Raw genomic sequence first — 115343 nt, forward strand, 5'->3', positions numbered from 1 at the left:
CCCCGGATGATGCCGGTCTTGACGTTGCCCCTGGCGTGCGGGTCGGCGACCGCACCGCAGGTGGTGGTCCGGTGGTACGCGGTCGCGGCTACCGGACGCGCAGCGGACCCGGCTACCTGCCCAGGGTCACCTTGAGGATCCGCTCGTTGCTGTTGTTGGGAATGCTGTCCTTGTCGCCGCCGGTACTCGTGGTCAACCACAGGTTCCCGTCGAGGGTCGGCTCGACGGTCCGCAGCCGGCTGTACGTGCCGACGAAGTACTGCTGCACGTCGGTGAGGGTGTTCCCACTGATCACCGCCCGGTACATCCGGTTGCCCCGCAGGCAGCCGAGATACAGCACGTCCCGGACGATGGCCAGGCCGCTGCACGACGCCTCCGCCACCGGGTAGGTGCGTACCGGGGCGATGAAGTTCGGGTTGGCGCAGGACCCCACCGTGCCCTCGCAGGCCGGCCACCCGTAGTTGCCGCCCCGGACGATGATGTTGGTCTCGTCCATGACGTTGTTGCCGAACTCCTGCTCGAAGAGCCGGCCCCGGGAGTCGAACGCCAGGCCCTGCGGGTTGCGGTGCCCGTAGCTCCACACCGCGTTGCCGAACGGGTTGTCCGACGGCACGGTGCCGTCGGGGCGTACCCGCAGCACCTTGCCGCCCAGGTCGTTGACGTCCTGGGCGCGGTCCGGGCTCTGCCCGTCGCCGGTGGCGGCGTAGAGCATCCCGTCGGGGCCGAAGCGCAGCCGCCCGCCGTTGTGGTACTTGTTGCGCGGGATGCCGGTGACCAGCACCTGCACCGTGCCGGTCTGCAACGTGCCGTCGTAGCGGATGCGGACGATCCGGTTGTCGGTCGTGGTGGTGTGGTAGATGTACAGCCAGCGGTCGGTGGTGAAACTCGACGACACGGCCAGGCCGAGCACCCCGCCCTCGCCGTTGGTGCCGGCCACGTTGGGCACCGTGCCGATGCTGCGCTTGTTGCTGCCGTCCGGGTTCATCGCGACGACGTCGAACAGGTCGCGCCGGCCGTAGAGCACCGTGCCGTCGGGCAGTTGCACCAGCCCCCACGGCAGGTCCCGCTCGGTGGTGACCACCGTCGTGCCGCAGACCGCGCTGGTGCAGGCCGACCCGGTGCGCACGGTCACCGCGCTGCTCGCCGTGGAGGTGTTGCCCTGCGCGTCCCGGGCGACGACCGTGTACTGGTAATCGGTTGCGGCGGCCAGCCCGGTGTCGGTGAACGAGGTCGCCGGCGGGTTGGCGGCCGTGCCCGTGACCGAGCCGACCGTCACCCCGCCGCGCAGGATGTCGTACCGGGTGACCGCCACGTTGTCGGTGGACGCCGTCCAGGTCAGGGTCACGTCGGTGCCGTTGGCGGTGCCGGCGAGGTTGGTCGGGGTGGTGGGCCGCTGGGTGTCCGACTGGCAGAACGGCGGTGTCACGGAGAGCGTGGCACTGGCCTGCGACACGTTGCCGGCGGCGTCCCGGGCGTTGACGTACCACCCCCAGGTGACGCCCTGGGCGACGGTGAGGGTGGCGGTGAGCGTGTTGCCGGCTACCGAGGTGACCAGCTGGCCGTCGTGGTAGATGTCGTAGTACGCGACGCCGACGTCGTCCCGGGACGCGGACCAGGTGAGCGTGACGGACTGACAGGTCAGCCTGCTGCTGCGCAGGTAGCCCGGCGCGGTGGGCGGCCGGGTGTCGGCGGCGGCCCGGGCGAGGGTCGTCCCGGTCGGCGCGGTCGTCCCGGTCGGCGGGCCGGCGGAGACGGGTGCGCCGGCCAGGATGGTGCAGGCGCTGGTCAACAGGGCCAGGGTGGCATGACGAGGACTGATTCGCACGCGATACGTCCCTTTCTCAGAGCCTGGTCGTGGTCAGTACGGGTAGCCCGGCACGTTGAGCCGCACGCTGTACAGGCCGGAGTCGTTGGTACGGCCCGAGGTGACGAAGAGGGTGCGCCGGTCGGACCCGCCGAACGCCACGTTGGTGGTGCCGCTGGGGCCGGACCGGATCGTGCCGAGCTGGCTGCCCGTGGGCGAGTAGACGTGCACCAGCCCGTCGCCGCCGGACGTCCAGTAGACGTTGCCGGCGCAGTCGATCGTGCCGCCGTCCGGACCCCCGACGTAGTTGACGAACACGCTGCGGGGGCCGGTGCTCCCGTCGGGCTGGACGGCGTACTTGTAGATCTTGTTCTCGCCGTAGGCGCCGACGTAGAGGGTGCCGCCGTCCGGGGAGAGCGCGATGCCGTTGGGCTGGCGCAGCGCGTCGTCGACCAGCGACACCTGGCCGTTCGAGACACGGAAGACGCTGGTCCGCCCGCCCATCTGGTCGGGGCGGTTGCCGCGCTGGAAGTTGGGGTCGGTGAAGTAGACGACGCCGTCGGAGCGGACCGCCACGTCGTTCGGCGAGTTGAACGCCCGCCCCTGGTAGTTGCCGGCGACGACGCCCCGGGCCAGGTTGTCGAGCCGGTAGGTCGAGACGCTGCGCTGGTCGTGCGTGGCGGCCACGAGTTGCTGACCGTCGGGGGTGAGCGCGAGCCCGTTGCTGCCGGCGTTGCCGAGGAAGGTGTCGAAGGTGGCCGGCGGGGTGAACCGCCTGATCGTGGACGGCTGGACCCACTCCGACCCGGTCGCCGCGGCCATGTCGGAGAAGAGCAGGTAGCCCCGGTCGGCGATCCAGACGGGGCCCTCCAGGAAGGCGAAGCCGCCACGGATCTTCGTGGCCGTGACCGAGGTCGACGGCAGCGGCGGGCCGTATCCGGTGCCGGTCGGGCAGACACCGGGCGGTGCGCCGGGTGGGCCGGCGAGGGCGGCGGGCTGACCGGCCGACGGTGCGGGCGCGGTGTCGGGGCCCGCCGGGACGGCGGCGGGCAGGGCGAGCAGGAGGCTGGCCAGCACGGTGGCGGCCGGTTGCAGGACCATCGGGAACTCCGATCGGCGAACGGAGCGGCCGTCGTTGGCGGTCGCGGGGTGGCACCGGCATTGATACACCGGTATCGATGTGTCACGGGCAGCATAAATTAGGAACCACCCCACCGCATGGGTGGCGATCCACCGATCCCGGCAATGATCCGGATTTCTCACTAAGATGCTGGTCAATACCGATGGACCGCCGGGAACTTCCGGACACCGGCCACCGGGCCGGTCCACATGGTGATCGGATCTGGTCGATGGATCTCCCCGCGTCCGTCCGGTCGCTCCGGCGCGGCCCGTCGCCGCAACGGCGGAGACGTTCCGCCGCCGACCATCGTGGACCGGTCGACTGTGGACGCCGATCGGGTCGCGCAAACGCACCGACAGTCCTGATTCGCACTCTCCTGCCGCGTTACCGACAGAGGCGGAATCGACGATGGGAGCGCGCTCATCTACCCTCAGGGCAGATCCGACCCACGTCGTGGGCCGGCACCGGTTCGGCAGCCATGGGTGTCGTGGTCTCCCCGCCAGTATTCACCGACCATGGCCCTGTTCGGAGGGATCGAAGCGTTGACGAGCGACAAGGTGGCGCCGCCGGGCGTCGACACCACCCGGCCCAGCATCGCCCGGGTGTACGACTACTACCTCGGCGGCAAGGACAACTTCGCGGTCGACCGGGAGGCCGCCCAGATGGCGATGCAGGTCACCCCGGACGGTCCGGAGGCCGGGCGGGCCTGCCGGGCCTTCCTGCGCCGGTCGGTCCGCTACCTGGCCGCCGAAGCCGGCATCCGCCAGTTCCTCGACCTCGGCTCCGGCCTGCCCACCCGGGGCAACGTGCACGAGATCGCCCACCAGGTCGACCCGGACGCCCGGGTGGTCTACGTGGACAACGACCCGATGGCCCTCGCCCACGGCCGGGCCCTGCTCGCCGACGCCCGGACCACCACCGTGGTCGGTGCCGACGTCCGGCAGCCGGACGAGCTGCTGGCGGAGATGCGCGACCGCAAGCTGATCGACTTCGACCAGCCGGTCGGGCTGCTGCTCCTGGCGATCCTGCACCACCTGCACGACGACGACGATCCCGCCGGGGTGGCCCGCCGGCTGATCGACGCCCTGCCCACCGGCAGCTACCTGGCCATCTCGCACTTCTACGACCCGGGCGAGACCCAGCCCGAGGTCTCCGCGAAGGCGCGGGCGGTGGAGAAGGTCTTCAACGAGACGCTGGGCACCGGCCGGTGGCGTACCCGCGACGAGATCCTCGGCTTCTTCGGCGACCTGGAGCTGATCCCGCCCGGGCTGGTCCCGCTGGCCGAGTGGCACCCGGACGGCGAGGACGACTCCCGGCAGACCGCCACCTACCACACCATCGTCGGTGGGGTGGCCCGCAAGGTCTGAACGTCGGGCACTGCCGTCGGTGACCTGCCGCCGGCCACACCCGTGGCCGGCGGCCGGCTCCCCGAGCACGCCACCGGCCACGGCCGACGTCAGTAGCAGGTGTTCATCGCCGCCCGCACCTCGGCGAGGGTGGCGTCGGCGACCGCGCGCGCCCGCTCGTTGCCCTCACCCAGGATGGCCCGCAGGTGGGCGCGGTCCTGCCCGTACTCGGCCCGACGGGCCCGGATCGGGGCCAGGTACTCGTTGACCGACTCGGTGACGACCTTCTTGAGCGCCGCCGCCCCCGCCGACCCGATGTCGGCGGCCACCTGCTCCGGGGTACGCCCCTGGCACAGGCCCGCCAGCAGCAGCAGCGACGACACCTCCGGTCGGGTGGCCGGGTCGTAGCTGATGTGCCGCTCCGAGTCGGTCTTGGCCCCCTTGACCAGGCGGGCGGTCTCGTCGGCGGTGGCGGCCAGGGTGATGGCGTTGTTCCGGCTCTTGCTCATCTTGGTGCCGTCCGTGCCGAGCAGCAGCGGAGCACTCGACAACAGCGCGTCGGGCTGGGGGAACACCGCCTTGCCGCAGCCGTACCGGTCGTTGAAACGACGGGCGATCGTCCGGGTGAGTTCGAGGTGCGGAAGCTGGTCCTGGCCGACCGGCACCAGATTCGCCTTGCAGAACAGGATGTCGGCGGCCTGGTGGACGGGATAGGTGAACATCAGGCCGCTGACGGCGGACTGCCGCGAATGCGAGATCTCGTCCTTGACGGTGGGATTGCGGTTGAGTTCCGACACCGAGACGAGGCTGAGAAACGGCAGCATCAACTGGTTGAGCGCCGGCACCGCCCCGTGCGTGAAGATCGTGCTGCGGGCCGGGTCCACCCCGATGGCCAGGTAGTCCAGGACCAGTTCCTCGACGTGCTGGAGCAGATTGTCCGCCACGTCGCGGTCGGTGAGGACCTGGTAGTCCGCGATGACCACGAACAGCTCCACCCCGAGTTCCTGGAGCCGGACCCGGTTGTGCAGCGTGCCGAAGAAGTGACCGAGGTGCAGGCGGCCGGTGGGACGGTCACCGGTGAGCACCCGGAACTGCCCCGGGTCCTTACGGATCAGCTCCTCCAGCGCGGCGCTGCGGGCCTGCGCGGCGGATGTCCCGAGCACGTCGGTCGGCCGGGCTGAGGCAGCGGCACCGGCATCTTCGGTCTGGGGTACGGCGGAATTCACACCATCTCCTGAAGGGTCGGTCTCGACGCCATGATGACACGGACCCCACTTCGGACACCGGCGACGCGATTCCGACCGCGCACCGAATCGGCGGGGACCGGATGACCGTCCGAGGCGTTGACCTGCCACCACTGGACCGGCCCGACGCGGTGGGCGTACCTGAAGGACACCTCGCTGTGCCGGCGGGCGCACGCCGGACGTGGCCGGTCGGCGCGGGCCTGCGGTGCCCCGCGCGGCCCGGTCCGACCCGGGCCGGGCGCGCGGTGCGGAGGTTTCCGGTGGTACGCCGGGCGGGCATGTACTCCCCCACCCTCGGGAGGGAGTGACTCGATGCTGGTGACCGGTTATCTCGGTGCGGTGCTCATCGGTGCCCTCGTCGGCCTGCTCGGTCGGCTGGTGCTGCCCGGCCGGCAACGGATCGGTGTCTTCGCCACCTTCGTCATCGGTGTCGGTGCGGCCGTGCTCGGCACCGTGGTCGCCCGGGCGTTGGGCATCGCCGACGACGCTCCGGTGCAGGTCTGGGTGCTGCGCTGGGACTGGATCGTGCTCGCGCTCCAGGTCGGCTTCGGGGTGGTCGGTGTCGCCGTGGCGAACATGCTCACCTACACGCGGCTCGCCGGTGGCGACGACGACCGCCGGCGACCGACCCGGACCAGGACCCGCACCCGGAGCTGACCGGGTGCGGGTCGGGCGGGGCCACGGCCGGGCGGTACGGAACCGGTGCGTCAGCGGCGGGCCAGCCAGACCGTCCGCCCGGTACGGACGCTGAGGTCGGCACGGGTCGCCAGACCTGCCACGGTCTGCTCCAGCGCGGCGAGGTCCAGGGCGGGGAGCCGCCCTTCCAGCCCGTGGCGCATCCGGCTCAGCGTGGCCTGCGCGTAGCGGGTGGTGGCGGCCGGTACCGGTGGACGCAGGTCGATGTCGAAGTGCCGCTCGGTGACCGAGGTGAATCCGGCCTGCCTCATCCGCTCGCCCCAGTTCTCGTGCATGTGCAGGCCCGCCTCCTGCCGCCGCTTCGCCGCCTCGGCGTGCCAGCGCCGCTCCACCTCCTCGTCCGGGGTGCCGGTGAGGAAGTGCGGGAACGATTCCAGTTCGGCGATCACCAGTAGACCGCCCGGCCGCAACATGCCGTACGCGGACGCGAGCGCGGTCGCCGGATCCTTCATGTGGTGCATCGACGCGGCGGCCCAGATCACCTCGACCGGCCCGAGGTCGGGCCAGGGCTGGTCGAGATCGGCTTCGACGGTGCGGATCCGGTCGCCCAGCCCGGCCGCGTCGGCCCGGTCACGCAGGTGGGACAGCATCTCCGGGGAGAGGTCGACCGCGGTGACGGTGGAGCCGGGCAGCTCCCGCGCGAGGGCGAGGGAGCCGGTGCCGGTGCCGGCACCGAGGTCGACGACGTGGGGTTGCGCGGTGGCCTCGCGGCCGACCCAGCCGATCACGTCGCGGAAATACTCGTGGAGCACCTCCGCGTCCAGGTCGAGCAGCTCGATGAGGTGGTCGTGTGCCATGGGGAAACGGTAGCCCGACCATGCCTCGCTGGCATAGCATCTTGCCCATGAGGCAAGACAAGGACCTGGAGACCCTGGTCCGGCAGCGCATCCGCAGCCTGCGGGTGGCCCGAGGCTGGTCGCTGGACGAGCTGGCCCACCGCTGCCTGATCAGCCCGTCCACGCTCAGCCGGATCGAGACCGGACACCGGCGGGTCGCCCTGGACCAGATCGCCACGATCGCCCGGGTGCTGGGCATCACCCTCGACCGGCTGGTCGAGTCCGACGCCGACGACGACGTCGTGATCCGTCCACACTGCGACGAGGACCGGGGCGTCACCACCTGGCTGCTCTCCCGGGACAGCAACCAGACCGTCGCCAAGCTGCGGATCACCCGGGACGTCCCGACCGACCTGCGGGTGCACCCGGGCCGGGACTGGTTCACCGTGCTCTCCGGCACCATCGAGCTGCGCCTCGGAGACCGGACGATCCTCGTCGGCACGAACGAGGCCGCCGAGTTCTCCACCCTGGTCCCGCACGCGTTCGGCGCGCACGACGGCCCGGCCGAAATCCTCTGCATCCTCGACCACGAGGGCGAGCGCAGCCACCTCGGCCCACACCCGCCGCATCCGGGCCGCCCGGCGGCTAGGCGGTGATCACCGGCCAGGCGTAGGCCAGCAGCGCGCACGCCGCCCCGAGCAGGGCCAGCGAGAACCCCCGGGTGGGGATCGGCAGGGCGGCGAGCACGAGCAGGATGACCGCGATGACATAGAGAAACGCCTGTGCCGACATGACTGTCCCCTCAGGAGGTTGACGAACGGGCGGGATGCTCTCTACCCCGGACAACCCGGTCGGGAAACCAACCCCGGACAGCCCGGTCGGGAAACCCACCCCCGGGCAACCGTCCCGGGTCGACCTGTCCCGCCCTACACCCGTCCGGGGCGGGACGACGACGGATCGTCGTCCCGCCCGGAGGGCGCAACCGGCAGGTGTCAGCAGCCGAGCCGCTTGGTGGACAGGGCGATGTCGTCGATCCACAGGTCGAACGCGCCCGGGGTCGTGCCACCCTGGTAGAGCTGCCAGCCGATCTTCACGGTGTCGACCGTGGGCAACACGAAGGGCACGTCGTTGCCGCCGTGTGCGGTGGTGGAGGCGGTCAGGTCCGGGTTCGCCACGCCGTCGATCCACACGGCGACCCGGTTGTCCGCCGGGTCGAGCTGCCACTCGAAGCACTGCCAGGTGTCCTCGACGACCGGGGCGGACTCCCGCCAGTTGGTCCAGTCGCCGGTCGGGCCACCGTCGGCGCCCACCCCCCAGAAGGTGCCGGGGACGGTCGGCGCGTACTGGCCGCCGACCGGGCGGACGACCTCCGTGCTGCCGGTGCCGGTCGCCTCGACCAGCGTGAAGTGCGCCCAGTCCGGGGCGGTGGGGAAGGCGTCGACCCGCAGCCGCATCCGCCCGTAGAAGCGGTTGCCGGGCGCGGCGAAGTCGTCGACCCGCAGGAAGGCGCGTCCGTTGTCGACCGTGTGCAGGTGCAGCACCTGGTTGCCGCGCCGGGCGCGCTCGACGGTGAGCGTGCCGTGGCGGGTGTCGACGCCCCAGTTCACCGTGCGGGGACCCCCGAGGGGCAGCCGGTCGAAGTCCTCACAGAACAGCAGGCCACGGGGGCACGACCGCTCGGCGGCCGTCGACGGGCCGGCCGGGACACTGCCGGCTGCGGTGCCGAGGATCAGGGCGGCGGTGAACACCGCGAGGAGACTGCGCATGGTCTTTCCTCCATGACGGCCGACCCCCACCACGCGGGCAGGGCTCAGCGGGAAATCCCGGCCGGCCCGAGCACCACCGGCCTCGTCCCGGGCGTCGGACGCCCATGGCGGTCAGAGGTGGGGCGGTCTCGGCGGGTACGGGAAGGCGAGGCGGGGACACCGACGACGGGACACCTGCCCGTCGCCGTTGGTGCTGGCCCGGCGATGCGGCACCCGCGGCTGCCGAACTGGCGCGGTGCCGGCACTGCGCTGCTCCCGTGCTCACCGTTGCCAGCGCGGTTGCCCCCGTGCTGCGGCGATCTGAGCCATTCCAGCACGACCGGATCCGATCAGGCAACATCGACAGACATCAGCACGTCTGGTGGGCCCGGGCGAGCCGGTCGCTCCCGGCCCGCGGAGCCCGGTCGGCACCGCCCCCCACCCGACCGGGTCGCGGCGCACGGCTCCCCAGCTAGCCGACCGCGCCCCGGTCGACCAGGCTGAACGTGGTGCCCACCGGGGCGTCGCCGAGGACCTCCACATAGATCTTCTTCTGGGACGGGCTCCACTGCACCACGCCGTACTGCTCGCTGACGATGGCGTAGGCGAGTCGCCCCTTGTCGTCCTTGCCCTCCCGGGAGATCCCGAAGAGCGTCGCCGCGGTCGGCTCGCAGTCGGTGCCCACCAGGGAGGCGTACCCCTGCGCGTCGAGCTTGACGCCGAGGCAGGGCCGGTGGGCGATCTGCGGGTTCAGCGACCTGATCATGAAGTCGACGCCGACCGGGTCGAGCACGAAACGGGCGTCCGGCGTGGTCCCGTCGCCGACCCCCACCACACCGTCGAACGGCAGCGAGAGGTCACGGTCGATCTCCACCACGTGCAGCAGGATCTGCCGCTGCCCGGCCAGGATGGCCCGGGTACGGTCCGGGGCGGACGGCGACGCGGCGGACGGCGACGCGGGTGGCGTACCCGATCCGGATGCGGTGGTCGTCGGGCCACCCGTCGTCGGCCCACCGGCTGCCGCGCCGGTCGGATCCGGGGTCGACCGGTCGCCGACCAGTCGCGGGCCGAACACCGCGACCGACACCAGCACCGCGACCACCGCGACGGCCGCCCCCACCCCGACCAACAGGCGACGCCGGGACGAGACCCGTCGACCCGCCACGTCCACCCCCGCCGCCGACGGTTCGCCCGAGCCACCCGACGCCGACGCCGGGTCACCCGGGCCGTCGCCGGGGACGCCGGTTGCCGCGACCGGTGCCGGCGACCCGGCCGACGGTCGGTCGGCACCGGCGGAGGACGGCGCGACGGGCAGGGCCGGAACACCCCCCGGGGCCGGAACACCCGCCGGGGCCGGAACACCCGCCGAGGCCGGATCGCCCGCCGGGGCCGGATCGCCCGCCGGGGCCGTGACCGTCAACAGCCCGTCGAGCAGCTCCCGCGCGGTGGGCCGCACGTCGGGGTCCTTCTCCAGCGCCCGGGAGACCAGCTCCCGCAACGGCCCCCGCAGACCGGTCAGGTCCGGCGGTTGGGTGAGGATCCGCATCGCTGTCGCGGTCGCGGAATCACCCCCGAACGGATTCCGGCCCGTCGCGGCGTAGGCGACCACGGCACCCCAGGCGAAGATGTCCGCGGCCGGGCCCACCGCCCGACCGGACGCGGTGTCGAACCGCTCCGGCGCCATGTACGAGACGGTCCCGACCATCTGGTGGGTCCGGGTGTGCTGGCTGGTCGCCTCGAACGCCCGCGCGATCCCGAAGTCGATGACCTTGATCCCGCCGGGTGCCACCAGCACGTTCGCCGGCTTCAGGTCCCGGTGGATCACCCCGGCACCGTGGATCGCGGTGAGCGCGGTGGCCACCCCGACCGCGATGCCGTGCAGTTGCGCCGAGCCCAGCGGCCCACCGTCGCGGATCACCTGGGCCAGGCTGGGGCCCTCGACGTACTCCACCACGAGGTAGGGCGGGTCGTGGTCCGGGTCGGCGTCCAGCACCTCGGCGGTGCAGAACGGCGGGACCTGGCGGGCCCGGTTCACCTCACTGCGGAACCGGCCCCGGAACTCGTCGTCGTGGGACAGCTCCGGACGGACGACCTTCACCGCCACCCGGCGTCCCTGCGGCGACCGGGCCAGGAAGACACTGCCCATGCCCCCCTCACCGAGGCGGTCGAGCAGCTCGTACCCCCCGAGTCGGGCCGGGTCGCCGGGACGCAGCCCGTCGTTCACGTCGGCTGCCCGCAGACCACGACCAGCCCGCGAACCGTTGCGCCACTCACGCGTACCCCTCAGATCACTCGGACACCGTCGGCAGCCTATCGCCCGCCAGCCCGGGACCGCCGGTGCCGTCGGCGGGCCCACCGGCGCGGACGAACACGACGGGCCCCGCCGGGATGACCGGCGGGGCCCTCTTCGTGGTCACCCGGATCGTGGCGGACGACCAGACTGCTGCGCCGCTTCCTGTGAGGTGCCCAGGGACGGCCGGGAGGGGGTCAGTTGCAGGTGGTGCCGTTGAGCTTGAAGGGTGCCGGCACGGTGGGGGACCCGCTGGCGGTGAAGCCGAAGCTGACCGCCCCGTTGGTCGGGATGCTGGCGTTGTGGCTCTCGTTGCCCACCGTGACCGCAGCGCCGGTCTGCTGGAGGACGCCGTTCCAGTAGCCCTGGACCAGCTGGCTGCCGGGGAAGGTCCAGCCGAGCGACCACCCGTTGACGGCCGGGCCGTCGTTGTAGACGGTGACGCTGACGTTGAAGCCGGCGTTCCAGGAGTTGGTCACCACGTACGACACCCGGCAGGTGCTCGCGAGGGCGGTGGCCGGCCGGATGTCGCCGTAGTCGTCCCGGGCGGTGGCGAAGTCCTGGAAGCCGAAGCCGGGACCGGCCGACCGGGTGGTGGTGCCGGCCGCGAGGACGGTGCCGTTGGCGTTGACCGAGTAGACCGGCCCACCGCTGTCGCCGCCCCGGGCCGACTCGTCGCCGTCGAGCTGGGTGGCCTCGACCAGGTCCTCGATGTCGTCGTAGTGGAAGTCGACCCGCAGGTTGCAGACCGGGCCGCCGATCTCACCGGCCGAGGTGTAACCCGACTGGCAGAGCAGCTGACCGGGGAAGACCTGGGTCCAGCCGGTCACCTGGGCGCGTACCTCGTCGTTCTGCCCACCGACATAGATGTGGCTGCCCGGCGACGAGGTCGACACCAGCATGGTGTCGTGGTCGTCGTTGCTGGCGACCGAGTAGCCGATCAACGTGCCGGTGTTGGTGTTGGTGTTCCAGCCGACGTGCCAGGGCTGACCGATGGGGCCGCAGTGTTCCGCGGTGAGCAGGTAGCCCACGTTGGTCGTGTAGTTGCGGACACCGAAGCCGGCGGTGCAGGCGTACGTGGTCAGGCCGATGCCGATTCCGCCGTCGTACGGCGCGGAGTCGTTGTAACGGGACCGCTCGACCATCCGCTCCCGGACGACCGTCCGGGTGCTGACCCCGGTCGCCGGCAGCTTCGGCTGCTTCGCGCCGGCCTTCGGGTCGACGGCGACCTCGATGCCGGAACCGTCGGTACGGAGCCGGACGGCGTGCGCGGCGTCCTTCGGGTCGGCGTCCACCACGGGGGTGAGCTTCGCCGCCGCCTTCTTCAACTCGGTACGGGAGTACGTGGCCGCGACCACCTCGACCGGGGCGGTGCGGCGAGCGGTCGTCACCGCCGTCGCGACGTCCTTGGGCAGGGTGCCCTTCCACCAGAGCGTGACATGGTCGTCCACCAGCCCGATGCCGGCGTAGCCGCGCGGGGTGCCGGCGTCGACGGCGGTGCGGATGACGTTGGCGGCGTCGACGAGCGGGGTCTGGGCGATCATCCGGTCCCGGGTCTGCGCCGGGATCAGGTCGAGCAGGGAGCGGCCGTTCTCGGACGTCGGCGTCGTCGCCGACGTGCCGAACGGCTGGCTGGGCGCGGCCTGCGAGGCCGCCGTCAGTGGGCCGACCAGCACCGTGGTGCCGAGCAGCACACCGGCGACCACCGAGCGGGGGGTCGCTTTCCAGGTTTGCGTCATGACCAAGAGTCAAGTGACTCCGCCGCCCCGGGAACATGCAGAAGCATCGGCAAGAATCGGCCACGACGGTGGCGTCGCCCACACCCTGGTCGACCACGACGCCCGGTCGCCGCAGGCCGGCCCACGCCGACCGGGTCCGGAGCTGGTGGCTGCGGCCCCGGTCGGCGTGGGTGGTGTGCCCGCCGTCAGGCGGTGGTGCGGGAGATCAGGCGGTGGTGCAGGAGATGTTGCCGGGCGCGGTGCTGCTGCTGCCGTTGGCCAGGAAACCGAGGGTGGTCGAGGCGTTCGGGCCGAGGGCGCCGTTGTAGGAGGCGTTGCGGATGCTCACCGCGCCGCTGTTGCCGGTGTTGGTGCCGTTCCAGACGTTGACGATGGTCTGTCCGCTGGCCATCGTCAGCTGCACCGTCCAGCCGCTGATGGCGGCGGAGCCGTTGGTCACGATGATCTCGGCCTGGAAGCCACCGTTCCAACTGCTGACCGTGCGGTACGTCGCGGCGCAGCCACCCGGCTGCCCGGTGGGCGGCGGCGTGGTCGGCGGAGCGCTGGTCGGCGGGGTGGTCGGTGGCGTGGTGGGCGGGGTGGTCGGCGGAGCGCTGGTCGGCGGGGTGGTGGGCGGCGGGGTGGTCGTCCCCGGCACCGTGGTGGAGGCCGCGTTGAGGGCGTTGAGGACGGAGGTGTACGCCGGCTTGGGGTTGCTGTTGCGGTCGAACAGCAGCGGGTTCTCGTTGCCCCGCCAGGAGTCGCTGTCCCGGATGCCCCAGGTGGTGATGCCGACGCAGCGCGGGACGTTCATGCAGGCCTGGGTCATGCCCTGGTACTGGCTGGTCGAGGCGTTGGTGACGTCGACCTCGGTCAGCGCCACGTCCACCCCGAGGGCGGCGAAGCTGGACAGCGTCTGCTGGAAGTTGCCCGGCAGCGAGCTGCCCCCGGTGAAGTGGGTCTGCAGACCGACGCAGTCGATCGGCACGCCGCGCGCCTTGAAGTCCTTGATCAGGTTGTAGACGCCCTGCGTCTTGGCGTACGTCCAGTTCTCGATGTTGTAGTCGTTGTAGCAGAGCTTCACCGACGGGTCGGCGGCCCGCGCGGTGCGGAACGCCACCTCGATCCAGTCGTTGCCGGTGGACTGGAGGTTCGACGACCGTCGGCTGCCGTTCTCGGCGTACGCCTCGTTCACCACGTCCCAGGCGTAGAGCTTGCCCTTGTAGTGGGCCATCACGCCGTTGATGTGGCTGATCATCGCCTGCCGCAGCGCGCTGCCGCTCAGGCTGCCCCAGAACCTCGGCTGCTGGGCGTGCCAGGCCAGGGTGTGGCCCCGGAACCGCATGCCGCGCTGGGTGGCCCAGTTGTAGATCGCGTCACCCCTGCTGAAGTCGAACTGCCCGGGGTTGGGTTCGGTCGCGTCGGGCTTCATCTCGTTGACGGCCGTCATCATGTCGAACTCGCGGCTGGCGATGTTGAGGAAGCCGGAGTCGTTGAGCCGGTCCGCCCCCATGGCCGCACCGAAGTACCGGCCGCTGCGCTCGGCGGCGGCCTTCAGCGTGGTCCCGGGCGGCCCGCTGAGGTCGGCCTGGGCGGTGGTGGCCACGACCATCGAGGTCACGGTGATCGCCAGGGCGCAGGCCCCGCCCAGCAGCAGCCTGACGCTGCTCCTGGTAAGGCGTTTCGATGGAGCGGGTACGTCGTTCATCTGTGCGTTTCCTCTCGGTGTTCTGTCTGGTCCGTCGCCGCACCAGCACGGAACCGGCCGATCGTTGTGGGGTCGACGACCGGAGCACCGCACTCGCCGCGCGGGACCAGCACGACACAGGGGACGCCGGGCCGGCACTCACCCGGCCGCGTCCTCATCGGTGACCACCGGCCGGCTGCCCGGTCCGCCCGGTGGATCGCGAACACTCCGCGTCGTACGCCCGTGCGGGGTGACGCTGCCCTGCGGTGATGTTATATCGAATGCATTCGATCTGCGACAGGTGTCGGGCGGGTCCTGGCGACCCGACACCCTGCGCCACCGCCCGACCACCCGGAGACGTCGCCCTCAGCGGGCACGGACCCGCCGGGTGGCCAGCTCGGTGCGGTTACGGACCCCGAGTTTGCGGAAGATGTTGCCGAGGTGGAACTCGATCGTCTTGACCGACAGGAAGAGCCGTTGGGCCGCCTCCCGGTTGCTGAGCCCGTTGGCGATCGCGGTGGCGACCCGGGCCTCCGCCTCGGTCAACGTCGGCCCGCCCGGGGGCGCCCCGAACACCGGCCCGACGACCGGGGAGAGGTCCACCCCCGACGGGCCCGCGACGGGTGCGCCGCCGAGCGCCCGGAGATCCCGCATCACCAGCGTCAGCATCCCGGCGGCACCCGTGCGGGCGTAACCCGCGCACGCCTGCTCCAACAACCGGGCCGCCTCGCCCCGCCGGCCGGCCCGACCGTGGTGCGTGCCGAGCAGCCAGGCCAGCCGGGCGGCCAGCAGCTGCTCGGTGGGTCGGGTCAGCAGGTCGAGCGCAGCCGTGAGCGCCGCCGTCGTCCCGACCGCGTCCGGGTCGAGGATCCAGGCCCGCCAGGCCGGCAGCACCGGCCCACCCGGCCAGGAGACGGGCGGGTCGTCGACCCCGGCGAGCAGTTCACCGGCCACCCCGGGTCGGCCGGCCAGGGCGTGATGGGTGGCCAGCTCCCAGCGGTGCTCGTACTGCAGGCCGGCGGTCGCGCCGACGTCGGTGGCCACCACGAGTTCGAGCAGCCCGGCCCAGGTCTCCCGGTCACCCCGGGCGAACGCCAGCGCGGCCGTGCACTCGGGCAGGTGGTGGGCGACCCACGCCGACCCGACCCGCGCGGCCAGCTCGCGGGCCTGGTCCAGGTGGACGGCGGCATCGTCCAGGTCACCACGCAGCGCGTCGCACTTGGCCAGCCAGGAGGTCACCTCGGCCTGCACGTCGAGGCTGCCGCACTGCCCGGCCAACCGGGCCGCCTCCCGCAGCTCGGCCTGGCCCCGGACGAGGTTGCCGGCCCAGGCGTCGCCCACCCCGATCAGCGCGAGCATCCGGGCCCGGTCCACCGGCGTCAGGTCCAGGTCGGCCAGCAGCGGGGCGAACCGCCGCGCCTCGTGCGGACGCATCAGGGTCATCACCGCGGTCAGCGCACACTCGACCAGCACCGGGTCGTCACCGAAGGCGTGCCGGTCGAAGATCCGTACGGCGGCGTCGAGGTGCTCCGGGCCCTCGGCGAGGCCGGCCCGGGTCGCCGCCGTCCCCGCCAGGGTGCGGTAGATCAGCTCGGTCCGCGCCGAACCGCTCACCTCGTGGGCCCGCCGCACCCGGTCCAGCAACGCCAGCAACCGGTCGCGGTCGGCGGTGCGGGACAGCGCGAGGAACGCCTGGAACACCAGGCGCGCGGACTGATCCGGGTCGGCACGGTCGGCCGCCGACAGCAGGCGCTCGGCCGTGATCTCGGTGGACACCGGCCGAGCGTAGAACCCGGGACCAACCCTGGGGATTTCCCTGGTGCCCAGCTCACCCCGGTCGGCACAGACTGCTCGCACCAGCCGGTCCAGCCGGCCGGCCGGCGTTGCGAACCAGATAGAGGTAACACCATGAAGCGCAGGACCGTACAGATCGACACCATTCCCGCCGACGGGGTGGAGCTGGCCGACGAGCAGCTCGCCGGGATGCTCGGTGGGCTGCCGCGCAACGGCGCGGGCTCGTCGAAGACCATCGACGACATCCCCGGCGGGGGTCGACCGGACACCGACACCGACTTCTGATCCGTCACCGTCGGCGATCCGGCCCACCCCCGGGTGGCCGGACCGTCGGCGGGCCCCCGCCCGGAGCACCCATGATCCTCATCCTGACCGCCCCCGACGACGTGCACGCCGACGCGGCCGAGGTGGAGCTGGGCCGGCGCGGCGTCCACTGGGTCCGCTTCGACCCGGCCGACGTGCCGTCCCGCGCATCGCTGTCGGTGACCATCCGGGACGGTCGGCTGACCCGCACCCTGGTCCGGCACGCCGACCCGCTCGGGACCGGTGACCGGGTCCTCGACCTCGACACGGTGACCGCCGTCTGGTTCCGCCGCCCCGGCATCCCGGTCGCCCCGGCCCACCTGGGCGAACCCCACGCCGGTTTCGTGGTCGAGGAGAGCCGGCAGTTCGTCGGCGACGTCTGGGAGACCCTCGACGTGCCGGCGCTGCCCGCCGCCCGGCCGGTGGTGCTGCGGGCCCAGCAGAAGGTCCGCCAGCTCCAGCTCGCCCTGCGCCTCGGTTTCGACGTGCCGGCCACCGCCGTCGGCAACGACCCCGGGGCCGTGCTCGACCTGTTCGACCACACCGGCGGTCGGATGATCACCAAGCAGGTCGGGCTGACCAGCCTCCGCGACGAACTGATGCGCTTCACCGAACCGGTCACCCACCGCGACGTCGGCCACGTCGACGGGGTACGCCACTGCCCCCTCATCACGCAGGAACGGGTGCCCAAGCGGGTCGAGCTGCGGGTCACCGTCGTCGGCGACCGGGTGTTCACCGCCGCCATCGACTCCCAGCGGTCCAACCACGCCCGACACGACTGGCGTCGCCAGGACGACCGGAACACCCCCCTGAGCCGCTACGACCTGCCCGCCGACGTCGCCGCCCGGTGCGTGGCGCTGACCCGCGCGCTCGGCCTGCGCTACAGCGCCCTCGACCTGATCGTCACCCCTGACGGCCGGTACGTCTACCTCGAGATCAACCCCAGCGGCCAGTACCTGTGGGTGGAGGAGGAGACCGGGCTGCCCATCACCGCCGCCGTGGTCGACCTGCTCACCACGCCCGCCCCCACCCCCGGAGCCACCACATGACCACCCTGGACCCGGCCCTGCTCGACGCGGCCCTCACCCTGGTGCGGGAGCTGACCGTCGACCGGGCCGGCCTGCCCGAGGCCCGCCGACGCCTCACCCCGCTGCGGGAGCGCTGGCCCGGGGCCGATCCGGCGATCGTGCGGGACGAGGAGGTCGCCGACGGCTCCGTCTCCTTCGACGTGCTGCTGCGCGAACCCGCCGGCACGGTCTCCGTGGCGTACAGCCCGACGCCGGCCCTGCCGTGGCCGCTTCGTGGGGCGGTCCGGCACTCCGACCACCAGCTCGCCCGGGTCGGCACCCGGACGCTGCGGGTGGGCGAGGCGCTCACCGCCCTCGACTTCCTCTGGTACGACCACGACGTGCTCGCCCGGCTGGTCGACACCGGCCTGGTCGCCGAGGAGCTGGAGCAGCACCCGGTCGAGGTCGACGACGGCGAACTACAGGCGGCGGCCGACGCGTACCGCCGGGCCAAGGGGCTGCTCGATGCCGAGTCGACCGCCCGGTGGCTGGCCGAGCGGGGGCTCTCCGCCGAGGACTTCGCCGACCTGGTCGCGCACACCGTGGCGGTCGCCCGGCTGCGGGCCCGGGTGGTGGGTGACCGGCTGCCGGAGTGGTTCGCCGCGCACCGGTCCACGTTCGACCGGCTCCTGATCGCCTGGACCGCCGAGGGGACGCCCCCCACCGACCGCGCGACGGCGCTCGCGACGGTGGCCGCCGCCGTCCGCGCCGGCCGGGCCGCCGGCGTCCTGCGGCCGGTGGCGGTCGCGGCCCCGGCGGAGCTGCGCGACGCCACCGGGCCGGTGCCGACCACGATCGCGGGGACCGCGGTGACGGCGGTGGTGGTCGACCGCGAGCCGGCCGTCCTCGACGACGACACCCGGGCGCTGGTCGAGCGGGCCATGTTCGACGAGTGGCTGGCGCAGCGCCGGGCCGACACCGACGTCGAGTGGTTCTGGTTGCCCCGGGACCGGACGACCCGGGTCCGGTGACCGGGCCGCGCCGGGTGCCGGTGGTGCTCCAGGTCGCCGCCACCGACTGTGGGCCCAGTGCGCTCGCCATGCTGCTCGCCGCCTGCGGTCGGGCGGTCCCGGCGTCGTACCTGCGGGCCCGGCTCGACGTAGGCCGGGACGGCCTGAGCCTGCGTGACCTGCGCGACGCGGCGCAGGAGCACGGGCTGCGCTGCCGGGCGATCGCCCTGCCCGCACTGCGCCGGGACGCCACCCGGCTGCGGGAACTGGCGATGCCCCTGCTGGCGCACTGGAACGGCGACCACTACCTGGTGGTGGAGCGGGTGGGCCGGCGCGGCATCGACGTCGTCGACCCGGCCGTGGGTCGGCGGCGGCTGTCACCCGCCCAGTTCTCCGCCGGGACCACCGGAGTGGTGCTGCTGGCCGCACCCGACGGGCCCGCCCCGCCGGTCCCACCGGCCCCGTCACCGGTACGCGACCTGCTGGTGCCGGTGCTGCGTCGGCACACCGGCCTGCTCGCGCTGCTGGCGGCGACCTCGGTGCTGCTCACCGCGACCGGCCTGGCCGTACCGTGGGCGACCGCCGCGCTCATCGACGCCGTCGTGCCCCCGGCGGCGTCCTGGCTCGTCGCCGTCGCCGCGCTGGCCGTGCTCACCGGGGCGTTGTCCCTGGCCCGGGGGCTGACCGTGACCGGCCTGCAACGGCGCATCGGCAGCCGGCTCGGCACCGAGACGGTGCACCGGCTGTTCGCGGTGGTCTACCGGTACTTCCACCGCCGGTCGGCCGGTGACCTGGTCGACCGGGTCCGGGCGGTGGCCGGTGTCCGGGACCTGTTGGCGTCGGCGCTGGTGGCGACCGCGCTCGACGGGTTGCTGGTGGTCGGCTACCTGACCGTGGTGACGGTGCTGGCACCGGTGCTGGGGCTGGTGGCCGCCGCCGTGATCGCCGTCCAGGCGGGTACCGCGTTGTGGGTGGGCCGCCGCTCCGGTGCCCTGCAACGGGAGGAGCTGCTCGCCTCCGGTGAGGAGGCGGCCCGGCTGGCCGACGCGGTGCAGGGCATGGCGGCGATCCGGGTCGCCGGGGCCCAGCAGCGGGTACGGCAGCGCTGGCAGGAGTCGTTCGACCGGGGCGTGTGGGCGGCGCACCGGCTGGCCCGGTTGTCGGCGGTCGCGGATGCGCTGCTCGCCGCTTGGTCGATGGCGAGCCCGGTGCTCATGCTCCTGGTGGCGGTCGGGCAGGCCGATTCGCCGGGTCGGGCGGCCGGGCTGTCCGCGCTCGCGGTCGCCGCGATCACCCCGGCGGTCGCGCTGGCCCAGCGGTTGCCGTCGTTCACCCTGCTCGCGCCCACCATGGACCGGCTGGCCGACATCGCGGACGCACCGCTGGAGCAACCCGTTCCCGGCGTACCCGCACCCAGGCTGACCGGCCTGGTCACCCTCGACGGGGTGAGTTTTCGGTACGACCGGCGGTCGCCCTGGGCGTTGCGCGACGTCACCGCCGTGATCCCGCCCGGCAGCAAGGTGGCGGTGGTGGGCGGTTCGGGCAGCGGCAAGAGCACCCTGGTCGGCCTGCTGACCGGCCTGTACGCCCCGACCGGGGGGTGCATCCGCGTCGACGGCCACGATCTGGCCACGCTGGACCTGTCCTCGGTGCGCCGGCAGATCGGGGTGGTCCTGCAGGGGACCTACCTCGGCGCGGGCACCCTGCGTGAGGCGTTGACGCTGTCCCGCCCGGACGCCTCCGACGCCGCCGTCGCCCGGGCGCTGCGGCTCGCCGCGCTGCACGAGGACGTGGCGGCCCTGCCGATGGGGTTGCACACCCACCTCGGCGACGGTGGCGTCGGCCTGTCCGGCGGGCAACGTCAGCGGGTCGCGCTGGCCCGCGCGCTGCTGGCCGACCCGGCCCTGCTCATCCTGGACGAGGCGACCAGCGCGCTGGACGCGGTGACCGAGGCGGCCGTCGAGGCGAGCCTGCGCACGCTGCCGATGACCCGACTGGTCATCGCACACCGGTTGTCGACGGTCGCGGACGCCGACCTGGTGCTGGTGCTCGACCGGGGGCGGTTGGTGGAGAGCGGACCGCCCCGGGTGCTGCTGACCGCCGGTGGGCCGTTCGCCCGGCTGGCCGGGGTACCCGGTGCCGTCGGGTCGTGGCCCGATCCGGTCCGTTGAGCCGGTCACGGCGCGTGCGGGACGGCGGCGAACTCGACGAGGTCGAGGCGGCCGTGGGTGGACGCATAGCGGGTGAGTGAGGTGTTGGCGACCGGGGTGGTGGCGAGGACCGCGTCGAGGTCGGCGAACGACAACCCCTCCAGGACGTGCCGGGCGGCGACGACCACGGCGTCGTGGGCCACCACCCACACCCGGCGGCCGGCGTGCCGGCGGTGCAGGTCGGCCAGGGCGGCGCGGACGCGGGCGGCGACGTCGTCGAACGTCTCACCGCCGGGTGGCCGGTAGGCATGGAGGCCGTCGGCGGCGAGCCGGGCCGCCTCGGCGGGGAACCGTTCGGCGATCATCAGCGGGGTCAGCAGTTCCAGCTCCCCCATGAGCCGGTCGACCAGCCGCCCGTCGAGGTCGACCGGGGCCGGGGTGACGCCGAGGGCCGCGGCAGTGTCCGCCACCCGCGCCCAGGTCTGCCGGGCCCGCCGGTACGGGGAGCAGACGACGTGGTCGGGATGCTGGTCGGCGGGTTGCGCCGCGAGCCAGCGGCCGAGCCGGGTGGCCTGTCGCCGGCCCAGTGGTGACAGCGGGACGTCGGCGTCGCGTCCGGTGAGCCCGTGGGTGGCGACGCCCCGCGCGTGGGCCTCGGCGAACGCGACGTTGGCGACGCTCTGCCCGTGCCGGACGATGGTCAACTCCGCGACGGTGTCCACCGTTCCACTGTCCGGCAGCAGCCGGCGCGGGGCGACCCCGGGCGGCGGGATGCTGCCGGGAACGACGGCGGTACCCGGCAGCGCGCCGGCCTCGACGCCCCGACCGAACACGTTTCCGAAAGTTTCCGAAAGTCGTTGACGCGTTCGAAACGCCGCTGCAATACTCCGATTCACAGCGACATCAACGCATCTCGATAGAACCCCGCATCCCCAGGCAGCACCGCCCCCAGGAGGACCTGCGCATGATCTCCAGCACCGGTGACTCCGGTTACCCGTCCCGCTCCCGAGCCTCCCGCCTGACCGTCCGGCTGGCGGTGCTCGCCACCACCGTGGCGCTGGGCGCCGTCGGCGTCGCGGTCTCCGCCACCCCGTCCAGCGCCGCCGCCTGCAACGGCTACGTCGGCCTCACCTTCGACGACGGACCGACCGGCAGCACCGGCGCGCTGCTGAACGTGCTGCGCGCCAACAACGTCCGGGCGACCATGTTCAACGTCGGGCAGAACGTGCAGGGCAACCCGTCCGCCGCCCGGGCCCAGGTCGACGCCGGCATGTGGATCGGCAACCACAGCTGGAACCACGCGCACATGACCTCGATGGGTCAGAGCCAGATGCAGTCCGACCTCTCCCAGACCAACTCGGCGATCCAGTCGGCGACCGGCGTACGGCCGCAACTGTTCCGCCCGCCCTACGGCGAGACCAACTCGACCCTCCAGTCGGTCGCCTCGTCGCTCGGCATGCGCCAGGTGATCTGGGACGTCGACTCCCAGGACTGGAACGGCGCGAGCGTCAGCCAGATCGTCTCCAACGCCGGCCGGCTCCAGAACGGCCAGGTGATCCTGATGCACGACGGCATCCAGAACACCCGCGACGCGATTCCGCAGATCATGGCCAACCTGAACAGCCGTGGCCTCTGCCCGGGCATGATCTCGCCGAGCACCGGCCGGGCGGTGGCCCCGGACGGCACCCCGCCGACCAACCCCCCGACCACCCCGCCCACCGGCACGCCGACCACCCCGCCGGCCGGTGGGACGTGCACCGCGACGGCGACGTACCCGAACGTGTGGGGCGACCGGTACAACACCTCGGTGACGGTCCAGGGCGGCAGCAACTGGACGGTGGTGGTGGCGCTGACCGCGCCGCAGAAGGTCAACACCACCTGGAACGGCACGCCCAGCTGGGACAGCTCCGGTTACGTGATGACGATGCGGTCCAACGGCAGCGGCAACACCTTCGGCTTCACCACGATGATGAACGGCAACAGCGGCGCGCGGCCACAGATCCGCTCCTGCACCACGGGCTGACCGGCACGCCGCTGTCGAGTCACCGGCCCGGGGCGCCGCGCTCGGACCCCGTCCCGACCACCGGCCCTCCCCGGACGTCTCCACGGCGTCCGGGGAGGGCCGTTCCATGCCCCTCGGAGACGACCTCGAAACTATCGGGTCACCTGCTCGAAACTACCGGTTGAAAACCCCGGGATTACCTGCCAACCTGAAATCCATCGATAATCGTGAACGTAAACAGCACGCTACGGGGCCACCCACCATCCACCACCAGGAGGTACCGACAGTGCGCGGACACGTACCCCACTCTCCGCCCCCGGAGCAGCCCCACCCCGCCCGGGTGTCCCCCCGTCGGCGGGGAAGGCTGTTCACGCTGGTCACGGCCGGGATCGCCGCCGCCGTCGCCGGGTTGTTCACCATGACGGTGGCGACCGGGACGGCGTCGGCCGCCGACAACCCGTACCAGCGGGGCCCCGACCCCACCCGGAGCAGCGTCGCCGCCGTGAACGGCCCGTTCGCCAACACCTCGGTCGCCGTCCCGACCGGGTACGGCTTCAACGGCGGTCGGATCTACTACCCGACCGACACCAGCCAGGGCACCTTCGGGGCGGTCGCCATCTCGCCCGGCTACACCGCGCTGTTCTCCGTCGAGCTGGCCTGGATGGGGCCGTGGCTGGCTTCGCACGGCTTCGTCGTGATCGGCATCGAGACCAACAGCCGCAACGACTTCGACACGGCCCGGGGCACCCAGTTGCTCGCCGCGCTGGACTACCTGGTGCAGCAGAGCCCGGTACGGGACCGGATCGACCCCAACCGGCTGGCCGTCTCCGGTCACTCGATGGGTGGTGGCGGGGCGCTCAGCGCGGCGCTGCGCCGCCCGGCGTTGAAGGCGGCGGTCGGCATCGCGCCGTACTCGCCGTCGTCGAACCTGGCCAACGACCGGGTGCCCACGATGGTCTTCGCCGGGCAGGCGGACACGGTGGTCACCCCGTCCTACGCCACCGGGCTCTACAACAGCCTCCCGACCACGACCGAGAGCGCCTACCTGGAGGTCGCGGGGGCCGACCACGGGTTCATGGTCGGCCGGTCGAACCCGGTGCTGATCCGGACCATGCTGCCGTTCCTCAAGATGTTCGTCGACAACGACGCCCGGTACAGCCAGTTCCTCTGCCCACTGGCGGACAACAGCGGTGTGGTCAGCTACCGCAGCACGTGCCCGCTGCTGCCGCCGACGTCGACCACCCCGCCGCCGATCCCGTCGGACACCCCGCCGCCGATCCCGACCACCCCGCCGCAGACCACGCCGCCGCCGAGCAACCCGCCCGGCGCCGCCAGCCTGATCGTCGGCGCGCAGTCCAACCGGTGCCTCGACGTGCCCAACGCCTCCCGCGCCAACGGCACCCGGGTCCAGCTCTGGGACTGCAACCGCGGGACCAACCAGTCGTGGACGTACACCACGAACAAACAACTCCGGGTGTACGGCGACATGTGCCTGGACGCGGCGGGCTCCGGTAACGGCGCGGCGGTCCAGATCTACGGCTGCCACAGCCAGACCAACCAGCAGTGGAACGTCAACGCCAACGGCACCATCAGCAGCGTGCAGTCCGGGCGGTGCCTGGACGTCTGGAGCACGGCCAACGGGGCGCAGGTCCAGCTCTACGACTGTCACGGGCAGACCAACCAACGGTTCACCCTGACGCCCCTGACCTGACGGTCGACCGGCGACCGCTCCCGCAGCACGCGGACCCGGGCCGGCGTCTCCCGCATCCGGGGAGGCGCCGGCCCGGCCCGGTGGCGTACGCGGCGGAGGTGACTTCCGCTCGGCGCCGACCGTTCGCACCGCTAATCGACGTTGACGGGACAAGCCGTGTCCGGTTTGCGAGGCTTATCGGGTGCGGAGGGATGATCCCGCGCCACACCCGACAGCCGGGGGTCGGCGTCTGGTGGCCCGTGACCCCGGGGCCATCGGCGATGTGAGCTGGGTCGAGCTCTTCGTCGATCTACTCTTCGTGTTCGCGTTCCTGGCCGTCACCACGCTGATGGCCGAGCATTTCAGCCCCCTCGGGTTGGTCCAGGGCGTGCTCGTGATCCTCCTACTCTGGCACTGCTGGACCCCGTGTGTCTGGCTCGGCAACGTGGTGCACCTCGACCGGGGGATCATGCCCCCGGTCATGCTCGGCATCGCCGCCGCCCTGCTGGCGATCGGGGTCGCGATACCCGAGGCGTTCACCGACCGGGCGGGCGGACTGCCCGGCCCAATGGTGCTGATCTGCGGATATCTGCTGATCCGGGCGACCGCCATGGTCGTCCTCACGTTCGTCAGCCACCGGGGCGAGGGCGGCCGGCCGTCGGTGGTCGCCGCCTGGTCGATCTTCATCGCCGGTGGGCTGGTGCTGCTCGCCTCCTACCTGGTGCCGCCGCTGCTGCCGGCGATCGTCGACGCCACCCTGGTGCAGGCTGTGCTGTTCGCGAGCGCCCTCATGATCGACTCGCTCATCCTCGTGGTGGCCAGCAAGGGTGGCTGGCGGGTCGTCTCACCGTGGCACTTCGCCGAACGGCACGCCCTGATCGTGCTCATCGCGCTCGGCGAGACGATCATCTCGATCGGTGCCAGCGAGGGGCTCGGGGTGGACCGCCCGGTGACCCCCGAGTTGGCCGTCGGGGCGGTGCTGGGCATCACCGTGGTCTTCGCGCTGTGGTGGAGCTACTTCGACCTGGCCAAGGTGATCGTCGAACGGGCCCTGCGGGCCAGCTCCGGGCGGGACCGCGCCCGGGTCGGTCGGGACGTCTACAGCGGGCTGCACCTGCCCATGATCGGCGGGTTGATCTTCTTCGCGCTGGGGCTGAAGTACCTCAACACACACGCCACCCCGAAGAGCACCCAGCCGTGGCCGTCGGCCGGCGTCGCCATCCTGTACGGCGGTGTGCTGCTCTATCTGGGCGCGCTCGTCGCGGTGGAGTGGCGGGCGATCCGCCTGCTGGGTCGGGGTCCGCTGGTGGGGGTGGCGCTGCTGACGGCGCTGCTGACGGTGGTCGGACGGCTGACCGCGGTGCAGGCGCTGGTGGTGCTCGTCGCCGCCGTCTGCACGATGCTGGTGCTGGACAACACCCTCTTCCGGCGAAAACACCGGCAACTTCACGAGTCGATCGAGCAGGAGCGCCTCCACGTCGGGACGGTCGACCCTCGGGAACTCTTCGTCGACCTCGTGTTCGTGTACGCCTTCATCGAGGTCACCGCGGTGATGAACCGGTTTCCCACCCTGCTCGGCCTGGCCCAGGGCATGCTCCTGTTGGCGCTGCTGTGGTGGGCCTGGACGTCGTACACCTGGCTCGCCAACTCCGTACGGCACGACAGCACGGTGGTGCGGCTGTGCACGGCGGGCATCATGACGGCGGTGCTGCTGATCGGGCTGGCGATCCCGCAGGCCTTCGTCCCCCTGCCCGGCAGCCTCTCGGGCCCGCTGCTGGTCGTCGGGTGTTACATCGGCATCCAGCTCATGCAGGGGTTGATCTTCCGGCAGCTCGTCCGGGAGAACTCCGACCTGCGGGGCACCCGGAAACGGTTCGTCGCCACGACCGTCACCATCGCCATCCTGCTGGTGATCGCCGTCGTCGAGCTGGCCGCCCCCGACACGGCCGCCCGGCACCCCGCCATCACGCTGCTCTGGGTGGCCGCGCTGCTCGTGCAGTACGTCGCCGGGTACTGGGCCGGTGGGCGGCTGTGGCGGATCAGGCTGGTCCGGCACTGGGCCGACCGGCACGCCCTGGTCATCCTGATCGCCGTCGGCGAGGCGGTCCTCTCCGTCGGCATCTCCATCAACAACGTGCCGATCTCCGCCCCCACGCTGGTCGTCGTCGTCGCGTCGGTGGTGGCCCTCGGCACGATCTGGTGGAGCTACTTCACCGGCATCGACGCGGCCCGGATCGCCCTCGAGGCCTACGAGGGGGACCGTCGGGTCCGCGCCGCGCGGGACGCGTACACCTATCTGCACCTGCCGATGATGGCCGGGATCGTCCTGATCGCCTACGGCCTGCACCAGACCCTGGCCGCGTCCCAGGAGCGGCACAGCGCCCTGCTGGGCCACTACATGCTGTTCTTCGGGGTGGCGTTGTACCTGCTCGGCAACCAGATGTTCTGGCTGCGGATCTTCCGGACGGTCAGCCTCCACCGGCTCATCGGCGCGGGGGTGGTCACCGTCCTCGCGCCGGTGACCGTCGCGCTGCCGTCCGTGCTTTCGTTGCTGCTGCTGACCGTGATCGGCGTCGTCTTCGCCGTCGTCGAGGCGGTGCAGGAGGGTGACCCACGGACCCGGCGGCCCGCCCGGACGTGAGCCGGGTGGGCCGGGCTCAGCCGACGGTGCAGGGGCCGCCGTTGAGCCCGAAGCTGGTCGGCGGCGCGTTGCTGGTGTGCCAGCTGCCCTGGATGCCGAAGCTCACCGAGCCGTTCGGCGCGACGACGCGGTTCCAGTCGACGTTACGGGCCGTCACCGTGGCCCCGCTCTGGCTGGTCGTCGCGTTCCACCCGGAGGTGACCTGCTGGTCCCCCCGGAAGCTGAAGGTGAGCGTCCAGCCGTCCACCGGCGCGGTCGCGGTGTTCCGGACCGTCACGACGGTGACGAACCCGCCCTGCCACTCGGACTGGTTCTGGTAGGTCACCCGGCAGGTGGTCGGCGGCGGTGTGGTCGGCGGGGTGGGCGTCGTCGGCGCGAAGACCGCGTTGGAGGCGATCGAGAGGTTGCCGGCCGCGTCCCGGGCCCGCACGTAGAACTGGTACCGCAGCGGCGTCGACGGCGGAGGCGGCGGCGGGAGCGCGATCGGGTACGTCGTCGTCGACACGGTGGCGACCAGGAACGAGCTGTACCAGCCGTCGAAGCGGTAGACGTTGTAGCCGCTCACCCCGACGTCGTCGGTCGAGGGTGACCAGGAGAGCGTGGCGGTCGAGTCGGTCACGTCGCCGAGGGTCAGGTTCTGCGGCGCGCTCGGCGGGGTGGTGTCCGGTCCGGTGTCGGTGACCGGGGTGACCACGGTGACCGGCTCCGACGACAGGGAGCGGTGCCCGACGACGTCCCGGGCGGAGATCCGGAACAGGTACTGCCGGCCCGGGGTGATGTAGTTGCTGATCGTGGTGGTGGTGACGTCGCCGACGCTTGCCGACATGACGACGTCGTCGAAGGGGCTGTAGTACGTGATGTCGTAGCCGGCGATGGCGCAGCAGCCACGGGTCGCGGCCGTCCAGGTGAGGGTGACCGACCTCGTCTTGACCTGGCTGGCGGTGACGTTCGTGGGCACGCCCGGCGGGAAGGGCGAGGTGTCCGGTGTGCCCGGCGGGGTGGTGGGTGGCGCGGTCGGCGGCGTCGTCGTGGCCGCTCCCGCCAGGGGCGCCGCGGCGGGTGCGGGCGCGACCCCGGGGAGCCCACCGGCGGCCGGTACGGGGAGCGTCGTGGTGCCGGCACCGGCGGCCGGTACGGCGATCGCTCCCAGGCCGAACACGGCGATCGACGAGACGACGGCGGCGAGCAGGCCGGGCCGCACGCGGCGGCGCGGCGCGGACGAACGGACCCCTGGCATACGTCCACGGTGCGGCAACATATCGAAGGTTGTCAACGACTTGCACCAACCGGTGCGTGGTTCCGGGCCACCTCGGACCCGATCGGGTCCGGCACCGGCTCGCGCGCTCGGTTGCGGGGCGGCCCGGACCGGCCCGCGACCGGACGGCCGCCTGCTCCCCGGGAGCCGCCCCGCAGCTCAGCCGGCCGTCCAGGCGCGGAGCTTGTCGGGATTGAGGACCGTCCAGATGCGCCTGATCCGGTCACCCACGACGTCGAACGCCAGCACCGCCCCGACGACACCCGCCACCTGCGCCACCAGACCTGGCTGCCCGTTGACCGTGCACTCCAGGAGCCGGACGCCGGAGGCCGCACCGCCCCGATCGGCGAAGAAACGTGCGACCTGCCCGGCACCCTCGATCGGGTGGAGTGCCGCGCTGACCCGCCCGCCACCGTCGCCGGTCGCGGTGGCGTCGGGCGTCAGCAGACCGACGAGCGCGTCGATGTCGGCGGCCTGCCACGCCTTCCTGAACTCCCGGACGATGCCGGCCTGGCGGGCGGTGGGCACGCCGGGTACCGGTGCCCCGCGCACGCGGCGGCGACCGGACGAGGCCAGCTGGCGGCACGCCGCCGGGGTACGGCCGACGACCTCGGCCACCTCGGCGAAGGAGTAGCGGAAGACGTCGTGCAGGACGAACGCGACGCGCTCGGCCGGGGTCATCGACTCCAGCACCACCAGGAAGGCCATCCCGACCGACTCGTCGAGGGCGATCTGGTCGACCGGGTCACCACCGGTGGGGTCGCTGGTCCACTCCGCACGTGCGGGCAGCGGCTCCGGCAGCCACTGACCCACGTAGCGCTCCCGCCGCGCGCGGGCCGAGCCGAGCAGGTCGAGGCAGATCCGACCGGCGACCCTGGCCAGCCAGGCGTCCGGGGCCGCGATGGCGTCCCGCTGGCCGGGGGTCAGGGCATACCAGCGGGCGTACGTCTCCTGCACGACGTCCTCGGTGTCGGCCAGGGACCCGAGCAGCCGGTACGCGAGATTGACGAGCTGACGCCGTTCGCCGACGAGCCCGCTCGGGGCCGGGCCGGGCCGGTCGGACCCCAGACCGGTGGGGTTGGTCATGCTGCCGCCGGCCCCCTCGCCCGCTCCCCGCCCACCGGCTCGACCGACGTACGCCAGCGGTGGTGACCCCGGCACGCCGCCTGACATTCGGCAGGGCTGTGTCGTCGTATCAGTGCACCGAACACTATCCCAGCGACGGGGGGAAAACGATCATGGAACCAGTGAACCTGGCGATCATCTACTACAGCGCCACCGGCACCGTGCACACCCTGGCCGAGGCCGCGGCCGAGGGAGCGCGGCAGGCCGGCGCGAACGTACGCCTGCGCAAGGTGGCCGAGACGGCCCCGGCCGAGGCGGTCGACGCCAGGGCGGAGTGGGCCCAGCACGTCCAGGACACCGCCGACGTCGACGTGGCCAGCGGCGACGACCTGGACTGGGCAGACGCGGCCCTGCTCGGCACCCCCACCCGCTTCGGCAACGTGTCGAGCCAGCTCAAGGCGTTCATCGACACCCTCGGCCCGCTGTGGTTCCAGGGCCGGCTCGCCGGCAAGGTCTACTCGGCCTTCACCGCGTCGAACACCTCGCACGGCGGGCAGGAGTCGACCCTGCTGTCGCTGTCGAACGTCTTCTACCACTGGGGCGGGATCATCGTGCCTCCCGGCTACACCGACCCGATCCAGTTCCAGTCGGGTAACCCCTACGGCACCTCGCACGTGGCCCGCAGCGGCCCGCCCGGTGACGTCACCCTCCAGGCGGCCCGCTACCAGGCCCGGCGCGTGGTCGACACCGCAGCCGCACTGAAAGCCGGACGGCCCGCCTGAATCCCTCCCCGCCCCGACCGGGCGGATCGCCCGGCCTGAGCAGGCCGGCCGGAACGGGGGCGGTCGGGGCGGGGGCGGTCGGGGCCGTTGCGGAGCGCGAAACTCGCATAGACAGGCGGTGTTACGTTGAAGCGGTCCACCAGCGACGGTCGAGGGGGTGTGCATGGCCGAGACCATGGGGCGGGTCCTGCCGGTCTATCTGGTGGCGGACGAGTCCGTCTCCATGACTCCGGTCGTGGACGAGCTGAACGCCGGCCTCCAGTCACTCCACGACGCCCTGCTGCGTGAGCCGCTCGCAGCGGCCAAGGTCCGCTTCTCGATCATCGGGTTCTCCGAGGACGTGATCGTCCACTCCGCACTGTCCGACCTGCGCAACGAGTCGGCGCTGCCGCAGCTGTCCGTACGGGCCGGGACGGCCTACGGCGTCGCGTTCAGCCTGCTGGTCGACCGGATCCCGGCCGACGTGCGCGCCCTCAAACGGGAGGGCTTCGCGGTGCACCGGCCGGCGGTGTTCTTCCTCAGCGACGGCCAACCGACCGACCCGGGCGAGTGGGAGCCGGTCTATGCCGAGCTGACCGACCGGGAGCGCACCCCGACCGCGCCGAACATAATCGCGTGTGGCATCGGCGAGGCACGGGCCGAGACGATCCTGCACGTGGCGACCCGGCCGGAATTCGCGTTCGTGGCCACCCCCGGGGTCGAGGTGGGGTTCGCGATCGCCGAGTTCTGCACCGCCCTGACCCGCAGCGTCATCAGGTCGGGGCAGGCCGTCGGTGGCGACACGGCGGAGCTGGTCGTGGAGCGGCCGGACAGCTTCCGGATGGCCGTGGACGTGGTGTGAGCTTCGACTGGGCTCCTCCGCTGATCGGGGCGACGGGCCCGGAGCTGCCGGCCCGCGCACCGCAGACGCAGCCGTACCGGCCGGACACCGTGCTCGACGGGTGGGCGACGGACGGCTTCGCGGTGCGGGCGGCCTCGGTGCGCGGGCCCGGCCACCGGGCGTCCGACGTACCCCGGCAGGACGATTTCGCGCTGGCCACGGCGGACGGTTCGGTGATCGCGGTGGTGGCCGACGGGGTCTCCAACGCCCCGCTGTCCCACCTGGGCGCCACCATGGTGTGCCGGACGGTCGTCGACTACCTGCTGCGCGCCGACGACACCGTCGACTGGCACGACCTGCTGCGCTGCGCGGGCTGGGCCCTGGTGGAGTACGCCGGGCGGCAGCTGGGTGAGCCCGATCCGCAGCGGGCCGAGGCGCTGCTGGCCAGCACCGTGGTCGTCGCCCTCGTCCGGCCGGACGGGCCCGGTCGGGCCGTCGCCCACCTGGTCCGGGTCGGTGACTCGGCCGCCTGGCGGTTGCGCGACGGCACCTGGGAGCCACTGCTCACCGACCCGGCCGACCCGCAGGACGAGTTGCTGCCGGACGGCGTCGCCGCCCTGCCCCGGGTGCCCACCGAGGTCGACCCGGTGGCGGTGACCCTCGTCGCGGGCGACGTGCTGGTGCTGGCCACCGACGGTTTCGCCGAGCCGCTCGGGCACGGCACCGGGGACCTCGGGCGACTGTTCGGCGACGGGCTGACCACGCCGCCCGCGCTGACCCGGCTCGCCTGGATGCTCGACTTCGCCGGCGGGGCCTGGGACGACGACCGTACCGTGCTGGCCGTCTGGCCGGTCCCGCCCGAACTGCCATGACCAGCCCACTGCCGCCCGAGGTGAGCCTGTCCGCCCTCGGCCCGCGTAACCGCATCGGGGTCGGCGGTCAGGGCACGGTCTACGCCCTCACCGAGGACCCCCGGTGGGTCTACAAGGAGTACGCGACCCGGCTCGTCGACGACGTCGACGTGACCACGCTGAACCGTTTCGTCCGACTCGCCGCCGACGCCGGACCGGACGCGGACGCGCTGCTCGGTCTCGCCGCCTGGCCCACCGCCGTCGTCCGTAAGGAGGGCGTGGTGCGGGGCTTCCTGATGCCCCGGGTGCCCGACCGGTTCCGGGTCCGGATCCAACTGCCACGCGGGCCGGACACCGTGCTGGCACAGGTGCAGTACCTACTCAACAACGACGACTACCTGCGCGGCCGTGGCCTGCACGTCGACGACCGGATGCGCCTCGAACTGCTGCGGGACACCGCCGAGGCGCTGACCCTGCTGCACCGCCTCGGGGTCTGCGTCGGTGACCTGTCGCCGAACAACCTGCTGTTCAGCCTCGACGCCCGACCCCGGTGCTACTTCATCGACTGTGACGCGATGCGCCTCGATGGCGACTCGGTGCTGGCGCAGGCCGAGACCCCCGAGTGGCACGTGCCGGACGCGGACGCCGAGGAACTGGCCACCCCGGCCACCGACGCGTTCAAGTTCGGACTGCTCGCGGTCCGCCTGTTCGCCGGTGACCAGCAGACCCGCGATCCGGCTGCGGCGCAGCGGCGGCTCGACCGGCAACTGGTCACCCTCGCCGGCCGGAGTCTCGACCCCGTCCCGGACCGCCGGCCGGCCCCGGAGCACTGGCTGGACGCCCTGGAGCGGGGCATCCGACGCACACCGCCGACGGCACCGGCTGCTTCCCCGGGCCCGGAGCCGCCCGGTCAGGGGTCGACGCGCCCGAACGCCCCCCGCCGGGACCCCGTACGCCGCAACGTCCCCCGGCCCGGGGTGGTCAACCCCCAGCCGGCCGGCCGGGGTTGGGGTCTGCTCGTCGCGGCGATCGCCGCGATCGCGGTGATGGCCGGCCTGATCAGCGCCAACAGCGACACGACGAGCACGACCCCCCGGGCCCGGTCGAGTCTGCCGACGGGAGTGCGGTGGGACGCCACCATCGTGCCCTCCTACCCCCGGGTCCTGCCCACCCGCTACCCGGCAGGGGTGCCCGCAGCGCCCGTCCTGCCGCTACCGACCCGTTTCGACCTCGAAAAGCTCCTTTCCCTGGCCAGGCCCTGCCTGTTCAGCGACGTCACGGTGGGGCGCGGCCTCAACCGGACGTCCGCCCGGACGAAAGCGGCGGTCGCCGCCGTCGGCGGCTTCCTCTGCGGGATCAACATCGACTCACCACGCCTGGCCGACCGCAGCAGCACCCAGACCGCGCGCGCCGCCACGTTGGCGGACCGGGGCCCGTTCCGTGGCGCGACCATCATCGGGATCCGCACCGCGGCCAGCGGCAGCCCTCAGGTCAACGTGGTGTTCGTGCCGAGTGGTGAAGGCTCGTCATCCGATTGCTGGCGCTCCCGGCTGTCACTGGTCAAGGACGGTGCCGGATACCGCGTGGGCTCGCTCGCCGCCCCGGCCCGGGCCTCCTGCCCGTGACCGCTGGCACCCTTGTGCAGCAGGTCGTTGACGGCGGCAGCGGTGGACGGGGGCAGCGGACGACCCTCCTCGACGGGGAAGCCCAACTCGGCGACCAGGCTGCGGTGCCGCAGGTCGACGGTCGCCTCCACGGTGTCGGCGAACAGGCCCACCGCGGACCGGGCCCGCCACCAGAAGACGACACCGAGGGTCGCGCCGAGCGGTGCCGCCGGCCACCACCACGGGGTCAGCGCCAGGTAGAGCACCGCCCAGCCGGCCGAGGTGACGGCCCGGTCGAACCGGTCACGGGCCTGCATCACGTCGGTCCGGCCGTCGGCGGTGAGCAGCAGCCAGAGCCGTGGCCAGATCAGGCCCAGGCGGAGACCGTACTGCGCGGCGACCCGGTCGTCGGCGAGGCGGATCCGGTCACCGATCCACGTCGGCCGGGCCGGCAGGTACACCGCCGGGACCACCCGGTGTTGCGCGACCAGCCGACGCGCGGCAGCGGCCCGGCGGCGGGCGGTCAGCGCCGTCGCGATCCGCCCCGCCGGGCCGGCCCAGGACCCGAGCCAGAGGTGGCGGACGACCCGGCCGGCCGCCTGGGCGCCGACGGCGGCCACCGCGGCGACCGCGACGACGAGCGACCCGACCACCACGGCCAGGCTGACCCGGCCCTTCAGGTGGTCGAGCGCGTCAGCGGCGGCGAGCGCCGCGCCGGGCACGTCGAAGACACCACCGCGCCCCGGCAGTACGGCGAACGCGGCGACCAGGCACCACAGCAGGCCGGGGCCCAGCGCCCGGGTCAGCCACCGGTCGTTGAGGCGTCGGCCGACCTCGCCCAGCAGCACCTCGATCATGGCTCGGTCCGGTACGTCATCGGCGTACCGGCGAGCGCACAGTGCGGCACCCGACCCCGGTCGTCGCGGTGGGCCCGGCGTGCACAGCGGTGGTGTGGGCAGCGGTAGTCACCGTTGAGCACCACCGGCGCGAGACCCTCCAGTCGGGCGCCCCCGGCGTAGTCGGGAAGCGACGGGCCGGAGCCGATGCCGCGCTCGGTCTCGGGCTCCGGTCCGACGGTCCAGCCGAGCTGCCGGCAGACCTCCTCCACCGGCCGGCCGGCGGCCAGCTCGTCGAGCAGGTCGTCGAGCAGGTCGGTCCACATCCCCGCCTCGGCGCGTTCGCGCAGGGTCGGTACGGCGGCGCACAACGCGGCCAGCAGACGACGTTGCTCCATACACGACACTCCTGTCGATTGACGCCCGAGCTGCCGTCGAATCTACTGAATCCGTGCCATCCGAAGCAGGATCCGTCGATTCGATGGATCCGCTCATCGTCGCCTACAACGACAGTGGCGACGAGTCGCTGCTGGTCCGGGCCGAGGACGTGGCGCGGAGCCTGCTCGCGTCCGATCCGTCCCGGGTGGATGTGCTCGCCGCGCTCTCCACCGTCCTGATGTTGCGGGGCCGGGCCTCGGACCCGAAGCACCTCGACGCGGCGGTGGTCGCCGCCGAGCAGGCCACGGCGCTGACCTCGCCCGGTGATCCGTGGTGGCCGTACGTCAACGCCCAGCTGGCCCTGGTCGTCGGCTTCCGGTTCGAGCAGCGGCGTGAGGTGGCGGACCTGTCGACGGCGAAGCGGCACGCGGACGTCGCGGTGGCCGCCGTCGGCGCGGACGACCCGATCCGGATCGACGTGCTGGTCCGCTGCGTGAACGTGTACCGGCTCAGTTTCGAACGGTTCGGCCAGTTGGCGGACATCGACGCGGCCGTACGCCTCAGCCGGGAGGTCCACCGGTCCACCGACCCGGACCACGTGCTCACCGCCCGCCAACTGCTGGCGCTGTGCCTGGCCATGCGCTTCACCCGGACGGGCGGTCCACGCGACATCGACGAGGCGATCGAGCACTGCCGCAGCGGTCTGGCCGCCATGCCCGCGCGGCACGTGGACCGGGCCGCCCTCAACGGTGTGCTGGTGATCGCGCTGGTGCAGCGTTGGGTGAGCACCGACCACGCGGACGAAACCGACCTGCACGAGGCGGTCCGGGTCAGCCGGCAGGTCGTCGCGGACCTGCCGGCCGTCGGCACGGTCCGCGCGCAACTGCTGGCCACCCACGGGGTGCTGCTGGTCCTGCACGGCCTCAGCAACAACTCGTCGGTGCACCTCGACGAGGCGATCCGCAGCGCCCGGGAGGCCGTCGACGCACCGACCGCCGGCACCCAACGGGCCGGCCACCTGGTCAGCCTGGCCCACTCGCTGCTCATCCGGGCCCGGATGAGCAGCGACCCGGCCGGGGTCAGCGACGCCGTCGACACCGGTATGGCCGCCCTGGCCGGGTTCTCGCCGGGCCATCCGGACCGGGCACGGGCCCTCAACGTGCTCGGCACGGCGTTGCGGATCCGCTACCTGATCGATCACGACCCGGCCGACCTCGACGCCGCGGTCGGCATGTGGCGGTCGTCGTCGGCCTCCCGGGCGGGTGCGATCGAGATCCGGATGACCGCCGCCCGCACCTGGGCGCAGACCGCCGCCGAGGCCGGTGACGCGACGCTGGCCGTGGAGGCGTACGGCACCGCCGTGGGTCTGCTGCCGCTGCTGGCGTGGCGGGGCCTGGACCGTACCGTGCAGGAGAAGCGGCTGACCTCGGTGGCCGGCCTGGCCGGCGACGCGGCGGCCTGGGCCATCGCCGCCGGTCAGCCGCAACGCGCGGTGGAACTCCTGGAGCAGGGTCGTCAGGTGCTGTGGTCACAGGCCCTGCAGACCCGCAGCGACCTGTCCGCGCTGGCCGCGGTCGCACCCACGCTCGCCGACGAACTCGACCGGACGCGCCGGGAACTGGACGGCGCCGGGGCGTCCCCGATCGTCGCGCTGCCGTCCCGGCCCGGCTGGGAGCTGGGCCGGGACCTGCTGACCAGTGCGCTGGGTGGACCGCACCGTGCCGAGACCGAGGACGCCGGTCACCGCCGCCGGTTGGCGGAACGCTGGGAGCGGCTGGCGGCCGAGGCCCGCCGCCAGCCCGGCTTCGAGAACTTCCTGCACCCGCCGTCGTTCGCCGCCCTCCAGCCCGCCACCAGGGGCGGCGCCGCGGTACTGGTCAACACCTCGCGGTGGCGCAGCGACGCGATCGTCGTCACCGCCGACGGGGTACGGGCCGTGCCGCTGCCGTGGCTGTCGCACGACACGGCGCAGCGGCGTGCCGCGGCGTTCCTCGATGTGCAGCGGGCGGTGGAGGGGGGCGGCGGGCCGGCCGAGCGGGCCGCGTTGCACCAGACGCTGGTGTCGTTGCAGCGGTGGCTCTGGGACACCGTCGGGGAGTCCGTCTGTGCGGCCCTCGACGACCTGCTCGGCGTCGGGCCGGAGCGACGGCACCGCGTGTGGTGGTGCCCGACGGGGCCGCTGACGATGTTGCCGCTGCACGCCGCCGGCCGGTTCGGGGCGAGCGCCCCGCTCGCCGCGCGACGCCGGATCTCGATCGCCGCGCGTTGCGTGTCGTCCTACACCCCGAGCCTGTCCGCGCTGCTGCGCGCCCGCACCACCCCGGCGCCGCCCGGGCCGCCGCGGGCGTTCGCGGTGGGGCTCGGCACCCTGCCCGGCCAGCCGTCGCTGCCGGCGGTCAGCGACGAGCTGCGCGCGGTCAGCTCGCACGTGCCCGGCCTGCGGGTGTTGTCCGGTCGCAGCGCCACCGTCGAGGGTGTGCTGAGCGCGCTCGAACGGCACAGCTGGGCGCACTTCGCCTGCCACGGCGACCAGGACTTCAAGCGGCCCAGTGCGGCCGCCCTCCGCCTGGTCGACGGCAGGCTCAGCGTCCTGGACCTGGCCGGCCGCCTCGCCGCCCGCAGCCAGTCGGCCGGTGGGGCCGACCTCGCCTACCTCTCGGCGTGTCGCACCGCGGCGGGCGGCCGGGACCTGCCCGACGAGGCGATCCATCTCACCGCGGCGCTCCAGATGGCCGGCTTCCGACACGTGATCGGCAGCCAGTGGGCGGTCTCCGACCGGGTGGCGGCCCAGGTCGCCGGCGACGTCTACGCCGGGCTGAGCGCCGGGGACCACCTGGACGCCGACGGTGCGGCCGTCGCGCTGGACGCGGCCATAGATCGGGTACGACGGGCGCACCCGGACCGCCCGGAACTGTGGGCGGCGCTGGTCCACACCGGCCCCTGACCCTCCGGCAGCAGCGGCCGGCGGGGGCGTCAGCGCCGCTGGACCGGGATCACCGGCAGCTCGGGGCCGGGTGGCACAGCTTCGCGGTGCTGCTGCGCGACGATGCCGGCGGTGATCTCGTCGGGTGGCACCGGACGACCGAAGTGCCAACCCTGCCCGTTGTCGCAACCGGCCGCGGTCAGCCGGTGGGCCTGCTGGGCGGTTTCGATGCCCTCGGCGGTCACGACGAGACCGAGCCTGTGCCCGAGCGACACGACGGTGCCGAGGAAGTCGTCATCCGTGCCGGGGCGGCGGGCCCCGGGCCAGCGGGCCGGCTGCGCCGACGGCCGGGTCAGACTGGCGTCGAGTTTGAGGCCGTACAGGGGCAGGGAGCGGAGGTTGGCCAGATTCGCATAGCCGACGCCGAAGTCGTCGATGACGATCCGGACGCCGAGTTGCATCAACGCCGCCAGGGTCTGCGTCACCACGCCGGTCAGGTCGATCACCGCCTGCTCGGTGACTTCCAGGTGCAGCAGGTGCGGCGGCAGACCCGTCCGGTCGAGAATCTGCGCCACCTCCCCGGCGAGGCCGGTGCGGTGCAGTTGGCGTACCGAGACGTTCACGCTCACGTACAGGCCGGGTTGGATCCGCTGCCAACTGCTGGCCTGCCGGCACGCCTGCTCCAGCAGTTGGCTGCCGAGCGCCACCACGAGGCCGGTGCGTTCGGCCAGCTCGATGAAGCGGGCGGCGCTCAGCAGCCCGAGCTGGGGATGCCGCCAGCGGGCCAGGGCCTCCACCCCGGCCAGCCGTCCGGAGCGTAGCGCGGTGACGGGCTGGTAGGCGGCGGTGAACTCGCCCCGTCGCAGCGCCGCCGGCATGGCCGCCGACAGCCGGTAACGCTCGGCGTCGGCGTTGCTGCGGTCCTGGTCGAACAGGCGCAGGGTGGCCTTGCCGTCCGCCTTGGCCCAGTGCAGCGCGATCTCACCGGCGCGCATCAGGCGCGCGGCGCCGCCGTCGGCGACGGTGCCCTCGGCCACCCCGGCGCTCACCGTCAGCGGCACCTCGGTGCCGCTGACCCGGAACGGGGCGGCGAGCACGGCGAGCGCCCGATCAGCGATCTTGACGACGTCCCCGGCGCAGGTGGTGTCGCGGACCAGGATCGCGAACCGGTCGCTGTCCAGCCGCGCCACCAGGTCGACCCGCCCGTCGGCGAGCGCGCCGAGCCGGGCGGCGATCTCGCGCAGGAGCAGGTCGCCCACCTGGTACCCGAGTACGTCGTTGACCGCCGCGAAGTCGTCGACGTCGAGGCAGCAGACCCCGACCCGGTCGGTCGGCGCCTCGGCGGTGGACAGCCGTCCCAACTGCTCGGTGAGCAGTGTCAGGTTGGGTAGTCCGGTCAACTGGTCGTGCGTGGCGAAGCGACGGAACCTGGCCTCGCTGACCCGTAACGCCTCCTCGGCCTGGGTGCGGGCGGCCAACGCGGCAAGCCGGACCGTGTCCTGGGCCCGCAGGCTGTGGTCGTGCGCGGCCGACGTGAAGCCCGTCGCGAGTTCCGCCAGCAGGTCGTTCAGCCGGGCCGTCCGGGTGGGGTCGGCGGCGACGCCGAGGTCGCCGAGGAGCCGCGAGGTGAGGACCGCGATCGTCCCACCGAGCGCCTCCGGCGACCCGAAGCCGGCCGCCACCAGGTCGGCACCGATCCGACGGCCTTCGCCGGGCCCGCCCGGTCCGGCGAGGACCGCGGTGACCAGGCGGTCCGCGAGCCCGGTGACGATGCGGTGCCGTTGCTCGGCGCTGATCGGCACGTAGTGGGCCCGGTGCAGGGCCGTGGCCCACGCCGTCACGAACTCCCCGACGCCCCGGCCGTCGGCCCCGTCGGCGGCGGGCCGGTCGTTCACCTGCGGCGTCCGACTCCGACGTAGAAACTCATCCGTTCCGGGTGCTCGCCGACGTCGGCCTCCGACTCGGGACGCCACAGCGGGGACCACACCACGCCGGGTTCGACCAGGTCGAGGCCGGTGAAGAAGTCCTCCACCTGGGCGCGGGTCCGGGCGGTGACCGGGGTGTTCGTCCGGCCGCTGAGCCGGGCGCCCTCGCCCATCTCGTCCGGCCGGCTGTCGGTGGTGACGTGGCTGATCGCCACGCAACTGCCGGGGGCCAACGCGGTCCACAGCCGCCTGATCAGTCCGTACGGGTCGTCGTGGTCGGGGACCGCGTGGACCACCGAGACGAGCAGCAGGCCGACCGGTCGGTCCAGATCCAACAGCCGGCGGACCTCCGGATGGTCCAGGATGGCCTCCGGATGGCGCAGGTCCTCGAGCAGGGCGACCGCGTTCGGTTGGCCGGCGAGGATGTGCGTGCTGTGCGTCACCGCCACCGGGTCGATGTCCACGTAGGCGACCCGGGAGTGCGGGTCCACCTGCTGGGCGATCTCGTGCACGTTGCCCACCGTCGGAATACCGGACCCGATGTCCAGGAACTGACGGATCCCCTCGTCGAGCATGAACCGCACCGCCCGGTGCAGGAACTCGCGGTTGGCCCGCGCGACCAGGCGGAGATCGGGCACCGCAGCCAGTGCCTGGCGGGCGAACTCCCGGTCGACCTCGAAGTTGTGCGAGCCGCCGAGCCAGTAGTCGTAGGCTCGGGCCACGCTCGGCCGGCTGAGATCCACATCTGCTGGTGCCCATTCCGGCCGTTCCATCGCCACCCTCCAGCACCACACATTGACGAAACCGCCGCCACTATAATCGGAACTTTGCCACCATTGCACCGCGCCGAGATCCCTACGCCGGTCCGCAGGTCGACGGGTGTGTCGATGTCGGCGGGAGCCTGACCGTCGGCGTGGTGCTGCCCAACCGGCCGGCCGATCCCGGCGTCGGAGACCTCGGTGCACGCCCGCCCACCGGGAGCCGTACGACCGCCACGTCCGGCACCAACCTGGGCAGATGATCCGGGAGGCGCTGCTGCGGTTACGGGCGGGTGCGGAGGTCGAGGCGGCGACGCTGGCGCGGGATCTGGAGGCGCTGTTCGCGGCATCGCGGGATTCGAACGCCGACGACGAACACGATCCCGAGGGTGCCACCGTCGGCTTCGAACGCGCCCAGCTGATCGTGCTGCTCGCCGCGACGCGGGCGCGGATCGCCGAGGTCGACGACGCCCTGCTCAGGCTGGCGGCGGAGACCTACGGGAGCTGCGAGCGCTGCCAGCAGCCGATCGGTGCGGAACGACCCCCCGTGCGGCCGTCCGCCCGCCACATCTCGTGTGCGTAGGACCGACGGGCCGGGCGTCCGTGACGCCCGGCCCGTCGGCTCACGGCCTGCTCAGCTCGCCGCGCAGGACAACGCCGGTACGCCGTTGACGGCACCCGACGATCCGAGGAAACCGAAGGTCGTGCTGCCACCGGCACCCAGCGCCCCGTTGTAGCCGACGTTGCGGGCGGTGACGGTCGAGCCGCTGGTGGTCAACGTCGCGCTCCACGCCTGCGTCACCTGCTGCCCGTTCCCGAACGTCCAGGTCACCGTCCAACCGTTGATCGCCGAACTGCCGGCGGTCACCCGCACCTCGGCCTGGAAGCCACCCTGCCACTGACCGGTCACCGTGTACGACGCCGCACAGGACCGCCCGGTCGACGGCGGTGGGGTCGTGGTGGGCGGCGGCGGGGTGGTGGTCGGCGGAGGCGGGGTCGTGGTGGGGGGTGGGGTGGTGGGCGGCGGCGTCGTCGGGGTGGTGCCGCCGACGGCGCTCATGATGGCGTCGATGATGCCCTGCTGGGTGACCGTGGCGTTGCTGCGGTTGAACAGCCCGAACCCGTACGCCCCGTTGTAGCCGTTGTCCCAGTAGGCGGTGGCCGCGCCGTACTTCCTGGCGGCGGCCACCAGGGTGCGCGCGTAGTCCGCGCGGTACCTGTTGTTCGTCGGGTCGGCCGACGTCTTGTCGACCGAGCCGTACTCACCGACGAAGACCGGGTAACCACGCGAGACGAAGGTGTCGCGCACCTTCTTCAGCTGCCCGTCCATGTGGTCCTGCTGACCCCAGGTCGACTTCCGGGACGGAGTGGTGGCGTTCGGCCCCCACTGCGTGATGGTGCCGTTCTCCTCACCGGCGAAGTCCCAGGGGTCGTAGTAGTGCACCGAGATCATCAGCCGCTGCTCGTTGGCGGGCACGGACGACGACCGGTACTGGTCCGTCGGCAGCGTGAAGCCGTAGTTGCCCACGGTGTAGTCGATGTTGGTGTTCCAGCCGGGGACGAGCAGCCAGCGGGAGGTGTTGTTCCCGCCGGTGCGGCGGACCGTGTCCACGAAGATCTGGTTGTAGGCGTTGATGTTCGCGTAGCACGGCTGGGTGGGATTGCCGTACTGCCCGTCGAACTCCTCGTTCATGGATTCGAGGATGAGTCGCTCGCTGTAGCTCTGGAACCTGGTCGCGATCTGCTGCCAGACCTTCTGGTACTTGTCCCGGATCGTCGTCTGGTTGGACGAGTCGCAGATCAGCCACGAGCCGTTGACGGTCTTGAAGCCGTCGCCGTGCATGTTGATCAGCACGTACAGGCCGCGGCCGTAGGCGTAGTCGACGATTTCCTTGATCCGGTTGAGCCAGGCGGAGTTGATCGTGTAGTTCGGGGCGGACCCGATGTTGCCCAGGTAGGACACCGGGATGCGGATCGTCTTGAAGCCCGCCGCCTTGACCCGGTCGATGAACGCCTGGGTCACGACCGGGTTACCCCAGGCCGTCTCGCTGGGGATGCCGTTGGCGTTGGCCTCCAGGGCGTTGCCCAGATTCCAGCCCGCCCCCATGTCGGCGACGAGGTGGGTGGCGTTCACCTGGGCCATGCTGTCGGCCGAGGCGGAACTCGTCAGCACGGCGGTGGAGCCGGCCAGCGCCAGGACGCCGGAGAGCACGGCGAACTGCACCTTCCTGAGGGTGGATTTCACAAGAGTCTCCCGTCTTCGAGCCCACAGTCACACTGGGTTGTCGAAGCGATTCGACGATATTTCGACTGCCTGTCCCGGCAGCCGACGGGCCGCCAAATGATAGATGCATGTGCATCAATAAGGCAAGGTCGTCGCCGTACGGCCGCTCGTCAGGGGCCATGGCGGACGTCCGACGGGCACCGCCCGGGCCGCGGGGAAGGGGCGCGTCACGGCGTGCCGGGCAACCGGACCGTGACGACGAGACCTCCGTGCGGGGGCGGGACGAGGTCGAGCGTCCCGCCGTGGGCGCGGACGATGCCGTGCACGATCGCGAGACCTAGGCCCACGCCGGCGTGTTCGTCGGTGCGCACGCGTTCCGTTCCGCGCCGGAAGGGTTCGGTGAAGGTCGACACCAGAGCGGGTGGGAGCCGCCGGCCCGTGTTCTCGATCCGCACCATGCTCGTGGCACCGCACGCCTCGGTCAGGACCGTCACGGTGCCGCCGGCGGGAAGGTTGTGCACGATGGCGTTCTGCACGAGGTTCGTCACCATCCGCAGCAGGAGTTCGGCGGAGCCGCTGGTGAGTGCCGCCCCACCGCGGACGTCCAGGGTGATCCGACGCCGTTCGGCGAGAGGAAGCAGCGTCTCGGCGGCCTCCTCGGCGAGGAGGGAAAGGTCGACGCGCTCGCGGGTGAAGGCGCCACGGTCACCACGGCTGAGCAGCAGCAGGGCCTCGGTGAGGTCGATCGCCCGCTGGTTGACGGTGTGCAGTCGTTCGATGAGTTCGCCCCCCGCACCGGTGGGTTCCCGGCGGGCCACGTCGAGGAGCGCCCGGGAGATCGCAAGCGGCGTACGCAGCTCGTGGGACGCGTTCGCGGCGAACCGCTGCTGCTCGGCGACGTGGGACTCGAGCTGTTCGAGCATCGAGTCGAACGCGTCGGAGAGCTCCCGGAACTCGTCGTCGCGGCCCGCGAGCCGAATCCGGTGGGACAGCGACCCGCCTGCGGCCATCCGGGTGGCGTGGGTGATGCGGTTCAGCGGCGCGAGCATCCGGCCGGCGAGGATCCACCCGCCCAGCAGGCCGAGGAACAACAGCAGGGCCAGCACTGCGGCTGCTCTCGGGGCGAAGGCACGGAGCAGGTCGGAACGGTTCGGCACGAACATCACGGGGGCGGGGAGACGGGAACCGTCGGGTGCCGGCGCGGGCAGTCGGGCGTCGTCGATCACCTCGGGTACGTACCGCAGCAGGAACACCCACACGGTGACCAGCAGCAGGCCACCGACCAGCATGACGAACCCGGCATAGCTGAGGGTCAGCCTGAGGCGGACGCTCGGACCGGGCCGCCTATCCACGGTCCGCCCCGCCACCCCCGGCACCGGGCGCGGTGTCGATGCGGTAGCCGACCCCGGGCACCGTGGCGATGATCCACGGTTCGCCCAGCCGTTTGCGCAGCGCGGAGACGGTGATGCGCACGGCGTTGGTGAAGGGGTTGGCGTTCTCGTCCCAGGCCCGGGCCAGCAGTTCCTCGGCGCTGACCACCCCACCCTCGGCGGCGACGAGGACCTCCAGCACGGCGAACTGCTTGCGGGTGAGCGCGACGTGGCGTCCGTCGCGGAAGACCTCCCGGCGGAACGGGTCGACCCGCAGGCCCGCCGTCTCGCGGACCGGGGGCCGGGCGTACCCACGCCTGCGGTCGAGGGCCCGGAGCCGGAGCACCAGCTCCCGGAGTTCGAACGGTTTGGTGAGGTAGTCGTCGGCACCGAACTGGAAGCCGGATGCCTTGTCGTCGATCCGGTCGGCCGCGGTGAGCATGAGGATCGGCATGCCGCTGCCGGAGGCGACCACCCGCCGGGCGACCTCGTCGCCGGAGGGGCCGGGGATGTCGCGGTCGAGGATGGCGAGGTCGTAGTGGTTGACGCCGAGCAACTCCAGGGCGGTGTCGCCGTCGGGAGCGACGTCGGCGGCGATCGCCTCCAGCCGCAGACCGTCGCGGACGGCTTCGGCCAGGTAGGGCTCGTCCTCCACGATCAGTACCCGCATACGCGCAGCCTATGGTCGGCGACATTCGACGGACACATCCCGGACGTACCTCAGCCGACCGGCACCGACGTGGGACCCGGCCGCTCCGACGGCACCTGCCACCAGGGGCGGGACGCCAGCGCGGCCAGCACGGCACCGGTGGTGTTGACCAGCACGTCGTCCACCGAGGACACCCGGTCCAGCCACAGGACGTACTGGGCGGTCTCCACCAGGACCGAACAGCCGACGCCGAGCGCCAGGATCCGTGGCACCGAGGCGAGCGCCGCGAACCGCATCGGGGCGAAGAACCCCAACGCCGCGAGGACCAGCAGGTTGCCACCGATACCGACCGGGCCCATGGTGACCAGGTCCCGTAACGGGACCAGGCTCACCCGGCCGGGGCCGACGCCCGGCGCCGCCCCCGGCATCAGGGTCATCCAGACGAACGGCACCGTCCCGTAGACCATGCCCACCTCGGCCAGCGACGTCCGCCACGCCTGGGCTACGCCGACGGCACGCCGGGAGTGCGCCAGCGCCCACATCACCAGGGCCGCCAGCGGCAGCCCCACCAGGGTCATGAACACCACCCCGTTGAACGTGTCGTAGCAACCCTGCCACCGCCCGGCCAGACACCTCGGAGCGGACATCAGCAGCGGCCGCCGTACGACGAACGCCGCGCCCGCCAGCCCGAGGAAGAGCAGGCTGGCGAGCACGATCCGGCGGGTGGGGCGGAACGCCCCGGACGGGTGTGCACCGTGTTCCATGCCCCCATCGAAGCCCCCGGCCCGTTGCGACGGCGTATCCGATTCCGCATACGCCCGCGATACACCGAGGCCCGACGGAGCGCACCGTCCGGCCGGCCCTCAGCCACCACCGCCGGGTGGGCCGACCGGTCCGCCGGTGACCGCCTCGGCCTCCCGCAGGCAGATGTCCAACATGGGTACGCCGTCGCTGTTGCCGAGGATGACGCCGACCCAGCCGGTGTCCGGGTAGATGCTCCAGTTCGCGCCGACACCACCGGCCCCGCCGCCCCGGCCGATCACCCACTGGCCGTTGACGATGCTGACCGGCATCGTGTACCCCTCGTACGCCGTGGGCACCGGGCCGGGAAGCTTGGCCCCAGCGAACAGGTCGGCGTAGGGACGGTCGAGCAACGTACCGTCGCGCAGCGCCTCGGCGAACCGGACCAGGTCCGGCGCGGTGGCGAAGCCGTCACCCGAGGCGTACCCGATGAAGCCCCGACCCGGATTGCGGCCCAGGATGTTGGGGTCCAGGCTGCCCTTGTCCAGGTTGCGGACGGCATCCACCTGGCTGCCGTCGGCCTGCTGCAGGTACGGGTGCGCGATGTGCCCGTCGGTGAGCCACTGCTCCCTCGTGTAGAACGCCGAGCCGCTCATCCCGCAGCGCCCGAAGACGTGCTCGTGCACGTAGTCCCAGAACGTCATGCCGGAGACGGCCTCCACGATCTGCGCGGCCATGGCCAGGCCGACACCGCCACCGGGAAGGTGACCGTTGGACCCGGCACCCGGAACCCCCACCAGCGTCGCCTGCCGGGCCCACTGCTCGTGGTGGTCGTGCACCTCCTCCCGGCTGTGGAAGACGCGTTGCCAGTCCGGCATCGGGGCGTCCAGCCCGGAGGTGCTGGTGAGCAGGTGGTGGATGGTGACCCGCTCGGCGATCTGACCCGCGAGCCCCGTCAGGTGGGTGCCCACCGGGTCGGACAACGTCACCCTGCCCTGCTGCACCAACTGCAGGATGGCCACCGACAGGAAGGGCTGGCTGCCCGAGGAGAGGTTGAACGCGGTGCCCTCGTGGTTGCGGATCCCCCGCTCCCGGTCGGCCATGCCGTAGCTGCGCGACAGCACCGTCCGCCCCCGGTGGGACAGCAGCACCACGCCGGAGAACCTGCCCTCGGCGGCCAGCTGCGCCACGTACCGGTCGTAGGCCCCGCCGGGCCGGGTGTCCGGCCGGGCCGGGTCGCGCCCGGACGGGCCGGTGCGGGCCGGGGCGGCGTGCCCCCGCCCGGCACCCACCAGCGGGGAGCCCGCCACCAGCCCGGCGGCGGCCATCCCACCCCAGGTGACCAGCCTCCGCCGGTCGACACCCCGTGTGGCATCCGAATGCATGATCATGCTCCTTGCCCGGTCGACGATTGATGCGCTGACAGTGCTGCGCTCCGGTTCATCGCCGTAGTCAAGATGCACGCACGTTGCGGGGGCGTATGCGTTTTCCGATACGCCCCCGATACAGCGCCGGTGACCCGACCGGCGTACGGACAGCACGCCGGACGGGTCCGTGCCGATCGCCTGACGACGGCACCGGGCCCTGACGGTACAGCCAGCGCTACCTCGGTCGGCCCGCCACCTGGATTGCTGGAGGCGATTCCCAAAAATATGGTTTCTCTGCGGAAGAAATCAACGAAAATGGGAGTCCGGCGATGTCGGTTAATAGCGCACGACTCGAATTCGGGTCGACAGTTACGAGAGAGACGCCGGTGGCGGCGGTGCGGGTCCAGCAACTGCGCAAGGTCTATGGCGGGGATCGGCAGGCGGTAACCGCGCTCGCCGGAGTCGACGCGACCTTCCAGCGCGGGACGTTCTCGGCGGTGATGGGCCCGTCCGGCTCGGGCAAGAGCACGTTGCTGCAGACCGCGGCGGGGCTGGACCGCCCGACCAGCGGCCTGGTGTGGGTCGGCGACACGGAACTGTCGAAGCTGTCGGAGACAAAACTGACCAAACTGCGGCGATCGGAGATCGGGTTCGTCTTTCAGGCGTTCAACCTCGTCGGAGCGTTGACGGTGCAGGAGAACATCACGCTGCCGTTGCGGCTTTCCGGAAAGCGGGCGGACCCCCTCTGGATACAGCAGATCGTCAACCGGGTCGGGCTCACCGAGCGGCTGTCCCACCGCCCTTCGGAACTGTCCGGCGGGCAGCAGCAACGCGTCGCGATCGCCCGGGCACTGGCCACCCGGCCGGAGGTCATCTTCTGTGACGAACCGACCGGCGCGCTGGACACCCAGACCGCCGGTGAGGTGTTGGCCCTGCTGCGCTCGGTGGTGGACGAGGCGGGACAGACGGTCATCATGGTCACCCACGACCCGGTGGCGGCGTCCTACGCCGACCGGGTGATGGTGCTGGCCGACGGGCGCATCGTGCAGGACATGCCGCAGCCGGGCGCGGAGCGGATCGCCGAGCACCTCGCGACGCTCGGGCGTCGTCCGCAGCTGACGCAGGAGGGCTGACCCGTGCTGAAACTGGCCGGACAGATGCTGCGTCACCGCAAGGGCAGCGCGACCGCCACCCTCCTGGCGATGACCGCCGGGGTGCTGATCCTGATGTCGCTGGGCGTCCTCGTGGAGTCCGGCCTGCGCTTCACCGCCGCCCCACAGCGTTACGCGGCCGCCGACGTCGTCGTCGCCAACCGGGACATCACCCTCACCTCCACCATGCTCGGCGAAAAGGAAACGAACACCGTCGCGCTGCCTGAGGGCGGAACAGTCCCGGCCGCGATGGTCGACCAGATCCGGAAACTGCCGGGGGTGGCCACCGTCGTCGCCGACCGGACGGTGCCGGCGATCCTGCCGAACGGTGCCGCCACCGGCCACGGCTGGAGCAGCACCGCCATCACCCCGTACCAGCTGACCAAGGGTGCCCGACCCACCCGCGACACCGAGGTCGCGCTGGACGAGCGGCTGGCCGCTTCGGTGGCTCCGGGCGACGAGGTGCCGATCCTGGTGAACGGCAGCGCACGGACGTACCGGGTCAGCGGTTTCGTCCGCCACGCGGCCCCCCGGCCCGACCCGCACGCACCACCCGCGGTGTTCTTCACCGACGCGCACGCGGTGGTCATCCACCCCCGGCTGGGACAGGTCGACGCGGTGGCCGTCCTGGCCGAACCCGGTGCCGCCCCGGCCGTGGTGGCCGACGTGCGCCGGCTGGCCGCCGAAGCCGGCGTCAAGGCCTACGCCGGCGACGAGCGGGGGCTGCTGGAACAGTCCGCGGACCAGGCGGCCTCCCTCATGCTGGTCCAGCTGGGCAGCGTGTTCGGCGGCTACGTGGCACTGCTGGTCATGTTCGTGGTGGCGGGCACCATCGGGCTCGCGGTCCGGCACCGCCGCCGTGACCTCGCCCTGCTGCGCGCCGTCGCCGCCACCCCCGGCCAGGTCGCCCGCCTGATCCTCGCCGAGGTGGGACTGCTCAGCCTGTTGTCGGTCGTCATCGGTGTGCCCGTCGGTTGGCTCGCCAGCCGCTGGCTGAACCAGGAGTTGGTGGACCGGGCGTTCATCCCGGACACCTTCCCGGTTCGCGGTGGCGGCTGGGCGGCGATCGCCGTGGCGGTGGCAACGGTCACGGTGGCGACCGGTGCGGCGTTGCTCGCAGCGCGTCGGACGGTGCGGATCCGCCCGACGGAGGCGCTCGGTGAGATCGCCGTGGAATCCGGCCGCAACGGCGTACTCCGCCTGATCTCCGGATTCGCCGCCCTGGCCGGCGGCTTCGTCCTGATCGCTCTCACCGGCGCGGCGAAGGGGACCGCCGCCCTCGGGCCCGCGATGGGTCTGCTGTGTCTGTTCGTCCTCGCGGTGGCTCTGCTCGGGCCGTGGATCAACCGGGCCGCCGCCCGGCTGCTCGCCCCGGTGCTGCGGCGGGTGTGGGGCGACAGCGGCTACCTCGCTGCGGCGAACCTGCGCGCCAACGCCCAGGGCACGGTCACGGTGCTGACCGCCCTGGTGCTGTCCGTCGGCTTCGGTGGCTCGGTCTGGTTCCTCCAGGACAACCTGGACAAGCAGATCGTCGCCGAGAACCATGGTGGGGTGCTGGCCCAGCAGACCGTGGTTTCCGCCACCGGACTGCCCGACACCATGCTGGCGCAGATCCGCGACATCCCCGGTGTGCTCGCGGCCACCGGCGTACGGAACACCTCGATCATCCCGGACGGAGCCGTCGAGGGCGCGGATGCGCAGGCGATCGACCCGGAGGGCGTCGACCTCACCATGGACCTCAAGGTCCGCAGCGGAAGCCTGGCGGACCTGCGCGGGTCGGCCATGGCAGCGTCGACCCTGCAGGCCGAGTCGAGCGGCTGGCGGGTGGGCGACCAGGTCACGGTGCGGCTCGGCGACGGCACACCCGCCGACCTGCGCGTCGTGGCGATCTACGACCGGGGCTTCGCGTTCGGCGCTGTCACCGTCGTCAAGGACGTCGTCGCCGGGCACACCGCCGTCGCCGGCTACGAGCGGATCCTGGTACGCACCGAGCCCGGCAAGGACATCTCCGCCGCGTTGGGCGAGGTCATCGGCCAGTACCCCGGCAGCTCGGTGACCAGCACGGCCGACATCAGCGGTCAGCTCGCCGACGACCTCGCGCTGAGCGCCTGGCTCAACAAGCTCCTGATCGGCATCATGGTCGGCTACGCCGCTCTCGCCGCAGCGAACACCATGGTCATGGCCGCCCTCGCCCGAGGCCGCGAGTTGGCCCTGCTGCGCCTGGTCGGTGTCACCGGCAAGCAGGTCAAGCGGATGGTCCACGCGGAACAGACCGGCCTGCTCGGCGTCTCGCTGCTCATCGGCGGAGCCATCGCCGCCGTAACCCTGGTGTCGATCGTGCACACGCTCACCGGGCAGCTGGTGCCCTACGTGCCGACGCTGGGATGGGTGTCCATCATCGGCGGCACGACGCTGCTGGCGCTGTTCACCACGATCCTGCCGGTTGCCCGACTGCTCCGCGTCCCTCCGGTCGCCGGCATCGGCATCAAGGAGTAACCGGCCACGGCTGGCCGGTTGGGCGGATCGGCCGAACACGCGCGACGGGCGGGCCCGCAACACGGGCCCGCCCGTCGACCTCAGGGCGACGACGGGCCTGAGCACATGGCCGCAGCGGTGCCACCCTCATCGTCCTTGCCGAAGATGCCGGGAAGGCCGACAGCACCCGGACCGCCAGGACCGCCGGGACCGCCAGGACCGCCGGGACCGCCAGGACCGCCGGGACCGCCAGCCCGGGCTGCGGCACGATACCGTCGAGACGAAAACAGGGAGACGACCTCAGCTATGACGAGCGACAGGAACACGGGCCGCCGGGGGTGGATCGCCGCTGCGATTGCCGTCCTCGCGGCAGCCGTCGTGACGGAGGAACTGCTGCGCTCCGGCACGCTGGCCGACGGTCTGCTGGACCACTGGTGGGGTCACGTCGGCAGCACCGCACTGCTGCTCGGCGGTGTGGGTGCCGGGCTGTACTTCCTGCATCGCGCGTACCGCAGCTGAGCCACCCTCGAAGCAGGTACGCCCTGACCGGGCCCTTCAGACCAGGTCGGCCTGCACGGTCACGACGAGATCCTCGTCCTTAGCCGCGCCCGTCCTGCGCTCCACCGCCTGCCCGGGAGGACGACCGCCGCAGCCACGGCGGGCCGGCCGGTTCGGCGTAGCCGCAGGGAGCAGGGAGCAGGACGAACAATGGCACGACCACGTAGGGCCGGCCCCGACGACGCGGCTGCGCTGGTACGACTTCGCGTCACCATGCTGGAGGCGATGGGGGCACCCGTCGGCGACGCCACGGCACCGTGGCGGGCCGCCGCCCTGGACTGGTTCACCCGTTCGCTGAGCGATCCGCAGACGTTCGCCGCCTTCGTGATCGAAGACCCCGAACACGGCATCGTCAGCAACGCCTCCGGCCTCTGCGACCGGCACGCGCCGGGACCCGGCAATCCAGGAGGGCTACGCGGTCACGTCTTCAACATCAGCACCGTGCCCCACGCACGCGGACGCGGCCACGCCCGGGACTGCCTGAACGCGCTCCTGCGCTGGTTCGCCGACGACACCACGGTCAGCGTGGTCGACCTCAACGCCACCCCGGGCGGCGAACGCCTCTACCGAACCCTCGGATTCGCACCACCACGCCACCCCGCCCTGCAACTACGCCGGGACCAGATGTAGGGCTGCAGGTGCAAGGACGCCAAACGGGTCCGGAGACGACCACCCGTCGGGGCGTACCAGGACGTCCCACCAACAGCGTCGAGGCGTCGTCCTGACGTACCGCGTAAAGCTGCTGAACAGTTCGACACCGTGATGTCACCATCGGTGCAGCAGACCCGTGCGTGCGCCCGACCGGGCCGGATCAGGGTCGGTGCGAGGGCCGTAGCCAACCCTCGATCCCTGGATCGGGTTCGGGGCGTTCCCGAGCCTGCGGCGGTCGCCCTACCCGTGGCTGAGTAGCGCACCGTGTGGTCACCGAGGGAGTTCGAAGAGCTCCAACTGGATGCCGTCCGGGTCACGCAGGTACAGGATCTTGGTGCCGGCGAGCTCACCAGCGTGGATTCCGTCACCGCTGGCCAATATCACCGGGTCAGCGTTGAGGTGGACGCCGCGCTCCCTCAGGTGGCGTACCGCCGCGTCCATGTCGTCGACCTCGAAGCAGAGATGCATCACCCCAACGTCGCAGTTGCGGCCCTCGAACGGCTTCGGCACCGGCCGGTCATACTGGATCAGTTCCAGCAGGACGTTGTCTCCGGCGAGCGAGAACACCGCTCGCATCGCGGGGTTCTCCACTTCCACCACGGCGCCGAGCGCAGCGTTGTCGGCCGAAATGGTCACGCCGTTAGCGGCGACCCCGAGAACATCTTCGTACCACCGCACCGACCGGTCGAGGTCGCTGACGGGCACGCCGATGTGGTTCATTCGCGTCACTTTGAGCATCCATCGATGCTCCTACACCGATACGTTCCGAGAGAGTCAGAGATCTTCCTCGTACTGCTGGTACCAGGACACGGGGCAACCGGATGGGGATCATGAAGAGGATGAACCACCTTGGTGCCGCGCTCCGCGCCTGGCGAGACCGACTGGAGCCGGCCACCGTCGGGCTGGTCCACCACACACCGCGGCGGGTCGTCGGACTGCGCCGCGGTGAGCTGGCGATGCTGGCGGGCGTCTCGGCCGAGTACGTCGCGCAGCTCGAGCAGGGCCGAGCGAAGACCCCGTCGGCTCAGGTGTGTTCGGCGTTGGCTCGCGCGTTGCAGTTGAACGACGAGGAGCAGGCCCACCTGCTGCGTCTGGCCGGGCATACCGCCAACCCGGATCGCATTCCCAGGTTGATCCCGATCAGTGTGCGCCGGGTCGCCGACCAGCTCAGCGCCAGCCCTCTGGCCGTGTACGACGCCGCCTGGCAGTTGCTGCACTGGAACCTCTTGTTCGCGGCGACCTGGGGTGACCCGTGCCGAGCCAGCGTTGAGGACCGGAACGCCATGATCACCCAGTTCGAACGGCGGAACGCCCGGGTCCGACAGACCGCGGCGGAACGGGTGTGGTTCGAGCAGTCCCTCGTCGCGGACCTGCGGACCACCACCGGCCGATACCCGGACGATCCCGATGTCGCATCGTTGATCGATCGGCTGAGCCGCACTGCGCGGTTCCGCGAACTGTGGGCGAGTCCGACCGTCGCGGCTCACGAAAGCGCGCACAAGACTGCTGTCCATCCGGAGGTTGGTGAGATCGCCCTGGACGCCAACATTCTTCCGACGCAGGACAGCGATCTGCGGGTCGTGGTGCTGACGGCGCGACCGGGCACTGACGCCCGAAGCAAACTGGACCTGTTGGCCACTATCGGTGTCCAGGAAATGGCTCTTCGCCCCGATCAACCTGGCACGCCGGGGCGTGCTCCGGCCGCGAACCCGTCCGCTGTGGCGGCCTGCGGCGAAAGCTGGCCACCGCGCCAGGGGGAGAGGGGCCACACCAGGAGTAGGTAATCCTTGCCGATGCGGGCGAGGCGTGCGCCTTGGCAGGATCGTCTCCGTTGTGCGGGGTCAGCCCCGCGAAACGGTGGCGGCCAGCGGGCCGCCGCTCACCGTAGAGAGGTAGCGCGATGGAGAACGGGCAGGTCATCGGCGCGGCAAACGAAGGTTTGAGGATCGACGAGACGGCACCGGTGATCAGTCGACACAGGGTCACGGTGCAGGCGTCGGCTGAGATCGTGTGGCGCGTTCTCACCGACATTGACGCGTGGACGACGTGGCTGCCGGAGCTTCCGTACGCGCGGGTGGAAACCCCGGGGCCGCTCGGGTCGGGATCGGTGTTCCGGTGGTCCGCATCTGGGCTGGACATCGTCTCGACCATCGCCGAGGTACGGCCCTACGAGCGCCTGGTCTGGTCCGGACACGCCAACGGACCGGACGGCATCCTGGGCGTCCACGTCTGGAACCTGGCTCCTGGCGACCGCGGGCTGATCGTGTCCACCGAGGAGTCCTTCGCGGGCCCGCCAGTCGACGCCGATCCTGGCCCCATCCAGGCAGCTCTGGACGAGAGTCTGGTCACCTGGTTGCAAAGGCTCAAGGACACCGCCGAAGCGGACGCCGCCGGATAGCGACAACCCTTCATCGTGCGACGAACCCAGTGAGAGGAACAGCTTTGACCGTCTTCCCTCCAACTTGGCCGGGTATCAAGCGCATGCTGGCGGCCTCGCTCGCCATGACCACCATTCTGGGGGTCCTGGCCACGTCGGCGCACGCCTCCACTCAGAGCAGCGGCGCCAACTCCGGAGCACCACGTTGCGCGGGGGAGAGCGTCGACCCGAACGCCAAGATCCGCTACCGCACCGAAGCCGTCATCAACGCATCGCTCCGGACGGTCTGGAAGCTGCAGACCGATGTCGAGCGTTGGCCGTCCTGGCAACCGCCGGTCCTGACCAGCAGGCGTCTCGACTCCGGTCCGCTTCGCGCCGGCTCGTCGTTCCGGTGGACGACTCCGGTGCAGGAGACACACCTCAACCCCGCCACCACTCTCGTGGTCACCTCCACCGTCCACCAGCTTCAGCGGCAGAAGTGCGTGCGGTGGAGCGGTCCAGCGGTCGGCGAAGGACTGCGTATCGACGAGGGAGTCCACGTCTGGACCTTCACCGAGGTCGGGGGCCGGGTTCTCGTGCGTACCGAGGAAACCTGGCGCGGTCGCCAGGTCGAAGCGGACGTCGAATTCGCCACCGCCGCGCTCGGGGCAGGTCTCGAGGTGTGGCTACGAGACCTGAAGACCACGGCTGAACGAGACTGCGACCGGCACCGCCGCTGACAACGCTGAAAACCCCCGATGCCCCGCCACCGGCCCGCGGTGGCGGGGCCAGCCGTCTCCGCTACAGCTGAAGCTCCCGGAGCTGGCGTCGCGACGTTATCTCCAGCTTTCGATAGATGTTGCGCAGGTGGGCATCGACCGTGCGAGGACTGACGAACAGCAGCGCGGCCACCTCCTTGGTGCCCGCCCCGGACGCGACCCTGCGAGCGACAAGCAGCTCCCGCTCCGTCAGTGCGTTGAGCGGGTCGGTCTCGTCCACCCCCGGATGCTCACCGATGGCCGCCAGCTCCCGCGCGGCCCGGTCGGCGAAGGCCCGCGCGCCGACCGTCTTCAGCAACTCGTGCGCGGCACGCAGCTCCACCCGCGCCTCGGCACGACGGCCCACGCTGCGTAGCCACTCCCCATGCAGCAGGCGAGCCCGCGCGTAGTGCCCACGTACCCGGGTTTGGGCGAACCGGTCGATCGCGCCGACGTACAGCTCGTGAGCGCCCAGGCCCGGTTCGAGCAGCGCTCGCGCGAGCAGGTGCGCGCCGACCGCCCACGAGGTGGGGCTGGCGCGCGCGAGATCCTCAAGCCAGGCGGCTGAGACCTTGCCCTCCTCCGGCCGGCGGGCACGCACGGCGGCCTCGACGAGTTCACTGTGGAACGCGGAGACGACGTACGAACCATGCTGCTGCCGATCTCGCGCGACCAGCAACGCGTCGAGCGCGTCCTCGTAGCCGCCGAGCCCGTTGTGCAGCACGCCGGTCGCGTAGAAGACAGCGGTGAACTCCACACCGGCCCAGTCGCGCAACGCCTCCCGAACCTCGCGGAACCGTTCAGTGTCACCACGCCAGGCGGCGAGTGTCAGGTCCGAGCCGAGGAGATTGGTCGTGCCCGCCGCCTCGTCGACCGCGCGTGCCTCGATGATGCTGGCGGCCGCATCATCAATCCGGCCGACCATGACCCTGGCTGCCGCCTGAAAACGCAGCGCATGCGGCAGAATCGCATAGGCTCCCTGTGCCCGGGCAAGTTCGACCTGACGGTCGGTCAGCTGCTCCATCGCGACCTCGTCGCAGAGGTCGGCGCTCAGCACGCAGGCGCGCTCCATCCACCACGGATTCGCATCAAACCCCCGGGTCTGATCCTGAAACGCCTCGACCGCGCGGCGCATCGCGGGTGCCGCCTCGTCGACGGGCAGCAGGTTCTGGGCAAGCAGGGCGTCAAGTAGAAGGTCAACGGCGCGGGGCGGACGCCGTCGCGGTAGCCGCTCCTGGATGCGTAGGGCGAGACGGCGCAGCCGGCCAGGCTCATCGATGCTGAACATCAGGGAGGCGAACGCCTCCAGGTAGGTTTCGCGGGCTCGGTCGGGATCGAGACCCTCGGCCGCGTCGGCAAGTGCGAGCGTCGCCGGGATACTGCGGGACACGTGGTAGTCGATCATCGCATCCAGGAGGCGCAGCTCAGCGCTGTCAGCCGTTCCAGGCCGGCCGAGCCGCGCCTGATTCACCAGTTCCCGCGCGGCTTCGGGCGCCCCGGACTGCAACCGCGCTCGAGCGGCCGACAACAACCGACCTGCCCGCCGCGAAGCGTCCGGCGTCAGCTGAGCGGAGCGTTCCAAGAACGCCGATGCCCCGGCGAAGCCCCCACGTTCGTGCGCGCGCACAGCCGACCGCTCCAACTCCGCCGCTATCGACTCGTTAGGAACGGCGACCGCTTTGGCTCGGTGCCACGTGCGACGGTCCGCATCCGTATCGACACTGGTCGCCTCGGCCAGCGCCGCGTGTACCTGCCGGCGTGTCCGGGCATCGGCCGACCGGTACACCGCGGAACGAGCCAATGGATGCCGGAAGTACAAGCGGGGACCGGCGACAACCAGGCCCTCCTCCACAACCGGAGTGAGATCGGCAGCGTCCAGCCCAAGAACCGTCATGGCGCGGCGTAGCAGCACGATGTCGCCCAAGGGTTCCGCCGCAGCGAGCACCGAAACCAACCGGGTCCGCGCCGGCAACCGCAGGATCCGACGGGTGAACTGCGCCTCCAACGCGCCTTGCACGCCACCGGTCACCACGTTCGGCAGACCCAACGGATCCGCGTCCCGAGCGAACTCCACCAGCGCGAGCGGATTGCTACCCGCCTCGGCGACAATCCGTTCCAGTACCGGGCCGTCAAGATTGGATAACGCTGACAATCGCAGCAGGTCAAGGGCTTCGCTGGCCGCAAGTCCGGCAACGGCGAGCCGAGGAAGACGATCGAGCTCCGGGACAGAAGCGACTTCCCGCGCGACGAACACCATTGCGACCCGATCGGCACCGACACGGCGCGCGACGAACGCCAGCGCCTGCCGCGACGCTTCATCACTCCACTGCGAGTCATCGAGCACGCAACACACCGCAACGTCCTGCGCCGCAGCGCCCAGAAGGCTCAGTACAGCCAGGCCGACCAGCATGGGACTCGGTGCGGCACCTGCGCCGAGCCCGAACACCGTCTCCAGTGCGAGCCGCTGAGGCGCCGGGAGCTCGCGGCGGTACTCCAGTACCGGAGCACAGAGGTGGTGCAGCGCCGCGTAGGGCAGCTCACTTTCGAACTCGACGCCGCTCGCGCGCAGCACCCGCCAGCCGTCGAGCGACTCGACCGCGGCCTGGACAAGAGTCGACTTGCCGATGCCCGCCTCGCCGACGATAAGCGTCGCACCTCCGCGCCCACCCGCCGCGGCCGCCGCGAGCGCGCCGAGCTCGCGCAACTCCGACTGCCGGGCGACGAATCGCATTCACACCCCATCCCGATGTCGTCCTCGTCGCAACCTTAACGCCGGCCACGCCGATCAATATTCGGCGCGGGCGGCATGACCTGCGCACCACGCTGCGCGCCGCGCTCAACCTCGCCGTCCGCGAGGGGCTGATCGACGGCAACCCGGCCCGACACATCGAGGTCAGCGGCTACCAGCAACCCCATGCGAAGGTATGGACCGACGCCCGCGTCGAACAATGGGAACGCACCGGTGACCGGCCACCGGTGGCGGTCTGGACCGCCGACCAACTCGCCGAGTTCCTCGGCGGCGTGACCGACGACTCACTGTTCGCATTCTGGTGGCTCACGGCCCTGCGCGGCCTGCGCCGCGGCGAGATGTGCGGACTGCGATGGACCGGCGTCGACCTCGACCAGGGCGTGCTCACCATCGAGCGCAACCGCACCACCGCCGGTTACGCCATCGTCGAAGGCGACCCCAAGACCCCCGCCGGCCGCCGCGCCGTCGCCCTCGACAAACGCACCGTCCAGGTCCTGCGCGCACACCGTCGCCGCCAACTCGACCAGAAGACCGCAGCCGCCGAGAACGGCAAGGCATGGACCGACACCGCGTATGTGTTCACCCGCGCCGACGGCCTGCCGATCAACCCGAACTACGCCACGACCCGGTTCCGCAAACTCGTCCAACGCGCCGGACTGCCCCCGGTACGGCTGCACGACCTGCGCCACGGCGCCGCGTCCCTCGCCCACCAGGCCGGCGCCGACCTGAAGACCCTCCAAGATCTGCTCGGCCACTCCAGCATCGTGATCACCGCCGACACCTACACCAGCGTCCTACCCGACGTACAACGGCACTGTGCCGACGCCACCGCCCACCTCGTCCTCGCCGCAGCCCGCCGCACCCGGAAAAAGATCAAGAACAAAGCCCGAGAGAATCGACCCACCCGCCGACCGAAAACAGGCGCTCCGATCCCCAGCGCCCCCGGCACGGCGGCGAAGCCACAGGCCAGAACCGCAAAGCGCGAGAAGAACTCAAAATCAAGGGTGGCACCCACATCGCACCCACGTGACACCCACCATCCACACAGGCCGAAAAGCAAGAAGGGTCTGACCGCCGTTTCGGCAGGTCAGACCCCTCATGATCTTGTGCGCCCGAAGGGACTCGAACCCCTAACCTTCTGATCCGCAGGAAGCCGAGAGAACGTAATTCTACAAAGACCACTCTACCCCAAACTCGTCCGACCGCAACCCCCTAGTCCATCCACGTCCAGCCGCGTTCCCCCAGGTCCACGCCCTGCACATGGGAAGAATCCCTATGCGTCGATGGATTGGCGGACCTCGCGCTTCCTGCCGGGTCCGTGCGCGTAGCGGTGCGTCCGGGTCAGTTCCCCGACGTACGAGCACCCACCGAGCACCCCTGATCACCACCCACACCGCCGCTCGCGGCGCGCGACCTCGCACAACAGGCCCCGGTGAGGCGTGTTCCTCTCGCAAGGACATGCCTATCGATGGCTCCACGCCTGTTTTCCACTGCCGCCCGAATCACGGCCTTCACCCGTGTCGCACCAATCAAACCTCACGCTGCTGAGATCACCTCACTCAAATCTCTATCGCAACAATTTGGCCGGCGGTGATTTCCTTGCGAAGTCGGACAGCCTCAAATTTGCCTCCAATTCTTATCCCCGAAGGCCAGAATGGATCGAAGAGCAAGATTCGATCATCGGCGAAACGAAGCTCAACGGCTCTGAACCGATTTTCAGAACCGCTGGAGTCGACGTCAAAGTGCAGAACGATGCCCAAACATCGCAATGGGGTTATTTCAGAGAGATAGTTAAGCGATAGATCTGCGAATACTGGTTCGAGCGATGGCTCGGCGCCCAGAGCTGGGGGGGTCACCAGAGTATGGCTATCCGCTAGTTGAATCTGGCCCGACTTCTCATCGATGTTCATGGCCAGGAACCCGCGGGTAGACTCAACGAAAACGCTCCTTGGAAAGAGCTTCACCTGTCTCGGCGATGTGTCGAGATCCACGAATGCTGGGACAAAAACGGCCTCCATCATCGAATGCCGCTTGACCATCTCAGCAACCCAGCCAAGACCAGTACCCTCGCACTCGTTCACCAGAACTCCCTTCTATCCAGGCGGCCCAGGCAGCATCACGATTGCCTTATCTAGACCTTCCCCTGTTCTGAGGAGAGTCCAGAATTGGTTTTCGGCTGTAGTGACAAGCGTTAGACCCTGTCCGCGATATATCTTCGCGGCGGGCTGACCCTGCTTCAGTGTACCCCAGCCCGCGAATGCGAGATCACCACTCTCCACCATCATCGACAAATCGTCTAGAAACATGGGCCCACCTTTCGCAAGCGTCGTATATCTATTTCCAGTTACCCCCTGCAACAACGTCTTGTGATTGAGGAAATGCGACTTGAAGTTTCGACCGGGCGTGACGCGTGCGCCACCCCCGGTAGCAGCCGAGAAAACCGCTGCCAGGGCTACGGCTTGGGTGTCCTCGCAGTCATCCATGCACTGGCCGGCGATGCCGGCGATCGCCCCAGCGGCGAGCAGGCAGGCTGGGCCGGTTTCGGCGCAGAGAACTGCGCCGACGGTGGCCACGACGGTGGAGACAACTGTCTGGTCCAGCGCCTCCCAGTAGTCCTTGAAGCTAGGGGTCCCGAACAGGGCATGCTTGATACGGACCATGATGGCGTTGTAGGCATACGAGCCGGGGATGTTCCAGGTGTCCGGGTTCTGGTCGATCACCATCCGGATGTAGTTGTCAAGTTGCCGCGCCCTCTCCGGTGGAATGGTCGGCAGGTTGGCCGAGGGGTTGTTGCCGGACCCCGTGCCACCGGTGGCTTGCCCGGCGCTCGTGTTCTGCCCGCCGCCCTGGTGCTCCTCGCAGTGGCGCTGGGCATTGCCGGTGTAGTTGTAGCATTCGTCTTGGGCCGGGGTGCCGCCTCCCTCGCCTGCACCGTCGCAGGTGTCGACGCACTGTTTCAGTCCGCTCGGGTCGCTGAAGGTGATCGGCGAGCCGCTGGTGTAGCCGTAGCCGGTCCAGGACTGCGGGTTCTGCTGGTCGAAGACCGGGTCGACGGAGACGAACCGGCCGATGGCCGGGTCGTACTCCCGGGCGCCAAGGTGGGTTAGCCCGGTATTGTCCTTCGTGCCGCCGACGAAGCCCTTGTCGTTGGCCCAGGTCGGGCTGCCCCCGCGCGGGTTGCCGTAGGGATTCTGGCGGCGGACGGTGGCTGTCTGTGCGGCGGTGGCGCTGACGGAGACGTTCGGGGTGCCCTGGTGATCGGCGGCTAGCCAAGTTAGTCCTGCGCTGGTGCGGGAGGCGACCGTGGACCCGCCGTAGGCGTAGTAGCGGGTGCAGGTGGTGGTTCCGGTGCTGGTGGCGTATCGCAGTTCCTGGCCGGGCAGGTAGAGGGTCTTGCCGGTCGGGTCGCGGCGTACGAGTCGGTTGCCGTCCGCGTCGTAGATGTTGGTGGTGGTGCCTGTCGAGTCGGTGCTGGTTTCGAGGTGCCCCTCGGGATCCCAGGTGAGCACCTGAGAGCCGGTGCCACTCGGGCAGGTATTCGCGGCCGTCCCGGTGGGCCGACAGGTTGTGTTGCCCGACTCGTCGTACCGGTAGTTCTGCGTTATCGAGCCAGTCGTGGTAGTCGACAACGCATGGGGCCGCGATGCTTGGGCAGCGGGGTATTCGTAGGTTGTGGTGGTGTTGCCGGATGTAGTGTGCGCTATCTGGGTTTCGCGGTTGCCCACGAGGTCGAATGACCAGGAGTGCCAGTACGGTGCCGGGCCGCCAAGGGAGGTAGCCACCGGATCGGCGTCGCAATCGCTGTTGGTCGGGGTCCAGGCGTGCCTGAGACGGCGAAGGTGGTCGTATCTGAAGCACTGGGTGTCGTCGACCGGGTCCGGTGCGGCGTCCATCGCCTTGGTGATGTTGCCAGCCTTGTCGTACGTGTAGCGGATGTCGGACAGCGTGTTCGGGGCGACCGTGTCCCGATCAACCCGGACTCCGGTCAACCGTCCTGTCTCGAGTTCATGGGTGAAAGCTTGCAACACCCGCCCGCCAGCAGTGTTGTCGGTGTCGAGTGTGAGTTGGTTGAGCTCGCCAAGAGCGTTGTACGTAGTGCCCACCACATAGGACAAGGTTGCCGCGCCGTACAGCGAGGTCATCGTGGTCGGCTGACCCAGCGTGTCGTAGGTGTAGGACAGGGTCTCGGCTGGCAAGTCACCCCCGGTGGACGGCAGACCGGTCGAAGCGACGCTGCCGTCGACGTTATAGGTGTTGGAGAAAGTGTAGGTGCCGGCCAGGTTACTCTCCGCGGGCGGGATCACCACCTGGATCCCATTTGGCTGATACTGGTCGTTGTAGCTGATAATCTTGGTCTGGTAGGCGGCGGTGCCGACGAACCGGGTCGACTGAGACAGGCGCCCCTTGGCGAGGGTGTCGTAGTCCCACTTTGCCCGCATTGTGCCACCGACTGCGTTGTCGTACACCGCCCGTTTACGGCCCAGTGCGTCGTAGAGGTAAGCCAGCTTCTTGGAGCGGGCGTCGGTGGATGAGGTGAGACGGTCCCCCGCGTCATAGGTGAGGGTAGTGACACCGGTGTCGGGATCGGTCTGCTTAGTGCGACGGCTCTGCAGGTCGTACTCGTAGAGCCACTGGTTATTCATGGCATCGGTGACGCTGGCGAGTTGGCCCTTGCGGGTGTAGGCGTAGGACGTGGTGTCCCAGGAGCCGACCGCATCTGGCGTCGGGCTCGCGCCGTGGTATTGGCGCACCGAGACGGTCCGGCCGAGCGCGTCGGTGAGTTTGGAGGTGGCGGTGCCACCTGCGGGTGGGGTCACGTCGGCGCGGTCACCGGCGTAGTAGACGGACGTCCGCCAGCGTTCCGCGTCGTAGGGTTGGAAGACCGACGCGGTTGGGCGTCCCGCGCCGTCGAAGATCGTTCGACTCTGATTCGGTACGAATGCCCGATCGGTGGCGGTGTCCAGCGTCGTGCCGGCCGTCCCGGTTGCGTGGTAGCTGCCGAACGCCTTCACCTCTCGACCGGCAGTGTCGTAGAAGGTGTCCGTGAGCAGCCGGCCGCCGGAAGGTGATGGCGTCTGGGTCTGCCGTGGGCGGAGCAGGCCGTCGTACAGGGCGTACATCGTGTTGTAGGCACCGGCCGGGTTCAGCCGGGAGGTCGATACCACAGTGGCGGCGTTGTTGCGGATCAGATAGTTGAAGGTGGCGGTGGCCGTCTGGGTCGCCTTATCCCGGCCGGGGAGCCACACTGCGGTCAGCCGGCCCAGGCCGTCGTAGGCGAGGTCGGTCCGCTTGTTGTTGGGGTCGATGATCGCGGCGTTGTTGCCCCATGCCGGGTTCACCGTCGTCGAGGCCACGTGCAGCAATGGGTTGGTGACAGTGGTTGCGGTCACCGGGCCTCCGGTGGTGGGGGTGTACTCCGTGGTGGTCTTTGCGTTCAACGCATCCCAGGCCGCAGTCACTCGCCCGTTCTCGTCGAAGGTGCCCCGCGAAACCGTTGCGAAAGTCGGCGCGCCCGCGTTCCAGGCAACCATTTTCTCGGTCTTCGTTGCAAGACCGCGGGTGGGTGCGGCGCCGAAGGTCTGTTCGTCGAAGCTTGTCCGTTCCTCGGAGATGACGTCTGCGTCTGCGAGGGCCGTGGTGGGCGTGGTGGCCGAGCACTGAACTGCGTACGTCTGTGTGCGTTGCACCTTGTCCACGAGCCATTTTGTGGTGTTTCGGGGTTCGTAGTCGATCTTCTTGCACTGCTCGTCGCCAGCGACTCCGTCATGGCCGAAGTCGTCGATCTTCGTGGGCATGCCGAGGGAGTCGAAGCTGGTCGTGGTCTTGGTGGCGCGCTCACCACGTCCGTTGTCCAGGGCGGTGTATTTGCGGGTCGTGGTGGTTCGAGCGAAGCGCGCTGTCACTGTGTCACCGTTGATGGTGCGGGTGGCGGTCGCGGCAGAGCCCCATGGATCGTTGGTCTCGCGGGAGACTACCGCCCCATTCGGACCGTTGAGCGTCTTGGCTTCGCGGGTCATGCCGGCGTACCAGTCTGCGTCGGTGAACCCGTCGATGGTGACTGTCTTGGTGCCACCCGAGGGGGCCGCCCTGTCTCCGTCCATGCCTCGGAAGTAGCGGGTTTCGGTGTAGGTCTGCTCTCCCGGGTCGCCGGTGGTCACTCCGACCCGGCCGTAGCCACGGAAGCTCGACCAGGTCTTGTACTTCTTCTCGATTAGGCCGTCGTCGTCGCTGTAGTGCCAGGCCGCGCCGTCGAGGTAGGAGTACTTGTACACCGTGCGAGGGCTGCCCTGCGGTGGCGTCCCCCCGGTGTTGTCCTGCTCGTAGACGGTGGTCACCACATACTTGTGGAACCAGTCGGTCACCGGGTTGGCGTAGCCCTCTGGAGTCCAGACCGACGGGTAGCAGCGCTTGGTGTTGGTTTCTGCCGTCGGAGTATGGCCGGCCACGCAGTCCGGGCCCGAGTAGGTGACGTTGATGGTGCCGCCGGTCTCGTTCTGGATCTTGGCGATTCGCCACCAGTTCATCGCCGCCGCGAAGTCGATCGTGTCCACCCGGTTGGCCAGTTGCACCCCGGTGAACTCGATATCCGGGACAGTGGTGGTCGTGCCGACTAGGCCGGCGTGGGAGATCTTGGACAGCCACAGGCCGGCGCGGGTGCCGTCACCGGGGTCCGGGAACGTGTGGGTCAGTGTCCAGCGCTCCACGTCGGAGTAGACCCCGCCGGAGCGAATCTGGGTGGTCACCGACGCCAGCCGCTTCTTGGTCCAGAAGGTGGGCGAGTACACGGTGCCGCAGTTGGAGCCGGTGCACTGCTGGTCCCAAGGAGTGTCGGGCCAGTGCGCGGCGTCATGGGTGGTGCAGTCGGACAGACAGCGGTCGGCAACCCCGAAGACCACCTGCGCGGGTGCCGGGGTGCTCAGCACCGAGTCAATCTCGTCGTTACGCCGGGTGCCATAGGAGATGTGGTCGAGATAGCCGGCCCGGTCGTACGAAGCGGTGTCGTCGGCGTCGAGGTTACGGCCGTACTTGTTGGTCTCCTTGACGTACCAGTACGAGGCGGAGTTACCGTGGACGTCCACCACATAGTCGAGGTTCCACCGCCAGGCCTGTGTGCAGTCGGAGTCGATGAACGCGTCGGCGTGGCACGGCTCATTCGGTTCGTTGCCGAACACCGGGGCAGTGAGGGTGGAGTTTGTCACCGGTTTGTCGGAGACCCAGCCGGGCAACTGGTTTAGCCCGAACCAGTACTGGGTGCCATCGGTGGTGGTGACCACCCAGTGCTCGCCGTTGTTGTCGCCATTACTCGCGCCGGTCTTGTGCGCGATTCGCGAACCGTCGTCCGACCGCAGGTGCCAACGGTCCTCGGTCTCGTTGTAGATCAGCTCGCCGGAGTGTCCACCGAGGGAGAGCGTGGCGTTGCTGGTCTCCCAGCACAGGTCACTGGTCTTCTTGCTGTTATTGGCCGAACCTTCCATGTCCTGGCCGCAGCCGACGTATCGCCGCTCGATGAACCCGCCGGGGTTAGCCTCGAAGCCCTCGCCTGCCCAGGAGGGCTGGTTGTTGCTGGCCGCTTGCCGGCCGTCCACGGATTGCGAGGAGTACGAAAGCGCCAGGGTCGGTGCCGGCCCGCCGAGCGACGGCGGTACCCGCATGGGGTACGACCAGGTGAACGCCCCGGAGTTCCCGCCAGCGCTCCAAGTCGACGACGGCTGGAGCGAGGTGGCCTTGTAGTCACCCGCGGCGCTGGAGTCGCCGGCCGTCAACGCCACCAAGACGCTGGTCCCGGACACCGGCACCGCCGCCGACACGTCGTGCGTCCTCAGGTTGTTAGTTGACTGCAGTGGGGTGCCTGCACATGCCTGTGCCTCCGCCTGTTCGGGGGCGCAGGCCGTCATCCACACCATACGCAGCCGCGACGCCCAGTCGCCGCCGTAGGCAGACGCGAATGCCCCGTAGTTCACCGTCAGCTGTAGGCTGCCCGCGCTTGCAGCACCGTCGGCTCGGCCTACCCTGAGCAGGAGCCCACGGACCCCCGCCTTCTCGGTGGCTGCCCGGCTTAGCAACTCCACCCGGACCCGGGTTGGGGTCGTGGCAGGAGCGAGTGTTCGGCCGGTCGCGGACACCGCGGGCGAGGACGCCGAGGCGACCCGAACTGGCAGTGCTCCTGCCGTGACAGGCGTGAAGGTCCTCCCGGCGATGTCGACCTCTGCGGTCCCCGCTGCGGGCCACACCGGTGCGGGCTGACGGCCCGCGTCGGGCATCACCGCTCGTGGTCCCGGTGTGCTGGGTACCACAGGAGCCACTGGAACGGTCGGCACCTTCTGCGGTGCCGGTGGCTGATAGCGCGTCGCGCCCGCAGCCGGCGTCGGTGCACCAATGAGCGTCGCGGCCATCAGCGCTGCGATTGCGGCTGCTATGACCATGCGGGTTCTACCGAGTCCACGGAATCGGCGGAGTGGGCGAGTCGAGTCCATCGTATGCTCCCCGAGGCTATCCCTGATCGTCATGAGTGTGGATCTTGGGTACCCACGGCCCCAGATAGGTTGCGGTCCGAGCCTGGTTCGGCTCGCCGACTGCTGATGTGCATTTCCTGGCAGTCCGGTGGCGGCCGCCCCGACGGCGCTGAGGAAACGGCCCGTCATGGGGTGGGTGGGCTCAGCCGCAGACCGAGGCCGGGGCGGAGGACCGGCTGGCGGTAGGTGTATTGGATGGCGGTGGTGCCGTCGCTGTTCTCGATGCCGATGGTGGCGGCGCCGCCGCGTTCGAGGAAGGTGCCGTCGTTGTCGGTGTAGGTGAGGCTGTAGCCGCCGGTTTCGTCGAGGATGGCTTGGAAGGTGATTCGGGTGAGGGGGTCTTCGTAGGAGTGGACGTTGCGCCATTCGATGACGAACTGTCGGCTTCCTGTGCTGCCGCGGACGGTGGTGCGGATGCTGGCGTTGCTGTCGACGACCCAGTCGTGCCAGAAGGGGTAGAGGGCGGCGTTGGGTTCTTCGGGGCTGTCCGGTGAGGGGATCGGCCAGGCGTCGGGTGAGGGTTCGCCGGGGTCGATGAAGCTGATCACGCCGTTGATGTCGACCCAGCCGGTGTTGTAGGTCTGGCCGTAGAGGTTCACGGGGAAGGGCAGGGTGACGGGGGTGTAGGCGTCGTCTCCGGTGAGTGGCAGCACTGTGGTGTTGGCGGGGATGTATGGCACGGCTTGTTCGGCGAGCGTGTAGCCACCGCCTGTGGGAGTGGCCGCCAGGGTGAAGTCGGCGAGCGCCTGGGTGCTGGTGCCGACCGCGACCTGTCTCACGTCGGAGCCTTTGCAGGTGCCGCTGGTCGGGGTGCTGATCGCCGCCCAGGTTCCGGCGGGTACGGCGTCGACCTGGTAGGTGCCGTCCGTTGCGGTTGTGGCGGTCTTGCCGGCCACCGCGATGGTCGCTGCGGCGATGGGGGTGCCCTGGCAGGTGACGGTCCCGGCGACGCTGCCCTGTCCTGGCGGGTTGGGCTTGAAGGTCACGCCTTGGCCGCTGGCCAGCCAGTTTTCTCGGTGCAGGTATTGGAAGCCGATGGACCCGTCGGCGTTCTCGATTCCGACGGTGGACTCGCCGCCTCGCTCGATCGGTTTGGTGGGGTCGATGCCGTTGTAGGCGAGGGTGATGTCGCCGCCTTCGGTGAAGATGACTTCGAAGGTGGTTCGGGTGGTGGTGTCGCCGTGGGCGTGGACGTTGCGCCATTCCACGATCCACTGCCGGTTGGGGGCGGTGCCGCTGATCTTGGTGGCGATCGCTGCCTGGGAGTCGACGACCCAGTCGTCCCAGTGGACGTAGACGGCGGCGTTCGGGGAGCCTTCGGCGGCTGGCGAGGGGATGGTGCCCGGTGCGGAGCCGATCCAGCCGAAGTACGCCGGGTCTTTGAAGCTGACCAGGCCGTTGGCGCTGATCCAGGCCGAGGTGTATGACTCGCCGTAGAGCTTGACCGGGAACGGTGGGTTCTTCTGCCATACGGTGTCGTCGCCGCTCCAGCCTTCGGTGACGTCGCCGGGGACGAATGTCTGTGTGCCGGTGGTGCACTTGTAGCCGAACTCGTCGCCGTCGACCATGACCGACAGGTCGACGTCGGAGGTGCCGCCGGGGTGGTTGATGGTTTCCTTGGCGTACTGGCCGGCGCAGCGGTTGTCACCGGTCGAGGCGGCGACCACGTATTCGCCCACTGGCACGGCGGTGAACTGGTAGCTGCCGTCCGCGCCGGTGTTGGTGCTGCGGTTGCCGGGGTTCATGGTGATCGTGGCTCCGGCGACCGGTTGGCCGGTCACGGCGGTGGTGAGCAGGCCAGTGACGGTGCCGGAGGGAGCGGGGGTGTAGGTGATCGAGGTGTTGCCGGTCAGCGCCGCTTCCTGGAAGGAGTAGAGCGCAGCCACGGTGCCGGAGGCGTTCTCCAGGCCGACGGTCGCGCCTGCGCCCTGCTGGGTCGGGGTCGACATGGCACCATAGTGGAAGGCGATCCGTCCGTCCTCGTGGAAGATGACCTCGAAGGTCAGCCGCTCCGTCTTGGTGGGGCGGAATCCGACGTTGCGCCACTCCACCACGTAGGACCGGTTCGGGGTGGCACCGAAGGTCTGCGTGCGCACGCTCGCGGAGATGTCGACTTCGAAGTCGTCCCAGAACGGGGCCACCACCGCGTTGGGGGCGGTCGCCGTCGGCATGGTCGGGTTGGCCCAGGTCTCCGGCAGGCCGGAGGCCGCGCCGAAGCTGACCAGGCCGTTGGTGTGCACCAGGCCGGTGGTGTACGACTGGCCGTGGAACTGCACCGGGAAGGGCAACGTCACCGATGTCGCCGCGTCGTCGCCGGTCAGGGCGAGCACGGTTGACGCCGCCTGGAAGCCGGAGGCGCCGGTAGCGCATGCGTACCCCATGCCGCCGTAGTCGGGGCCGAGTTGGAGGTTACGGACGGTGTCGGTCGAGAGTTCCACCTGGTTGCGGGCCGTGACGCCACACCGGCCGGCGAGCTTGGCCGATACGGTGTAGCTGTCGGCGACCAGACCGGTGAAGCTGTACGCCCCGCCCGCGCCCGTGGTGGCGGTCAGGCCGCTCGGGTCGAGCGAAACCGTGGCGCCCACGACCGGGTTGCCCGCAGTGTCGGTCAGCGCTCCGGAGAGGTTGTGCGTCTCCAGCCCGCCAGCGACGTCCGGGCGGACGAAGGTGATCGACCGGGCGTTCGCCAGGGCCGGCTCATTCGCGGAGTACGTCAGGCCGTCCTCGCCGGCGTCCGCCTCGATGCCGACGATCGCGTTGGCACCCTTCTCGGCGGCGTTGTCGAGTTGGTCGTAGTTGGTGGTCACCGTGCCGTCCGGGGCGAGGATCGCCTCGAACGACAGGCGCTGGGTGGTGTCGCCCTTGCGATGCACGTTGCGCCACTCGACGATGAACCGCTGTGCGGTGCCGGTGCCGGTGGTCGCCGTCCGCACGCTGGCGGAGCCATCGACCACCAGGTCGTCCCAGAACGGGGCGACCACGGTGTTCGGTTCCGCCGGGGCGGGCAGCTGACCACCACCGCTGTACGGGTGTGAGCCGCCGGGGTCGGTGAACGAGAGCAGACCGTTGGTGTCGACCCAGGCGCTGCGGTACGCCCCGCCGTAGAACGGGAAGGCGAAGGGCAGTTGCACCGTGGCGACGGCGTCGTCGCCGGTCAGCGCCAGAACGCTGTTGGCGGCGGTGAAGGCGGTGGTCTGTTCGGTACAGGTGCTACCGAGGTCGTCGCTGATCGCGGCGAGGAAGATGTCGAGCGTCAGCCCTTGGCCGTCGATCTCGATGGGCTGGTTGAACGCCAGCCCACACCGGCCGCCGAAAGTAACGGTGACCGCATAGAGACCGGGCGTGAACCCTGTCAGGGTGTAGCTGCCATCGGCGCCGGAGGTAGCTTGGTGTCCACCGGGCTGGAGTTGGACGACGGCTCCGGCCTGAGGCAGGAAGTTCGGGTCCCACACAGTGCCGGACAGGCTCGCCGCGGACGTCACGGTGAACTCACTCTGGTTCATGTCGCTGATCCGGTTTCCGTCGTCGACCGCGACGGCGTAGACCAGTCGTGCACCGGTAGTGGCGCCGACGTTGATCGTGACGGTTGCCGTGCCGCCCGCCGTGGTGGCGTTCACCGTGCTGCCCAGGCCGGTGCCGTCGATGCTGTACTTGAACTTCGTGACGTTCGTGTCGCCGCCGGCGTCGAACGTGACGGCGAGGTTCCCGCCGGGGGTGACGTCGCCGCCGTTCGGGAAGGTGATCTTCGGCTGCAGGGGCACCGCCAGCTTCGCCAGGTTGGTAGGCGTCTCGATGAAGTGGTAGAACCTTGCGTCGTCGATCGATCCGGTGAAGAAGCTGTCGGCGCCGCCGTTCCACATGCGTTTGCCGATGGCCACCTCGGTGGTGGCGTTGAAGCCGCCGGAGAGAGTCGCGGTGGCGGTCTGGGCCACCCCGTTGACGTAGAGCGTCAGCTTCTTGGTCGATGCGTCGTACACGCCGGCGAGGTGTGTCCACTTGCCCGCCGTGGGCGCCACGTCGGAGGAGACGCTGTACAGACCGGCGTTGTCGGTGTCGGCGGCGGCCATCGCGAACCGCCAGCGTTGGTTGCTACCCGCGTAGCCGAGGTGATAGGCGGACATGCGGGATCCGCTGGCACTCATCACTGTCTGGACCCCGGTGCCCGAGATCGAATTGATCTTCACCCAGGCCGTGACAGTGAAGCTTGAGTCCGTCCGCGCGGGCGTGGAGACCCCGGTGTCCGGGTGGGGATAGGTGACGGCGCCGGTCTTGGTCACCGCGGTGGTGCCCGGCAGCGACAGGGCCGTGCCGACGCTGGAGCGACCCGCGACCCGGGTGGCGGGCGTGCCGAGGGTCAGGGTGTTGCCGTGACCCGAGACATCGGTGCCGGTGGTGCCGGTTTCCTCGAAGGTCCACTCCGCGGCCGGGCCAGAGCCGGCACGGACGCTGAAGGTATACGTCACCGGGGATGAGAACCGGGTGGCGTGGTCCTTCGACCACACGTAGAGCGTGTTGATTCCGTCGTGCAGTGGCGCAAGCGTGATCGACGCCCCGTAGTCCGTGCTCCGCGCCGGCACGGTCTTGGCCGCTGTCAGCACTCCGGAGTCCAGGCTGTACGCGTACTCCTTCACCTCGTGCGGGCGGGTGGCCGGGGCGGCGACGCTGAAGGTGCCGCTGAGGCCGACACCACCGCGCGGCACTCCATCATTGGTGTAGTTGGTCGACGAGACGCTCGCGGGCGCAGGCGGCGCTGTCGCGTCGACGGTGAACTCACACGTGCCCGACCAGGGTCCGTAGTGCGAACCGTCCCAGGTTCGGGCCTGCCACACGTAACTCGCGCCATCGGTCAGCTTGCCCGCAGGTATCGCTTTCGACACGGTGGACGGGTTCCCCGCGGCCTGCGAGACCTTGTTCGTCTCGTTCCGCGTACCGCCGACCGGCCACCAGTAGAAGTAGGTGGTCAACGACTGTTGCGAGCTGTCCGGGTCGGAGTGCTTGGCGGCCAGGACCGGTGTGGGGGTCAGCACGTACGGCCGGGAAGCGCCGGTGGCGCAGGCCTTGCCGTCGGACTTGCGGTCGCCCGGCGCGTTCGGATCGCTGTTGAAGGTGATCGCCAGCTTCGGTGAGGCGTGGTTGAACCGCTTCCACTGGTCCTTGGTGCCCTCGTCGACCGCCCGCAGCCCCACGGTCAGGTTCGGCCACTTGCTCGCCGCCGCCTTCGCCACCATCGAGGTCACGTTGAACTCGATCGTCCCGGTCCCGAGACAACCGTGCGCGGAGCCGTACTTGCGGTTACCCACGCTCTGCGCCGTGTAGGTGCTGTGCCAGGTGGGCTGGTTGTTCCACGTCGTGCCCGACGAGATCGACCCGGTCATCCACAACTTCGCGTTCGACTTCGGGCTACACGTCCACGACCACCGCTGCTCCACCCGGAACTGCGCGCTCAAGATGTGCTTGCCCGCCACCGCAGAGGTGTTCATCCGGAACAACGACCGGATGATGTGATCGGCGCAACCCGAGCAGTCCTCGGTGCGTCCCGCACCCGCCGAACCGATGATCTTCCCGTTGTACAGCGCCGTGGAGTTCTGCCAGAAGGAACTCGACTTGTGCTTGCTCCACACCGAGGTCCACGCGTTGCTCGCGATCCCACCGGTCCACGACGGGTCGATGTAGATCGGCAACCTCGTCCGCTGGTCGCTCAACATGGCCTTGTCCGGAACCACCGTCACCGATTCGCCATCGACCCTTACCGGCATCACCGCCCTTCGGGCGGCCCCCGGCACCTCATCCCGGCCTACCGGCCCACCCACTCTGGCACCGGCGGTACCAGCCTCGGCCGCTGTCGGCTTGCGCGACGGGCTGACGGCAGGCTGCCCCTTGTCCTTCTCCGGCGCTCCGCCGGCAGGTTCCCCGGTTTCGGACGAGTCCCACATCAGGGGTGCCGGCGCGGCGAAGACGATGCCACCCTTGCTATCCCGCGCGGCGAGCCCGCCACCGGAGGACGGGCCGACCGTGACGCCCTTCGTCTCGATGCCGAACGTCAGCGTCGTTAGTTTCGGGTTCGCGGCAGCGGCGCGGGTCTTGACGACCAACACCTGCGAGAAGCCGAGAGGCTGAGCGGTGACCTGAAGATCCACATCCGGAAGCACGTTCCGGTAGGTCGCCGTCGAACCGCTAAGCACCGGAGCCGGCAGCTTCCCGGGCCAGGACACGCCCAGCTCGCGACTATCGTCACGCAACCGCACGAACGGACCCCTGCCCTTGCCGGAGAAGACCATCGGCAGGACCGTGGCCCGCGGCACAACCCCCTGGGAGGTCAACTTCAGCGTCGTGTCGACGGGCACCCACGACCCGCCCTTACGCACCCGGGTCGGCTCGATCGCCTGCTCCAACGTCTGCGATCCATCGACGTTCAGGAACGTCTGCGACCACTCCGTCCGAGCCGAGATGTCCTCCACCCGCCGACCGCAGACCACCAACATGCGTCGGGCCGCGGCCGCGTCCGGCTGCTCATCGACGCAGGAACCCTTCGGTGGTGTGACAGCCGCAGCAGCGGCGATGGCGGGGACCGAAAGCCCTGCGACGGTCGTGGCCAAGACCACCACGGCCGCACACCAGCGCCGCGGGGAGAGAGACCGTCTCTGTGACGCACGCGCATGCAAGACCAAACCAGCCACCGCTGACCCCCGTGCCCACGACCGACAGTGGACACGACCCTAGAGATAAAGGATGCTCTATGTAAAGACTCAACTACCGAAGGTGACCACAAGTCGGGCATTGCACTGTCAAATCCAGGAGCCCATCACGCAACGTCGATCAGGTTCTCCAGACAACCGAGCTGGTTTGCAGCGGCCCCCGCGCCGATACCGAGAAGATCGACCAGCCCAACTCAGACACCAACGGCGCAGCCCTGGAAGCAGACAGTCCTGCTTCCAGCCATCGCACGTCCATATCCCACATCCTGATGACGTACGCCGGTGACGAGGGGAGCGCGACGATGAGCGAACCAGGGGTGATCTTCAAACGGTGCGGATGCCGAGACAATCACCGACGGCGACTTGAACAGTCCTGTCCCCGCCTGGTGGAGCGTGGGCATGGCAGCTGGTACTTCCACTGCTCCGCGACGAATCTGCTCGGGCGCCGCGAGCGCGTCCGTCGTGGTGGCTACCGGTCGCAGGCCGCCGCTCGTCGGGCCCGCGACCAGTGGCTGGCAGGCACTGCTGCTGGCCGCACCGCCGCCGGCTGGACCGTCGAGCGGTGGCTGCGGCACTGGCTCGACACCCGCACGAAGATCCGACCCACCACCCGATTCCACTACACCCGCGACGTCGACACCGCCCTCATCCCCCGTCTCGGCCGCTATCAGCTGGCCGACCTCGACGCACCACTCCTACGGACGGCCTTCGCGCAGATCGCCGCCACGACCAACAGCAAGGGCCGACCACAGTCGGCCTCGGCGATGCAGCACCTGCGCACCACGCTGCGCGCCGCACTCAACCTCGCCGTCCGCGAAGGGCTGATCGACTGCAACCCGGCCCGGCACATCGAGGTCAGCGGCTACCAGCAACCCCACGCGAAAGTATGGACCGACGCCCGTGTCGAACAGTGGGAACGCACCGGTGACCGGCCGGCGGTGGCGGTCTGGACCGCCGAGCAACTCGCCGAGTTCCTCGGCGACGTGACCGACGACTCGCTGTTCGCGTTCTGGTGGCTCACGGCCCTGCGCGGCCTGCGCCGCGGCGAGATGTGCGGACTGCGGTGGACCGACGTCAACCTCGACCAGGGCGTCCTCACCATCGAACGCAACCGCACCACCGCCGGTTACACCATCGTCGAAGGCGACCCCAAGACCCCCGCCGGCCGCCGAGCAATCGCCCTCGACAAACGCACCGTCCAGGTCCTGCGCGCACACCGTCGCCACCAACTCGACCAGAAGACCGCAGCCGCCGAGAACGGCAAGGCATGGACCGACACCGCGTACGTGTTCACCCGCGCCGACGGCCTGCCGATCAACCCGAACTACGCCACCACCCGATTCCGCAAACTCGTCCAACGCGCCGGACTGCCCCCGGTACGGCTGCACGACCTGCGCCACGGCGCCGCGTCCCTCGCCCACCAAGCCGGCGCCGACCTGAAGACCCTGCAAGATCTGCTCGGCCACTCCAGCATCGTGATCACCGCCGACACCTACACCAGCGTCCTGCCCGACGTACAGCGTCGCTGCGCCGACGCCACCGCCCACCTCGTCCTCGCCGCAGCCCGCCGCACCCGGAAAAAGATCAAGAACAAGGCTCGAAAGAACCGACCCACCCACCGACCGAAAACAGGTGCTCCGATCCCCAGCGCCCCGGGAACGGCGTCGAAGCCGCAGGCCAGAACCGCAAAGCGCGAGAAGAAATCACCTTCAGGTGTAGCACCCACATCGCACCCACGTGACACCCACCATCCACACAGGGCGGACAGCAAGAGGGGCCTGACCGCCGTTTCGGCAGTTCAGACCCCTCATGATCTTGTGCGCCCGAAGGGACTCGAACCCCTAACCTTCTGATCCGTAGACCGAAGCCGGGAGAACGGAATTCTACAAATACCACTCTACCCCAAACTCGTCCGACCGCAACCCCTCCAATCCATCCGCGTCCAGCCGCGTTTCCCCAGGTCCAGGCCCTGCATACGGGCAGCATCTCTATGCGTCGATGGATTGGCGGACGTCGCGATTCCTGTCGGGTCCGTGTCCGTAGCGCTACGTCCGGGTCAGTTCCCCGACGTACGAGCACCCACCGAGCGACCACGATCACCACCCACACCGCCGCTCGCGGTACGCGGCCTCGCACAACCGGACCCGGCCATGCTCCTGACGTCACCATCAACTCGCCGAACATTCGGCACCCCGAGGGTCCCGGACCGCCACTGAGCTCCGGTCACGTTTCACCTCATTTCATTCCTACTCGACAGATGACGAGCATTTCAGATCGAAGCCGCCCTTCACCACCTGCGGTTTCGCCACGATGAACCCCATCAACGTCAAGGGAGAGACCATGAACGGTGAGGGTGTCATCAGCAAGCGATGCGGATGCCTGAACATCACAACAGGCCGACGCCGGGGAGACTCCTGTCCACGGTTGCCAGAGCGAACGCATGGCAGCTGGTACTTCCACTGCTCCATCCGGAACCTGCTCGGACACGCCGAACGGATACGCCGCGGCGGCTACCCGTCACAAGTAGCAGCCCGCACAGCACGAGACGAGTTGCTGGCGTTGTCGCGTGAGGAGCAGGCCGGCCGGTCCTGGACCGTCACCCGCTGGTTGCGGTACTGGCTGTCGACCAGGACCCGGATCCGGCCGACGACACGGATGCACTACACCCACGACGTCGAGCGGTTCCTCATCCCGCACATCGGCCAGCTGATCCTCGGTGATCTGAGCGCACGGCAGCTGACCGCCGCGTTCGGTCAGATCGCGGCCACCCGCAACCGTTCCGGGCAACTGCAGAGCCCCTGCACCCTGCAGCACGTCCACACGACGCTGCGGGCGGCGCTGACCGGCGCGGTCCGCGAGGGCCTGCTCACCACCAACCCGGCCCGTCACGTGGAACTGCCCGCGCGTCCGCGTCCGCAGGCCCAGGTGTGGACCGAGGCCCGCGTCGCCGAGTGGAAGGCCACCGGGCAGCGGCCCACCATCGCGGTCTGGACACCCACACAACTGGCCGCGTTCCTGGACTACGTCCGCGATGACGGCCTGTTCGCCCTGTGGTGGCTGATCGCCCTGCGGGGTCTGCGCCGTGGTGAGGCCGCCGGCCTGCGCTGGGGCGAGGTCGATCTGCACGCGGGCCAGGTGTCGGTGGTGCGGCAGCGCACCACCGCCGGCTACGACGTACACGAGGGGCCACCGAAATCGGCGTCAAGCCGCCGGAGTGTGGCCTTGGACCAGCACACGATGCGGGTGTTGCGTCAGCACCGCGAGCGGCAAACCCAGCAGCGCGACCTGCGGGCCGCGATCGGGAAGGTGTGGCACGACAGTGGTTACGTGTTCACCGGCCCCGACGGGCTGCCGATCCACCCGGGGTATCTCACCCAGCGGATGCGGCTGCTGGTTGACCGGGCAGGGCTGCCGCCGATCCGGCTGCACGACCTGCGGCACGGCGCCGCGACCCTGGCTCGGGAAGCCGGCGCCGACCTCAAAGCGGTGCAGGACCAACTCGGGCACGCCAGCATCCACCTGACCGCCGACACCTACACCAGCGTCCTACCCGAATCTCAGCGGGAAGCCGCCGAAGCCACCGCACGCCTGGTCCTCGACGCCGGCAAGTCCGGCGCCGAGATCCGGCGCCAGCTCACCCACAACCCAACGACAGTGCAAGGGCGCCCGGCCGAGGCGCAACCGGTGACGGCACCCGCCTGCCGCCCCCGGTGGAAGCCATCCTCGGCAACGAGAGGCGCCCGGCTCCGTTCCTCGGCACGCCGGCGGAGCGGCCGGGCACACGAGCCCCGCTGACAGCCCTCGTGTGTGGCCCGGGGCTGCGCGCCGACGGGCGGACAACGTTCGTCGCGTGCCACCCGGGGCCGCACGAGCGCGATCACGTTCCGAGGCTGGTTGATTGCCTACTGTAGATTGCACTGTCGTGCTTTTTCTGGCAGCGAGTCCGGAGCCCGTCGGGCAGCCCACGTTCTGGGAGAACGTCGTCTGCATCCTGTTCTGGTCGGCGGCGCTCTTCTTGTACGTCTGCTACTACTTCGGCTTCAGGATCGAGGCCAAGTGTCTCGTCATCACCAAGACCACCAGGAAGCCGTGCGCGAAGGACGGCAAGATCCTCGTCGGCTGCCAGCGACACAAGCGACAGAAGTTGGTGGCATGGGTTCGCCACATGGGTGCGGCGAAGTGGATCGATCCGTGGCTGTACCGGTTGCACATGGTCCCGCCGTCGTTCGCTCCCCTGCCGCGATCCACCCGGCGCAGGCAACCGCGCGAAGTGTCGCCTCGCCGGTGGCGACCGAAACACCCGGCAGGCGCATGACGATCGAGGCCCGGATCGCGTTATGGGCGTTGGCCTTCGCCATTCTTCAAGCCATCACCGCCCTCGTTGCCCTTCTTGTCGACGTCGCGGCTGGTGCGTAGAGGCCAGCTCGACCCCGAGATCGGCACTCTCTTGATCTTGTCTCCGATGGGACTCGAACCTTTAACCCTGCTGATCCGTAGCCGCCCAGGAGGCGAGTAGGCGCAGCCGTTCCGCGGACGGCGACCCGGGTTCGGCCGTATAGACGAGCAGTACCAGGCCGGGTTCGGCGGTGATCGCGAGTTCCTCGTAGGCGAGCGTGAGTTCACCCACGATCGGGTGGTGGAACCGCTTGGTGCCGGCGCCGTGGGTGCGTACGTTGTGGTCGGCCCAGAGCCGGCGGAAGTCCTCGCTGCGGGTGGACAGCTCTCCGACGAGATCCTGCAGAGCGCGGTCGTGCGGGTCGCGGCCCGCCTCGGTACGCATGACCCCGACGCACATCTCGGCGAAGCGGTCCCAGTCGGGGTAGAACTCGCGCGAGGCCGGGTCGAGGAACTGGAACCGGGCCAGGTTCGGCAGGCGGCCCCCGTCGCCGATCACCGGTGAGTAGAAGGCGCGGCCGAGCGTGTTGGTGGCGAGCAGGTTCTGCTGCGGGTCCCGGACGAACGCGACGCCGTCGGTGATCGCCTCCATCGCCCACCGCAGGCTCAGGCGTGCGGCGGCCCTGCCGGCGGCGCCAGCGGTGGCGGTGCGGCGGCGGGGCCGCCCGGAGGTCGGGATGCCGTCGGCGGCGCGGGCGAGGTCGAACAGGTGCGCGCGTTCGGTGTCGTCGAGGTGCAGTGCGCGGACCAGTGCCTCCAGGACGCTGGACGACGCGCCGGCGATCTGGCCGCGTTCGAGCCGGGCGTAGTACTCGACGCTGAGCCCGGCGAGAGCGGCCACCTCACTGCGCCGCAGACCGGGGACGCGCCGGCTGCCCGTCAGCGGCAGCCCGACCTGCTCGGGCGTCAGCCGGGCCCGGCGCGTGGTCAGGAAGTCGCGCACCTCCGAACGGTTGTCCATGCGTCCAGCGTAGGTCGCACGCCGCTGGCGAAGGGTTCCCTGTCAGTACACCCATTCACAGGGACTTCTCCCCGCTCGGGCGGGCACGTTGACTGAATGCATAGGCCTCGCGAGGCCGCCGGAACCGAAGCGAACGGAGCACACCAGCATGCGCCAGGTCGTCATGTACAAGCCCGGGGACGTACGGGTCGAACAGCGCCCGGACCCGACAATCGTCGAGCCGACCGACGCGGTCATCCGCCTGGCCGCGACCTGCATCTGCGGCAGCGACCTGTGGCCGTACCGGGGTGCCGAGCCGGTCGACCACCAGGTGATGGGTCACGAGTACGTCGGCGTCGTCGAGGAGGTCGGGTCCGAGGTTCGCACCGTGAAGGTCGGCGACTTCGTCGTGGGCTCCTTCTGGGCGTCTGACAACACCTGTGAGATCTGTCGGGCCGGCTACCAGGCGTACTGCCCGCATCGCGTGCTGATGGGCACCATCGGCACCCAGTCCGAGCTGGCCCGCGTCCCCCTCGCCGACGGGACGCTCGTGGCGGCCCCCGGGCAGCCCGGCCCCGACCTCATCCCGTCGCTGATGGCGGCCTCCGACGTGCTCGGCACCGGCTGGTTCGCGGCTGTCGCCGCCGAGGCGGGACCGGGCAAGACCGTGGCGGTCGTCGGCGACGGCGCGGTCGGCCTGCTCGGCGTCCTGGCCGCCCGGCAGCTCGGCGCGGAGCGCATCATCGCGTTCAGCCGCCACGCCGACCGGCAGGCCCTCGCGCGGGAGTTCGGGGCCACCGACATCGTCACCGAACGCGGCGACGCCGGCGTCGAGGCCGTCAAGGAGCTGACCGGTGGCCTGGGCGCGCACAGCGTCATCGAGGCCGTCGGCACCCAGGAGGCCATGATGCAGGCCATCCACTCCACCCGCCCCGGCGGCCACGTCGGCTTCGTCGGCGTGTCCCACGACGTCACCATCCCCGGCGACGAGCTGTTCATGGCCGGCGTGCACATCCACGGCGGCCCCGCCCCGGTCCGCCGTTTCCTGCCCGAACTGATCCAACTGATCTGGGACGGCACCATCAACCCGGGCAAGGTCTTCGACCTCACCCTCCCGCTCGACCGAGCCGCTGAGGGTTACGAGGCAATGGACCAGCGCACCGCCACGAAGGTTCTGCTCACCCTCTGACCCGCCTCCGGACCCGACACTGGGAGATGCCATGCCAGCCACACGAGCGGCCGCCCGCGCAGCGCTGTCGGCGGTCCTCGGCCTGACCCTTGCCGGCTGCGGCGGCAACGGTCAGCCCGGCGACACCGGCCGCGAAACGTCCGCGACCTCGCCCAGCAGCACCGGCCTGGCCGCAACACCACCGAGCGGCACAGCCGCGCCCCGGGGAGAACAGATGAAGATCCAGATCGCCATCAACGACCAGCGCTTCCAAGCCACGATCTTCGACGGCACCGCCGGCCGTGACCTGCTCACCCAGCTGCCGCTGACCATCAACATGATCGACCACGGCGCAGTGGAGAAAACCGGCCCGCTGCCTACACCGCTGTCCCTGAACGGCCAGCCGGACGGCGCGGACCCCGACGTCGGTGATGTCGGCTACTACGCACCCGGCAACGACCTCGTCCTCTACTACGGCGATCAGTCGTACTTCCCCGGCATCGTGATCATCGGCCGCCTGGACGGCGAGGCCGCCAGCCGCATCGCCGACCTCGACGGCGCCGTCACCGCGACCGTCGAGCCCTTCGCGGCCTGACCTCCACCTCCGAGCGCGCTACCGGGAGACACGATGAACCCCACCTACGACTTCACCGGCCAGGTAGCCCTGGTCACCGGCGCCAGCTCCGGCATGGGGCTGGCCACCGCGCAGGCGTTCGCCCATGCCGGAGCCGCGGTCGTCATGGCCGACGTCAACGACGCGGCCCTGCAGGCCGCCGCCGCCGAACTGCGGGCGGGCGGGCACGAGGCCCTCGGCGTCCGGTGCGACGTGTCCGACGAGGCGCAGGTCGCCGCCCTGATCGACCAGACCGTCGCGTCGTACGGCCGGCTCGACATGGCCTTCAACAACGCCGGCATCCAGGCCCCGCCGTCCGACGCCGCCGACGAACCCGCCGACACCTTCGACCGCGTCAACGCCGTCAACCTGCGCGGCGTCTGGGCCTGCATGAAGCACGAACTGGGGCAGATGCGCGAGCAGGGCAGCGGCGCCATCGTCAACTGCTCCTCCCTCGGCGGGCTCGTCGGCCTGCCCGGGCGGGCCGCGTACCACGCGTCCAAGCACGGGGTGCTCGGGCTCACCAGCAGCGCGGCCCTGGAGTACGCGCCGCGCGGGATCCGGATCAACGCCATCTGCCCCGGCACGTTCGAAACGCCCATGGTGACCGCCATGATCGCCAGCGGTGAACTCGACACCGCCGCAGCGCTGGCCAACCAGCCCATCGGCCGATTCGGCCGAGCCGATGAGATCGCCTCCACCGTGCTCTGGCTGTGCAGCCCCGGCGCCAGCTTCGTCGTCGGCGTCGCGCTGCCCGTCGACGGCGGATACACAGCGCAGTAGACCTCACACACCACACGAGCCGAATCCGGTGCCGGCCGTGGTGAAATCGGTTCCGGGCAACGTCAGCACCAACCCGATGCTCACCGACATCCGAAGGACATCGCCAGCGCCCTCCGTGGTTCTAGTACGGCAGCTGCCCACCGGCTTCTCCGTGCACGCCCTCACCCCGGCAGACGGCCGGGTGAGTGTGGTCGTGCGCCACGCCGACAGAGGTGAGGAGTCCGTCACCGTGGACCGCATCGTCGCGGCAACCGGCTTCCGCCCGGATCACTCGATCGCCGCCGAACTACGTCTGGACCTTGACCCGGTGCTGGGCGCCACTCGTGCCCTGGCGCCGCTGATCGACCCCAACGAGCACTCCTGCGGCACCGTGCCCCCGCACGGCGTCAACGAGCTCACCCACCCCGAGGTCGGCTACTACGCCGTCGGCATGAAGTCCTACGGTCGGGCACCGACCTTCCTGATGGCCACCGGCTACGAGCAGGTCCGCTCCGTCGTCGCCGCCCTCGCCGGGGACTGGGACGCCGCCCGCGACGTCCAACTCGACCTGCCCGAGACCGGGGTCTGCAACAGCAACCCGGACGAATCGGCCACGGCCGACAACTGCTGCGCACCGGCACCGGCCGTCGAGCTGACGGGCCGAGGGTTGGCCACCGGGATCTCGGGCGGCCTACTCGCCGCGCCGGTGCACCTGATCGCCCTCGACACCCCAACCGCAGACGGACAGACCGGCGGCTGCTGCGCAAGCTGATGCCCACCACGACGGTGCCCGCCGACCCTGTGGTCGGCGGGCACCGCGCCCACGGCTGGCGCATCGTCGCCGCCCTCGCCGTCACCTCGGCCATCGGCTACGGCACCCTCTACTACGCCTACGCGGTGCTGCTGAACCCGATGGCCGTCAGCCTCGGCGCGTCCACCATCGCCGTCACGGGCGCGCTCACCGCCTCCGTGCTCGCCGGAGCCGTCATGGCCATCCCCGTCGGACGGTGGCTCGACCACCACGGCGGTCGCGCGCTGATGACCGCCGGCTCGCTCGCCGCGACGGCCCTGCTCGTGGCCTGGTCCCAGGTCCAGACCATCGGCCAGCTCTACGCCGTCATGACCGGCATCGGGATCACCGGCGCGATGGTGCTCTACGAGCCCGCCTTCGCCGTCATCGTCTCCTGGTTCACCCCTCACCGACGCGCCACCGACCTGCTGGCTGTCACCATCGTCGCCGGGTTCGCCAGCACCATCTTCATGCCGCTGACCGGCCTGCTGAGCGCGTACCTCGGCTGGCGCGAAGCCCTGCTCGTCCTCGCCGCGATCCACGGCGCGGTGACCGTACCGCTGCACGCCCTCACCATCCGCCGGCCCCAACCGGCAGCCACGGCAGCACCGATCAGCCCGGCCCGGCCCGCACACACCCCACGGCGGGCGGTCGCCGCGGCGGCGATGCGCGACGCCCGCTTCTGGATCCTCACCGCGACCTTCATCGCCCAGGGCGCGGCCACCAGCACCATGACCGTGCACCTCATCGGCTACCTGGTCAGCCGCGGCCACCCCGCCACCTTCGCCGCCACCGCCACGGGTCTGCTCGGCACCGGCCGACTCGTCCTCACCGCCGCCCGCCGACGCCTGCCGGTCACCACCATCGTCGCCGCCGTCTTCGCCGTCCAAGCCACCGCCGTACTCGCGATGCCCCTGCTCGCCGGCACCCGCACCGGTGCGATCGTGGCCGTGGTCGGCTTCGGACTCGGCTTCGGCATCGCCCACCTCGCCACCCCCGCTCTCCTCGCCGACCGGTACGGCACCACCGCCTACGCCACCATCGCCGGGCGCCTCGCCGCCCCCGTCACCATCGCCAGAGCCACCGCCTCGCTGGCCGCCGCCACACTCCTGCACACCACCGCCGGCTACCCGATCCTGCTCACCGTCGTCGCCGCCTGCTGCGCCCTCGCCGCCACCGGCGTGCTGGTGCGCGCCTCCACCACACCGCCGTCTCCCATCCGCTGAGCCGGACACCGCGCACGTGCGGAACTGCCACAGGGTGCAGATCGCCAGAGCCGCCACCCGGTCGCCTCCAGTTCGGCCGATTGTCGACGAATCCACGGCGCGGAGGGCTTGCATCCGGTACCTGGGTACGGGCTTACCGTGGGTGCATGACCAGCGATGAGCAGGCATGGGTGCCCGAGGTCTGCACCCTGCCGACCGTGGAGCGGCCGCTGCGGCTGGCCGAGTTCGACGACCTGTTCGCCACCGCGCTGCACGACCAGCAGCGGCTGTCGCCGACGGCACTGCGGTGGCGCCTCGACCCGGCCGCCGAGGCGACCGTCCGGGACCTCACCGGCCGGGAGAGTTCCTGCTGCTCGTTCTTCTCCTTCACCGTCGCGCGCGACGCTGACGCGCTGCGCCTCGACGTGCAGGTGCCAGCCGCACACGTCGACGTCCTCGACGCGCTCGCCGCGCGGGCCGCCGCCGGGACAACGACATGAGCGGGCTGCGCAGCAGCCAGGTCGCCGCCCAGGCCGGGGTCAACCTCCAGACGCTGCGCTACTACGAGCGCCGCGGCCTGCTCGCCGCACCACACCGCAGCCTCGGCGGACACCGCCTCTACCCACCTGAGGCGATCACCGTGCTGAAGGTGATCAAAGCGGCGCAGCGGCTCGGGTTCACCCTCGACGAGGTCGCCGACCTGCTCGACACAGGCCGACACCGACACAGCCGCCACCCCGACACCCGCCTGCGAACCCGCGCGCACGCCAAACTCACCGAGGTCGAAGCGAAGATCGCCGACCTACAGGTCATCGCCGGCACCCTGCGCGCCGCCGTCGACGCCGGCTGCGACGACCTCGTCACGTGCGCCGGCCAACCATGTTGCCCCATCCCGTTCGCCACCATCGCCCACGGAGCCCCCGATGCCGAAGACCGTTGACCGGACCGATCACCGCACCCGCCGAGGGCTGCCCTCTGGCCTCACGGGCCTGGCCGGGCTGGCCTGCGCGGCGTGCTGCGCCATCCCGCTGCTGCTGGCCGCCGGGGTCCTCTCCGGCGCCGGATGGGCCGCCGCCGGCGCGTGGATGCCCGGCATCGCCATCGCCCTGGCCGCCCTCGCCGCGGGCACCTGGTGGTGGGCGAGCCGCCGCTGCCACCACGGCGGCTGTGCCGGCGGCAACGGCTGCCGATGCTCGACCGGGTCACCGGCATGACCACCGGCGACGGGCAGGCCGCTACGGTGCGAGCATGACCGTCACCCGCTCCATCCTGCTGTTCGTCGTCGCCGCCCTCTTCGAGATCGGCGGGGCGTGGCTGGTCTGGCAGGGCTGGCGCGAGCACCGCGGCCTGTGGTGGATAGCCGCCGGCGTCATCGCCCTCGGCGCATACGGATTCGTCGCCACCTTCCAGCCCGACCCGAACTTCGGCCGCATCCTCGCCGCCTACGGCGGCGTCTTCGTCGCCGGATCCCTCGCCTGGGGCATGCTCGTCGACAAGTTCCGCCCCGACCGGTGGGACATCACCGGTGCCAGCATCTGCCTGATCGGCGTCGCCATCATCATGTACGCCCCAAGGACCGCGAGCGGCTCCTGACCGCCAGGGAGTTCTACCGATCGTTGAGCAGCCCGAAGATCCCTCACCCCACGCGTAAGGATCAGGGGTCCAGCGGTCACCAGGCCGACCTCGACGAGGATGACGAACAACCAACCGTTGACCGGCCGATAGTCGCGGTCGTCAGCGCTGCAACGAAAGGGCAGAACCCGCACGGGCAGATCACCGGCAGCGCGGGTAAAAACCTCGGTGAGACGCGCGGTCATCGCGCGGTGCCTCCGTCATCACCGGCCCACGCCTGCTCACCCCCGACGCGGCACCACCGCATACGCCTCGTACGTCATCTGACGCCTTGATGTCGAACCGACCATTACGCCCGGGCACACGGCACGCCAGAACCACCGGTAGGCGCCAAGCCCGGTAATCGGTCCTCTGGCAAGCTCGCCCGCGTCGGACATGGAACAAGCCAGTGCGACGGAACTCACGGTCCGTCGTTCTCGCACCACAACGCCAGAAAATGCGACCAGTCCTCACGAAATTCCCTTTATCGCATAGGGAGAAGTCATGGCTGGTTCGGGATCGATCTACAAGCGGTGCGGCTGCCGGCACATGGCCACAAGAAAGCGGCTGGAGCAGCACTGCCCCCGCCTGCCGGAACGCGGACACGGCACCTGGCACTTCGCCTGCTCCGCGACCGACGCGTTCGGCAGACCGGCACGGGCCCGCCGAGGCGGCTTCCGCTCCAAGGCCGCCGCCTGCCAGGCGCGCGACGAGTGGCTGACCCAGACCGGCGAGGAACGCACCGCGCAGGGATGGACCCTGGAAAGGTGGATGCGGTACTGGCTGTCCACCCGCACCAAGATCAAGGACACCACCAAAGCGCAGTACACCCGTGACGTCGAACAGTTCCTCATCCCGCACATGGGCAGGATCACCCTGGCCGAGCTCAACATCCGGCGAATCCGCAGCGGCTTCGACGACATCGCACAGACCACGAACGGGCGCGGCCAGCCACAGTCGCCCTCATGCCTGCAGCACCTGCGGACCACCCTTCGCGCGGCGCTCAACCTCGCTGTCCGGGAGGGCCTCCTCGACGCCAACCCGATCCGGCACCTCGAACTCCCGTCCTACCGCAAGCCACACGCCCAGGTCTGGACACCGGCCCGCGTCGCGGAGTGGAGGGCAACCGGTCGACGGCCGTCGGTGGCTGTCTGGACCGCGCCCCACCTCGCCGCGTTCCTCGACGCGGTCACCACCGACCGGCTCTTCGCCCTGTGGTGGCTGATCGCCCTACGCGGTCTCCGCCGCGGCGAGGCATGCGGCCTGCGCTGGACCGACCTCGACCTCGACCACGGCGTGCTGTTCATCTTCCGCAGCCGCACTGTGGTCGGCTACCGGATCATCGAGGGAGAGCCCAAAACGGCCGCCAGCACGCGCGCCGTCGCTCTCGACCAGCACACCGTGGCCGTGCTCCGCGAGCACCTGCGCCGCCAGCGTCAGCAACAGGCCGCCCGCGAGGCGGCAGGCAAGACCTGCTACGACAGCGGCTACGTGTTCATCCGCCCCGACGGCAGGCCGCTGCACCCCGAGTACGCCACGCGGCACTTCACCCGACTCGTCAAGCGGGCCGACCTCCCACCGATCCGGCTTCACGACCTCCGCCACGGCGCGGCGTCCCTCGCGCACGAAGCCGGCGCCGATCTCAAGACCGTGCAAGATCTACTCGGTCACGCGAGCATCGTCACCACTGCCGACACCTACACCAGCGTCCTGCCGTATGCCCAGCGTAAGTGCGCCGAGGCCACCGCCCGGCTGGTTCTCGCCGCAGCCCGCCGAACCCGCGAAAAGATCAGGAAGAGGGGCCGAAGCAACCGCCCCAACCCCCGCCCGAAAAACAAGCGCACCGCCCGCCAAGCAGAGGTGACGGCAACGCGAAAGGCCAGGTCAAAGCCTGCGCGACCCGCCCAAGATTACAGAAAGTGACGGCACCCACATGACACCCACGCGACACCCACCGTCCAGATGGGACGATCAACAAGGAACGCCCGACCGCGTTTCCGCAGGCCAGGCGTTCTTTGATCTTGTGCGCCCGAAGGGACTCGAACCCCTAACCTTCTGATCCGTAGCGCCAGTTCCCCGACGTCCGAGCACCCACCGAGCAACCGCCGCAAGGCGGACCGACACAGCGCCGGGCAGCAACGATCGGACCACCATCGGCAAATCGTCCATCCGTTCGTACCGGTCTGCGCCGGCACGTGCCGGCCCCACCGTACGATCGGGTCAGGAGGTGGCGCGATGGTGAGGGCAGGTGGCGCGCCTGCTGGTTCGGGGTACGCGGACCAGCGGCACTACGTCGTACCCACGAGTCTGGCCGACCTGCGTGGTCCGGTCAGCGGCGTGGTGACGCTCGACCGACGTCTCGACTGGTCCGGCGACGCCACGTATCACCTGGACGACCCCGGAGATCTCCAGGTGATGTACCAGACGGTGCTGAACCAGGCCGCCACCGTGGCCGACCTACGCCAGTGGCTCGACGGCGACACGCTACGCCGACTTTGGCCGGACCTGTGGCTCCCCGCTCGACTGCGGGCGCTCTGGCAGGCCCGGTTCCCCGAGCTGGCCGCGCCACCCCGGGCGCTGGCCGGCTGAGCGTGGATCCGGTTCACCTCCGGCTGGCGGAGATCGGACTCCGCGTGGCTGGCCGGTACGGCTTCGCATTGGCCGGCGGCTACGCCGTACAAGCCCACGGGATCCTGGACCGACCCAGCGAGGACGTGGACCTGTTCACCGCATGGGAGCGCCGAGACGACTTCGCCGTAGCCGTGGACGCCGTCGTCGACGCCTACCGCACCGACGGCTATGCGGTCGAGATCACGCAACGGTTCGAGACCTTCGCCCGGCTCGCCGTCACCGATCCCGCCACACCGGATCGACCGTACAAGGTCGAACTCGCCGCGAACTGGCGCGCCCGCCCGCCCGTGACGATGGACATCGGCCCCGTCCTACACGTCGACGACGTCGTCACCGGCAAGATGTCCGCCCTGTTCACCCGCGCCGAGCCGCGGGACTTCCTCGACGTCGACGCCGCCATTCAGACAGGCCGGTACACCCGAGAGCAGGTGCTCGAACTCGCCGAGCAGGCCGACGCCGGCTTCGACCCCAGGGTGCTCGCCGACCTGTTCGCGATGCTCCAGAGATATCCAGACCGCCGCTTCGCCGCCTATGGCGCCGACCCCCCGTACATCGCCGCGATGCGCGAGCGCTTCGCGCAATGGCGCGAGGTGCTGCTCACCGACGAGAAGTAGCACCCGCGAGTTCCATGGACGTGGCGGTAAAGGACGTCTCGTAACTCGGTGCCTGGTCCGTGGTGGATCGAGTCGGGGTGCAGGTGATCAGTGCGGCTCGCCCGGAGGGGATCTTCCCGTTCACCGGGCTGCAGCCCGCCCAGTTCCGCAGACTGGCCCGGCTGGTCGCCGAGCGTGGTGGTGACGCGATCGCTGATGGTCGGCCGGGCCGGCAGTGGTCTCTCGACCTCGCCGATCGGGTGTATGGCCAGGGTCGCGGCGGCCGGCACGGCGATCGCCTTGCCGCAGGTCTTCCGGCTGCGTTTGAGTCCGATGCGCCAGAACTCCACGACCAGCTCGCGCAGTTCGCGCCAGGCGCTCGGCGCCGGTTCCGGGGCGGCGTCATAGCGGCAGAGGTACTCCCTGATCTTTCCTCGGACGCGAGGGCGTCCGCTCTGCTCCGCGCCGGGATCCTGCCCGTTCCGCGCAAGGCGGCGGCGACCCGGGGTGAGGTGGCCGGAGCAGCCGGCGAGGCTCTCGCCTCCGGGGTGGGCCTGCTGGCGCCGCAGCTCGGCACGGTCATCCGGGTGTCGACCGGGTCGGCCACCGCCATCCGGATCAGCTACCAGATGCGACGACTGCTGCGCCGAAGGTCGCTGTGGCGCGCCTTCGAGGTACCGGGCCTGACTTCCGTGTAAGCGGCTGCGGCCTCCCGGGCCGGTCAGCAGCCAGCGTCCTCGATGACGACCAAGACCCGGGTCAGGTAGTCGGCCAGATTAGTCGGCTGGGGACACCACCGGTGTGCAGCATCGCTACCAGCAGGCCGCCGACCTCGCCGGCTGCGGCGGGCGAGTACACCTTCCCCTTCCGCGTGATCGTCGACCAGCAGGCGCAGCAGCGCGCGGTGACCAGCCCCGTCCGCGCCGCGTTCTCCGGCCACTCCCTGCGCCGCGGCTCGCCACCGAGGCCCGCCGTGGCGGCGGCTCGGTCGTCCTGACCATGGCGTGGTGTCGCAGTAACGACGCCGCCCGGCGTAGCCGGGGACGTCCTCGGCCCGGGACGGACTTCCGACAGCCGACCGGTCCACTTGCTTACCGATGAGCGTGAACGCCGATATTAGCCTCGATCGATCACACTCACACGGGGAGAAACCAGCATGTACATTCGCCGAACCCTGTCAGCCGCCGCCACTGCCGCGGTGCTGCTCGGCCTCACGCTGGCGTCCTCTCCAGCCAGCGCGGCACCCGCCAGCGCCCAGGTCAGCTGCAGCAGCCATCCGGTCGCGAACAACAGCGAGGCCAGCGCCACGATGAACATCGGCGCTAACCTCAAGAAGGCGCCCTACTCCGAGTGCGGAAACGTCCGATACCTCAACCCGACCGCGGAAGCCGTACCCGGTGACCCGCCGCTACCCGGATATCCGGGCCTGCTGCCGCGGGCGTCACAGACCCTGGCCGTGTCCACGACGCCCACGCCGTGCGGCGACAACGGCGCGGACAAGCCCGTCACCCGTACCGAGGCGCTCACCCGGGCTCGCAGTTGGACGGCCGTCGGCGGTATCCCGTACAGCCAGTACCGGTGCTACAAGAACCAGTACGGCGACTACCGCACCGACTGCTCGGGGTTTGTCTCCATGGCCTGGGGTCTCGGGGGCAGCGGCAGCGCCTTCTGGACCGGCAATCTGGACACCCGATCCCACCCGATCCCGCGTAGTGACCTAAAGACTGGCGACGCCCTGCTCAGGCACGTCGGCGACCCCCATCTGGACCATGTGGCCCTGTTCGTCAAGTGGTCCGATAACGCACACACCGCACCGGTGGTCATCGAGCAGACCGGCAGCAGCGACACCATCGAGCGGACCTGGTCGGCCAGCAACGCCGGCAACTACACGCCCGTCCGATATGACAAGATTTCGGAGCCCGCCTCGGATCCGGCTGATGACGGTACGGTGCAGTTCGCGGATCTGACTGGAGACGGTCAGGACGAGATCGTTGCGATTCGCCCCAACGGTGACGTGTACGCCTACCGTAACCGGGGCTGGAGTGACCCGAAGGTCTACGACGGCCCAGACAACCGGTTGGTCGCCTCGGGCTTCACTGACCCGCTGCGGACGAAGTTTGCCGACGTCGATGGCGACGGTCGGGCGGAGATCATCGCCGTCTTCAGCAACGGTGACGTGCACGCCTACCACAACCAGGGCTGGGACGCCCCGCAGGTTTACGACGGCGCCAACCAGAAGCTCGTCGCCTCGGGCTTTACCGACCCGCTGCGGACGACGTTCGCCGACGTCGATGGCGACGGTCGGGCGGAGATCATCGCCGTCTTCAGCAACGGTGACGTGCACGCCTACCGCAACCAGGGCTGGGACGCTGCCAAGGTCTACGACGGCGCCAACCAGAAGCTCGTTGCCTCGGGCTTTACCGACACCCCTCGGACGAAGTTCGCCGACATCGACGGCGACGGTCGGGCGGAGATCATCGCCCTGTACGGCAACGGCGAGGTACACACCTACCGCAACCAGGGCTGGGACGCTGCCAAGGTCTACGACGGCGCCAACCAACGCGTCGTCGCCTCCGGCTTCACCGACCCCCGCTCGACCAAATTCGGCCGGATCAGCGCCGACAACCGCGACGAGATCGTCTCGATCTACGCCAACGGCGACGTACACGCCTACGTCAACCAGGGCTGGGGCGCTGCCAAGGTCTACGACGGCGCCAACCAACGCGTCGTCGCCTCCGGCTTCGCCATCTGATTAGAGGGCGGTTACGGAGATTACGTCCCTTTCGGTGCGAGAATGAACATATCGGGCTTGTTTTCGATGAGGACGTTGCGGCTGACCAGTCGTTTTAGCTTGGCGCGGGTGCCTTGGCTCTGTTGCATTGGGTAGATGCATGATCGACTCCGGCTTGCTCCCTGTGGTCTGCTTGGCCGGTGAGATCGCCGTCTCGTGTCCGGTCCTGGTCCCCGCCCGCATCAGCGTTCACGGGGTTTCGATTCCCGCCTGAGGTGATCGTCTTGGCGGTGCGCTGGTACCTGCGTTTCAACCTCTCCTACCGGGATGTGGAGGAGTTGCTGGTCGAACGCGGCGTCGAGGCGGACCACGTCACCGTCTACCGGTGAGTGCAGCGGCTCACCCCGCTACTGGCCGACGCCGCCCGCTTCGCCCGCCACTGTCCGGGTGACCGCTGGTTCGTGGACGAGACCTACGTCAAGATCAACGGTGTCTGGCGGTACGTATACCGAGCGGTGGACCAGCATGGTCAGGTCATTGACGTGCTCGTCTCGGCGCATCGGGGTGCCGCCGCGGCCCGGCGGTTCTTCCACCGGGCGCTGACCACGCTGAAGGTCACGCCCAGCGAGGTGGTCACCGACGCGAACCCGGTCTACCCGAGGGTGCTCGACGACCTGGTCCCGTCAGCGTGGCACCACGTCGAACGACACGCCAACAATCCGATCGAGGCCGACCACAGCCAACTCAAGCACCGACTCAAACCGATGCGCGGGCTACGCACCGACCGCACCGCCCAGACGATCGTCACCGGCCACGCCTTCGTACAGAACCTCCGACGCGAACACTACGAACTCGCCACCGACGTCCCGCCGGCTCTGCGGGTCGCCGCCGTGTTCACCGAACTGGCCCGAGCGATCTGACCAGCACCGCTGACGCGGCTCGACGTGCCCACCCACCCGCCAACGCAACAGGGCCCGCAGGACCGTGTGACGGGACAGGCCCATGGCCAGTATCGCCAGCAGTGTCAACGCCAGCTTTCACGCGGCGTCGACAAGCAGACGCGATCCTGCCCGGCCCGCTAACTCCTTGACCACAGCCTTGACCTGCCGAGACAGCCGGGTCGTGCGGCGTTGGTATCGCTCCAGCACCCCGGGGACTTGTTCGCGGAAGGTGTGGCGGCAGCCGCGCGTGGGGCAGACCAGACGCCGCACCCGCACGCGGACCACCATCCGACGCCCGTCGGCCACCGTCCGCCAGTGATAGCCGTGGACCTGTCCCGACGAGGCCCCGCACATCGGGCAGACCGCGATTCCCTGCGGCGTCCGGGCCTGCACCACGATCCGCTCACCCTCATCGACCACGTCCTCGATGATCAGCGGGGACAACCCCGAGAACACCGCCTGCACAACCTTGTCGACATCATCCACAGGGGAGGCAACGACGCTTCACCACCCTCCGTCACCACCGAATATGAGACAGGGCCGTTATTCTTTTAGAGTCCCTCAACCTCCTGGTTGGAGATCAGATTCCGGTCGTGGAGTTCGTGGCGGCGGGCATTGATCCAGCGTTCCATGATCGAGTTTGTCCAAGCTTTTCGGTCGTCTTCGCTACAGTCCGCGGGACTATTTTTCGGTAGCGTGGGCTCAATCTTCTCAGCGGGGGAGGCAGAGTGGCCGTTGATCAAGTGCGTCTTCGCGCCATTGGCGGGAAGCAGTTCCAACGAGGCGTCGCGGCAGCCCTTTTCTCGATCATCATGGCTGCGTTCATGGTGGCTCCGAGCGTTCCGGCACGGGCGGCGCCCAGTGGCGGCGGGGACAGGCCGATCGTTGCCCAGAGCGAGAAGTCGGCGCGGGACGCGGCGCGGCGGTCGGGCCGACGGGTGGAGGTTGGGCCGGCGCGGACCGAGCTCACGCAGGTGTTCGCCCAGCCGTCCGGCGGTTTCGTCGTGGAGTCGGCTGTTGTGCCACAACGGGTGCACCGGCCGGACGGGTCGTGGGCCGACATCGACCTGTCCCTGCACAGGACGCCCGACGGCACGCTACAGGCGGGGGCCTCAACCGCCGACGTGCGGTTTTCCGCTGGCGGGACGGCGCCGGCGGTGACCCTGTCCGGCCTGGGCAGGATGTTCACGATGAGGTGGCCGCACCGGCTTCCCCGGCCGTCGGTGTCCGGTGACACCGCGACGTATCCGGAGGTACTGCCCGGCGTCGATCTGGTCCTGCGGGCCACCGCGACCGGGTTCAGCCATGTCCTGGTCGTGAAGTCCGCCGCGGCCGCGGCGAATCCGGCCCTGCGGGAGATCCGGTTCCAGGTCGGTGGCGACGCCCGGGTGAGCCGGATGCCGGACGGGTCGCTGGTCGCTTCGGTGGGAGACAGCACACTTGCGACGGCACCGGCGGCAACGATGTGGGACTCGACCGTCTCCACGCAGCCGGTCACGGCCGGCCCGTCCACCCGACCGGGACCGACGGGCGTGGGGTCGTCGGCATCGTCACCGGGCGACTCCGCGAAAACCGCTTCTGTAACGACCGCGGTGGTCGGGCGGGAACTGGTGCTGCGGCCGGATCCCTCGTTGCTGGCCGCGGGCGCGGCGACCTTTCCCGTCTACGTGGACCCGGCGTGGTCGACCGGAAAGTCACGGTGGGCGTACGCCACGAACAACAACTCCACCAACAGCGACCTGTCGAACGCTCGGGTCGGCCGGAATCCCGACAACGGGGTCGTCTACCGGTCGTACTTCGACTTCCCCCTGACCGCGCTGAAGGGCAAGTACATCCAGTCGGCCTACGTGCAGATGGTGCTGGACCACTCGTACTCCTGCGGCGACACGATCACCCACCTGTTCCACGCCAACGGCATCTCCTCGACCCCCCGTACCGCCTGGGCGCCGAAGCTGAACTCGTGGATCGCCCAGGCGTACTCGCACGGCAACGAGGACGACGGGTGCGGCGACCCGGACCCGGACATGACCGTCAACTTCACCAACGGTGGTGTGAAGACCCTGATCCAGACCCACGCCACCAACCAGTGGACCAACGTCACGCTGGCCTTCTGTGCCTGCGGGGACGTCAACGGGGTCAACGAGTCCGACCAGCAGCGCTGGAAGCGGTACTTCCCGGACAAGGCGAAACTGATCGTCGACTACGACTCCTACCCGGGCCCGCCGGTGAACCCGCAGGTGGACGGGGTGGCCTGCACTCCCGGGCAGCGGCTGTCCGTGGGCACCCGGACACCGACCCTGTCGGAGATCTTCCCGGACGCCGACTCCGGGCAGGCCCTGCAGACCCAGTACGAGCTGCTCCAGGTGCCGGCGTCGGGCACCTACGACGACACGACCCCACGGATGACCCCACCGGTCGGGGCGTCGGTACCGGCCGGCGGGCGGTCCACCACCGCCGCGCTGCCCGCGCTGACCGAGTCCAGCCCGCCTGTGACGTACGCGTTCCGGGCCCGGGCCACCGACCCGGCCCCGTACTACCGCACCAGCGCCTGGTCTCCGTGGTGTGAGTTCACCGTGGACACCCGCGTGCCAGACGTGCAGGCCGCAGTGGCAGGGGGGCCACCCATGCCCGGCCAGGTCACACCGGTCACCATTTCGACGACGGACCTGACCGTGACGACGTTCCGCTACGGCTGGACCAGCCCGCCCACCACCGAGGTCACACCCGACACGAGCACCACCACCCCGCCCCTGAAGAGCGCGTCGCTGCAGTTGACGACTCCGAAGTACGGCCGCAACGTGCTGTACGTGGCCGCCGTGGACAACACCGGCAACATCGGGTACGGATCCGTCGAGTTCGTCGCGAACCGACCCTCACCTGCGGTGGCGCGCTGGGGCCTGGAGAGCTACCCGGGCGTGACCCAGGCGCAGGCCCTGTCCGACCGCCAGCCTGCGCTCGGCGGTGACACCCCACTGACCGCGTCGAACGTGACCTGGAGCGCCGACCAACGGTTGGTCGGCGGTAGCACGGCGACGCTGAACGGGACATCCTCCTACCTGCAGGCGACCGTCCCGGTCGTCGACACCTCGAAGTCGTACAGCGTGGGGGCATGGGTCCGGTTGAACAGCCTGCCCACCCAGAACATGGCCATCGCCACCCAGTCCGGCGCCTGCATCTACGGCTTCTACTTCGGGGTCGTGCTCACCGCCGGCGTTGCACGGTGGAACGTGACGACCCGACAGACCGACTGCGGCGGCTCGGCCACCTACCTGGGGATCGAGTCCCCCACCCCGATCACGGCCGGTGACGTCGGCCGCTGGCAGCAGGTGGCCTTCTCCTACGACCAGGCGGCCCGCATCTTCATTTTGTTCGTCAACGGTGTGCAGGTCGCGACCGCCCCATGGGCCACGGCCTGGAACGCCACTAGCCCGTTCCAGGTAGGCCGGTACACCCTGGGCACCACGTCCAACAACTACTTCAAGGGCTCCCTCGCCGACGTGCAGGTCTTCAACCGGGCGCTCGTCGCCCAGGACTTCACCGGCCAACTCGCCACCGATCCGGCCTCCGGCGGGTTTGACGAACCCGGCATGCTCAACCCCATCCTCGTCGGCGACTGGAGTATGGAGCAGGGCACGTCCTGCTACGCCGAGAGTCTCGACCCGTCGCTGTGCCAGGTACGCGACGACGGCCAGTTCGGCCGCCGGCTGGCACTCAACCAGGGCAGCTTCGTCGGCACCGACGCTGGCCACCGCGGCAACGCGTTGTTCCTCAACGCCACACACTTTGTGGACGATCCCGCCGACCCGTACTACGGCCTGGCCACCCTCGAGTACGGGCGGACACAGAAGAACGTGGGCACCGATTCAGCACCGATATGGCAGAACACCGCGGCGCTGCGTACCGACGACTCCTTCACCATCTCCATCTGGGTGAGGCCAGAGTCCTTGCAGCTCACGCAGACCATCGCGTCTCAGATCGGCAGCAAGGAGTCCGCCTTCCTGCTGAGCCTTCGTGGTTACAACAACGGCACCGAGCGCCGCTGGTCCATACTCGGATACTCCCAGGACGCGACAGGTACGTACACCCCAGAAGCTCGCCTGGAATCCCGGCTGGTGACAGAAGACGATCTCGGCACATGGACCCATCTCGTCGGCATCTACGACGCTAACGCCAAGAAGCTCAAGCTCTATGTGAACGGGCGACTTGAGGGCACAGCATCAGTCAACGGCCTGTTCGCGGCAAGCGGTCCGCTGACCGTCGGTGGAGCGTGGTGGGCCGAGGGCGGCGAGATGAGTCGATGGGTCGACCAGTTTTACGGCGGTATCGACGACTTCCGAATCTATCAAGGCGCACTGACCGACGCCGCAGTGAAGATCCTCTTTGACACTCAGTCGACCGACCTCCCCTCCTGACTCGTCATGCAGCCTCGCCCTGAGCCGGCAGGGACAGGGCGAGGCTGGACTACCTGTCGCATCTGAATCCTGCAGCCCCAATCTCTGCTTCGCGCGCCCGTCCGGGGGAGATCGTGACACCTAATCAATCGACAACGATCGAGCTGATTTCGTCTGTACGCCGCGCAAAACTGCGTCGACGCGGCCGCCTAGCGTTGACCGGCCTCGTGGTCAGCGTCCTTGTGGCACCGACGGGCCTCGCCGTCCCGCCGCTCCAGCGGGCACATGCTGCCGGTTCGCGACTCACACCCCAACGAGAGCCGCTGGACTCCGACGGCGCCCCGGCGAAGGGCAAAGCATGGCCCGTCAAACCCGCAACCAACGCCAGGTCGACGGCACCAGTGTGGCCAAAGCCCGGCCGGGCGGGGGCCGCTCTACCCGCCGTAACCCCAGGCCTGCAGCCGGGCACGGACAGCGCCGCACCGGTGAAGGTGGGGCCGCTGCCCGTGTACGTGGCCCGTGCCATAGGCACGGTCCCTGGCGCCTCGAATATCTCCGTCGAGTTGCTCGATCGAGATGGCGTGCCGTCGCGGTGGCGGGATGGCCTGGTGCTGCGAGTCTCTCCGCCAGCGACCGGCGAAGCCCCAGATTCGGCCAAAGTGTCGGTGGACTATGGCGCGTTTCGCGGCGCGTACGGCGGCAGCTGGGGTAGCCGGCTCAAGCTGTGGCAACTGCCAGCCTGCGCCCTGAGCACCCCAAACCAAACCGGCTGTGCCGCCACACCGCTACCCTCCACCAACGACGGGTCCTCCGTCACCGCAGAGGTGCCGGTTCGAGCCAGCGTTCCCCGTGGTGGTGCCCCCAGCAAGGCGCGGCAGCAGGCAGATGCGCCCACCGCGGAGCCGGTCGGCACGCTGCTCGCATTGGCCGCGGGCACGTCCGGCAGCGAGGGCGACTTCGCCGCCACCCCGCTCGCAGCCTCCTCCACCTGGTCCTCCGGGACGTCAACCGGGAACTTCAGCTGGTCGTACCCCATGCGGGTACCGCCCCCGGCCGCCGGTCCGACACCGAAGCTGTCGCTGGCGTACTCGTCGGCCAGCGTGGACGGCAAGTCGCAGGCCAACAATAACCAGCCATCCTGGGTCGGTGAAGGCTTCGACTACTGGCCCGGCTACATCGAGCGCAGCTACATGCCGTGTGCCGAGGACATGGCCAATGGGGCGAACAACGCCTCCAAGACCGGAGACCAGTGCTGGCGTTCGGACAACGCGACCATGTCCCTCAACGGTGGCGGCTCCGAGCTGGTTTACCAGGCGGGCAAGGGCTGGCATCCCCGTCAGGAGGACGGCTCGAAGATTGAAAAGCTCACCGGGGCGACCAACGGCGACAACAACGGAGAGTACTGGAAGATCACCACCCAGGACGGCACCCAGTACTTCTTCGGCTTGAACAACCTGCCTGCCCAGTCGTCTACCACGAAGTCGACTTGGACCCTGCCGGTGGCCGGTAACCACTCCGGCGAACCATGCAACAATTCAGGCGGCTTCAAGGCGTCGTTCTGCACTCAGGCGTGGCGGTGGAACCTCGACTACGTAGTCGACACCCGCGGCAATACGATGTCCTACTGGTACGACCCGGAGGCCAACTACTACGGGCGCAACCTCATCAGCACCGACAAAGTCTCCTATACCCGCGGCGGCACTCTGGCCCGCATCGACTACGGAACGTGGGACCGCGGCAGCACCGACCGGTCGGTCAACCCCACCGGGCAGGTCGTGATTAACCGGGGGGACCGCTGCGAGGCCGGCTGCGCCACCCACGACGCCACGCACTGGAAAGACGTGCCTTGGGACCAGGAATGCCTGGCCACCGCCGCGGACTGCAAGCAGAACTACGCCCCCACGTTCTGGTCCACCAAACGCCTCACCAGTGTCATCACCCAGATCTGGGACACCACCAAGCCGACACCAGCATGGCAGACCGTCGACTCATGGACGCTGAGCCACGCCTACCCGTCCGTCGGGGACGGCAGCGACTACGCCGGAATGTGGCTCAACTCCCTCACCCACACCGGACTGGTCAACGGCAGTATCGCTTTGCCGCCGGTGACCTTCGAACCGACCGCACTGCGCAACCGGGTACTCACCGCGCACAACACCACCAACAACCGGATGCGCATCGCCAAGATGGTCACCGAGACCGGGGCGAAGGTCCAGGTCACCTACAGCCTGCCGGACTGTTCCTCGGGCAACTTGCCCAGCGCGCCGGAGATCAACACCAGACTCTGCTACCCGGTGATCGGCCCCGACCCATACACTCCGGACGGGCCCGACATCACCGAGTACTGGCACAAGTACGTCGTGCGCCAGGTCAGCGAGTCCGACATCCAGATCATGGTCAACGGCACCGACCATGGCCAGCCCACGGTCAACACCTTCTACACCTATCTGGGTACTCCGGCCTGGCACTACGCCGACGACGATGGCCTGATCAAACCCGACCGCAAGACCTGGAGCCAGTTCCGCGGCTACGCCACCGTCGAGACCCGGGTCGGCGACGCACCCACCCAGACCCTAACCCGCACCACCTACCTGCGCGGTATGCACGGCGACCGCCTCAACCCCAGCGGCGGCACCCGCGACGTCACCGTCAACGCCTCCATCGGCTCCGAAACCGTCAAGGACGAAGACCAGTATGCCGGCATGGTCCGCGAAGCCACCACCTACAACGGGATCGACACCAAACCGGTCTCCCGCACCGTCAACGTGCCCTGGATGTCCCCGGCCAGCGCATCACGCACCATCAACGGCGACACCGTCACCGCACACTTCACCAACACCGGCGTCACCTACACCGCCACCGCCCTCGGCGTGGACGGTGCTGAAGGTTGGCGCGTCCGTCGCAGCGAGTCCAACCTCGACGACACCTACGGCACCGTCAACTGGAACCAAGACGACGGTGACACCACCAAAACCGGCGATGAGAAATGCACCACGTACACCTACAACCGCAACCTCGCCGGCAACATCGTCACCACCGTCAAGCAGACCACCACCAAAGCAGTAACCTGCGCGGCTGCTCCCACCAGCACCGACGACATCGTCTCCGACGAACTCCAGTACTACGACGGTGCCACCAGTGCGGAAACGGCCCCCACCTACGGCACGGTCACCCGCACCGATCGACTCAAGGACTGGTCCACCGCCAACGGAACCGTCTGGCAGACCATCGGTCAGACCACCGTCGACGCGTTCGGACGGCCGAAGACCGTGACCGACGCCCGGTTGAACACCGCCACCACCGACTACGTCCCCGCCACCGGCCCAGTTGCCCGAGTGACGACGAAAACGCCGGACCCGAACGGCGGCGCGGACTGGATCAACACCGTTGACCAGAACCCCTACTGGGGCGTACCTGCGAAGACGACCGACCAGAACGGCCGAGTCATCGAAGCCGACCACGACGCCCTCGGCCGCACCACGAAGGTTTGGAAGATCGGGTGGACACGCGCCGGACACGACAGCACACCGTCCGTCGAGTACAGCTACAACTACGCTGCCAGCAGGGACGCCTACCCCTTCCTGACCACGCGAACCCTCAACGCCGCTGGTGGCTACCTAACCTCTTACCAGATCTCCGATGCCCTACTGAGGGTCCGTCAAATCCAGATCGCTGCGGTCGGTGGGGGGCGCGTCGTCACCGACACCCTCTACGACAAGGCCGGACGGGCTGAGAGCACCTACGCGTCGCACGCAGAACCGGGTATGCCGGCCGGTGCTCTCTGGTGGGAGCCGGAGTGGTCGGTACCGGCCCTGACCCGCAGCGTGTACGACAATGCCTCCCGGCCGACTGACGTGATCTTCTTCGGTACCGACGGGGTCAGCAACCTGGTCGAGAAGTGGCGCACCGTCACGAATTACCGCGGCGACCGCGTCCAGGTGACCCCGCCGGCCGGCGGAACCCCTACCACCACCCTCACCGACATCGAGGGCCGCACCACCGACCTGCAACAACACACCACTGCACAAGGTGTCAACGGCCCTTACGTGAACACCCATTACACCTACAACCGCAAGGGCCAACTCGTCACACTGACCGACCCGGACAGTAACGAGTGGACCTATGTCTTCGACGTGAAGGGTCGGCAAACCTCAGCACAGGACCCCGACAAGGGCCTGACCACGAGCACCTACAACGACTACGACGATCTCGCCACGACCACCGACGCCAACAACAAGGTCCTAGCGTATGAATACGACAAAATTGGCCGAAAAATCGGCCTCTATGACAATCAAGTATCTGTCGCGACAAAGCGTACCTCTTGGACCTACGATAAACTTCCCGACTTCACTGCGGTACGCGGACAACTCACTCAAGCCACTCGTTTCGATCCTCCTGGCTCGACCAACGCCTACGCCTACCGGATCACCGGATTCACCGCCCGTTACCAGCCTACGGGCACGCAGTACCTGATCCCGAACGCCGAGGCAGCTGGAATCGCAGGCACCTGGTCGTACGGATACGGCTACGCGACCACCGACGGCTCACCCACCGACGTCACCTACCCTTCCGCCGGGGGACTCACCACGGAGAAGGTGACCACCAATTACGACGTCACCACCGGACTGCCCGCCACGCTGACCACCAATCTGCTCAACGCCGGCACCTACGTCGCCGGGCAGCTGTACACCGCCTACGGTGAACCGACGTTGACCATGCGTAAGACTGATGGAGGGGTCTACGTCGAAAACTCAGTCAGCTACGACCTGACGACCCGACGAGTCATCCAGACCCAGGTGCAGCCGGAAACCTCGCCCGGCACGGTGGCCGACCACACCTACAGCTATGACTCGGCCGGCAATATCACCAAGATCGCAGATACTCCAGGGGTCGGCACCGCTGACGCGCAGTGCTTCCGCTACGACACCTTGAGTCGACTTGTCACCGCCTGGACACCCATGCCCGATATCGAGTGCAGCATGGATCCCACCGTGGCGTCCCTCGGCGCTCCGGCACGCTACTGGCACGACTGGACCTTCGACAATGTCGGAAACCGACGGACTGAGACAAAACACGCCAATGCGGGTGACACGATCCGGAACTTCGCCTACCCCGTTGGTGGCAAGGACGTCATCCGACCACACGCGCTCACCTCGGTCACCACCCAAGCGCCGGGCCAGTCACCGGCTACCAACAACTACGCCTATGACAACGCCGGAAACACCACCTGCCGCCCGGGTGGCACGGTCACCAACAACTGCCCATCCGACACAAGCTCCCAGACCTTGTCGTGGAGTCCGGAAGGTCTGCTCACCACCGTTTCCGGCGCGAGCGCGTCAGCCGGTAGCAACATCTACGACGCTGCGGGGGCCAGACTCGTCCGCCGCGACGCCACGGGAAGCACCCTGTACCTGCCAGACCAGGAGATCAGAGCCGTGGCGGGTATCACGTCGACAACTCGCTACTACCATTTCGCTGGCCAAATTATCGGTTCCCGCAACGGCACGGGCCTCACCTGGACCTACACCGACCACCAGGGCACGCAGGACACCACAGTCGACGCACTCCGCCAGACGGTTTCGGTACGCAGGCAGGACCCCTACGGTGTGCCTCGCGGCTCCGGAGCAGTTTGGGTCAACTCCAAAGGATTTGTCGGAGGTGACAACGATCCCAATGGGCTGACGCACCTCGGTGCACGTGAATACGACCCGGTCGTGGGTCGCTTCATATCAGTCGACCCAATTCAGGATCTAAGCAATCCGCAGCAATGGCATGGCTACGCCTACGCCAACAATTCACCGGTTACCGCGAGTGATCCGACCGGCCTCAACCCTGCGGACGCTCAGTGGGACGGCCCGCCGCTCTCCAAGCAGTCCCAAGCGAACTACGACAGCGAATACGGAACTCCCAAGGCGAATGCATCCGGTCGGCCGCCGACCTTGGCAGACATCGTAAACCGGCCCGTGGTAAAGGGCGGTGGAGTTCCCGACTACGTGCGCGCCACCGGCCGCTACCACGGCTCGGATAGGTTCACCTACAAGGACGCTCAGGAGTGGGCCCAGCAGGATCCGGTCTACGCCGACTACCTTTGCTATCACATCCTAAATCGGGATGAGTCCCAGTGCGCTGGTTTTTACGAAAAAATTCGGCCGACTGGACCAGGTGGCTGGAAAGCGCTGCTCGGGGTCTTGTTCGTCGGGGCTGCGTACGCGACTGTGCTGGTCTGCATCCCCGCGATCATTGAATGCGTAGCGGCAGTTGGAGAGTTTGTAGCTACAGGAAGCCCGCTCGGCGCAGCGGGCATCGGCGCAGTAACTGGCGTGACGCGCATAACCATGGAGGCGGGGATCATCGGTGTTGCAGAAGAAGCCGATGGCGCAGCACTTTTATCTCGAGCGTGCAGCTTCAGTGGCGACACACCTGTCCTAATGGCAGACAGGACCACCCGAGCCATTCGAGATTTGAAAGTAGGCGACAGTGTTGAGGCATCTGACCCCGTAAGCGGCGAGCGAGGCGCACGCAGGATAGACAATATCTGGACACACGAGGATTCGCTAAAGGACCTCTCAGTAGATGGACATCGGATAACCACAACCGAGGATCATCCCTACTGGAACGCCACAGATGGCCAGTGGGAGCGCGCGGACGAGTTAGGTCCTCGAGATCTGCTCATGACTCCGTCCGGCGCGACCGTACCTGTTGAGGGCCTGATCTCAGGCTCGGTCCGGTACGATACGGCATACAACCTTACAGTCAACGGCATCCACACGTACTATGTGATAGCCGGCGACACACCGGTACTCGTTCATAACGACAACCCCGGCGGAATGGTGGGGGCGAACGGCACGCAAATCACCAGCTCTACAGTTTGGTTGCGCGGTCCATATCGCATTGATGTCGAGAATCCGAATCCGGGAGTACGGCCAGGGCAGATGCACTTCCAGGATCAGGCGACAGGCGCAAAATACCTTTATAATTACGACACGGGCAAGTTCGACGGGATGCCCAACAGTCTCCAGAAGGAACTCGACAAGAAGATGCCTGACTACAAGAAGGCGATCGCAAAGGGGAACAGGTTCCTGGGAATGAGTGGGTGCTGATGGGTTGCGCCTGCGTGGTAAGAGGTAGATGCCGGTGAAAACGAATAGAGCGTTCCGGAAAATCGTGACCCCTGAAGCCCTTCAGGGCGTTTCTCAAGCTGACATTCCGGAGCTCTTCCAGGCTGCCCTCAGCGAGGGCTGGGTTGTCGACGGAACCGGTGCCCACCTGCTGGAACTGTTCCGCCGCGGGTACTTCGGCGCCCGAGACTCTTTTACTGACTTGACGGCGTACGAGGCTGCCGTCAATGGGCGCGGTGTTCCTGATTGGGACCTCACTGAGAAAGGGGCTGAGCGAGTCCAGGTATTGGCTCGCAGGGCATACGCTTTTGCATGGATGGCCTTGTTTTCTATACGACAGATTCGCGATCACGCCACGGTCACCGCGTATATCTCGGTTAGCCCTACGCTGGCGGATGAGAAGTTGTACACGGCGAGCGTGACTTTTTGCGCGAACCACGATGACGAGCCTCCCTATGTTGATCTTGCAGACCTTGAGAAGGTGAGTAATGCCATCTTGGTTCTTGATTCGACGGAATGCGTTGCGCCGCTCCCGACCTGAAGCGCGACTCCCGTGGTCACGGACCGATTCCAGGATGCCAAGCTTCGGGCTAGCGTAGTTACGTAGCGTCATGGTGCCGCTCCGTCGTGCGCTGGTGGGTGTAGGTGTTCGCCTGGGTTGCTGTCACGACTGCTGTCAACTAGTTCGTACACATGTAAATCAACCGATGCACCTTGTCCGACGGCACAGTGCCCGAGGAGGTCCCGTGGCGCGGCGCGTAGCGTCGTGGCGTCGATCCCCGGAAGCCGCGGCGGCGCTTGCTCGGTGAAGGGATCGTCGCGGCCTGGTGTCCCGATGACTGCTCGCTGCCGCGCCGGTGGCTGGCTGGTCTGGCGGGTTCGGGTGGTCTGTTGCGTGGGCGCGTGCGCGCGGGGCCGGAACGGCTGTAGCGCGTGCGCGTGTGTCCGGCGTAGCCGGGCGCTCTTGATTAGGTGAAGCAGTTCTTAGCCCAGTGGCTCCGTCAGGGGCGAGGTTGCTGGGTCACGTCTCGGCGTTGCGACTGGCGCTCCTCGGGCAGCACGGTACCGCGTGGTACGGTTCGGTGCATGACGAGGATTACGCTGCGGGAGTTCCGCGATGGCGCGGGCCGGGTGCTGGACGGAGTTGAGCGCACCGGGGAACCGGTCATCATCACCAAGTACGAACGGCCGGTCGCCGTACTGGTCGGCATCGACGAGTGGGAGGAGATCGAAGCGTTCCGGGACCGCCGGGACGCTGCGGTGATCGCCCGTTCCCGTGCCGAGGGTGAGTTCGTGCCGCTGTCGGCGGCGTTGGAGTCGCTTGGGGTGGATCCTCGTGAGGTGGAGGCGCTGCTGGCCGACCGGGCTGGCGGTGCGGCGGCGTGAAGGTCCAGATCGACCGTGACGTGCTGGTCTGGCTGCACAAGCAGCCCCGCAACGTCTTCCTGACCGTTCTCAGCGCGATCCTCGGCCTAGTCTCCGACCCTGCGCCGCAGAGCTCGACCGAGATGCGCGACGGATCCGGGCGTCGGTTGCGAGTCGGTGACTACCGGGTGCTCTACCGCCTCGACGGCGACGAGTTGACCATCCACGCGGTCGGGCATCGCAAGGATGTCTACTCGTAAGCCTCCCGGGCCTGGCGGCCTTGTCTGTCTGCGATGGACTGACCAACGGCCGTTGACCAGACGGTCGCATGACGCGGCGGTGGCGCCCTTGGACCCGGGGGCATCGCCCGGTGCCTTGTCGGCGCCGAGTCGGTCCCGGTCGGCCCGCTGCCCGCCCACCGATGATGATCCGAGCCCAGCCAACGGTCGCCGTCCGTCCCGGGCGTGCGTCGGCGTTGCTGTCATGGCTGCTGTCGCCATCGACGCTAATGATGCTAAGGGTGACTGATCAGCGGACGAACGTGCAGGCGAGACCCGACATTACGTAGCGTGACATCGCCGCTGGCTCCACACGTACTATGTGATCGCCGGCAAAACCCCGGTGCTGGTCCACAACACCGACGGCTGCTGGAGGGGCAGTTTTGATAACCTGCCGACCGGCAAGCAATCACATGTCAGAACTGTCGGTAGCGAAGATGAACTACGCGACCTATTCGGTCGGATGACTAATGGTGCCGAGCAGCTTCCGGCTCGCGGGCCGAAGATTCCTGAGGTTTACCGACAGGCCGACGGGACCGTAATCCAATGGCGTGGAGCCTCTCGATCAGGCGGTGCCACGATCGATATCTTCCCGCCAAACTCGAAGGGTCTGAAAGTGCATGTCGAGGAGTCGTGAATCGGTCATTCAGGAGATATTGGCCGAGGGTTTGGATGATTGGGTGCCCATTGACCGGGTCATCGGCGAGGCGCGAGACTCCGCCTCAAGCGAGGGCGTCACATTTCGCGATGCGGCCGTGGGTCTAGTCTGCGCCTTAGTCGGCGGCGGATTAATGACCCCCGGAGATATTACGGAGGACGGTTTCGGGCCATGGAAGGGAAGTAATGAGCAGTTGACGAATCAGGTGATTCGGCAGTGCGATGAAATGGGATGGGAGCCGCTTGGCGCAGGCTGCTGGTTGGCGAATACTCCTGAAGGTGACCGGGCTGCGCGGAGGGCTGCGGATTAGTTGTGGATGGCAGAGCGTAACGGCCGTCCGTCCGCAGCCTTGGTTGGCTGCTCGGGTTGCCGTCGCGGTTGCCGTCAAAGTTTCACCATCATTGTCGATGTATCGATGCCGTGCCGCCCGGCCGGCATGGCGACGGAAGCGGGACCGGTGGCGTGCCGCGTAGCGGTGCGGCGTCGATCCCCGGAGCCACCCACTCTGAGTATGATGTGAAGGGATCGTCCCGGCCTCGGGTGGATCATCCTGGCTTCTGGCTGGCGGCTCGGTGTTGGTGGGCGTGCGCGCGGGGCCGTAGGCCGTAGCGCGTGCGCGCGGCCCGGCCCTGCCGGGCCGCTCTTGATCCTGTAGAGCAGTTTGGTGATCGACGGCTTGGACGTTCCGGTCGTCGACGAGTCCTGCTACCGGGCGATGGACTGGCTGATCGACGCCGAGCCGCAGCTTGGTCGGATCGTGTTCGACAACACCGCCGACCTGCTGAACCTGGAGGTCGACCTGCTGTTCTTCGACACCACCTCCACCTACTTCGAGACCGCCGACGCCGACGCGCAGGTCGGCCGCGACGAGCGGGCGTGCCGGTCGCCGACGGCGAGGCGGCGGTGAAGGAGGCCGGGTTCCGGACCTGGGGCAAGAGCAAGGACTCCCGAGGCGACCTGCCGCAGATCGTGGTGGGCATGGCCGTCACCCGCGACGGGATCCCCGTCAGATGCTGGGCCTGGCCTGGAAACACGGCCGACAGCGCCCTGATACGGCAGGTGAAGGATGACATGCGGGACTGGTCGCTCGCGCGGGTCGTGTGGGTCGCCGACCGGGGCTTCACCTCGGCCGAGAATCGGCGCTACCTGCAGAAGGCCGGCGGGCACTACATCCTCGGGGAGAAGCTCCGCGGCGGCACGCCCGAGGCCGATGCCGCGCTGTCTCGGCAGGGACGCTACCGTCACGTCGCAGACAACCTGCAGGTCAAGGAGGTTCGGCTGCACTCGGACCTGGCCGACGACCGGTTCGTGATCTGCTTCAACCCCGAAGCCCAAGTCCGCGACGCGGCCGTGCGCGCCAAGATGGTGTCGGCGTACGAGTTTGTGTCCCCAGGTAGGTACGGATGAGCGTGGCCAGGATGTCCCGGGAGGTCAATCGGGCTGGAGCAGCGTCGGCGGGGACTACGGGGGCGGCTTGTGGCGTAGCTTGGTTCGGTGCCGTTGACCTACCCTGCTGTCGGTCTTGTTGATGAGGCTGTTCGTCTTCGTCGATGGCGGGAGGATGATCTGGACTGTGTTCGAGCCGCGGCCCAGGACCTGCGGATTGTCGAGGCGACCACGGTTCCGGGAGTGTTCTCGGTCGATGCGGGACGCGCGTTCATCGCTCGGCAGTGGAGTCGAGTCGACAGCGGTGAGGGCGTCTCGCTTGCGATTGCTGATGCGGTGACCAATCAAGCGCTCGGTTCGGTCGTGCTCATGCTTCGGCCGCAGCCGGAGGTGGCTGGCCTCGGCTACTGGCTTGTCCCGTCGGCGCGAGGGCGAGGATTCACCACTCGTGCGGTGAGGATGGCGTCGTCGTGGGCGTTGGACGTCGCGGGCATGGAGCGGGTGGAGGCGTGGGTGGAGCCGGACAACGAGGCGTCCCGGCGGGTTCTCACCGCGGCTGCCTTCGAGCAGGAAGGTGTGCTACGCAGCTTCCTGTCGTTTCCCGGCCGTCGCGCTGACGCGGTGGTCTTCTCCCGGCTCCGAGGCCCTCGTCCTCGAACAGCGTGACCGTGGCCCGGCCCGGGCTCAGGCGACGTTGGCTTGGCCGTCGATGGCGGTGAGGCGGTTCTTGAGCCGGTAGCTGGGTCCGTTGATCGCGACGACGTCGCAGTGGTGCAGGAGGCGGTCGAGAATGGCGGTGGCGAGGACTTCGTCGCCGAAGACCTGGCCCCATTCGCCGAAGCTCTTGTTCGAGGTGAGCAGCGTGGAGCCCTTCTCGTAGCGCTTCGAGATCACTTGGAAGACGAGGTTGGCCTGGGCCCGTTCGAGGGGCTGGTAGCCGACCTCGTCGATGACCAGGACATTGGGGCGCAGGTAGGTGTGCAGCTTGCGGGCTAGCCTTCCGATGTCGTCGGCGGCGGTGAGGTGACGGACCATGTCGTCGAGACTGGTGAAGTAGACGGTGAACCCGGCTCGGCAGGCGGCGACGGCTAGGGCGACGGCAATATGAGTCTTGCCGACGCCGGGAGGTCCGAGCAGGGCGACGTTGGCTTTGGTCTGCACGAACGCGAGGGTGGCCAGGTCCCGGATCTTGCGCGGGTCCAGCTCGGGTTGGAACGCGAAGTCGTACTCGTCGAGGGTCTTGTGGTGTGGCAGCTTCGACAGGCGTAACGCTGAGCGGAAGCGACGCTCGTCGCGGACGGCTTGTTCTTCTTCGAGGACCAAGTCGAGGAAGTCCAGGTAGCCCATGGCCTCCGTGTCGGCGCGGGCAGTGAGGTCCGCGAGGGTGCGGGCCAGGTGCGGCAGGCCGAGCCTGGTGGCGGTGGCCCGGATGCGGTCGGCGACGAGGTCACTCACGAGGTCGTGCCCTTCGGATAGCTGCGTGCGGTGGTGAACGGTGCGGTGCCGGCGATCTGGTCATAGATCGACAGCGGCCGGCGGTCGACGGTGACCTGGGCCGCGGCGGCCCGGTTCAGCAGCGCCTGCAACGGACCGCCGCCGGGTGCGGGCCGGCTGCGGTGGGGTGGGGTGTCGCCGGTGGTGGTCGCTCGGGTGTGTCCGTCGGGCAGACCGTCCCAGTGGTCGGGGTCGACGATGCGGGTGCCGCGTCCGACCGCCCGAGGGTGGGTGGCCAGCAGGGTCTCACCGTGCTGGTCCGGCAGGGTGGCGTGGATGGTGATGGTCGCTGCGGTCGCGCGGACCTCGACCAGCTGCCGGTGACGGACCCGCCGGGCCGGAACCGAGTAGAGGTTCGCGTCGTAGGCGACCAGGCAGTCCTTGCCGACATGCCGCAGGTGCCGGACGGCGACCACATACGGCCGCGCCGGCAACGGTCGCAGGGCGGCGTGGTCACGCATGGCGCGGACGCCGATGACCTCACCGTGGGTGCGGTGGGTTCGGGCCCGCCGCATCGGCACCCACGCGTGGAACGCGGCGTCCAGGTCGGCGAGCGACGAGAAGCCCCGCCCGGCCAGGACGTGGTCGCGGACGATGGTGACCTGCCGCTCGACCCGGCCCTTGCCGGTGGGTCGGTAGGCGGCGAGGACGTCGATATCGAAGTCGTAGTGCCCGGCGAACGCGACCGCCTCCGGGTGCAGTGGCACCGCCTGCCCGGGGGCGACGTGCCGGCGCACCACGGTTTTCGTCCGGTCGTAGACGATCGACTTGGGCACCCCGCCGAAGTGGGCGAACGCCCGCCGGTGGCACTCCCAGAACGCTGACAGGTCCTGACTGGTGGTGAAGCAGCAGAACGGGTCCCGCGAATACGACAGCACCATGTGGAACGAGTAGACCTTGGCGATCCCGACGTGGGCCAGGATTCCGCCTTCGTCGCCCCAGTCGACCTGCGCCTGCGCACCGGGCACCACCTCGAACCGGCGGTGCAACCCGGCCAGTTCGTCCGGGCCGATGCCCAACTCCGCCGCGATCCGCGGCCGGGCTTCCTGCAGATAGAGCTTCACCCGCTGGTAGTTGCCGGTGAACCCGTACTGCTCGACCAGCCGCTCGTGAATGACGGTGCCCTTGAGCAGCAACTCCGCCCGCAGCCACGCGTCGATCACATGCGCGAACGGGCTCAACACCGACGCCCGGGCATCCCGACGCGGTGACCGCTGCGGCGGCGCCGGCGCAGCGTCGCCCGCCAGGTACTTCCGCACCGTCTTGCGATCCAGACCGGCGCTGTTGCGTTGAGCGATCGGGTGTCGTGGTGTCACGGGGCCAGGTGATCAGGCACAGTTGATCGGTGAGGTCGTCAGCCCGGTCGCGTTCGTGGTCTGCGCCTTCGTCGGCGTTCTCGGGGTTCCGGTTTCCGCCGGAGGTGATCGTGGTGGCGGTGCGCTGGTACCTGCGCTACAACCTGTCCTACCGCGACGTCGAGGAGCTGCTCGCCGAACGCGGCATCGAGGTCGATCACGTCACGGTCTACCGGTGGGTGCAGCGGTTCACCCCGCTGCTGGCCGACGCGGCCCGGTTTACCCGCCACGCTCCGGGTGACCGCTGGTTCGTCGACGAGACGTATGTCAAGGTCAGCGGCGTCTGGCGGTACGTGTACCGGGCCATCGATCAGCACGGGCAGGTCATCGACGTGCTGGTATCCGCCCGCCGTGACGCTGCCGCGGTCCGCAGGTTCTTCACCCGGGCACTGAAGGTGTTGAAGACGGTGCCGGTCGAGGTGGTGACCGACGCCGCCGCCGTCTACCCGGCCGTGCTCGCCGACCTGATCCCGGCAGCCTGGCATCACGTCGAGCGATATGCGAACAACCCGGTCGAAGCCGATCACAGCCGACTCAAACACCGACTCCGGCCGATGCGCGGCTTACGGACCGACCGGACCGCCCAGACCGTGATCGCCGGACACGCCTTCGTCCAGAATCTTCGCCGCGGACACTATGAGATCGCCACCGACACCCCAGCCCGGCAACGCCCGGCCGCCGCGTTCAACGAGCTCGCCCAGGCGATCTGACTCCCACCGCTCTACCCAGGCGGAACGCGTCTCCCGATCGGACAACGCAACAGCGCCCTCGTCGTAGCCCGCCCGCTCGCTCTTGGGCAGTAGATCCTCGAGGTACGCGCGAACGGTGCTCGCCGCCCGCACCATGACCTCATCGGTCGTTCCGTCCGGCATGACCCTCCCTCATGGACGTGACCGGTGTGTGCCGGCACCCCCAGCGTTCCCTCTCGCCCTCAGCCGGAGCAATGCCCCGACAAGACTGCTTTCCTCGGGCGATCGGCCGCCGCGCCGAATCGGTGCCGCGGATAGCGATAGGCGGGCTAGTATTCCGCCGCAGCCGGGATCTCGACGTCCGGAATCGTCGCCGTCAGCAGACTGCGACGCGCTCGTACAGCTGCCCAAACGAGCCGCCGTCGATCGACCAGGCGTCGGGCCCGTACGGTTAGCGAATGCCCGAGACCGGCCCTCACCGTGAGTTGGTCAAGAACCGCTGGCTGCTGTCCCTCGCCGTCGTTGTGACCGTGGGAGCGACGGCCTGGGCCTGGCAGCTCGCCGCGACCGGTTTCAGCCCCAGTCCCCGGCTGACCAACCGTGGCATGATCGCCGTTGCGCTCGACGCGAGCCAGAAGGAGGTAACTGCTCCGGTACAGGTTGACGTCGCCTACAACCCTGGAACCGGCAAGGCGGGCACGACCTCTCTGTCGCTGGTGCTGCAGCATGGATTCGGCGTCGTACCCGAGGCGGCGCCGCCGACCGCTGTCATTGTGCTCTTTTGTGGGGAGTTGGCCACGGGCATCGACATGGTCAACAGATTTGACCAGCCGGTGAAGTGGAAACCCGTGCGGCCAGCGTCCGATAGCGGCGACTATTGGTCCATGCTCGGCGGATCGATGTCCCGGTGCGTGTACACGCGTGTTTCGCTGGACAGCGGCGATGTGGGCCTGCGGCAGGAAATTTTTTCCGGTGTCAGCCGGATTACGTGCGTGCGCGCCTCGGGCCCTCGGCTGCTCTACGTCCTGCCAGGACTGACGACCCTACCCATCGCATCCGCCGGAGATATCGCATTCCGTCCGTTGCCGCCGGGATCCAAGGCGACCATCGATCTTCACAATCAACCCGGCGACTTCGATGCGCAGACTGCCAGTCCGCAGCTGCCGGACTCCGGCGTCCTTCGCTGGACCAGGGACCTCGCGCCAGCCGGCGCGGGACCGCTCAGCTACCGCCTACAGGGCGAACTGCTCGACACGGCGGCTATACAACAGCGCGACCTGTTCATGGCCGGCGCGTTGGCCGGTGTCGCCGGCGGCGGCATCATGCTCGTGCTAGAGGCTGCCGTTCAGCTGCTGCTGATCGGCAACCGCAAGCCCGCGGCAAGTCCGCAAGCCGTGGCCCCACCGCCTCAATCGCAGGATCGCACTGCGGCGCCTGTCCTCATCACGCCACCAGCGGCCGCGCCGCCCCCTCGCCTCCGCGATCGATCTGTGCCCGTCGCGGTGGCCGCCGCAGTCGGGGCCACCGCCGCCCTGATCCTGCTCCGCCGTAGGAGGAACCGGCGGTGGTTCTAGTAGTGCTTTGTTAGGTTCGGTGGCGTTTGTTGCGGTGTAAGGGTTTCACGGGTTGGTGGCAGGTGAGGCAGGTGCCGGTCTAGGTCCTGAGGAGCCTCTGCAGCTCGCGGATGACCGTGTAGAGGGTCAGGCCGGCGCAGCCGCTTTTGGGTCCAGGCGCAGTTCGGTGATGAACAGGTGTGCGGCGGTGGCCAGGGTGACGTGGCGGTGCCAGCCGATGAAGGAGCGGCCTTCGAAGTGGTAGCCCCATCACAAAACACCAGGTCAAGCCGACCACATCACGAAGGCAGTCACAGAAAGTGACGACACCGGGATGACACCCACGCGACACCCACTGTCCAGGTGGAACGATTGACAAGAGATGCCGGAAGGCGTTTCCGCAAGCCAGGCCTTCTTTGATCTTGGTCGCCCGAAGGGACTCGAACCCCTAGCTTCTGATCCGCAGGCCGGGCCGGCCGCTCCCGCAACATCGACGAGGTCACCGCCGAACTCCACGCCATCCTGCGCCGGCCCCAACTGCGTCAGGATCCGCTCGTCGAGCACGCGATGGGCGTCGAAGCACTGCGGATGCTGGCCACGCTCACCACGGAGTGTGCGAGCATCGACCACCTGTCGGCGGCCGTCGAGACAGCGTTCCAGCAGCATCCGGACTACGAGATCATCTCCAGCTTCCCCGGCATCGCAGCCCAGGCCGGCGCACGGCTGCTGGGCGAGATCGGCGATGATCGTGCCCGCTTCGCTGACGCGCGATCGTTGAAGGCCTTCGCCGGGGCGGCACCTGTAACGCGTGCTTCCGGCCGCAGTCTGGTCGTCTCCCAACGCCGGATCAAGAACGATCGACTCGCCGCTGTCGGCTTCACCTGGGGGTTGTCAGCGCTCAACCTGTCGCCCGGCGCGCGAGCCCACTACGACCGGCGCCGAATCACCGGCGACGGCCACGCCGCCGCCTTCCGCCACCTGTTCAACCGCTTCCTCGGCTGCCTTCACCACTGCCTGAAGACACGGGAGCAGTACCGAGAAGCGACGGCCTTCCCGATTTCGGCCGAAGCCCCCACCGCAGCTTGGCAGTTACGCCCATCGGATGTCTTGTCGGCGAAGGTCATCACGTCCGCGCTGGTCAGCGCGTCGATGATGCCGTGGGTGCGGGCGGCGGTGAGGTCGTGGGTCGAGCCCGGCAGCGCCGGTAAGGCCCACACGAGCCGGCCGGCCGGGTCGGCGATGACCTGCACGTTCACCCCGTGGCGCTTGTGTTTGCCGGAGTAGTGGGGCTTCTGGTCCGCCACTCGGTCGATCGGGATCAGGGTGCCGTCCAGGATCGCGTACGCCAGGCGGCGGATGCGGTCCATCGCGGCCGCGAGGTCCTCAGCCGCTGCGGCGAGCAGCACGATTGCTTCCTGCGCGTAGCGCCAGGCGGTGGCGACACCGACGGCGAATCCGGCCGCGAGGCGGGTGTAGGTGTCACAGTTGCGCAGGTGGGCCAGGGCGAGTAGCGCTTGCCGGCCAGGGTCGAGGCGCCGCCACCGGGATCGATGCTGGCGGCGGTGCTGGCGGATGCGGTCGGCAAGGTGTTCAGGGTGCGGCTGGACAGCGGGATCGTGGAGGGGTAAGACAGCACAGGCGAGGCTCCCGGTCGGGGCATTAGATCTTGGTCGACTGCTGTCTTACTTGGAGCCTCGCCCTCATCGATCTCCGGGCCCGCCACGCCCCCTCCGAGCTGCAACGCCAGCTTGGAAAGGCTCTGTCTTGCCGGAAGCCTCGTCCTACGCCGCTCCCGCTGTACCGGCCACCCGTGACCAGCACCGTTACGAGAAAATGGCTCGTTGTTCGCAGCGTGGTCCTTCCCCTACACTTCGAGACCTGATCCGCCGATGTGGAAGCGACAGATGGTCAGCGCATGCAACGTCAGCCGGTAGATCGATGGAAGATCTACAGCGCCTTCAACCAAGCCATTGCGGAGGTGTTCTTCACCGAGGACGCGGCGGGTCTCCCGGTCTACTTGGATTTCGACGAGGACACCCTCGTTCGCATCGGCCATCGGCTGAAGTTGTCCACCGATAAGGCTGGGGAACTGCTGACACGCTCGGCTATCGGGGTGTTGTCGCTGCAAACGCGTTACGGCAACATCTTCGACCTGCCGCTTCAGCACACGAGGCAGTGGCTACGCAGGTGGCAACAGACCCCGCGCGACGAACGGATGGACCTCCCAGCACCGCCCGTACTGACGTTGCTCGCCGTCTTCAGCATGGCCGCCGAACGCATGGGCAGCGATGCCACCATGGCGGCGAGCAACTATTTCGGTCCGCTCTCCCTGCTACTGCGTCTGCACGATCCGCAGCAGAAGGAGCGCCTGGCCATCCAGTACCGGCAGCACGTCGAGTTGTTCTGGAACGTGCTCGGGCTCTGGCTGACCGGCCTGGACGGCATGTACGGGATGCCCTCGGCGGTCGCTTTGTCGCACCGCTATGTCAGCTTGTCAATGTCGCAGGCGCTGGTTCGCGAGCACGACCGAGGCAAGCTGCCCCGGTTCTTCGCCGTGTACGGGCTGGACCCGGGCCGGGAGGTCACGCCACGCGAGATCGAGCCGTATCTCGACGACTGGATCACGCGCACACCGCCACCGGTTAGCCGTAACCTGGCCACCCTCTGGGCCCGGCAGCCTGCTGCGCGGGAGCGGATCGCCAGCGTCGTCGCGCTCGAGTTGCAGACCTGGGACGGCAGTGATCGGGACGGCACACCTCGATGGCAGGCGGCTGGTGCACGCGGCGAGGCTCGGCTCGTCGCTCTGATCCGGTCGAACCTGTTTGGCCGTAAGGTCGAGTTCAGCCTGGTAGTCAAACTGCCCGGCCACGACGAGCCGCGTCGCCTGCAGATCGTCAGCGCGCTAGGCGATCAGAAGCCGGTCCTCGACTTCATCCCCGGCATCAACGGCTGGCACCGTCTACACCGTCCAGCTGATTTGGCTCACACCTCCATTCTCGACGGCGTCGTGCAGCTGGATGACACCGACGGTGAAGCTCGTGCCATACGCCGTCCTCGCCGGGTGCTGCCGATGTGCAAGGACGAGGCGCTCGGGCTGTTTCTCGAAGTCGAGCGGTTGCAGCTCGCCGAGGACGGGATCGTCTTTGCGTTCGACGGGCTGGCCGACGAAGTCGATAGCGTGCTCGCTCAGGTCGCCCGACCCGGCTACCGGCGAGTCCCTGAAGGCCAGGAAGGAGTGCCTTCTAACTGGACGATGTTCGCCGACGTTCAGGTACTGGGGCTGCTACCGCCCGAAGCCCGCGCCAAGTTGCGTGACGACCTCAACGTGCTGCAGCCTTCAGTCTCATCGCAACTTACCCTCGCCGGAGGGATGAAGCTGCCCGGCCGGATGCGCAAGTACGCCATCCAGGCACCTCCAGAGCTGCGAGCCGTGGCCGTTGCCGCAGAGCACATCAAGCTAGAAATTCTCCGCAAGGACAGCGGGGCGTTCGAAGCCCTCGGCGATGCCACGCCGGTTGCCCTCGACCGAGTGATCGCCGCCCGCGAGTCGGATGGTTCCGCCCTCATGTTCCCACTCTCCGACGAGGACCTCGCTGAGGGTGACTATGAGGCTCTACTCTTCGTCAATCGGATGAAGGACGCTACCCACCGATTGCCCTTCTACCTACGCTCCGGCGACTACGTCGACCTAGCTCTATGGGCGCGCGCAACCCGGCTCGCCTACTTGCCCGGGGCTCAGCGCGGGCGGGGCGTGCTCAGCGCGGATGAGTACTTCGAGGAGTCGGCGGCGGTCGTCGACGGCGTTTTCGTCATCGGTGGGGAGGCCCGTGCGCCACGCCAGCCGGCACCGCAGGCCGCCTGGTGGAAGGAGTTGCGCCCGCCGGCCGGTACAGCCCTGCCTGCTACGACGCTGGCTGCACCCGACCCGAACTCGTGCCTGTTCACCCGGGCGCATCACTGGGACTTGCCGTACGCCGGTGACAAGGTGCGGGCCGTCGAGGGCACCTGCCGTCGCTGCGGCCTGGTGAAGCGTTTCCCGAACACTCCATGGGGGGCCGAGGCTCGAAAGAAGGCGCGCGACCGGATTGAATCCCGATACCAGGTAAATGTGCACCAAGTTGCCCCCGTGCAGGCAGGCAGGCTGACCTGGGACATCGGCCTGGACGCCCTGATGCATGTCGGCGGCGGCGGGTACGCCT

The 115343-nt window shown here is 69.5% G+C and carries 80 protein-coding genes and 6 pseudogenes (1 of these 86 running past the window's edge); 55 read left to right on the forward strand and 31 right to left on the reverse strand.

Going from position 1 to position 115343, the window contains the following annotated elements:
• Positions 1–112: 112 nt before the first annotated feature.
• Complete coding sequence (locus tag AB0K25_RS00115) at positions 113–1825, reverse strand: PQQ-dependent sugar dehydrogenase (protein ID WP_219465190.1); 1713 nt, start codon at positions 1823–1825, stop codon at positions 113–115.
• 33 nt (positions 1826–1858) lie between these two features.
• The gene (locus AB0K25_RS00120) at positions 1859–2905 is read right to left on the reverse strand and encodes an SMP-30/gluconolactonase/LRE family protein (RefSeq protein ID WP_357538240.1); all 1047 of its coding nucleotides are present in this window, start codon (positions 2903–2905) and stop codon (positions 1859–1861) included.
• Positions 2906–3439: 534 nt separating this feature from the next.
• Here AB0K25_RS00120 and AB0K25_RS00125 point away from each other — a divergent pair.
• Complete coding sequence (locus tag AB0K25_RS00125) at positions 3440–4291, forward strand: SAM-dependent methyltransferase (protein ID WP_255597780.1); 852 nt, start codon at positions 3440–3442, stop codon at positions 4289–4291.
• Between the two features lie 89 nt (positions 4292–4380).
• On the opposite strand, the gene trpS is transcribed toward AB0K25_RS00125, so the two are convergent.
• Positions 4381–5433, reverse strand: coding sequence for a tryptophan--tRNA ligase (trpS, locus tag AB0K25_RS00130; protein WP_357538292.1), 1053 nt, complete (start codon positions 5431–5433; stop codon positions 4381–4383).
• A gap of 393 nt (positions 5434–5826) precedes the next feature.
• Between trpS and AB0K25_RS00135 the strand changes: the two genes are divergently transcribed.
• The gene (locus AB0K25_RS00135) at positions 5827–6171 is read left to right on the forward strand and encodes a GlsB/YeaQ/YmgE family stress response membrane protein (RefSeq protein WP_244251530.1); all 345 of its coding nucleotides are present in this window, start codon (positions 5827–5829) and stop codon (positions 6169–6171) included.
• A 50-nt stretch (positions 6172–6221) separates the two neighbouring features.
• Here the strand turns inward: AB0K25_RS00135 and AB0K25_RS00140 are convergent, their stop codons facing one another.
• Positions 6222–7007 carry a class I SAM-dependent methyltransferase gene (locus tag AB0K25_RS00140; protein ID WP_363817253.1) on the reverse strand — a complete coding sequence of 262 codons (786 nt, stop codon included), beginning with the start codon at positions 7005–7007 and terminating at the stop codon, positions 6222–6224.
• Positions 7008–7054: 47 nt separating this feature from the next.
• Between AB0K25_RS00140 and AB0K25_RS00145 the strand changes: the two genes are divergently transcribed.
• Positions 7055–7642: a helix-turn-helix transcriptional regulator gene (locus AB0K25_RS00145; protein WP_363817256.1), complete on the forward strand. Its 588-nt coding sequence runs from the start codon at positions 7055–7057 to the stop codon at positions 7640–7642.
• Here the strand turns inward: AB0K25_RS00145 and AB0K25_RS00150 are convergent.
• The 6 genes from AB0K25_RS00150 to AB0K25_RS00175 form a co-directional block, all read right to left on the reverse strand.
• Positions 7632–7778, reverse strand: coding sequence for a hypothetical protein (locus tag AB0K25_RS00150; protein ID WP_219465202.1), 147 nt, complete (start codon positions 7776–7778; stop codon positions 7632–7634). The genes AB0K25_RS00145 and AB0K25_RS00150 overlap by 11 nt on opposite strands.
• A gap of 200 nt (positions 7779–7978) precedes the next feature.
• Positions 7979–8752, reverse strand: coding sequence for a hypothetical protein (locus AB0K25_RS00155; RefSeq protein WP_357023216.1), 774 nt, complete (start codon positions 8750–8752; stop codon positions 7979–7981).
• 451 nt (positions 8753–9203) lie between these two features.
• Entirely contained in the window at positions 9204–10955 is a 1752-nt protein-coding gene (locus tag AB0K25_RS00160; protein ID WP_357538249.1) for a protein kinase, read from the reverse strand.
• 263 nt (positions 10956–11218) lie between these two features.
• Positions 11219–12760: a cellulose binding domain-containing protein gene (locus AB0K25_RS00165; RefSeq protein ID WP_357538251.1), complete on the reverse strand. Its 1542-nt coding sequence runs from the start codon at positions 12758–12760 to the stop codon at positions 11219–11221.
• 205 nt (positions 12761–12965) lie between these two features.
• Complete coding sequence (locus AB0K25_RS00170) at positions 12966–14447, reverse strand: endo-1,4-beta-xylanase (protein WP_363817261.1); 1482 nt, start codon at positions 14445–14447, stop codon at positions 12966–12968.
• Between the two features lie 345 nt (positions 14448–14792).
• Positions 14793–16202 (reverse strand): helix-turn-helix transcriptional regulator, encoded by a 1410-nt coding sequence (locus tag AB0K25_RS00175; RefSeq protein ID WP_208564973.1) that lies wholly within the window; start codon positions 16200–16202, stop codon positions 14793–14795.
• Positions 16203–16334: 132 nt separating this feature from the next.
• Between AB0K25_RS00175 and AB0K25_RS00180 the strand changes: the two genes are divergently transcribed.
• The 4 genes from AB0K25_RS00180 to AB0K25_RS00195 all read left to right on the forward strand — a co-directional run bounded on the left by AB0K25_RS00180 (position 16335) and on the right by AB0K25_RS00195 (position 20711).
• Positions 16335–16505: a putative ATP-grasp target RiPP gene (locus tag AB0K25_RS00180; RefSeq protein ID WP_208564974.1), complete on the forward strand. Its 171-nt coding sequence runs from the start codon at positions 16335–16337 to the stop codon at positions 16503–16505.
• A gap of 71 nt (positions 16506–16576) precedes the next feature.
• Positions 16577–17572: an MvdC/MvdD family ATP grasp protein gene (locus AB0K25_RS00185; protein ID WP_219465207.1), complete on the forward strand. Its 996-nt coding sequence runs from the start codon at positions 16577–16579 to the stop codon at positions 17570–17572.
• On the forward strand, positions 17569–18561 hold the full coding sequence (locus tag AB0K25_RS00190) for a TIGR04500 family putative peptide maturation system protein (protein ID WP_219465208.1): 993 nt from the start codon (positions 17569–17571) through the stop codon (positions 18559–18561). The genes AB0K25_RS00185 and AB0K25_RS00190 overlap by 4 nt, the downstream gene beginning before the upstream one ends.
• Positions 18558–20711 (forward strand): peptidase domain-containing ABC transporter, encoded by a 2154-nt coding sequence (locus tag AB0K25_RS00195; RefSeq protein WP_363817266.1) that lies wholly within the window; start codon positions 18558–18560, stop codon positions 20709–20711. Before AB0K25_RS00190 ends, AB0K25_RS00195 begins: the two co-directional genes overlap by 4 nt.
• A 5-nt stretch (positions 20712–20716) precedes the next feature.
• Here the strand turns inward: AB0K25_RS00195 and AB0K25_RS00200 are convergent, their stop codons facing one another.
• Positions 20717–21412, reverse strand: coding sequence for a histidine phosphatase family protein (locus AB0K25_RS00200; RefSeq protein WP_219470454.1), 696 nt, complete (start codon positions 21410–21412; stop codon positions 20717–20719).
• 242 nt (positions 21413–21654) lie between these two features.
• Between AB0K25_RS00200 and AB0K25_RS00205 the strand changes: the two genes are divergently transcribed.
• From AB0K25_RS00205 to AB0K25_RS00215, 3 genes are all read left to right on the forward strand, one after another.
• Positions 21655–22713: a polysaccharide deacetylase family protein gene (locus AB0K25_RS00205; protein WP_357538260.1), complete on the forward strand. Its 1059-nt coding sequence runs from the start codon at positions 21655–21657 to the stop codon at positions 22711–22713.
• 319 nt (positions 22714–23032) lie between these two features.
• Positions 23033–24403, forward strand: a complete 1371-nt coding sequence (locus AB0K25_RS00210) for a ricin-type beta-trefoil lectin domain protein (RefSeq protein WP_308290936.1) — start codon at positions 23033–23035, stop codon at positions 24401–24403.
• Between the two features lie 262 nt (positions 24404–24665).
• The gene (locus AB0K25_RS00215; RefSeq protein WP_363817270.1) at positions 24666–27023 is read left to right on the forward strand and encodes a low temperature requirement protein A; all 2358 of its coding nucleotides are present in this window, start codon (positions 24666–24668) and stop codon (positions 27021–27023) included.
• Between the two features lie 16 nt (positions 27024–27039).
• Here AB0K25_RS00215 and AB0K25_RS00220 read toward each other — a convergent pair whose 3' ends face one another.
• Together AB0K25_RS00220 and sigJ are read right to left on the reverse strand one after the other, a co-directional pair.
• Positions 27040–28260, reverse strand: a complete 1221-nt coding sequence (locus AB0K25_RS00220) for a cellulose binding domain-containing protein (RefSeq protein ID WP_363817273.1) — start codon at positions 28258–28260, stop codon at positions 27040–27042.
• Positions 28261–28437: 177 nt separating this feature from the next.
• Complete coding sequence (gene sigJ, locus AB0K25_RS00225) at positions 28438–29364, reverse strand: RNA polymerase sigma factor SigJ (RefSeq protein ID WP_219465216.1); 927 nt, start codon at positions 29362–29364, stop codon at positions 28438–28440.
• Positions 29365–29516: 152 nt separating this feature from the next.
• Between sigJ and wrbA the strand changes: the two genes are divergently transcribed.
• The 4 genes from wrbA to AB0K25_RS00245 all read left to right on the forward strand — a co-directional run bounded on the left by wrbA (position 29517) and on the right by AB0K25_RS00245 (position 33421).
• The gene (wrbA, locus tag AB0K25_RS00230) at positions 29517–30125 is read left to right on the forward strand and encodes an NAD(P)H:quinone oxidoreductase (RefSeq protein ID WP_363817276.1); all 609 of its coding nucleotides are present in this window, start codon (positions 29517–29519) and stop codon (positions 30123–30125) included.
• Between the two features lie 163 nt (positions 30126–30288).
• A complete protein-coding gene (locus AB0K25_RS00235) occupies positions 30289–30966 on the forward strand; it encodes a hypothetical protein (RefSeq protein ID WP_219465218.1) in 678 nt (225 codons plus the stop codon).
• Entirely contained in the window at positions 30963–31817 is an 855-nt protein-coding gene (locus AB0K25_RS00240) for a protein phosphatase 2C domain-containing protein (RefSeq protein WP_363817279.1), read from the forward strand. The genes AB0K25_RS00235 and AB0K25_RS00240 overlap by 4 nt, the downstream gene beginning before the upstream one ends.
• Positions 31814–33421, forward strand: a complete 1608-nt coding sequence (locus tag AB0K25_RS00245) for a hypothetical protein (protein WP_363817282.1) — start codon at positions 31814–31816, stop codon at positions 33419–33421. The genes AB0K25_RS00240 and AB0K25_RS00245 overlap by 4 nt, the downstream gene beginning before the upstream one ends.
• Before the next feature lie 832 nt (positions 33422–34253).
• Here the strand turns inward: AB0K25_RS00245 and AB0K25_RS00250 are convergent.
• Positions 34254–34634 (reverse strand): hypothetical protein, encoded by a 381-nt coding sequence (locus tag AB0K25_RS00250; protein WP_219465222.1) that lies wholly within the window; start codon positions 34632–34634, stop codon positions 34254–34256.
• Positions 34635–34717: 83 nt separating this feature from the next.
• Between AB0K25_RS00250 and AB0K25_RS00255 the strand changes: the two genes are divergently transcribed.
• Complete coding sequence (locus AB0K25_RS00255) at positions 34718–37558, forward strand: CHAT domain-containing protein (RefSeq protein ID WP_363817285.1); 2841 nt, start codon at positions 34718–34720, stop codon at positions 37556–37558.
• Between the two features lie 29 nt (positions 37559–37587).
• Here AB0K25_RS00255 and AB0K25_RS00260 read toward each other — a convergent pair whose 3' ends face one another.
• Together AB0K25_RS00260 and AB0K25_RS00265 are read right to left on the reverse strand one after the other, a co-directional pair.
• On the reverse strand, positions 37588–39432 hold the full coding sequence (locus AB0K25_RS00260) for a bifunctional diguanylate cyclase/phosphodiesterase (protein WP_363817288.1): 1845 nt from the start codon (positions 39430–39432) through the stop codon (positions 37588–37590).
• Positions 39429–40235 carry an SAM-dependent methyltransferase gene (locus tag AB0K25_RS00265; protein ID WP_208564992.1) on the reverse strand — a complete coding sequence of 269 codons (807 nt, stop codon included), beginning with the start codon at positions 40233–40235 and terminating at the stop codon, positions 39429–39431. Before AB0K25_RS00265 ends, AB0K25_RS00260 begins: the two co-directional genes overlap by 4 nt.
• Positions 40236–40479: 244 nt before the next feature.
• Here AB0K25_RS00265 and AB0K25_RS00270 point away from each other — a divergent pair, with 244 nt between their 5' ends.
• Positions 40480–40803, forward strand: coding sequence for a DnaK-like suppressor protein (locus tag AB0K25_RS00270; RefSeq protein ID WP_363817291.1), 324 nt, complete (start codon positions 40480–40482; stop codon positions 40801–40803).
• A 51-nt stretch (positions 40804–40854) separates the two neighbouring features.
• On the opposite strand, the gene AB0K25_RS00275 is transcribed toward AB0K25_RS00270, so the two are convergent.
• The 5 genes from AB0K25_RS00275 to AB0K25_RS00295 all read right to left on the reverse strand — a co-directional run bounded on the left by AB0K25_RS00275 (position 40855) and on the right by AB0K25_RS00295 (position 46589).
• Positions 40855–42465 carry a cellulase family glycosylhydrolase gene (locus tag AB0K25_RS00275; protein ID WP_363817294.1) on the reverse strand — a complete coding sequence of 537 codons (1611 nt, stop codon included), beginning with the start codon at positions 42463–42465 and terminating at the stop codon, positions 40855–40857.
• 206 nt (positions 42466–42671) lie between these two features.
• Positions 42672–43796, reverse strand: coding sequence for a HAMP domain-containing sensor histidine kinase (locus tag AB0K25_RS00280; protein ID WP_363817297.1), 1125 nt, complete (start codon positions 43794–43796; stop codon positions 42672–42674).
• Entirely contained in the window at positions 43789–44484 is a 696-nt protein-coding gene (locus tag AB0K25_RS00285; RefSeq protein ID WP_363817300.1) for a response regulator transcription factor, read from the reverse strand. Before AB0K25_RS00285 ends, AB0K25_RS00280 begins: the two co-directional genes overlap by 8 nt.
• A 50-nt stretch (positions 44485–44534) precedes the next feature.
• The gene (locus AB0K25_RS00290) at positions 44535–45227 is read right to left on the reverse strand and encodes a VanZ family protein (RefSeq protein WP_357538275.1); all 693 of its coding nucleotides are present in this window, start codon (positions 45225–45227) and stop codon (positions 44535–44537) included.
• Between the two features lie 99 nt (positions 45228–45326).
• Positions 45327–46589: a serine hydrolase domain-containing protein gene (locus AB0K25_RS00295; protein WP_363817303.1), complete on the reverse strand. Its 1263-nt coding sequence runs from the start codon at positions 46587–46589 to the stop codon at positions 45327–45329.
• A gap of 368 nt (positions 46590–46957) precedes the next feature.
• Between AB0K25_RS00295 and AB0K25_RS00300 the strand changes: the two genes are divergently transcribed.
• From AB0K25_RS00300 to AB0K25_RS00315, 4 genes are all read left to right on the forward strand, one after another.
• On the forward strand, positions 46958–47704 hold the full coding sequence (locus AB0K25_RS00300) for an ABC transporter ATP-binding protein (RefSeq protein ID WP_363817306.1): 747 nt from the start codon (positions 46958–46960) through the stop codon (positions 47702–47704).
• A gap of 3 nt (positions 47705–47707) precedes the next feature.
• Positions 47708–50218: an FtsX-like permease family protein gene (locus AB0K25_RS00305; protein ID WP_363817309.1), complete on the forward strand. Its 2511-nt coding sequence runs from the start codon at positions 47708–47710 to the stop codon at positions 50216–50218.
• Between the two features lie 357 nt (positions 50219–50575).
• On the forward strand, positions 50576–50716 hold the full coding sequence (locus tag AB0K25_RS00310; RefSeq protein WP_208564995.1) for a hypothetical protein: 141 nt from the start codon (positions 50576–50578) through the stop codon (positions 50714–50716).
• A 189-nt stretch (positions 50717–50905) separates the two neighbouring features.
• Positions 50906–51385 carry a GNAT family N-acetyltransferase gene (locus tag AB0K25_RS00315; protein WP_219465231.1) on the forward strand — a complete coding sequence of 160 codons (480 nt, stop codon included), beginning with the start codon at positions 50906–50908 and terminating at the stop codon, positions 51383–51385.
• 291 nt (positions 51386–51676) lie between these two features.
• Here the strand turns inward: AB0K25_RS00315 and AB0K25_RS00320 are convergent, their stop codons facing one another.
• Complete coding sequence (locus AB0K25_RS00320; RefSeq protein ID WP_357538282.1) at positions 51677–52126, reverse strand: VOC family protein; 450 nt, start codon at positions 52124–52126, stop codon at positions 51677–51679.
• 119 nt (positions 52127–52245) lie between these two features.
• Between AB0K25_RS00320 and AB0K25_RS00325 the strand changes: the two genes are divergently transcribed.
• The 3 genes from AB0K25_RS00325 (at position 52246) to AB0K25_RS00335 (ending at position 54502) form a co-directional block, all read left to right on the forward strand.
• Complete coding sequence (locus AB0K25_RS00325) at positions 52246–53190, forward strand: helix-turn-helix transcriptional regulator (RefSeq protein ID WP_363817314.1); 945 nt, start codon at positions 52246–52248, stop codon at positions 53188–53190.
• A gap of 116 nt (positions 53191–53306) precedes the next feature.
• Entirely contained in the window at positions 53307–53804 is a 498-nt protein-coding gene (locus AB0K25_RS00330; protein WP_363817317.1) for an SRPBCC family protein, read from the forward strand.
• 44 nt (positions 53805–53848) lie between these two features.
• Positions 53849–54502 (forward strand): SRPBCC family protein, encoded by a 654-nt coding sequence (locus tag AB0K25_RS00335; RefSeq protein WP_363817320.1) that lies wholly within the window; start codon positions 53849–53851, stop codon positions 54500–54502.
• Between the two features lie 61 nt (positions 54503–54563).
• Here AB0K25_RS00335 and AB0K25_RS00340 read toward each other — a convergent pair whose 3' ends face one another.
• Positions 54564–57251 (reverse strand): AAA family ATPase, encoded by a 2688-nt coding sequence (locus AB0K25_RS00340; RefSeq protein WP_363817323.1) that lies wholly within the window; start codon positions 57249–57251, stop codon positions 54564–54566.
• A 290-nt stretch (positions 57252–57541) separates the two neighbouring features.
• Between AB0K25_RS00340 and AB0K25_RS00345 the strand changes: the two genes are divergently transcribed.
• Positions 57542–58411 (forward strand): site-specific integrase, encoded by an 870-nt coding sequence (locus AB0K25_RS00345; RefSeq protein WP_363817326.1) that lies wholly within the window; start codon positions 57542–57544, stop codon positions 58409–58411.
• 417 nt (positions 58412–58828) lie between these two features.
• Here the strand turns inward: AB0K25_RS00345 and AB0K25_RS00350 are convergent, their stop codons facing one another.
• The 3 genes from AB0K25_RS00350 to AB0K25_RS00360 all read right to left on the reverse strand — a co-directional run bounded on the left by AB0K25_RS00350 (position 58829) and on the right by AB0K25_RS00360 (position 72240).
• Positions 58829–59350, reverse strand: a complete 522-nt coding sequence (locus tag AB0K25_RS00350) for a hypothetical protein (RefSeq protein WP_363817329.1) — start codon at positions 59348–59350, stop codon at positions 58829–58831.
• A 12-nt stretch (positions 59351–59362) separates the two neighbouring features.
• Positions 59363–65230, reverse strand: a complete 5868-nt coding sequence (locus AB0K25_RS00355; RefSeq protein WP_363817332.1) for an RHS repeat-associated core domain-containing protein — start codon at positions 65228–65230, stop codon at positions 59363–59365.
• 677 nt (positions 65231–65907) lie between these two features.
• The gene (locus AB0K25_RS00360) at positions 65908–72240 is read right to left on the reverse strand and encodes a carboxypeptidase regulatory-like domain-containing protein (RefSeq protein ID WP_363817335.1); all 6333 of its coding nucleotides are present in this window, start codon (positions 72238–72240) and stop codon (positions 65908–65910) included.
• Between the two features lie 620 nt (positions 72241–72860).
• Here AB0K25_RS00360 and AB0K25_RS00365 point away from each other — a divergent pair.
• The 3 genes from AB0K25_RS00365 to AB0K25_RS00375 all read left to right on the forward strand — a co-directional run bounded on the left by AB0K25_RS00365 (position 72861) and on the right by AB0K25_RS00375 (position 76792).
• Positions 72861–74330, forward strand: coding sequence for a tyrosine-type recombinase/integrase (locus AB0K25_RS00365; RefSeq protein ID WP_363818226.1), 1470 nt, complete (start codon positions 72861–72863; stop codon positions 74328–74330).
• A 571-nt stretch (positions 74331–74901) separates the two neighbouring features.
• Complete coding sequence (locus AB0K25_RS00370; RefSeq protein ID WP_363817338.1) at positions 74902–76272, forward strand: tyrosine-type recombinase/integrase; 1371 nt, start codon at positions 74902–74904, stop codon at positions 76270–76272.
• 127 nt (positions 76273–76399) lie between these two features.
• Positions 76400–76792: a hypothetical protein gene (locus tag AB0K25_RS00375; RefSeq protein WP_363817341.1), complete on the forward strand. Its 393-nt coding sequence runs from the start codon at positions 76400–76402 to the stop codon at positions 76790–76792.
• Positions 76793–76954: 162 nt separating this feature from the next.
• Here the strand turns inward: AB0K25_RS00375 and AB0K25_RS00380 are convergent, their stop codons facing one another.
• A complete protein-coding gene (locus AB0K25_RS00380) occupies positions 76955–77833 on the reverse strand; it encodes a helix-turn-helix transcriptional regulator (protein WP_328341254.1) in 879 nt (292 codons plus the stop codon).
• 148 nt (positions 77834–77981) lie between these two features.
• Here AB0K25_RS00380 and AB0K25_RS00385 point away from each other — a divergent pair, with 148 nt between their 5' ends.
• The 16 genes and pseudogenes from AB0K25_RS00385 (at position 77982) to AB0K25_RS00460 (ending at position 90836) form a co-directional block, all read left to right on the forward strand.
• Positions 77982–79001 (forward strand): zinc-dependent alcohol dehydrogenase family protein, encoded by a 1020-nt coding sequence (locus AB0K25_RS00385; protein ID WP_363817344.1) that lies wholly within the window; start codon positions 77982–77984, stop codon positions 78999–79001.
• A gap of 31 nt (positions 79002–79032) precedes the next feature.
• On the forward strand, positions 79033–79575 hold the full coding sequence (locus AB0K25_RS00390; RefSeq protein ID WP_363817347.1) for a cyclophilin-like fold protein: 543 nt from the start codon (positions 79033–79035) through the stop codon (positions 79573–79575).
• Between the two features lie 33 nt (positions 79576–79608).
• A complete protein-coding gene (locus AB0K25_RS00395; RefSeq protein ID WP_363817350.1) occupies positions 79609–80376 on the forward strand; it encodes a glucose 1-dehydrogenase in 768 nt (255 codons plus the stop codon).
• A gap of 133 nt (positions 80377–80509) precedes the next feature.
• Positions 80510–81127, forward strand: a pseudogene (locus AB0K25_RS00400) (flavoprotein); the annotation flags it as partial.
• The gene (locus AB0K25_RS00405) at positions 81127–82371 is read left to right on the forward strand and encodes an MFS transporter (protein ID WP_363817353.1); all 1245 of its coding nucleotides are present in this window, start codon (positions 81127–81129) and stop codon (positions 82369–82371) included. The pseudogene AB0K25_RS00400 and the gene AB0K25_RS00405, both read left to right, overlap by 1 nt.
• A gap of 146 nt (positions 82372–82517) precedes the next feature.
• Entirely contained in the window at positions 82518–82850 is a 333-nt protein-coding gene (locus tag AB0K25_RS00410) for a hypothetical protein (RefSeq protein ID WP_328341244.1), read from the forward strand.
• Entirely contained in the window at positions 82847–83290 is a 444-nt protein-coding gene (locus AB0K25_RS00415) for a MerR family transcriptional regulator (RefSeq protein ID WP_328341242.1), read from the forward strand. The genes AB0K25_RS00410 and AB0K25_RS00415 overlap by 4 nt, the downstream gene beginning before the upstream one ends.
• Positions 83274–83564, forward strand: coding sequence for a hypothetical protein (locus tag AB0K25_RS00420; protein ID WP_363817356.1), 291 nt, complete (start codon positions 83274–83276; stop codon positions 83562–83564). Before AB0K25_RS00415 ends, AB0K25_RS00420 begins: the two co-directional genes overlap by 17 nt.
• Before the next feature lie 34 nt (positions 83565–83598).
• On the forward strand, positions 83599–83943 hold the full coding sequence (locus tag AB0K25_RS00425; protein WP_328341238.1) for a YnfA family protein: 345 nt from the start codon (positions 83599–83601) through the stop codon (positions 83941–83943).
• Positions 83944–84465: 522 nt separating this feature from the next.
• A complete protein-coding gene (locus tag AB0K25_RS00430) occupies positions 84466–85884 on the forward strand; it encodes a tyrosine-type recombinase/integrase (RefSeq protein ID WP_363817360.1) in 1419 nt (472 codons plus the stop codon).
• A 312-nt stretch (positions 85885–86196) separates the two neighbouring features.
• Entirely contained in the window at positions 86197–86550 is a 354-nt protein-coding gene (locus tag AB0K25_RS00435; protein ID WP_018808895.1) for a hypothetical protein, read from the forward strand.
• 2 nt (positions 86551–86552) lie between these two features.
• On the forward strand, positions 86553–87206 hold the full coding sequence (locus AB0K25_RS00440) for a nucleotidyl transferase AbiEii/AbiGii toxin family protein (RefSeq protein WP_363817364.1): 654 nt from the start codon (positions 86553–86555) through the stop codon (positions 87204–87206).
• Positions 87207–87283: 77 nt separating this feature from the next.
• Positions 87284–87448 (forward strand): annotated as a pseudogene (locus tag AB0K25_RS00445) (IS5/IS1182 family transposase); the annotation flags it as partial.
• Positions 87449–87984: 536 nt separating this feature from the next.
• Complete coding sequence (locus AB0K25_RS00450; RefSeq protein WP_363817367.1) at positions 87985–88182, forward strand: hypothetical protein; 198 nt, start codon at positions 87985–87987, stop codon at positions 88180–88182.
• Positions 88183–88341: 159 nt separating this feature from the next.
• Positions 88342–89937, forward strand: coding sequence for a VCBS repeat-containing protein (locus tag AB0K25_RS00455; protein WP_363817370.1), 1596 nt, complete (start codon positions 88342–88344; stop codon positions 89935–89937).
• 179 nt (positions 89938–90116) lie between these two features.
• Positions 90117–90836 (forward strand): annotated as a pseudogene (locus AB0K25_RS00460) (IS6 family transposase).
• A gap of 42 nt (positions 90837–90878) precedes the next feature.
• On the opposite strand, the pseudogene AB0K25_RS00465 reads toward AB0K25_RS00460, so the two are convergent.
• A pseudogene (locus AB0K25_RS00465) lies at positions 90879–91313 on the reverse strand (ISL3 family transposase); the annotation flags it as partial.
• Positions 91314–92047: 734 nt separating this feature from the next.
• Between AB0K25_RS00465 and AB0K25_RS00470 the strand changes: the two are divergent.
• From AB0K25_RS00470 to AB0K25_RS00505, 8 genes are all read left to right on the forward strand, one after another.
• Positions 92048–95269 (forward strand): LamG domain-containing protein, encoded by a 3222-nt coding sequence (locus AB0K25_RS00470; protein WP_363817373.1) that lies wholly within the window; start codon positions 92048–92050, stop codon positions 95267–95269.
• A gap of 485 nt (positions 95270–95754) precedes the next feature.
• Positions 95755–102348: an RHS repeat-associated core domain-containing protein gene (locus tag AB0K25_RS00475; protein WP_363817376.1), complete on the forward strand. Its 6594-nt coding sequence runs from the start codon at positions 95755–95757 to the stop codon at positions 102346–102348.
• Positions 102349–102376: 28 nt separating this feature from the next.
• Entirely contained in the window at positions 102377–102907 is a 531-nt protein-coding gene (locus AB0K25_RS00480) for a hypothetical protein (protein WP_363817379.1), read from the forward strand.
• 545 nt (positions 102908–103452) lie between these two features.
• Complete coding sequence (locus tag AB0K25_RS00485; protein ID WP_188117102.1) at positions 103453–103752, forward strand: type II toxin-antitoxin system Phd/YefM family antitoxin; 300 nt, start codon at positions 103453–103455, stop codon at positions 103750–103752.
• Complete coding sequence (locus AB0K25_RS00490) at positions 103749–103991, forward strand: type II toxin-antitoxin system RelE/ParE family toxin (protein ID WP_363817383.1); 243 nt, start codon at positions 103749–103751, stop codon at positions 103989–103991. Before AB0K25_RS00485 ends, AB0K25_RS00490 begins: the two co-directional genes overlap by 4 nt.
• A gap of 1340 nt (positions 103992–105331) precedes the next feature.
• The gene (locus tag AB0K25_RS00495; protein WP_363817386.1) at positions 105332–105574 is read left to right on the forward strand and encodes a hypothetical protein; all 243 of its coding nucleotides are present in this window, start codon (positions 105332–105334) and stop codon (positions 105572–105574) included.
• Positions 105544–106074, forward strand: coding sequence for a transposase (locus AB0K25_RS00500; protein WP_363817389.1), 531 nt, complete (start codon positions 105544–105546; stop codon positions 106072–106074). The genes AB0K25_RS00495 and AB0K25_RS00500 overlap by 31 nt, the downstream gene beginning before the upstream one ends.
• 87 nt (positions 106075–106161) lie before the next feature.
• Complete coding sequence (locus tag AB0K25_RS00505; protein WP_363817392.1) at positions 106162–106719, forward strand: GNAT family protein; 558 nt, start codon at positions 106162–106164, stop codon at positions 106717–106719.
• Between the two features lie 18 nt (positions 106720–106737).
• Here AB0K25_RS00505 and istB read toward each other — a convergent pair whose 3' ends face one another.
• A complete protein-coding gene (gene istB / locus AB0K25_RS00510; protein ID WP_363817395.1) occupies positions 106738–107508 on the reverse strand; it encodes an IS21-like element helper ATPase IstB in 771 nt (256 codons plus the stop codon).
• Positions 107505–108863: an IS21 family transposase gene (gene istA, locus AB0K25_RS00515; protein WP_363817398.1), complete on the reverse strand. Its 1359-nt coding sequence runs from the start codon at positions 108861–108863 to the stop codon at positions 107505–107507. The genes istB and istA overlap by 4 nt, the downstream gene beginning before the upstream one ends.
• Positions 108864–108892: 29 nt before the next feature.
• Between istA and AB0K25_RS00520 the strand changes: the two genes are divergently transcribed.
• The 3 genes and pseudogenes from AB0K25_RS00520 to AB0K25_RS00530 all read left to right on the forward strand — a co-directional run.
• Entirely contained in the window at positions 108893–109612 is a 720-nt protein-coding gene (locus tag AB0K25_RS00520; protein WP_363817401.1) for an IS6 family transposase, read from the forward strand.
• Between the two features lie 437 nt (positions 109613–110049).
• Positions 110050–111165 carry a hypothetical protein gene (locus AB0K25_RS00525; protein ID WP_363817403.1) on the forward strand — a complete coding sequence of 372 codons (1116 nt, stop codon included), beginning with the start codon at positions 110050–110052 and terminating at the stop codon, positions 111163–111165.
• A 567-nt stretch (positions 111166–111732) separates the two neighbouring features.
• A pseudogene (locus AB0K25_RS00530) lies at positions 111733–112062 on the forward strand (transposase); the annotation flags it as partial.
• Between the two features lie 188 nt (positions 112063–112250).
• Here AB0K25_RS00530 and AB0K25_RS00535 read toward each other — a convergent pair.
• Positions 112251–112780 (reverse strand): annotated as a pseudogene (locus AB0K25_RS00535) (transposase family protein); the annotation flags it as partial.
• A 279-nt stretch (positions 112781–113059) separates the two neighbouring features.
• On the opposite strand from AB0K25_RS00535, the gene AB0K25_RS00540 reads away from it, so the two are divergent.
• Positions 113060–115343: the 5' portion of a hypothetical protein gene (locus AB0K25_RS00540; RefSeq protein ID WP_363817406.1), read on the forward strand. 830 nt of this gene lie beyond the right edge of the window; the window shows 2284 of its 3114 coding nt (coding positions 1–2284); the start codon lies at positions 113060–113062; its stop codon lies off the right edge, out of view.

The organism is Micromonospora sp. NPDC049257 (genome assembly GCF_040678915.1).
Taxonomy (GTDB): Bacteria; Actinomycetota; Actinomycetes; order Mycobacteriales; family Micromonosporaceae; genus Micromonospora; species Micromonospora antibiotica.

Coding starts and splice junctions, on each gene's coding strand:
- AB0K25_RS00120 (WP_357538240.1), bottom strand. CDS start 2,905: ATGGTCCTGCAACCGGCCGCCACCGTGCTGGCCAGCCTCCTGCTCGCC.
- AB0K25_RS00125 (WP_255597780.1), top strand. CDS start 3,440: ATGGCCCTGTTCGGAGGGATCGAAGCGTTGACGAGCGACAAGGTGGCG.
- AB0K25_RS00135 (WP_244251530.1), top strand. CDS start 5,827: ATGCTGGTGACCGGTTATCTCGGTGCGGTGCTCATCGGTGCCCTCGTC.
- AB0K25_RS00140 (WP_363817253.1), bottom strand. CDS start 7,007: ATGGCACACGACCACCTCATCGAGCTGCTCGACCTGGACGCGGAGGTG.
- AB0K25_RS00145 (WP_363817256.1), top strand. CDS start 7,055: ATGAGGCAAGACAAGGACCTGGAGACCCTGGTCCGGCAGCGCATCCGC.
- AB0K25_RS00150 (WP_219465202.1), bottom strand. CDS start 7,778: ATGTCGGCACAGGCGTTTCTCTATGTCATCGCGGTCATCCTGCTCGTG.
- AB0K25_RS00155 (WP_357023216.1), bottom strand. CDS start 8,752: ATGCGCAGTCTCCTCGCGGTGTTCACCGCCGCCCTGATCCTCGGCACC.
- AB0K25_RS00165 (WP_357538251.1), bottom strand. CDS start 12,760: ATGACGCAAACCTGGAAAGCGACCCCCCGCTCGGTGGTCGCCGGTGTG.
- AB0K25_RS00170 (WP_363817261.1), bottom strand. CDS start 14,447: ATGAACGACGTACCCGCTCCATCGAAACGCCTTACCAGGAGCAGCGTC.
- AB0K25_RS00180 (WP_208564974.1), top strand. CDS start 16,335: ATGAAGCGCAGGACCGTACAGATCGACACCATTCCCGCCGACGGGGTG.
- AB0K25_RS00185 (WP_219465207.1), top strand. CDS start 16,577: ATGATCCTCATCCTGACCGCCCCCGACGACGTGCACGCCGACGCGGCC.
- AB0K25_RS00190 (WP_219465208.1), top strand. CDS start 17,569: ATGACCACCCTGGACCCGGCCCTGCTCGACGCGGCCCTCACCCTGGTG.
- AB0K25_RS00205 (WP_357538260.1), top strand. CDS start 21,655: ATGATCTCCAGCACCGGTGACTCCGGTTACCCGTCCCGCTCCCGAGCC.
- AB0K25_RS00220 (WP_363817273.1), bottom strand. CDS start 28,260: ATGCCAGGGGTCCGTTCGTCCGCGCCGCGCCGCCGCGTGCGGCCCGGC.
- sigJ (WP_219465216.1), bottom strand. CDS start 29,364: ATGACCAACCCCACCGGTCTGGGGTCCGACCGGCCCGGCCCGGCCCCG.
- wrbA (WP_363817276.1), top strand. CDS start 29,517: ATGGAACCAGTGAACCTGGCGATCATCTACTACAGCGCCACCGGCACC.
- AB0K25_RS00235 (WP_219465218.1), top strand. CDS start 30,289: ATGGCCGAGACCATGGGGCGGGTCCTGCCGGTCTATCTGGTGGCGGAC.
- AB0K25_RS00245 (WP_363817282.1), top strand. CDS start 31,814: ATGACCAGCCCACTGCCGCCCGAGGTGAGCCTGTCCGCCCTCGGCCCG.
- AB0K25_RS00250 (WP_219465222.1), bottom strand. CDS start 34,634: ATGGAGCAACGTCGTCTGCTGGCCGCGTTGTGCGCCGCCGTACCGACC.
- AB0K25_RS00255 (WP_363817285.1), top strand. CDS start 34,718: ATGGATCCGCTCATCGTCGCCTACAACGACAGTGGCGACGAGTCGCTG.
- AB0K25_RS00265 (WP_208564992.1), bottom strand. CDS start 40,235: ATGGAACGGCCGGAATGGGCACCAGCAGATGTGGATCTCAGCCGGCCG.
- AB0K25_RS00270 (WP_363817291.1), top strand. CDS start 40,480: ATGATCCGGGAGGCGCTGCTGCGGTTACGGGCGGGTGCGGAGGTCGAG.
- AB0K25_RS00285 (WP_363817300.1), bottom strand. CDS start 44,484: ATGCGGGTACTGATCGTGGAGGACGAGCCCTACCTGGCCGAAGCCGTC.
- AB0K25_RS00290 (WP_357538275.1), bottom strand. CDS start 45,227: ATGGAACACGGTGCACACCCGTCCGGGGCGTTCCGCCCCACCCGCCGG.
- AB0K25_RS00295 (WP_363817303.1), bottom strand. CDS start 46,589: ATGCATTCGGATGCCACACGGGGTGTCGACCGGCGGAGGCTGGTCACC.
- AB0K25_RS00315 (WP_219465231.1), top strand. CDS start 50,906: ATGGCACGACCACGTAGGGCCGGCCCCGACGACGCGGCTGCGCTGGTA.
- AB0K25_RS00320 (WP_357538282.1), bottom strand. CDS start 52,126: ATGAACCACATCGGCGTGCCCGTCAGCGACCTCGACCGGTCGGTGCGG.
- AB0K25_RS00325 (WP_363817314.1), top strand. CDS start 52,246: ATGAACCACCTTGGTGCCGCGCTCCGCGCCTGGCGAGACCGACTGGAG.
- AB0K25_RS00330 (WP_363817317.1), top strand. CDS start 53,307: ATGGAGAACGGGCAGGTCATCGGCGCGGCAAACGAAGGTTTGAGGATC.
- AB0K25_RS00340 (WP_363817323.1), bottom strand. CDS start 57,251: ATGCGATTCGTCGCCCGGCAGTCGGAGTTGCGCGAGCTCGGCGCGCTC.
- AB0K25_RS00380 (WP_328341254.1), bottom strand. CDS start 77,833: ATGGACAACCGTTCGGAGGTGCGCGACTTCCTGACCACGCGCCGGGCC.
- AB0K25_RS00385 (WP_363817344.1), top strand. CDS start 77,982: ATGCGCCAGGTCGTCATGTACAAGCCCGGGGACGTACGGGTCGAACAG.
- AB0K25_RS00390 (WP_363817347.1), top strand. CDS start 79,033: ATGCCAGCCACACGAGCGGCCGCCCGCGCAGCGCTGTCGGCGGTCCTC.
- AB0K25_RS00395 (WP_363817350.1), top strand. CDS start 79,609: ATGAACCCCACCTACGACTTCACCGGCCAGGTAGCCCTGGTCACCGGC.
- AB0K25_RS00405 (WP_363817353.1), top strand. CDS start 81,127: ATGCCCACCACGACGGTGCCCGCCGACCCTGTGGTCGGCGGGCACCGC.
- AB0K25_RS00410 (WP_328341244.1), top strand. CDS start 82,518: ATGACCAGCGATGAGCAGGCATGGGTGCCCGAGGTCTGCACCCTGCCG.
- AB0K25_RS00415 (WP_328341242.1), top strand. CDS start 82,847: ATGAGCGGGCTGCGCAGCAGCCAGGTCGCCGCCCAGGCCGGGGTCAAC.
- AB0K25_RS00420 (WP_363817356.1), top strand. CDS start 83,274: ATGCCGAAGACCGTTGACCGGACCGATCACCGCACCCGCCGAGGGCTG.
- AB0K25_RS00425 (WP_328341238.1), top strand. CDS start 83,599: ATGACCGTCACCCGCTCCATCCTGCTGTTCGTCGTCGCCGCCCTCTTC.
- AB0K25_RS00430 (WP_363817360.1), top strand. CDS start 84,466: ATGGCTGGTTCGGGATCGATCTACAAGCGGTGCGGCTGCCGGCACATG.
- AB0K25_RS00435 (WP_018808895.1), top strand. CDS start 86,197: ATGGTGAGGGCAGGTGGCGCGCCTGCTGGTTCGGGGTACGCGGACCAG.
- AB0K25_RS00455 (WP_363817370.1), top strand. CDS start 88,342: ATGTACATTCGCCGAACCCTGTCAGCCGCCGCCACTGCCGCGGTGCTG.
- AB0K25_RS00470 (WP_363817373.1), top strand. CDS start 92,048: ATGAGGTGGCCGCACCGGCTTCCCCGGCCGTCGGTGTCCGGTGACACC.
- AB0K25_RS00480 (WP_363817379.1), top strand. CDS start 102,377: ATGCCGGTGAAAACGAATAGAGCGTTCCGGAAAATCGTGACCCCTGAA.
- AB0K25_RS00485 (WP_188117102.1), top strand. CDS start 103,453: ATGACGAGGATTACGCTGCGGGAGTTCCGCGATGGCGCGGGCCGGGTG.
- AB0K25_RS00525 (WP_363817403.1), top strand. CDS start 110,050: ATGCCCGAGACCGGCCCTCACCGTGAGTTGGTCAAGAACCGCTGGCTG.